The following is a 114,034-nucleotide window of genomic DNA, read 5'->3' on the forward strand; positions in this document are numbered from 1 at the left end:
ACCCGTCGACGCCGCTCAACGTGATCGAATACGTGCTCGACCTCGTCGACCTCGTGCTGATCATGTCGGTCAACCCCGGCTTCGGGGGCCAGGCGTTCATCGCCTCGGCGATCGGCAAGGTGCAGGATCTCCGCGCGATGACCGCGGGCCGGCCGATCGACATCGAGGTCGACGGCGGCGTGGGCCGCGACAATGCCGGCGCGCTGGCCGCGGCCGGCGCCAACGCCTTCGTCGCGGGCTCGGCCGTGTTCAAGGGTGGCACGACAGAGGCCTATCGCAGCAACATCGCCGCGATCCGCGATGCCGCCGCGTCGGCACGCGGCGAAGCGATCTGAGCCGCACGGACCCGGAATGCATAAGCTCACGCCGCAGCCGCTGACGAAGGCAGCGTTCGCTGCCTTCGGCGACGTTGTCGAGACCGACGGCGCCGAGACGATCGAGATCAACCAGGGCTTCGCCCACCGCTGCAACGGGCTGGCCGCCATCGACGTGACCTCCGGTGGCGCGGCCGTGAACATCAGCCTGTTCGAGGCCAGGCCGCGGCCGCTGCCGATAGAGATCAAGCTGATGGAGCGGCATCCGCTCGGCACCCAGCTGTTCATGCCGCTGCAGGACCGCCCCTGGCTGGTGCTGGTCTGCGCCGACCCGCGCAATCCCGCGAGCTACCGGGCCTTCACGGCGAGCGGCCGCCAGGGCGTGAACTACGCCCGCAACGTCTGGCACCATCCGCTGCTGGTGTTCGACGAGGCCTCGCGCTTCATGGTGGTCGATCGCATGAGCCCGGACAATCTCGAGGAGCTGTGGCTCGATGAGCCGCTGTATTTGAGCATCCCTTGAATGTGGGCGCGCGAGATCGACGATCCGCGCGCAGGAGAGACGATGATGGACAAGCCGAACTATTTCGTCCCGCAGGGCGGCCACCCGCCGCAGACCGACCTGCTGACCGGCCGCGCCGTGTTCACCGAGGCGTATGCCGTCATCCCGAAGGGCGTGATGCGCGACATCGTCACCTCGGCGCTGCCGTTCTGGGACAAGACGCGAACCTGGGTGATCGCGCGTCCCCTCTCCGGCTTCTCGGAAACGTTCTCGCAATACATCGTCGAGGTCTCGCCCGGCGGCGGCAGCGCCCAGCCCGAGCCGGATCCGGAGGCCGAGGGCGTGCTGTTCGTGGTGTCAGGCGAGATCATGCTCACCATCGCCGGCAAAGAGCATCGCCTGGGCCATGGCGGCTACGCCTTCCTGCCGCCGTCCTGCAAGTGGACGATGCGCAACGACAGCCAGGCGCCCGCGACCTTCCACTGGATCCGCAAGGCCTATGAGGCCGTTCCCGGCATCGCCGTGCCCGAGGCCTTCGTCACCAACGAGGCGACGATCGCCCCTGCCGCGATGCCGGAGACGCAGGGCCGCTGGGCCACCACGCGCTTCGTCGATCCGCTCGACGTTCGCCACGACATGCACGTCAACATCGTCACCTTCGAGCCCGGCGCCGTGATCCCGTTCCTGGAGACGCATGTGATGGAGCACGGGCTCTATGTGCTCGAGGGAAAGGCGGTCTACAAGCTCAACCGCGACTGGGTCGAGGTCGAGGCCGGCGACTTCATGTGGCTGCGCGCCTTCTGCCCGCAGGCCTGCTACGCCGGTGGCCCCGGCCGCTTCCGCTACCTGCTCTACAAGGACGCCAACCGGCACATGAAGCTGCGGCCGTTCAGGTGAAGGCCAGCAGCATCCGCTGAATGAGTCCTGGATACACGGCTGATGTCGACCGTTCCCGAACGCCTGGAGAGCTTGATCGAAGGGGAATTGGCTGAGCTGTCCGACAAGCGTGTGCTCTCGCATATCCGCGGCATGCTCGTCGCACCTCACATGGTGCTGCGCGATTGGGACTATGGCCAACCGGGGGAGCAATATCCCTGCTGGTTCGTGCTTCGCGATGCACAATCCGGTGCCGAGATCGCCTATTGTGAGCACGGCTTCGGACCGGGCTGCCCCTGGGGCCTGGTGAGTTCTGCGCACGAACCGGAGTTCCGCCATATGGGCATGGACTCCGGCTGGTTCACCTCGTTTCTGGATGCATTTTTCGATTCTTTCGCCTGCGTGGCGCTTCTAATCTGGAAGGTGATCAACATCGATGCTGACGGAACCCGGACCTGTCTGACCGCCGAAGGCGCGTGGGAGAGCACATGGCAGCGGGTCTACGAATTGCGCAATCATGATCCGAGCGGCCGCTATGAATGCGGCCACGACATCGGCTATCGCAAGACTGCCACCTGATGCGCTCGTCGAATCTTCGGCCGCAACCGCCGACGAAGAGCTTCTCCTCATCGGCCTCGAACACCGGCTCGATCGCGCGATCGACCAATCCACGCCGTACTCGCTCCCTCATTCTCCCCCTAGTGATCCTCCCTCACGCCCCCTGATACTCCACCTCTTCCGCCGTGCCGCGGTCGAGCACGGCCTTCGCCTTGGCATGGTCGAGGTCGTCCTCCCAGGCGGCGACGACGACGGTGGCGACGCAGTTGCCGATCAGGTTGCCGACGGCGCGCGCGATGCCGACGAACCAGTCGACGGACAGCACCAGCACCAGACCGATGGCGGGGATAGCCGGCACGGCGCCGAGCGTTGCGGCCAGGATGACGATGGCCGAGCCGGGCACGCCATGGGCGCCCTTGGACGTGACCAGCGACACGCCGAGCACCAGCAGCAGGTCGCTGACCGACAGCGGCGTGTTGGTGGCCTGGGCGATGAAGACGACGGCGAGCGTCAGGTAGATCGAGAACGCATCGAGGTTGAAGGAATAGCCGGTCGGGATGACCAGGCCGACGACCTCCTGCTTGACGCCCATCGCCTCGAGCTTGCGCATGATCTGCGGCAGCACCGAGTCGGACGACGCCGTCGCCAGCACGATCAGGAGCTCCTCCTTCAGGTAGCGCAGGAACTTGAACAGGCTGAGGCCGGCCATGCGCATCACGAGGCCAAGCGCGGTCACGACGAACAGCGCCACCGAGACGTAGAACAGCACGACCAGCGCCAAGAGCTGCTTGAGCGAGCCGACGCCATATTTGCCGACGGTGAAGCCGATGGCGCCGAGCACGCCGAGCGGCGCGACGCGCACGATCAGCCCCATCGCCTTGAACAGCACCTTGGCGACGGACTCGATCAGGTCGACCATGGGCTTGCCGGGCTCGCCGACCAGCGCCAGGCTGACGCCGAAGATCACCGCGAAGAACAGCACCTGCAGCACGTCGTTGCGGGCAAAGGCGTCGAACGCGGTCGGCGGAATGATGTTGAGGATGAAGCCGCCGAAGCCGCCGCCCTGCAGCTTGTGGGCGTTGTCGGCGAAGCTCGCGAGCTGCTTGGCGTCGAGCTTGGAGACGTCGATGTTCATGCCGTGGCCGGGGCTGAAGACCAGCGCCAGCACGAGGCCGAAGGCCAGCGCGATCGTGGTCATGCCCTCGAAATAGACCAGCGACTTGACGCCGACGCGGCCGACCTTCCTGAGATCGCCGGCGCTCGCAATGCCGTGCACGACGACGCAGAACACGATCGGCGCGACCACCATGGCGATCAGACGCAGGAAAGCGTCGCTGAAGAATTTGAGCCCCTGGGCGGTCTCGGGCGCGAAGACGCCGATCAGGATGCCGAGCACGAGCGCAGCCACGACCTGAAAGAAGAGCGAGCCGAACAGGCCTCGCTTCGGCGCGGCTGTCCCCGCCATGCTCACATCCGTTGCCGCCATTGATCGTCCCCCCTCAGAAAAAAACCGACACGTTCCGCACGCGCCGGATCACTTTGGAGGGGGAACTTTCGAAACGCAACCGCAGCCGCGCCTCACTTTTCAGCCTGTGCATGCCGTTCTGACTGTCGTGCTTGGAGGCGCCGTGGATCTTCATCGCATGTCCATCATTCCCCCGACACGACCCTTGCCGGCGCATCATCATCGTCGCCCTCGGCCTCCCGTGCCGCGAGCCGTGTCCGCACCACGGTCACCGTACACCCCGCCTCCGCGGCGACCTTCGCCGACACGCTGCCGAGCAGCGAGCGCAGCACCGAGTCGCGCCGGGCGCCGATGATGATGTGGTCGACCTGGTTGGCCTCGGCGAATTCGATGATGGAGGCCGCCGGATCGACCGCCTCCAGCACGTGCACCGTCAGCCGGCTGGCGTCGAGCTTGAGCGGCGTCGCCCAGTGCTTCAGCGCGACCATGCGGTCGATGTGCTTGTTGTTGCCCTCCTCGTCCAGGGTGCGGTCGATGGTGAGACGCCCGAGCTTCAGCACGTTGACACAGGCGAGCCGCGCCGCGGGCAAAGTGGCGAGGATGCGCTGCGCGGTCAGCCGCAGCGCGCCGTTGAGCTCCTCGCCGCCTTCCACGGTGTCGATCGCGACCGCCACGATCGGGCTGGAGGCGATCTGCATCGCGACGTCGGATGTTTTCTGTTCCGGCTGCACCAGGCCGCGGTTGAAGCGGCGGCGCCACACGGCCGTGATCGGGTCGCGCTTGACCTTCTCCGCACGCGCCGTCAGCTTGACCTGGTCGGGATGGCCGAGATCGAAGGCGAGCTGCGCCGCGGTCGGGTAGCGCCAGACCGGCTCGATCTCCAGGCAGCGCAGCACGATCTCCTGCAGCCACGGCGGATAGTCCGGCTTCAGCTGTCGCGGTGGATAGGGATCGCGCCACAGCCGCCGGCGCATGCCGCGCAAGGTCTCGGTCTCGCCGAACGGCCGCACGCCGGTGGTGAAGAAGTAGAGCAGCACGCCGAGCGAAAAGATGTCGCTGCGCGGATCGCTACGCGTACCCATCATGCGCTCCGGCGCCATGTAGGGCGCGGTGCCGTAAGGCAGGCGGAACTCCTCCTGCAAGAGATCCGGCAAGTGCTTGTGGCAGGACAGGCCGTAGTCGATCAGCACCGCCTCCCCCGTCGGCCGGAACATGATGCTGGAGGGCTTGATGTCGTGATGGATGACGTGCTGCCGGTGAATATCGGCGAGCGCGGTCGCGATCTTCGCGACCAGCACCCGCGCCTCCTCGTAAGCCAGCGGCAGCTCGGGCAGCCGCTTGTACAGCGTATCGCCTGGAATCTGCTCGATCACCACATAGGCCTGGGTGGCGAAATCGCCGGTGCCGAAACAGGCCGGCACGTGCGGTCCCGACAGTTTTGGCAGAATCATCTGCTCCATCTCGAAGCTGACGATCGCCGCAGGATCCTCGCCCTCGGAGACGCGCGGCACCTTCATCAGGATGGGCCGGTCGATGTCCGGGTGGGTGACACTCCACAACGTCGCCATGCCGCCGGAATGCACGCATTCACCCACCGTGAAGCCGTCGATCACGACGCCCGGCTTGAGCCTTGATTTCGTCATGCTCTAGCGCCCCATCGAGAGCCGCTGCGCCAGCCAGGGCGGCAGGCCGTTGTCGCGAATGCGCTGCGCCGCCGCCTCGACGTCATAGGGCACGCGGCAATAGGTCAGCTCGCGGGTCCTGGTGTCGAAGGTCACGAACGACGCGGCCGGATCACCGTCGCGCGGCTGGCCGACCGAGCCGACCACGGCCAGCCATTGCCGGCCGCGCAACAGCTGAATGGGCATGTTGGCGGTCGGGGTGAAGCTCGTCATCTTGGCGGTGGCGGACATCGAGTACAGCGCCGGACGGTGGATGTGGCCGCAGAACGTCACCTGCGCCTCGGTCGCGATCATGCTGCGCGCGGCATCGGCGGACGACTGCACATAGCGCCAGCGCGGCGGGCTGGACGCCTCCGCATGCACGAACAACCGGTCGTCGTCACCGATACTCATCGGCAGCTCGGCGAGAAAGCGGCGCTGCTCGGCGCTGAGCCGCCCGCGCGTCCACTCCATCGCCGCCTGCGCCTCGGCATTCATGCTCTCGCTCGCCGTCGAAACGGCATTGTCGTGATTGCCGCGCACCGCCAGCCCGCCCTCGGCGACGATCTCCATGACGGTGTCGACCGACCATTCCGGATCGGCGCCATAGCCGACGATGTCGCCGAGACAGATGAGACGATCCGCGCCACGCGCACGCGCCGCCTCCAGGCAGGCCGCGAAGGCCTGCCGATTGGCATGGATATCGGTGAAAATCGCCAGCAGCAACCCGTGTCCTCCGGTTCTCAAGGCTAGCGGCCGTGGCCACACGAGACTTGAGGAACATCAAACAAGATAGGCGGAGAGATGCGGAATGTCAGCGTTGCAGGTCCCCTGCGATGCGCCGGTGCGGCTTTCTTCCCTGGGTAAAGCCGAAGCCCAGGAACTTGCGGTGGTTCGGTCTGGCGACCGCGCTCTTGACCTTGTTGACCTTGAGCTCGAGGCGCCGTGCCAGGAACGTCCCGATGCTCGCCATTACCCGCGCGCGAGCTTCGCGCGGGAGGATACGGCCGCAGCCGCCTACTGCTCGTCCTTCGGCGGCATGCGCGGCGGCAGCAGTGGCGTGAACGAGACGCCGTCGCCGGCGTTCTTGGCGGCCTTGAACTCGCCGGTGGAGGGATCACCGCCGGCGGTCTCGATGATCGTCTTCGGCAGAATGTATTCGCGCGCGGCGTCGATGACCCCGCCGTCGCCGGTGCCGAAATCGGCGGCGCGGCCGCCCTGCGGATGGCCCGCCGCGATCTGGTCGGCGGCGTGCTGAGCCTTGTCGGCAAGTGTGTCGCTGTAGGGAATACGATAGGCGCGCGGCACGCCGCTCGGACGGTTGTCGTCGTCCAGCGCCTCGACCCACAGATAGACCGCGCCGGGATCGCCCTCGACGGAGTGCGGATCGACGATCCGCACCTGCAGCACCTTGAAGCTCCTCGGCAGCCGGTCGACGCTGGCCCAGCCGAGCAGGCCGCGGGCGCCGGCGAAGCTGCCGACATAGAACGCACTGGTGATGACCACGGCGACCGCCTTGGCCTGCCAAGGCAGCCTTGCATAGACCAGCACCAGCAAGAGCAGCGCGCCGATCAGCGCGTAGCACACGGACAGCGTGACGATGACGGTCTGCAGACTGCTCATCATCGCCTGATCACCCTGACGCCGGTCTTGGGATCGAGATCGGCGCCATTGCGCCAATTGCTGCGGAACGTCTCCAAAAGCGATTTCGGTCGGCGCTGCACGTCGATCACCTTGCCCTCGGCATTGAGCTTGAAGCGCAGCGCCGTCTTCTCGTCGCCGGAATGGTCGAGCACGACCTTGTCGTCGAAGATCACCTGCGCGGTCGGGTTGAGCTTCTGCACCTTCACGGTGGCCTCGACCGGCGCGCCGCTGACGTTCTGGAAATGCGAGATGTTGACGGTGTATTCGCCGGCGACGATTCCTCTGATGGTCACGATCTCCTCGCGGATCGGCGACGGGATCTTCAGACCGTTGACCAGGATGAAATCGTTGGCGCCGCCGCGGTCGTCGCGATCGAGGGTGAGGAAGCCGGCCTCGCGATGCCGGTACCAGGCGATGTTGCCGACGGGGTCCTGCACGAACAGGTCGAGATCGTCGGGATGATTATCCGGCCAGTCCATCGTGATCAGGAACTCGGCCTTCGAGTCGACCTTGCCGTCCTTGGCGTCCGGCGAGATCGCGAGCACCGCGATGAAGAAGAAGAACGCGACGATCTGCAGCGCCTTGAACAGCATGACGCTGAACGGGTCGAACTGCTCCTCGCGCGGATAGAGCCCGAAATCCTCCATCATGCGCCCTGCTCCGGCGCGCGATCCATCGCGCGCTCGAGCCGCGGCGTCACCCGCGTCTCGGTGAGCATGACCGCGTCCGAAAACACGCGCCCGGTCGCCGCGTCCAGCATGTAGTACTGGATGCGCACCAGGATCGAGCCGACGAGGCCGGCGAGCGTCGTGTACATCGCCACCGCCATGCCGTCGCTCATCAGCCCCATCGAGGATTTCATCGCCAGCTTGTCGTTGACGTCGAGGCCGGCAATCGGCGCCAGCATGATGATGAAGCCGATGATGGTGCCGAGCAGGCCGAGCTTCATCAGCGTGTCCGATGCGAAGCCGCCGAAGCCGTTGGAGCCGCGCAGGCGGTCGGCGAGCGTCCGCAGCAGCAGCGTCTGGTCGAGCCGCCCTGCCCCTTGCGTCCGCGCCTTGGTGACGAGGCTGCGGATGTGGTTGGTGACCAGCCCTTTGGGAAGCAACTGCGCATCAGGTTCGAGCGCGCGCGCCGCATCGGGCCCGATCAGCACGGCGCGGCAGCGCCGCGCCGCATCCGCCTCGCGCGCGATCGCTCTGGTGCGCCAGAAGCAATGGCAGCACGTGGCGACGTAGAGCACGGCGATGACGCTGGAGATGTAGGTGCGGTCGGAGGCGACCATCAGGTGGAAATAGCCGTAGCGGGCGAGCACCACGCCGGCGAATATCGTGAGGCCGGTGAAGATCATCCAGAGCAGCAGCGGCCCGCGCTCGGCTGCGTCGCGCGCAGGTTCCACTCGTTCGGCACTGCTGACCACGCTCATGCATGAACTCCCGATGCGCGCCGTTTCGTTCGGCGCTTCGCAGACGAGTTAAGCAGAGCAGCGGAACAGCGTCCAAAGACATCTGCCTCGAGGCTCTCGGGAAAATTTCCCAACCTGCCGCTTGCTGCAGTGCATTTGCTTGGCGGAGCACCAGCCCATTGTTACGCTGCGGCAAAAGCCGTGGAGAGGATCGCATGCGTCTCGTGCTCCAGCTCATTGCGCGCCTTGCGCTGATCGTGCTGCTGTGTCTGGCCGCCGCGGCCGTATGGGTCACCGTTGACGCCTATCGCAGCGTCGACCGCGCCACCGCGGCATCGGCCGACCGGGTCTCGCAGGCGCTGGAGGCGCTGTACTGGCGCGAGCTGCTGCTGCGCGGCAACCGATCGCGCGAGCGGCTGCTGCCGCTGCCCGACTGGCGCACGACCGAGACCATGAAGCTGATCGCGCCCGGCATCTGCGTACAGTTCAAGCCCGAGGCCGCATTCGAGAAGCCGCTGTGCGGCCAGAGCAAGGGCCTCGGCGCCGCGCCGCCGCGCTGGTTCTCAAGCGCCGTGGAAGCCATCCTCGGCGATCACGCGGCGGTCGCGCAGCCGATCAGCGCGCGCGCCACCACGGCGGGAACCGTCTCGGCGATCGCCGATCCCGATGCGGCGATCCAGCTCGCCTGGCTGCGCATCCAGGACAGCTTTGGCGTGGCGCTGGCGATGGCGGTCGCGATCGGCGTACTGGCCTCGCTGGCGATCGCCCATGCGCTGGCGCCGGCGCGCAGCATCGTCTCGGCGCTGCAGCGGATGGCCGAGGGCGACCACCGCCCCTCGCTGCCGCGCTTCCGCTCGATGGAGCTCGCGATGATCGGCCGCGCCGTCGGCGAGCTCGGCGACCGGCTGGCGCAGGCCAATGAGCAGCGCGCCGCGCTGACCGAGCGCCTGCTCGACATCCGCGACGAGGAGCGGCGGGCGCTCGCCCGCGAGCTGCACGACGAGTTCGGGCAGAACCTCACGGCGATCCTCGCTTTTGCCTCGACGATCGAGAGCGCCGGCAACGGCCGCAACGATCAGATCGCCCAGGACGCACGCATGATCACGCGATCCGTCAGCCATCTGATGGCGTGCCTGCGCGGCACCTTGAGCCGACTGCGCCGTCCGCTCACCGAGGAGCTCGGCCTCGCCGCAGGCCTGATCGCGCTGACCGAGAACTATCAGCACGCCGCGCGACCGGCGATCCGGCTCGACCTCCACGGTGATCTCGCCGACATCCAGGGCCCGGTCGCGGTCACCGCCTACCGGATGGCGCAGGAGTGCCTGACCAACGCCCTGCGCCACACCAGTGCGAGCGAGGTGTCGTTGCGGGTCGAGCGGCGCTCCGGGCCCGACGGTGCGCTGCTGATTTCAGTCGAGGACGACGGCGGCGGCGATGCGACCCTGCTGGCGCAATCGAGCGGCTTCGGCCTGACCGGAATCCGCGAGCGCATCGCCGCCGTCGGCGGCTCGCTGTCGATCGGACCGGCCGCGCGCGGGCTCAGCGTCTCCGCGACAATTCCACTGGCCGCCTGAGATTACGGGGATGCCCGAGCGCACAGGCATTTCGATCCTGCTGGTCGACGACCACCCGGTGGTCCGGCAAGGCTATCGCCGCGTGCTGGAGAGCCAGGACGGGTTTCGAGTCATCGCCGAGGCCGACAGCGCCGCGGCGGCCTATGCCGCGTTCAAGGCGCATGCGCCCGACGTGGTCGTGCTCGACATCTCGATGAAGGGCGCCAGCGGGCTGGAGGCGATCCGCAATATCCGCGCTCGCGACAATCGCGCCTGCATCCTCGTGTTCTCGATGCATGGCGAGGCGCCGTTGGTGAAGGCGGCGTTCGCCGCCGGCGCGAGCGGCTTCGTCACCAAGAGCAGCGAGCCGTCGGCGCTGGTCCGTGCCATCCGCATGGTGATCAGCGGGGAGCGCGCGCTCAGCGACGACGTCGCCCATGTGCTGGCCGCCGACAGTCTCGATCCGCAGCAGACCGTGCTCGACCGGCTCGGCGAGCGTGAGATCGAAATCCTGCGCCAGTTCGCGTCGGGCCTGACCACCGAGCAGATCGCCACGAACCTGCACCTCAGCGTCAAGACGGTGCAGAACTATCATTATCTGGTGAAGGCCAAGACGGGACTGCAGACGGATGCGCAGCTGGTGCGGCTGGCGGTGACCAGCGGGCTGACGGATTTGTAGCCCGGATGAGCGCGCGCCTAGCGCGCCTGAAGTCCACGGAGCAGCAGGGTCAGCACGGCATCGACGCGGGCCGAGCAGGTGCATTCGCCCCATTCCTCAGCGTGGGCGGGATGATGGAAGCTTCGGGTCGCGTCGAAGATCGCCGCGGCCGCGGTCTTGGGATCAGCGACATCGAACGTCCCCTGCGCGACCCCCTCAGCGATCATGCCCTCGACCTGGGCGATCAGGTTCTGCTTGTGCGCCTTGACCACCGAGCACGCCTCGCGCGCCAGGGTGAGATAGGTCGCGAACATCTCCGGATCTTCACAGACCCGTTTCTGCTTGGCGCCGAACAGCTCGCGCAGCCAGCGCTCCAGCTTCGCCGGCGCCGGTCCCGGCTCGGCCGCGATCTGCGCCAGCGGCGCGCTGACCCGCTCGAGCCAGCGGTTGGCAACCGCCTCGCGCAGCGACGCCTTGCTCGGAAAGTGACGGTAGACGGAGCCGTGGCTGACATCGAGCGCTCTCGCGACGTCGACGACCGTCGCTTTGGCGAGCCCATAACGGCGCAACACGTCCTCGGTGACTTCGAGGATGCGCTCGGATGTCAGAACCACGGCCTCATTCATGCGTGCACCATATCGGCGTCGGACGTATTCGCCTTGATCTGGATCGTCTCAGCCTGGTCGGCGGACGATGGCGCGCGAAACCTGGTGGCCTGGGCCTCCAGGTGACGCGCGACCTGGAGATTCAGCCAGTCCTGAAATTGTGAGTGCAACAATCGCTTTTCAATCTTCATCGAAGCGGTCCTTCGCAGTTGAAACCGCTGAACCCAAGGTCAGACAGTGGAAGTTGGTCTTAAGCAAGATGGCAGGATCGACATACACCATCGCGCTGACAGATTTCAATATCTGTCAGCTCGATTTTTTGAAAATGGTATTATGATCCGGTAACGGCATGCCGAGCGGCCGGAAAGACCGCCGTTTGTGTCGATCCGGCCGCTCTGGTAAAGCGCGGCGTAAAATGCCGGCGCGGACGCCTGGTCCCGCCCACCTTCCCTCCCGCCTCGGAGCGCCGTCGATGATCCCCCGCTATTCCCGTCCCGAAATGGCCTCGATCTGGGAGCCGCAGACCCGGTTCAAGATCTGGTTCGAGATCGAGGCGCATGCGGCGGACGCGCTGGCGGAGCTCGGCGTGATCCCGAAGGAGGCCGCCAAGACGATCTGGGCCAAGGCCAAGGACGCCACCTTCGACGTCGCCCGCATCGATGAGATCGAGCGCGAGACCAAGCACGACGTCATCGCCTTCCTGACCCATCTCGCCGAGATCGTCGGTCCCGAGGCGCGCTTCGTGCACCAGGGCATGACGTCATCGGACGTGCTCGACACCTGCCTCAACGTCCAGCTCACCCGTGCGGCCGACCTGCTGCTCGCCGATCTCGACCGCGTGCTGGCGGCGCTGAAGACGCGCGCCTTCGAGCACAAGATGACGCCGACCATCGGCCGCTCGCACGGCATCCACGCCGAGCCGGTGACGTTCGGTCTCAAGCTCGCTTATGCCTATGCCGAATTCTCTCGCGCGCGCGAGCGCCTGGTCGCCGCGCGGAAGGAAGTCGCGACCTGCGCGATTTCCGGCGCCGTCGGCACCTTCGCGCAGATCGATCCGCGGGTGGAGGAGCACGTCGCCAAGGCGATGGGCCTCAGCCCCGAGCCGATCTCGACCCAGGTGATTCCGCGCGACCGCCACGCGATGTTCTTCGCGACCCTTGGCGTCATCGCATCGTCCGTGGAGCGCCTGGCGACCGAAGTGCGCCATCTGCAGCGCACCGAGGTGCTCGAAGCCGAGGAGTTCTTCTCGGAGGGCCAGAAGGGCTCGTCGGCGATGCCGCACAAGCGCAATCCGGTGCTGTCGGAGAACCTCACCGGTCTCGCCCGCATGGTGCGCGCCTATGTGACGCCCGCGATGGAGAACGTCGTGCTCTGGCACGAGCGCGACATCTCGCACTCCTCGGTCGAGCGCATGATCGGCCCCGATGCCACCGTCACGCTCGACTTCGCGCTGATCCGCCTCGCCGGCCTGATCGAGAAGCTCCTGGTCTACCCGGCCAACATGGAGAAGAACCTCGACAAGCTCGGCGGCCTCGTCCACTCGCAGCGCGTGCTCATCGCGTTGACCCAGAAGGGCGCGAGCCGCGAGGACTCCTACAGACTGGTCCAGCGCAACGCGATGCCGGTCTGGCGCGGCGAAGGCGACTTCCGCACCCTGCTCAAGGCCGATGCTGACGTGAAGAAGTACCTGACCGACGCCGAGATCGACGAGCAGTTCGACCTCGGCTATCACCTCAAGCACGTCGACACGATCTTCCGGCGCGTGTTCGGCAGCGCCGAGTGACGGCGCGCGCCGTCACAGCTTCTTGAGCGAGACGGCCGCATTGCCCTTGTTGTTGAAATAGAACCGGTACAACAACCAGGGAAATAGGATGGAGGTGTCGTTGACGTAGACGAACACCTCCCCATCGCTGCGTGCGGTGAACTCGGCCGTCCAGCGGCTACTGCCGGGTGCTTCGGGTCGGAATGTGGGGAGATGCTCCTCCAATCCCGTGCTGCCCACCCGCACGATGGGCGCGAACCAGTTCGACCAGATCAACCGCTTGAACGGCACGCCCGGTAGCTGCGTCCAGGTCCCGTAACCAAAACCGGCCGGGGATGCAGGGATGCTGCCGTCGCTCCATCCCTCTCCGACATCGAGCGTGATCTGATACGTCTCGTCCTGCGCCACGCTAAGCGCTGTCGGATAGCAATGGTGGCGCGTCTCGAACAACGGCCGGATACTTCCATTGTGCCATGCGCCGATCTCTGTCTCGTTGACCTCGGTCGGCCTCAGTGTTGCCTTGCAGAACAGACCGGCCGTGTTGGCCGCGCCGAACGCCAGCCACCAGAACAGCCAGAACATGATGCCGGTCGGGAAGATCCACGATTTCAGGACGTAGAAACCGGCAACATACCAGCCCTGGCGTCGCAGCGAATAAACCGTCGCGCGCCAGCCGGTCACCGGCTTGTGCCGGGATGGATCGTTCCAGGCGATGCGTGCGGCGTCGCGGATCGTTCGCTGCAGTGAGGTGCCCCACGCCGTCAAGCCGAGCGCAGCGGCCACACCGACCACCAGCAAACCCGGCGAATCCCGAAACGCGACGAACCATGGGTCGAGAAATTTGGGCAAGAAGGCTGCCGCTCCGTTGACCAGCGGATTTACCAGCCCATGCAAGGGCTCATAAAGCACGCGCGGCCAATAGATGACGAAATATGGGATCGCCGCGACGAACAGCAGCGCGAACATGGTGGCGAAATAGACCACGCGGCGCAGCCAGACCCAATTCCAGACATCGTCCTGCACCCGCGTCCGCGCGTGCCCGTGATCGAGCGGATGCAGCGCATCGACCGGCGTATCGGTCTCATCCGTGACGCGGTAAGCGGCGGGTACGACCACCGGTGCATAGTGATCGGGACCCGACCCAATGCGTTCGAACACGGTGCGGTGGATCGTCGGCTTCACCGGCGGCAGAGGTGGCTGCGGCAGGCTCGGATGCAGATCGTCAGCAAGAAGCCCGGTCTGGGCCTTGAACGGCGAATGAAGCAGCCACTTGATGCGACTGACATCGTACCGGAGCGATAGCTTGTAGGGCGGCGCGTCATAGATCTCGCGCAGATTGCGCGGCTTGTAGCGGTAGTAGGCCGCAAGCCCCTTGCGCGAGTCGTTCAGCGTGTCGAGCGGATCGATCTCGGGATCGTAGAGCAGCCTGCGCCGCCCGTCGAGATAGACGAGACCATAGGCCTGGGCGCGGTCGAGCATCCAATCGAGCGTCACATAGGAAAGGCCATCCTGCGGATAGCCGCCGCCGATGTCGGAATGCACGCCGGTAAACCACACCTGGCTGATGCGCTCGCGGTCACGTGGCGGCAGATCGGTGCGCAGATGCGGCGGCGGCTCGGCCAGTTTCGCAGCCGCGCTGCGCGGATCGTGGTCGATGCCGAACAGCCAGTCCTTCTTGTCACTGCGGCCTGAAACAGCCTCGTCCCGTCCCCACACATAGCGCTCATCCCAGATCACCGGGCGGAAGGCGTCACGCTCCTCCTCGATCGCGAGGGCGTGGCAAGCGCGATGGATCTTGGAATTCATGAACTGGTCCGGCATCGACAGCGGCCAGATCCAATAGTCAATGGCGCGCGTCATCTCCTCGATCGGCCCGCCGTAGGCGTCAACGGTGTCCCAAATGCCGACGAAATGCACGCTCTCGACCTCGACTGCTGGCGGAGCCTGCAGCGCCACGCCCTGCACTCTGCGCAGCGTTCTAATTCCCCAGTCGCGCACTCCGCGCAGGTCCAGGCCGATCTTGCCGAGATATCTGAGAATTCCGCTATTGTAGCGACGCCGATAGCGGCGATAGGCGTCTGCGGCGAACCGGGCGAGATCGGCTTCATTGTCGTCGTAGGCGACGAGCCCCTGCCCCGCGATCATTGCCGCCACGATACGGATGGTGAAGGCACCGCGGCTGAACCCGAAGCAGTAGATGCGGTCGCCCGGCTTGTAGTTGCGACAGCAGAAGCTGTAGATCGCAATCACATTCCGCTTCAGGCCGAAGCCGAAGATGCCGCCGAGGGCTGCGAACAGCTTGAAGGAGGACGTTCCGACGCCATCGTCATAAAAGGCGACTTGCCGGCGCGGATCGCGCAGGTCCAGCAGCTGGAACAGGCGCCAGACATTGGTCTTGAACACGGCCTTGGCGCTGTTGCCGGTCCCGTCCGACAACAGCACGATGTTCTTTGCAACAGGATTGGACACGAGGCCCCCCGACCAGAATGCCGGCAGGGAGATTGGTCCGCAATTGCAGGAAAATCAAGGCACAATCCCTGCGCGAGCCCGCAGGACCACCCGCTCAGTTCTCAGCACCGCCCGTCATCCGCAAGGCAACATCGTCGCTTGATCCAATGCGGTCATCGAACGGGGGACGGCTTATCGAGGCGCGACTGACAGAGCGGCACGCATGGAATCACTCAAAAATGATCAGCAGATGCCTTTGTGCGGTTGTCCGACATCTCGTCGTCGACCTCTGATCCTTCGACAGAGGTCAGATCCGCGACTAAGCAGGTCGCCGGAATTCACCACTGACGAGCCCGACATGCCCGAGACGATCGCGAGCTACGATCCCCTGCTGCGATGGATTCATTGGGCGACCGCCCTGCTGTTCATCGCAGCGATGCTGATCGGGCTGTATTGCGGCCTTCAGCCGGCCGGGACGTCGCCGCGGCGGGAGCTGCTGGAGGTTCACAAATCGCTCGGCGTCACGCTGTTTATGCTGGCCATTATCCGCGTGATCGTGCGGGCTCGCACCACGGCGCCGGCCGCTCCGGCCACGTTCGGACCGATGGTCCGCGCGCTGTCGCAGCTCAATCATTGGGCGCTCTATGCGCTGCTGCTGATCATGCCCGTCACCGGCTACATGTTCTCGTCGGCCGGCGGCTACTCGCTGCGCTATTTCGGGACCTTCAGCTGGCCGCGCCTGTTCGCCGGCGACAGGACGATCGCCCATGCCGGCGAGATCACGCATGATACGCTGGCCTATCTGGTCTATCTCGTGGTCGGCCTGCACATTGCGGCCACGCTCTGGCACGCGTTTGTCAAGAAGGACGAGGCGCTGGCCCGGATGTGGCCGCGGCGGTGAGCGTGGCCGCCGTAGGGTGGGCAAAGCAGCCGCCGTCAGCCGGCAGCGTGCCCATCGTCGTGCGGCGAGCTCATTGCCAAGACGATGGGCACGGCGCTACACAATCCCGATCGTGGAGACCGCACGGCCGCGCCTTTGCTCCCCGACTCGACAACTATATCGGCTTCGCTGCCACAACGAGATCGCCGGCGCGCTGGTCCTGCTTCAGCAGGGCGGCGAGCTCGCTCTCGTCGAGCGTCTCCTTGACCAGCAGGCGGCGCGCCGCGCGCTCCAGCACGTCGCGCTTGTCCTGGAGCAGCTTGCGGGTGCGCTCCAGCGCGTTCGTCACGATCGCACGCACCTCGGCGTCGATCGCATCCCCTGCGGCCTCGCCATACTCGGCGCTGCGTGAGACGCCCGGCGCAAGAAACGACTGGTTGTCGCGCTCATAGGCGACCGAGCCCAGTTGCTCCGACATGCCGTAGCGGGTCACCATCGAGCGCGCGATGTCGGTGACGCGGCGCAGATCGTCGGCGGCGCCCGTCGACAGATGGCCGTAGACCACGAGCTCCGCGGCGCGGCCGCCGAGCAGCACCGCCATCTTGTTCTCGAGCTCCTCGCGCGTCATCAGGAAGCGATCTTCCGTCGGGCGCTGGATGGTGTAGCCGAGCGCGCCGACGCCGCGCGGGATGATCGAGACCTTGTGCACGGGATCGGTGCCCGGCAGGCTCATCGCAACGATCGCGTGCCCCATCTCGTGATAGGCGACGATCTCGCGCTCCTTCGGATTGAGCAGCCGGTTGCGCTTCTCCAGACCGGCGACGATGCGCTCGATCGCATTGTTGAAATCGTCGAGCGTGACCTCGTCGGCGCCGCGCCGCGTCGCCAGCAAGGTCGCCTCGTTGACGAGGTTGGCGAGATCAGCGCCGGTGAAGCCGGGCGTCAGCGCCGCGACCTTCTCCGGATCGACGTCGGCGGCGAGCTTGGCCTTCTTCAGATGCACCTGCAGGATCTGGATGCGACCCGGCTTGTCGGGCCGGTCGACCAGCACCTGGCGGTCGAAGCGGCCGGCCCGCAGCAGCGCCGGATCGAGAATCTCCGGCCGGTTGGTCGCCGCGAGCAGCACGAGACCGGTCGAGGAATCGAAGCCGTCGAGCTCGACCAGCAACTGGTTCAGAGTCTGCTCCTTCTCGTCATGGCCGCCGGCGAACGGGCCCATGCCGCGGGCGCGGCCGAGCGCATCGAGCTCGTCGATGAAGATGATCGCGGGCGCCTTGGCGCGGGCCTGCTCGAACAGGTCGCGCACGCGCGCGGCACCGACGCCGACGAACATCTCGACGAATTCCGAGCCCGAGATCGAGAAGAATGGCACGCCGGCCTCGCCCGCGACCGCCTTGGCGAGCAGCGTCTTGCCGGTGCCGGGCGGGCCGACCAGCAGCACGCCCTTGGGCATGCGGCCGCCGAGACGGCCATAGGATTTCGGATCCTTCAGGAACGAGACGATCTCGCGCAGTTCGTCCTTGGCCTCGTCGACGCCGGCAACGTCGTCGAATCGGACGCCCGTGTTGGATTCGACGTAGACCTTGGCCTTGCTCTTGCCGATCTGCATCAGGCCGCCGCCGAGCCCGCCGGCGCCACCCATCATCCGGCGCGACAGCCAGTACCAGACGCCGAAGAACAGCGCGATCGGCATCACCAGCGAGAGGATGTCGCCGAGGATATTGCTCTCGACGCGACCGGTGAAGGTGACGTTGGCCTTGCTGAGCTCCTTGGCGAACTCCTGGTCGACGCGCGTCGTCGCGAAGCGCGACTGGCCGCTGGGCAGCGGCTCCTTCAGCGTGCCTTCCAGGTAGTTCTCGGAGACGCCGACCTCCTTCACCTTGCCGGCTGCGAGCAGGTCCTGGAATTGACTGTAGGGAATGACGGCGACCTGGCGATAGCTCGTCCACGCATTGTGGATCATCATCGCGACGAAGATCGCGACGATTGCGTACCAGAGATTGAAGCGGGTCTGCTTGGTCATGGGTCTCTCAATCGGGTGATCAGTCGAAATCGAGTGTCCGCGAACGGCGGATCAAGCGGCCGCGCGCCAGGTGCGGTCCTGCGCTGCGACCTCGGGCACGAACACCGTGACCGCACGCGGCAGCACGGAGAAGCGCGCCGGCGTGAAGGTGACGAGCTCGCCATCGGCATTGATCCGGCGCGGACGGCGCGTGCGGATCTCGAACGATGTGTCGCGCGAGGCCCGCACCTCCTGCCACAGGCCGTGGCGGCCCTTGCGGAAGTCATAGGCCATCGCCAGCAGCTTCCAGATGCGGCCGATCTCCAGCGAATACAGATCGAGATGGGAATCGTCGATCTCGGCGCGGTGATCGACCGCCATGCCGCCGCCGTAGTAGCGGCCATTGCCGACCGCGATCTGCAGCGTCTTCACTCGCACCGCGCCGTCGGACGATACGATCATCGCGCGGAACGGCCGTGCATTGGTCAGCACCTTCAGCGCCGTCAGCGCATAGCCGAGCCGGCCGAACCTCCGCTTGGTTTCCTTGGTCAGCTGCCGCGCGAGGTCGGCGCTCAAGCCGAGGCTGGCGACGTTGAAGAACGGGTGCCCGTTGACCTCGCCGAGATCGATCCGGCGGCGATGGCCGGCCGCAATCACATCGACCGCGGCCTCCATATCCGCCGGCAGGCCAAGCGTGCGGGCAAGGTCATTGGCGGTGCCGGCCGGAATGATGCCCAGCGGCAGGCCGGTCTTGAGCAGTGCGGGCGCAGCCGCGTTCAGGCTGCCGTCCCCCCCGGCGACGACGACCGCCTCCGCATCGTCGGCATGTGCTTCGATCCACGGCGCCACCTCGCGCGGACTATGCGGCGCCGAGATCACGAGATCATAGCCGGCTGCGCTCAGCCGCGACACGGCAACGCCGGCCGCTTCGCCGCCGGAGCGGCTGCCGCGATTGATGATCATCAAGAGGCGGCGCGTTGCCACGGCCGGGCGCGACGGCGGCGCCTTCGCGATCGATACCTGGTCACCCCCCGTGGTCACGATTGTCTCCCGTACACAAAATGCCAGCGCGCTCCAGCACGCAGGTTCCATACAAAGTGGCGAGCAGGCGCTCCGGTTCCATCACGATCACCGCCGCCCCTCCAAGCGATGCCGGGAGGTTTGAGCGGGGTAACGATTGTTGGGATGGTGATGTGGGGGCGAGAGCCGCAAGGCCCGATAGCAACAAGCGACGCGTGGGGCCGCATCTCGTCAAACTCCTCAATAGCGCCCGAAGTGCGCAATACCGCCAGCGGCAGCGGTCATGAAAGAGAGTCCGACATCATAGTCTCACGGACTATCAGAGGGGCCCGGATCTCCGGCCCTCTGGAATTAGTTCACCGCCGCACGGCCGCAAGACGGCCGCCGGGCAGCAGACACTCTGTCGCACCTCGCCGTTCATCTTGCCGAACGCAGATGCGAACGGCGGGCTCTTGAAAACCGCAGGCTCTTGAAAACCAATCGGCAGACACATACGTCCGTCGCCTACCCCTGGTCCGGGCCCCTCTGGTGAAGCTGCCGGTGCGCTCACGATGTCGGACCTGACATCAATCTCACCGGCTTGAAAGAGGGACCCGTCGTGGAATTCCTGCTCATCGCGTTTGCCGGCAAGCCCGTCTGGATGTGGCTCGCCTTCCTCGCAATCGTGCTCGCCCTCCTCGTCTTCGATCTCGGCATCCTCCATCGCAAGACGCGCGAGATCTCGGTACGCGAGAGCCTCGTCATGAGCGGCATCTACATCATGCTCGCCCTCGCCTTCGGCGCCTGGGTGTGGTGGCAAATCGGCGCCGAGGCCGGCACCGCCTATCTCACCGCGTTCACGATCGAGAAGGCGCTGGCGATGGACAACGTCTTCGTCATCGCCATGATCTTCAGCTACTTCTCGATCCCGCGCGCCTATCAGCACCGCGTGCTGTTCTGGGGCATCGTCGGCGTCATCGTGCTGCGCGCGATCATGATCGGGCTCGGCGCCGCGATCGTCGCCCAGGCGAGCTGGGTGCTCTATCTGTTCGCGCTGTTCCTGGTCGCGACCGGCATCAAGATGCTGGTGTTCAAGGACACGCCGCACGACATCGGCGCCAACCCGGCGCTGGCCTGGGTGCGCCGCCGCTTCGACGTCACCGACCGCCTGCACGAAGAGCGCTTCTTCGTGCGCCAGCCTGATGCGCGCGGCAAGCCGACCTGGTTCATGACGCCGCTGTTCCTGGCGCTGATCCTGATCGAGTTTGCCGACGTCATCTTTGCGGTCGACTCGGTGCCCGCGATCTTCGCGATCTCGACCGACCCCTTCGTGGTCTACACGTCGAACATCTTCGCGATCCTCGGCCTGCGCGCGCTCTATTTCGCGCTTTCCGCGATGGTGGATCGCTTCCAGTATCTCAAGCTGGCGCTGGCGGCGGTGCTGATCTTCATCGGCTCGAAGATCTTCCTGGCCGACCTGCTCGGGCTCGAGAAGTTTCCGCCCGCGATTTCGCTCGGCATCACCTTCGGTCTGCTCGGCGCCGGCATCGCCTATTCGCTGTGGAAGACGCGGCCTGCGGTCGAGCAGATGAAGTGAGGCAGGTCAAAGGACAAGAGGTTGCTGCGTGGCAATGAATGATGTCGCATCCGACGACGAGGACTCCTCGGCGCCGCGCCGTCACAACGGACCGATCAGCCGCCGGCTGCTCGCGATCGCCCGGACGGTGCGGTCCGAGGAGCCGTCGATCGGCGAGTTGTTCGACCGGCTGGAATCGGAAGGTCTCGGCCTGACCCTGCTGCTGCTGACCCTGCCGGCGCTGATCCCATTGCCCGGCCCGTTTGGCATGGTGTTCGGCACCTTGGTGGCTCTCGTCGCGCTGCAGATCCTGTTGGGCGCCGAGCGGCTGTGGCTGCCCGAACAGTTGCGCCGCCGGCCGGTGCCGCAGCGGCTGCTGCGCAAGATCATCCGCGCCGGTCTCGACTGGGCGGGCTATGCCGAACGCGGCCTGCGCGAGGACCGGCTGGTCTGGCTGACCGGCCGGCCGGCGCGGATGCTGCTCGCGCTGCCGCTGCTTCTGATGGCGGTCACCATCATCCTGCCGATCCCGATGGGCAACGTGATGCCGGCGCTGGCGCTGATCGCCGCCTCGATCGGCTTCATGGCAGGCGACGGCCTCGCCGTGCTGGTGTCGATCCTGATTGCGATGGCTGCGGTGGTCTGGACTGCCGTTCTGCTCTACACCGGCGCCGCAGCAGCCGACTATGCCGCAACTCTCCTGGCCCGCTTAGCTGTGCATCTGCGGGCGATGCTGGAAAGCGTCGGTGTCGATCTCGGCTTTGCCGCAGGCGTGACAACCGTATTTGCAGTGGTAACCGGCATCGCTGCGCTTGCCTTCTGGGTGCAGGCGGTACGCCACCGGCGCAGCCGGCGCGCATCCTTCGATCCGGCGCAGGATCCGCGCGAGCGCTCCCGCGCGCTGGCGCGTCGCGGCCGCGGCCTCGTGGCCGCCGCGAGCATTGCGACCACCGCAGCCGCCGTCTTCATCGCCACGCGTTTCATGCTCACCGGCTCGATCTGAAGTTCCGCCTGTGGCGGCGCGGCCGCACGACAGTGCATTGCGGCTGCGACGGACATATCTTCGTGAGCACCTGCCGGCCGGAAGCGCGAGCACTTGTCATTGAAGCAGCAACAAAAAATGCGACCGGTAAGCTCTGGCGCGTCGCGCATCGTCGACGGCCTGCGAGAAATGCCACTGTCCCTTTGTGCCGGCTGCAGCTATACGAGAGATGACTGTCATTAAACGGTTACAGAATCGACACATGCCCGATTCGAACGCACCGGCGTCGATCCACGGCAGTGGCCATGCGGTCGGCGTGCGGGAGAGTGGTGAGTCGGCGAGCTGCGATCCCGGTGGCGCCGCCGATCGCTTGACTGCGCAGCACCTAGCCGATCACGCGGCCACGCAGGAGGATGCCGCAGCGCTTGGCGTGGAGGTCGCGGCGCCGTCCTTGCCGGATCCGGCGGCCGGCAGCGGCCACGAGATCGAGCTGAAACTCCTCGTCGCGCCCGATCAACTCGCCGGCTTCAACAACGCACCGGTCGTCACCGCGCATGCGCGCAACAAGGGCTCGCGCAAGCATCTGACATCGGTCTACTACGACACGCCGAAGCGCACGCTGTGGAAGAACGGCTTCACCTTGCGGGTGCGCCAGAGCGGCTCGCGCTTCGTGCAGACCGTGAAAGAGCAGCACAGCGACGACCCGCTCAAGCGCGGAGAGTGGGAGGCCAGCGTCAGCTCGCTGGCGCCAGATCCGGTGCTGGCGGCCGCGCTGCTGCCGGAGGAGCTTCGCTCCGCGCTGGCCGAGGCAACGCTCGAGGCGGTGTTCACGGCCGACGTGCATCGTCACGCGCGCATGCTCGACGTGCCCGGCGCGACGATCGAGATCGCGTTCGACAGCGGTGTCATCAAGGCCGGCGAGCACCGTGAGATCGTGAGCGAGATCGAGCTGGAGCTCAAGAGCGGCAACCCCGCCGCCATCTACGAGATCGCACAGCGCATCGCCGATCACGGACCGATCAGACCTTCGATCCGCAGCAAATCCGCGCGCGGTTTCGACCTCGCAGCCGGAGCAGCGCCGGGGGCCGAAAAGCCGCCCAAGCTGCGTCTCGATCCGGCGGTGTCTCTCGACGAGAGCTTCGCCCTCGTCCTGCGCGGCAGCCTGCATCATCTGCTGCAGGCCATGCCTGCGGCAGAGGACGGACGCGATACGGAAGGCGTGCATCAGTTGCGGGTGGCGCTGCGCCGCCTGCGCGCCGCGTTGCACCTGATGCGGCCGCTCGGGACCTCGGCGACGCTCGACGGTCTCGAGGCGGATGCGCGCTGGCTGGCACAGAGCCTCTCGGCGGCGCGCGACCTCGACGTGTTCCTGACCGATACGCTGCCCGAGATCGCCGAGGCCTGCCCCACTGTTGCAGGCTTCGACTCGCTCCGGGCGCTCGCCGAGCGGCGGCGCGATCTCGCCTATCGCACGCTGCGCATCGCGCTTGCCGAGCGCCGCTGCGCCGCTTTCGTGCTCGGCCTCGGCGAATGGATCGAGACCCGCGGCTGGCGCAACGACGTCTCCCCCGACGATCTCCGACGCCTCGCGGCGCCCGCGATCGATTTCGCCGGGCCTGTCCTGTCGGAGCGCCACCAGAAGGTGCTCAAGCGCGGCCGCCGCTTCAAGAAGCTGCCGGCCGAGCGGCGCCACCGGCTGCGTCTCGCGCTGAAGAAGCTGCGCTACAGCATCGACTTCCTGCTGCCGCTCTACGGCGCGAGCAAATCGGCGAAGAGATATGCCAGGACGCTCGCCGGCTTCCAGGAACAGCTTGGCCACTACAACGACATGGCGGTCACCGCCGGCGTGATCGAGACCCTCGGCACCACCTCCACCGAGGCGGCGATCGCGGCCGCCGCGATCACCGGCTGGCAGTCGCATGCCATGGCCGGCGTGGAGGAGCCGTTGCGCGAGGCGTGGCGCGCCTTCACGAAGGCGCCGACGCCATGGCAGGCCGAGGAGGCGTGACGACCGGACGCGGTGACGTCGGTTCATGGACCGCATTGATCTGGTTCAAGGCGTCTGGTCGAGCTGTTTGGGAGCGTGATCTCATGAAGATATCCAGCGTGACGTGTCCCCATTGCCGTGCCGCCTACGAGATCGCGGAATCGACCTCCGCCATTGGCGCTGCCGGGCGGTTCGACTGCGGCGTCTGCGGCACGCCATTGGCGGCGTGGGACGAGCCGAAGCTGCGGGCCTTCCGCCTGGAGGTACCACCCGAGCGCAAATATCCCCGCGTGCCGGCCCCCGCCCCGCTCACCTGACTCCCGTTCCGCAATCCGGAACGCCCGGCGTGGTCCGTCGAGGTGACCGCGCATCCGCGCATGGCGCCATGGCCGGCGGCAACTTGCCTGGCTTTTTTGACCGGGTCATAGTCGGTCACCGCGCGGTGCTGCCGGCTGGCTTGGCCGCATCCACTGCAGCGTCCCGATCCACTTCAGCGAGTCATCCGGTCCTCATGCCCATCCTCAACAGCATCGCCGCGCTCTCCGACGAAATGGCCGCTTGGCGCCACGACTTCCACGAACATCCCGAGCTGCTGTACGAGGTGCATCGCACCGCCGGCATCGTCGCCGACAAGCTGCGCGCATTCGGCTGCGACGAGGTGGTGACGGGCATCGGCCGCACCGGCGTGGTCGGCGTGATCCGCGGCCGCAAGTCGGCCTCCGGCAGGACCATCGGCCTGCGCGCCGACATGGATGCGCTCCCGATCGAGGAAACCTCTGGCGTTCCCTACGCCTCGAAGACGCCGGGCCTGATGCACGCCTGCGGCCACGACGGCCACACCGCGATGCTGCTGGGCGCTGCGAAATATCTCGCCGAGACCCGCAATTTCGACGGCACCGCCATCGTCATCTTCCAGCCGGCCGAGGAAGGCGGCGCCGGCGGCAAGGCGATGGTCGATGACGGGCTGATGACGCGCTGGGGCATCCAGGAGGTCTACGGCATGCACAACATGCCGGGCGTGCCCGAAGGCCATTTCGAAATCTCGCCCGGCGCGATGCTGGCCTCGGCTGATGCGATCCACATCAAGGTCACCGGCAAGGGCGGCCATGGCGGCGCCGGCCCGCACCGGGCGGTCGACAGCATCCTGATCGCCTCGCAGATCGTCAACGCGCTGCAGTCGATCGTCGCCCGCAACGTCGATCCGTTGAAGTCGGCGGTGATCTCGGTGTGCTCGATCCATGGCGGCACCACCTTCAACGTGATCCCCGAGACGGTCGAGATGCTGGGCACCGTGCGCACGCTCGATCCGGAGATCCGCGATCTCGTCGAGAGGCGCATCGTCGAGGTCGCCGAGGCCACCGCGCGCGCCTATGGCGGCTCGGCCGAGGCGATCTACGAGCGCAAATATCCGGTGACGATGAATCACCCTGCGCAGGCGGCTTTCGCCGCCGACGTCGCCCGCGACGTCGCCGGCGCTGAGCGCGTCAACGACCGCGCCATTCCGCTGATGGGCGGCGAGGATTTCGCGTTCATGCTGGAGGCGCGCCCGGGCGCCTTCGTGTTCCTCGGCATGGGCCCCGGCAACGAATGCCACCACCCGGCCTACCGCTTCAACGACAACATCCTCAGCGCCGGCGCATCGTACTGGGTGAAGCTGGTCGAGAAGAGCATGCCGGCGAACTGATCGGAGCGACCGCGCAAGCTCGCAACGGCGTCATTGCGAGGAGCCGTAGGCGACGAAGCAATCCAGGATATTCATCGGATCGCCAGTCTGGATTGCTTCGCTCCGCTCGCAATGACGGGTGTGGCTGACATCGCCGGCCCCACAGGCTCCGTCATCGCGAGGCGCCAGCGAAGCGATCCAGGGACGCAATGCACCGATCGGAATGGCTTCGGCTTCCTTCCACGAACAGTTCGCCCCGTATCGAAACATCACGCGCCGCCGCCCGGCTAGGAGAAGCCATTCTCCCGCCCGCGAGGCACCATGCAGAGCCGCTCCGATCTCACGACAGAATTCGCCCTCCTGCTCGTTCTGTCCACCTTGTGGGGCGCCTCCTACACCTTCATCAAGATCGGCGTCGAAACCATTCCGCCGCTGACCCTGATCGCCGCGCGCACGCTGATTGCGGGGCTGCTGCTGGCCGCGATCATCCGCAGCCGCGGCCTCGCTTGGCCGCGTGACCGGACGATTTGGCGTCGCCTCGTGATCCAGGCCGGTCTCAACAGCGTCGTGCCATTCACGCTGATCGCCTGGGCCGAGCGCACCGTCGAGGCGGGTCTTGCGACGATCCTCAACGCAACCTCGCCGATCTTCACCTTCCTGCTGACCGCGCTGGTGACGCACCACGAGCCTGTCACCCTGCGCAAGCTGGTCGGCGTCGCCGCCGGACTCGCCGGCACCTGCCTCATCGTCGGCACCGAGGCGCTGGGCGGGCTTGGCCGCGAGCTGTGGGCGCAGATTGCGATCGTCGCCGCCACCATCTGCTATGCGGGTGCGGCGATCATGGGAAAGAGCTTCAAGGGACTCGATCCGATGTTGCCGGCCGCGGGATCGCTGCTGTCGGGCGCCGCGGTGCTGATCCCGCTTGCGCTGGTCGTCGACCATCCGTGGACGCTGGCACCGTCACTGCGCTCGGTGCTGGCGCTGGTCGCGCTCGCGACCGTCTCGACTGCGGCCGCGATGGTGATCTATTTCCGCCTGGTGCAGACGCTCGGCTCGATCGGCGCCACCGCGCAATCCTATCTGCGGGTGCCGATCGGCGTTGCGATCGCCGTGGCCGGGCTCGGCGAGCACCTCGCGCCGACCGCCTGGATCGGCCTCACCTGTGTCCTCATTGGTGTGATCGCGATGACGCTGCCCGCGCGCAAGAAGCCGACAGGCGATCCGATCCAAGGTTGACCGCACGCACCAGCGCTGCTTTGAACCCAAAGCGGCAACGCTGGATCAATAAAATGCAACGCATCTTCGTTTTGCTTCTTGTCGCGCTGGCAACCACGATTGGTCCGGCCGCGGCCTCGGCCGACATCCCCTACGCGATGTCGGAGCATCCTTCACAAGACGGCCGCTGCAAAGGAGACACCGGCAAGGCCGACCTCGACCGCGACGAGCAGGCCTGCCTCGCTCAGTTGAAGGATGTCGTCAGGCGCAACGGCAAGTCGCTGGAAATCACATTCAAGGATGGTTCCACCAGAAGCTACGTGACCCGACTTCCGGATGACCTACCCGGACATGAGGACGACTCGGTCGAGTACAAGCTCGTCGGCTACTTTCCGGAGCACGAACTCCTGCTGATCGAGATCGGCTATTGGGAAGGCGTGCAATGGATGCTGCTGTGGCTCAATCGCGGCATCGAGACCAAGATCCATTCGCCGCCGCACGCCTCGCCAAGCCGCCGCTGGCTGTTTTCGGTCTGCTCCAGCGAAGGTCCCTCCGGCTGCGGCAACGGGATGGAGATCGTTGCCGCGCCGTTCGACCTCAAGCTGGGGGGCTGGTCCTATCTCACCCCTGACGACGACTACACCTTCTACGAGTTCGACGGCTGGGACGGCGACGACCGCGTCAAGCTCATCGCCACCTTCAAGGTCGGCACCGAGATGAAGCCATTCCTGGCCTCTGTCGAACGCATCAACGGCCGCTGGCAATTGAAGCTGCCAAAACAGCACCGCAAACCGCCACGTCATTAGCAGCCCGTTTCTCTCGCCGTCATTCCGGGGCGGCGCGAAGCGACGAGCCCGGAATCCATAACCACGACTGTGCATGTGGCGAAGACGAGCATACCGGCCAGCTCGCGTCGCACAGCATCCTGTGGCTATGGATTCCGGGCTCGCGCCGCTGCGCGACGCGCCCCGGAATGACGGCGGAGAGAGTGAGGCTAAGAGAGCGCTGCCCTGCTTCGATGACGCAGTCGCCGACAGCAGCGTGGTCACTCATCCCCCGATCGCGATCGTCACCTTGCCGAGATGCGCGCCGCTCGCCATGTAGTGGAACGCCTCGCGCGCCTCGCTGAACGGAAACACGCGGTCGACCACCGGCTTCACCTGATGCAGCGTCAGCGCGCTCGCCAGCGCCTGGAGATCGTCGACCGAGCCGACCGTGACGCCCTGCAGCCGCTGCTGCTGCATCACCATCAGCGGCAGCCGCAGCTCCGAGGCCGGCGCACCGGCGAGCACGCCGATGAAGGCGATGGTGCCGCCGATCCGGGTGGCGCGGATCGACTCGTTCAAGGTGCCGACGCCGCCGACCTCGACCACGAGATCGACACCCTGCCCGGTGATCTCGCGCGCCTTCTTGCCCCAGTCCGGCACCTGCTTGTAGTTCAGCGTGACATCGGCGCCGAGCGCCTTCAGCCGCGCGATCTTGGCTTCGCTCGACGACGTCGCGACCACCCGTGCGCCGGCCATCTTCGCGATCAGCAGCGCAAAGATCGAGACGCCGCCGCTGCCTTGCGTCAGCACGGTGTGGACGGGCCTGATGCCGCCGAGCTTGATCACCGCGCTCCAGGCGGTGACGCCAGCGCACGGCAATGTCGCGGCCTCGACGTCGGTGAGATGCGCCGGCGTCCGCACCAGCGCGTGCATGGGAAACACCCGATACTCCGTCAACGTGCCGTCGACGGCGCCGCCCAGCGCCGCACGCATCTTCGCTTCGCTCGGCTCGCCGCCGGTCCAGCTCTCGAAGAAGCTGCCGATGACTCGGTCGCCGGTCGCGAATGCTGTGACGCCCTCACCGACCGCCTCGACCACGCCTGCGCCGTCGGACAGCGGCACCAGCGGAAATTTCTGCCGCGAGCCGTAGCCGCCCCTCACCGTGATCAGGTCACGATAGTTGATGCTCGCCGCCGTCAGCCGCACCAGCACCTCGCCCCTCCCCGGCTGCGGCACGGGCTTGTCGACCAGCGCCAGCGCATCGATTCCGCCGGGCCCCTGCAGCTCGTAACATTGCATCCGATGTCTCCCGCCCAAGCGGCGTCGCCGCTTCGTTGTTCTGCCGGGAATGGTGAAGCGTTTCGTGCCGGCGATCAAGCCGAGCCTCGTTCCGCGCGGCGGACAGACAACGCGAACGCAACGCAAATCCGATGGTCGCGGCGCCGCCGGCTCTCAGTCATCGATCAGCGGGATCACGACATGGTTCAGCACATATTCCGTGCCAACCCAGGTAATGGTGAGTGCCAGCAGCAGCAATCCAGCCAGCAGCAGCATGTCGCGCCGTTCCATCGAACACATACGCAGCAACGCCGCTGCGCGTTTCGCATCGCAGCCATGCCACGCGCCGCGAGACATGCGACGCCTGCGAGGAACCGGGCCTTCACATCGCCGCGTCGAACCTGATCCGGCAGACCAGACCTTCGTCGCGATAATCCTGCTCGATGCTGCCGCCGATCGCCGCAAGGCTCGCACGGATCATGCGCGTGCCGAAGCCCTCTTTCCCGGGCGGCTCGATCGGGTGCGGACCGAGCTCGCGCCAGGCCACGCTGCCGCGGCCGCCCTCCTGCGCGATCTGGACCTCGAGTCGTCCACCCTGGCCGCGCAGCGCGCCGTATTTGACGGCGTTGGTCGCAAGTTCGTGGAACACCAGCGCGAGATTACGCACCGCTTCCGGCCCCAACGGCATGTCCGGGCCGTCCACCGTCACGGCGCCGGAGGCGCGATACGGCTGCAGCTCGACGTCGAGCAGCATGCGCAAGGTCATCAGGCGGTGGTCCGACCAGGCGAGACTGTTGGCGCGCGCGACGGCGTCGAGCCGCAGCGCGATCGCTTCCCCTTTGGCGCGATCCTCGCCCGACAGGCTCGATCTGACGATCGCCTGAAACAACGCGAGCTGATTGTTCACGCGATGTCTCAGCTCGCCGAGCAGCAACTCGCGCGCATGCTCGCTGCGCTTCAGCTCCATCAGCGCGCCGCGACAGAGATGCCCGAGCCAGATGATCAGCGCCGCGGTGCTCAGGAATCCGACGAGGTTGATCGCCTCGGCATGATCGGGACGATCGGTGAAGCCGACGAGCACCACGGTGGCAGACAGCCAGGCGGCAAAAATGGCCGCGGGAATGCCGCCGAGCAGCGCGGCGAACACCACCGCAGGGTAGAACGTCGCGTAGGGCAGCGTCGCGCCGGCATAGTCCAGCCCGATCCGGCCCGCGGTCGAAATCGCGACGGCGAGCATGGTGAGCAGAAACGTGGTCGCCGACCACTGTCTGCCCCGAACGATCCAATCTGAGAAACTCCGACCCGCGCGCACGATTGACCCCGAGCGCAAGGTCTATCGCCGGACGCCTGCAGGAACAAGCTGAAGCAACTGCCGCATGGGCGCAAAAATTTTAGGAACTTTTGCCGCGCCGTTGCGTTTGACGGCCCTGTTGCGCCAGACGGAACGCATCATGCCGCGTGGTGGGAGAAGCGACCGCTGCGCCGCCACCGGCAAGCGTGACTACATGGCCCCTGCGCCCCCAGCGCCTCTGCTCGACACCATCAGTGCTACTCCGCGTCGCGTCGGCGCAGCACGAATGCTGGACGTTGCATGATGAGCTCGTCGCCGGCTGCGCCGATGAACTGAAAGACAACGGTATCGGAACGCTGCACGCGAGAGAGCTTGTATCCGGCGCCTCTTGCTGCGCTAACCCTAGCGGCTTGCCGCTGAGCGCCGCAGCGTCGATCATGGCGGTCATGACGACGAAATCGCGCGAGAGACTCTACGGTGCCGGCATCCGCATCGCGCAGGAGCAGGCCGCGCGCGCGCGCAAGGAAGCGGATCGTCTGGCCTGCGACGCCTGGAACAAGCGGATGCTCGGCTACAAGGGACCGGCGCAGCCGTCGCCGCTGCTCGGCGACGCGCTCAACGCGGGCTATTACTATCTCGAAGTGCGCTGCCTCGGCTGCGACACCAATCAGACCGTTGCGCTCGACATCATCAGGCGCGCCAAGACGACGCCAATCCATGAACTCGAGCGCTACATGCGCTGCCAGGACTGCTCGCGGCTGCGCGGTCGTCCCTACAAGCGCAGCGCGCTGGTGGCATTGCGCGAGACCAAGATCTCGGCCGCGCATCCGGCCTCGACATGGTGGCCCGGTGAACGATAGACAGTCGAATGCCGAGCGTCGCGTCATCTCGCATCCCCATAGAGGTACTCCGATCAGGCGCTGACGGCGCCGCTCGAAAAAATGCATGGACACCCGGAACAATCATGACGATCCGTTGTTTCGAAAACTTGCCGGCGCGGCAGGGAAGCGGAACATGTCAGAGTTGATGACCCAGCCGGACAAGCTGCGGGCCGACGCAGCGGAATGCGCCCTCATTCGTGATCTCGCCACCGACCGCGACAAGCGCGAGCTGTTCGCGCGCCTGGCCGAGCATCTGAGCATGCTCGCCGCCGAGGTCGAGCACGCGGCGCGCGCACGGGATGGGCACGCAGAGAATGCGAGCCTGCGCTGAACCGCGACGCTCGCCGGACGAACTGCGCCGATTGCGCTCCGCTGCTGTTGCGGTGCTCGCCACACAATCGCGCACCTCCCATTCGCTATAGATCGGGATGATCCGCGATCGATTCGCGCAGCGAACGATCACGCCCCTCTCATCGCCACAGGTGCCGATCTTGCGACGTCTCCTCCCCCGTCTCGCCTGCCTCGTTCTGCCGCTTCTCCTCGCTTTCCCCGCCACAGCCGCTGAGCTCGTCGGCCGCGTCAGCATCGTCGATGGCGACACGCTGGACATTCACGGCGAACGGATTCGCCTGTGGGGCATCGACGCGCCCGAAAGCGCGCAGCTCTGCCGCGGCCGCGACCGCAAGCCATATCGCTGCGGCGCGCTGGCCGCCAACACGCTGGACGCGTTCACGCGCAGCAAGGTTCTGCGCTGCCTGCCGGTCGATGGCGATCGCTACGGCCGCATCGTCGCGCGTTGCGCCGCCGGCGCGACGGATCTCGGCCAGTTCATGGTGTCGCGCGGGCTTGCGGTCGAGGAGCCGCAATATTCGCGCGGCGTTTACACCGCCGATCAAGGCGCCGCCCGCCGCGCCGGCCGCGGCATCTGGTCGGGCCGCTTCATCGCGCCGCCGCTCTATCGGAGCTGCATGCATGCCGGCGGTACGACGTCGGTGTGCTCGGACGGCGGGATCGGCTGGCGGTGAGCGCCGCCGCATGACGACGTCGCCTTCCACCACACCCGACACAACACCTCAATTGCCACGCGTTGGCCTCTGGCTGTACGGTCGCGCATCGCAGAGATCAGGGCTGGATGAGGACGATGACGGAGACAAAGACGCGCGTGGCGATCCTGTTCGGCGGGCGCTCGGCGGAGCACGACGTCTCGCGGGCCTCGGCGGCCAACATCGTCCGCTCGCTCGATGCCGGCCGCTACGCCGTCACGCTGATCGGCATCACCACCGACGGACGCTGGGTGCTCGCCGACGCTGCGAATGACGGCACAGGCGCGGCGCTGACCGTACCCGCTGACGGCCCGCAGATCGTGCTGCTGCCGGCCGGCCAGGGCCGCGCGCTGGTCATCGGCGACGGCGCCCCGCGCGAGCTCGCCTTCGACGTCGTGTTTCCGGTGCTGCACGGTCCGAACGGCGAGGACGGCACCGTGCAGGGCGCGCTGGAGCTCGCCGATGTCGCCTATGTCGGCGGCCGCGTGATGGGATCGGCGGCGGCGATGGACAAGGACGTCGCCAAGCGCCTGCTGCGCGATGCCGGCCTGCCGATCGTGCCGTTCGTCACCATGACGGAAGCGTCGCCTGTGACCTATGCGGCGGCGGTCGACGCCGTCGGGTCATCCGAGCTGTTCGTCAAGCCGGCCAATCTCGGCTCCTCCGTCGGCATCTCCAAGGCGCGCAACGCCGAGGAGTTCGAAGCCGCCTGCCGCCTGGCGCTGCGCTTCGACCTGAAGATCCTGATCGAGCGCTGCATCAGCCCGGTGCGCGAGATCGAATGCGCGGTGCTGGAGCATGCCGACGGCGAGGTCGCCGCCTCCGAGCTCGGCGAGATCGTGCCCGCCGACAGCCACGGCTTCTATTCCTATGAGGCCAAATACACCGATGCCAAGGGCGCCTCGCTGCACGTCCCGGCGCAGGTCGAACCCGCTCTCGCCGCGCGTATCCGCAAGATGGCCACCGAGGTGTTCGGCGTGCTCTGCTGCGAGAGTCTCGCGCGCGTCGACTTCTTCGTCCGCGGCGAGGAGGTCTACGTCAACGAGGTGAACACCCTGCCGGGCTTCACCAACATCAGCATGTACCCGAAGATGTGGGAGGCCACCGGCCTGCCCCAGCCGGCGCTGATGGACAGCCTGATCGCACACGCGCTGGCGCGCCATGCCCGGCTCAGGCAACTGGCGTCGCAGCGCTGAGGAACGCGTCTGCGGCCGCCGCAGGTCAGCGCGGCGCCACATTGACGCCGGCGGCGACCCGGTCACTGGGATAGATGATCACGACATCGCCGCTGGCGACGCCGTCGGCCACGGCGGCGAACCGGCCCGAGCGCCGGATGAGCCGGACGGTGCGCAACTCGGCGCGCCCATCCTTCAGCGCGAACACCGACCAGTCGTCACCGCGCTTGAACAGCGCGCCGGTCGGAACGATGGTCGCATCCTCCTGCGTGAAGACGACGATCTGCGCATCGAGCTGATAGGCATCGCCGAGCCGCTGCCATTGCTCGGCCGGCGAGACGATGTCGATCAGCACGTTGACCCGCTGCTCCTCGACGCCGAGCGTGGAGATCTTCGTGAAGGCCGCCGGCTCGACCCGGCGAACCCGGCCCGACAGGCGGCCTGCCCCGCCCCAGCGATCGATCGTGACCTCGGCGCCGGGACGGATCTCGACCGCGTCGGTGCTCAGCACGTCGATGACCACTTCGAGATCACGGGGATCGCCGAGCTCGAGCAGCGCCGCGCCTGGCTGCACCGTCGTCTCGCTTTCCTGGATCACTTTCAGCACCAGCCCGCCGACCGGCGCGGTCACGCTCCAGCTATCCGCCGGCGCATCGGCATCGGTCTTGCTCCCGTAGCGCGCCAGCATCGCCCTGAGCTGGCTGAGCTCGTGCTCGGCGGCATGGTCGGCATATTCGGCGGCGCGCAGGTCACGTTCGGCAATCCGCATCGCGAGCTCGGCGCGCTCCCGGGCCTGCGCCGTCGCGGCTCCGCTGGCGGCCAGGGCCGTGGTACGCGCCAGATCGGCGCTCGCCTGTGCGCTCTGCGCCTGCGCTCGGGCCACCACCTCCTTGGCGCGCTCGACATTGGCCTCGGCCGCACCGAGCAGCTCCTCGACCTCGCGGCGGGCCCGCGGATCGAGCAGCGGCGCCGGCGCCGGCATGATTGTGGCGACCACGTCGTCGGCCTTGACCTGGTCGCCGGCCTTGAAGCGGATGCGGCCGAGACGGCCGGCGAGCGGCGCGGCCACGACGTAGCGCTGGCGCACCCGCGTCTTGCCGTCGTCCTCGACGGTGGCAACGAACCGCCCTTTCGTCACCGCGGCCGTCTCCACCGGGACGGGGCCCGGCATCATCATCCAGGCGATGACGGCGGCCGCCGCCACAACGGTCGATGCGATGACGACGCGGCGCAAAACGGGTGGCATGCTCATTCCCTGGTCTTGAGGGCCGCGACCAGATCGAGCCGATCCACCCTCCTGCGGACGATGATGGCGCTGATCGCGGCGCTGGCCAAGACCACCGCTGTCGCGATCAGGTAGGTCTGCGGCGCGATCACGCCCGGGATCTGGAAGCTCTCGCTGGAATGCAGGCGCGCGATCAGGCCGATGATGGCGTGCGACAGCCACAGGCCGAGCGGAATCCCGACCGCGATGTCCAGCGCGAACTCGCCGAACAGGATGCCCGCGACCTCGCCGCGAGTGAAGCCCAGCACCCGCAGGCTCGCGAGCTCCCAGGCGCGCTCCTGCAGGCTGATGCGGGCGCTGTTGTAGACCACGCCCGCGGTGATGATCGCGGCGAAGCCGGTGAGGATGCCGGCGGTGACGAACACGAGGCCCGCGATCTTCTCGATGAAGGATGCGAGGGTGTAGGCCTTCATCGTCACGGATTCGATTTTCGGCATGCTCTTGAATCTCGCGCCGAGCGCAGCCAGCGCCGCCGGCTCGACATGGAGGCTCGCCGCCGAGATCACCGCGCCTTCGCCGGTGAAGCGGTTGAGCGTGTCGATGTCCATGTAGGACGCCATGCCGATCGCCTCGTCGACGATGGCGCTCACCGGCAGGTCGCGCCGCCGGCGGTGGCCTTCCATCGCCTCCACCGTCACGACCTGCCCTGCGCTCAGCGCCAGGCGCTCGGCAAGGCGTCGGGTCAGCGTGATGCCATCGGGCGCCGCGACGATCGGACGACGCGCGGAATCGTGCGGTCGCCGCAGCTCGTCGGTGGCCGCCAGTCCGATCACCGAGGTGAGGTAGCTCTGGTGCCCGGCCCGCAGGCGCACCGGAACGATGCGCTGGCCTTCGATCGCGAGCACGCCGGGCTGGCGCGCCAGGTCACGCAGGATCGCGCGGTCCATCGGATGGATGAAAGTGATCGTGGCGTTGCCGCGCTCGACCAGGTTGAACTGCAGCTCGATCATCTCGCCGATGGCGTCGCGCCAGAAGATCCCGAGCACCATCATCGGCACCGCGAAGGCGATGCCGACGATGGTGAACAGCGAACGGAACGGCCGCCCCGCGACGTTGCGCAGCATCATCATCCGCCGCGCGCCGAACGCCGTGCCGGGCAGGATGCGCTCGATCCAGGAGCGGCGGAACCCCAGCGGCATCGCGGGCCGCATCGCCTCCGCCGGCGCAAGGCCGACGACCTCCTGAAGCGCCGTGACGACGCCGAGCGCGCCCGCCGCGACGCTGATCGCGACACCGGCCACCGCCGCCCATGGCGCCAGCCGAAACGGCAGCTCCGGAAGACGGAAGAACCCCTGATAGCTCGCGATCATGGCATGGCCGAAGCCGACGCCGCCGGCGATGCCGAGCACCGATCCGATCAGCACGATGACCAGCATCAGCTTGAGATAGTGGAAGGTGAGCCGCAGCGTCGGAAAGCCGAGCGCCTTCAGCGCCGCGATCTGCTCGCGCTGCGCGGCGACCAGCCGCCCGAGCGCGCCGTTGAGCAGGAACGTGGCGACACCGAAGAAGATGATGGGGATGGTGATCGACATCACCTTCTGCTGGTTCAGCTCGTCCTCGAGAAAGCGGTTCGACGGCTGATCCCGCCGCGCGATCGCGCCGATCGAGCCATAGGGCTCGAGCAGCCGGTCGAGCTCCTCGATCACGGGCTTGGGATCGACACCCGGAGCGAGCGCGACCACGGCATCGTTGAACGCCCCTTTCATGTCGAAGGCGGCCTCGGCCGCGCTCCGGTCGACCCACAGGATGGCGTAGAGGCGATCGTCGGGGATCGGCAATCCCGGCTTCACCGCGTAGACATATTCCGGCGACAACGCGATGCCGGAAACCCGGAAGCCCTGCACGCGGCCATTGAGCAGCACGCGGATGTCGTCACCCGGACTGACGCCATTGGCCTCGGCAAACGCCTCGTTGACCGCGGCGCTGCGGGCGGCACCCGGCTCGGGCGCGGCGCCGCGGCGCAGATGCAACCGCGCCAGGGGCTCGTCGCCGGCATGGGTCAGCGACACCAGGCGGGCCGAGACCGGTTGCGAGACGGCCGGCCAATCGACGATGACCTCGCGCACGATGCGCGGCTCGACCGCGACCACGCCAGGAATGGAATTGAGCCGCGGCACCAGCGCGAGCGGCGCCCGCTTCAGCGTGACGAAGATCTGCGGAAACCGGCCGTCGGCATAGAACTGCTCGCAGCCGCCGCGCAGGGACAAATAGGTCGAGACCGAGCCGACGAACACGGCGACACCGGCCGCCACCAGCAGCGCGATCGTGACCACCTGTCCGCGCATCGCGCCGACGTCGCGCCACAGCTTGCGGTCCAGCAGGCTCACCAGCGCACCTCATCGGCCGAGAGGCGCCGCGCATTGCGCGTCTCGCCGACGATGCGCCCGCCGCCGAGCCGGAGCACGCGATCGGCCATGCCGGCGATCGCCGCATTGTGCGTGATGATGATGGTGGTCGTCCCGAGCTGCGCGTTGGCGCGCGCGATCGCGGCGAGCACGACCTTCCCCGTCTCATAGTCCAGCGCACCGGTCGGCTCGTCGCACAACAGCACGTCGGGCGCCTTGACCATGGCGCGGGCCACCGCGACGCGCTGCTGCTCGCCGCCGGACAGCTGCGAGGGAAAGTGGTCGATCCGCCGCTCGAGGCCGACGAGCTTGAGCACCTCGAGCGGATCGAGCGGCTTGTCGGCGATCTCGGTGACCAGCGCGACGTTCTCGAGCACCGTCAGACTCGGGATCAGGTTGTAGAACTGAAACACGAAGCCGACATGCTCGCGCCGGTAGCGCGTCAGCTCGGCATCGCCGGCGCCGACCAGTTGATGATCGCGCCATTGCGCTTCGCCCGACGTCGGGCTGTCCAGTCCGCCGAGGATGTTGAGCAGGGTCGACTTGCCCGATCCCGACGGCCCGAGCAGCACCACGAGCTCCCCCTCGTAGATGTCGAGGTCGACATCGCGCAGCGCATGCACCTCGACCTCGCCCATCCGATAGGTCTTCGAGAGCTTGCGCGCGCGGAACACCGGGGCGGCGCCGGGCCGATCAGAAGGCGCGGCGGGGCCCCCGTCGTTGGTGACGGCCGAACTCATCGGGCTGCGGTTCCTGCACCAAAGGCCCGCATCGAACGTGCGAGACGTCTCACGCCTGAATCCTCGACATCGGATGACATCCCCGACCATCGGTCGGCAGCGATCGTCATCCGTTGATGCATGTCAAGCGGGCCACATCATCACGCGGCCAGCGCGCTGATGCCCATCAGACCGCGGTCGCGATCACATACACCAGCACGGCTGCGCCGAGGCAGCGGCGCCAGGGGTTGACGCCGCGCAGGAGTTCGTCGAACGCCCAGACGAAGAGACTGGCTTTGACCAGACAATCCAGATTGGCGCCTGTCTGACCCGGCGGATGCCAGACCCAGCCGACGAGGCTGCCCGCCAGCACGATCCAAAGAGCGGGGTTCGGCATCTGGGCGATCGTGATCTCGCCGGTCGCGCGATTGCGGAAGAACCAGTTCAGGAATCGCGACATCGGACCACCCGCGTTGGTCGTGACATGGTCATGCGCCCTCCCGAGGACGACACCCGCCAGGATATTCGTGCCCGCTTAACGGGGGAGATGCATCATGGTTGCCGGTAGCAGCGACGCGCAGATGTGCAGATGTATTGCCCCCGCACGATGGAATGCAGCGCCACCGGCATATTCACGGGCGCCACCGTTTTGCTAGTCCGCGCGTGACTGCGCGAGGAAGAACCGCAGCATCTCCCGCGTCGCATCCGGTCCTTTCGGATCGGTGTAGGATCCGGCCGGACTGCCGCCGGACCAGGCGTGAGCGGCACCGTGGATGGTCCAGTGCTCCGACGTCACCTTCCCGCTCGGCTCGGTCAGAATCGTCCGCGTATAGGCATGGCCACCAGGCACCCGCCCGTGCACGACCGACGATGTCCCGCGCATGGCGCCGGTCGCCTGCGCAACGACCCGGTCGCCGTTGGCGGGATGCACGGTCGTGTCGCGATCGCCATGGAAGACGATCGTCGGCACAGCCGATCTCCGATCCGCCGTGTGGCCGGCGCCTTGGCGCATCGCCATCAACGCCGAGGGAAGATCGCGCGCGGCCCCGCAGGCGAGACCGGAATGGACGCCCGCCGCGGCGTAGAGATCGGGATAGGTCGCGGCCATGATGGCGGCCGTGGCGCCTCCGGCCGACAGGCCGGCGACATAGACGCGCCTGGGATCTACAGCATGGTCGCGCATCACCTGGCGGGTGATGCCCGCGATCAGCGACGGCTCGCCGCCCTCGCGCTGCTGGTCGCCGGTGCGAAACCAGTTCCAGCATTTCGACTGATTGGCACCGCTCGGCTGCTCCGGATAGACGACGAGGCAGCTCTGCTCCTCGCCCAGGAAGTTCATCCGTGTGCCGGCCGCGAAATCGTCCGCCGACTGTGTGCAGCCATGCAGCATGACGACGAGCGGAAGCTGACGGCCCTCGGCCCTGCTGGGGATCAACAGCTTGTAGCTCCGGCGTCCCGCCGCATTGCCGAAGCTGGCCTGGACGAATCTTGCACCTTCGGGGGTGGTGTCGCGCGCCGAAGGCGCGCGCAGATGCGGACCTCGCAGGCCGAAGCCCGGCAGCTCGCCGAGATCTTCGCGCCGGACGGGTCGCTGGCGCGCCTGAGCGGGCTTGGCTTGCCATGGTTTGGCTTGCGATGGCTTGTGCGATGGCTTGGCCTGCATGGCGCGCGCTTGCGCCGGGGCAACCTTCGCGGACGGCCGGTCGCGCTCACTGACGCGCGTCGCCTGTCCCTCGATGGTCGGGGGCGCGAGCCGCGCCGGCGCTGATCGCACTGGATCCGCCGCTGCCGCCGGTGCGCTGTCGCCGCGCAGCATACGTTGCAGCAACGCCGTGGCCTCGCCCAACTGGCCGGCCCGCGTCAGGCGCGTCGCTTCGCGCATGATCTCTGGGTTCAGCATCGCGCTACCTCATTCTGTCGGCGAGAGCGGCCTTGACCGCGGGGGTGGCATGGAGTGCGCCCAGCACGGAGACCGAGGCGACGGTGGCGCGGGCCAGCTCGGGCGTCACATCGGCGGCGATGGTGGCAAGCCCAAGCACGTTGATTTGCAGCATCTGCCCTGCCCGCTGCGCCGCTTCGAGATCGGCGCGGCTGTAATGCCGCAAGCCGAGGTCCAGGCTGTTGCGCACCGTCGACTGCCTGACCACGTCGGCGTGCCGGTCGAGCTGGTTGCGGATCGCCGTGCGGATGAAATCGGTGCGGTTGGAATAGAACCCTTCCCGCACCATCAGATCGACCTGACCGAGATCGACGTAGCCGAGATTGACGGTGATCTTCTCGGTGTCCGGGACTTTCCCGCGGAGTGGGTGGACGTTGTCGGGCACAGCGGCATCCAATTCCACCATCCACCGGGATGGTGCATGGATGGCATATGGATGCCCACCGTTGACATTCAAGGCGCAAGCGCAATGTTCCGCCAGGGAACCGGTGATGCCGCGAGCTTCCTGTCGATCCTATCGCCTGCCAGCGCGGCCCGGCTCGATGCAGCAACCGAGGAAAGGGCCGGTCCAACATCGGAGGGGCAAGATAGAGCGTGCAGTCGCCACTGCCCCACCGCCGCGCACGCCGTCGTTAGTGTAGTGCACAGTAACCCCGGGGCCGTAACCCTGGTCATCGTCGAAGGCGGACGATCCAGTACGCCGAGGTTTTTCGGTTCGGTATCTTCTGCAGCAGAATACTGGATGCTCCGCTTTTGGCGGAGCATGACAGCATTGGAGACGGCGAGAGCTCATCCCACGGCCAATTGCCGATTCTCAGGAAATGCTCGTCTCGTTCGCCCCAAGCACCAAGACTCACCGGGGCGGCATCTTCTCGAATTTCGGCAGCGCCGGATCGAGGTGATCCCAGGCGTATCCGGCTGATGTCCACGACACCAGTTGCGGCTTGTAGCGGCCGGGGTCGTCGAGGCTGGCCGGCGGGACGATGAACACCTCGGGCATCGCGGGAAATGTCAGGTGAACGTGCGAGCCGCAGGTCGGACAGAACGCGCGCCGCTTGACGGTGCCGCCGTCGCCTGTGGTCTGCCAATGCGACACCTCGCCTTCGACCCTCACCTCCGCCGCGACGAAGGTCAGGTGCGATTGATGCCCGGTGCCGCTGTCGCGCTGGCATTGCCGACATTGGCAGTCCAGCATCACGGCCGGCTCGCCCGTGATCTCGTAACGCACCGCGCCGCAGGCGCAGCCGCCGGCATAGGACTTCGTCATGTCGCTCTCCTGCTTGTTTCAATGCGGCCGCTGCGATGACGCCTGTTCGGCGGCGATCTGATCGAGCTTCTTGACGACCGTCTTCCAGCCCTCGCCCATCTTGCGATAGGCGGTGTCATTGGTCGGCAGCACGAAGCCGGAATGCACCAGGCGAAGGCGCGTGCCCGTGTCCGCCTTGGAAAGACTGAAGGTGACCACCGTCTCCAGCTTCGCGCCGTAGCCGACATTGCTGTCGTGGCCGCCCTTCCACGCGTAGGACAGCCGCTCGTTCGGCACGACCTCCAGCACCTCGCAGTGAATGGTGCCATCCCATTGGCCGGCCGGCGTCGTTTGAAAGGTGAACCGATTGCCGATGATCGGCTCAAAGCCCTTGGGCGCCATCAGCCAGCGGCCGATCAGCTCGCCGTTGGTCAAGGCTTTCCAGATGATCTCCGGCGCATGCGGAAAGATGTTCTCGACGACAATGGCCCGCGTATCCGCGTTCACGGCTTGGTTCATGGATCGATGTCCTTCAGCAGGTTTCTCAGATTGGCAAAGCGGTCGCGCCAGAACGCGCCGTAATGGCTCATCCAGTCGGCCAGCGGCTCCAGGCCGCGTGGCTCCGCGCGGTAATAGACCTTGCGGCCCTCGGGGCGCTCGCAGACCAGGCCGGCCTGTTTCAAGGATTTCAGATGCTGGGAGATCGCGCCCTGCGTGACGGTGCTGCCGCGGGTGAGTTCGACGACGGTGATCTCGTCGGCCTCGACGATGCGCTCGAACACCGCACGCCGCGTCGGATCGGCCAGCGCGCGCATGACGGCAGTGATGGGTTCAGGCTGGATCATGGAAAAACAATAGCAATCACTAATCAATTAGTCAATGCTAATATTATTGGAAAGACCGCCTGGCATTTCGCCATGGCAAGGGGAGCCAACCTCACGGCTAAATCGCCCACTCGAAAATCCGAATTTTTGTTCTTCCGTTTTTCAGAATTTGATGCTATGGTGTCGCGTCCCGCCTCGATTGAGGGGCGTTTCGCGATCGTCACGAACGTTGGGTGCGGGATGCGGTGGGCGTGTCGGGTTGCAGCATGAGCAATCATGCCGACGAACGATCCGATGCGCACGGCGAAATCGTGTGGTCCTGGCATCCCGGTGCTGATGCCAAGCCGGCGCTGCAAGTACGACGAGCGCGCTGGCGACGGGGGCAAGAAAGCCGATCCCCGGGGAGATCACGTATAAGCCGTTCAAACCATTGCGCGGGGAAGGCCGGGATGATCCGGCCCGTACCTGTGGTTCCTGCCGCCTGCATTTTTTTCGCAGGCGGGCCATGGGTGCGACCGGCACCCGGCCTTTCCCGCGCCCTCATTCTGAAGAGGGCGATCAGACGAGCAACACTCGGACGCGGAAGCGGGCGCGAGGATGAGAGCACATGTTTCAGCGTCATTCATGTTTCAGCGTCATTGCGAGGAGCGCAGCGACGAAGCAATCCAGAGTCGTCGCGAGACTCTGGATTGCTTCGCTCGGCATGACGCCTCCATCTCCACTGTCGTCCCGGGCAAGCTGCGGCAACGCGTCAGCGTTGGCGCGGCGCCGCCCCCGGGACCATACTCCGCAGCGGTCGTGTGACGCACGCTGGAGCGTCCAGCTCGCACGCCCAACCCCGCCGGTGGTTATGGATCCCGGCGTTCGCCGGATGACACTGAGATTTTGACAGCCACCGTGGCCCCAATGCGCAGCTTTGAACCTTCGCCCCCGCTGCCCGAACACACCCAAGCGCCTCATTCCCGCCAAATCCCGCAGAAAAACCGACTGAATCCGCCTCCCCGATCCGGTAGACTCGCCGCGTGACCCATCGCCCTACGATTCTCGTCTTCGACTCAGGCCTCGGCGGCCTGTCCGTGCTGCGCGAGGTGGTGCGGGCGCGGCCCGATGCCCACTACGTCTATGTCGCCGACGACGCGTTCTTTCCGTACGGCCATCACAGCGAGGCGGCGCTGATCGCCCGCGTGGTGCCGCTGATGGGCGAGTTGATCGCCGCGCACGAGCCGGACCTCGTCGTGATCGCCTGCAACACCGCCTCGGTGCAGACGCTGGCGCCGCTGCGCGCGGCCTACGCGACGCCGTTCGTCGGCACCGTGCCGGCGATCAAGCCGGCCTGCGCGCAATCCCTGACGAAGCGCGTCTCCGTGCTCGGCACCAAGGCGACGGTGCAGCGCGAATACACCCACGCCCTCATCCGCGACTTCGCGCGGGGCTGCGCCGTCACGCTGGTCGGCTCGCCGGAACTCGCGTCACTGGCGGAGGCCGCGCTCAGCGGAACCCAGGTCAGCGACGCGGCCATTGCCGCCGAGATCGCGCCTTGCTTCGTGGGCGACGCCGCCGATCCCGCGGGCCGGACCGACACCGTCGTGCTCGCCTGCACGCATTATCCGCTGCTGCTCGACCGGCTCGAACGCCTGGCGCCCTGGCCGGTGACCTGGATAGATCCCGCGCCCGCCATCGCGCGCCGTGTCGTCGACCTGCTGGGCCCCTCGGCCGGCGGCCCCGACAATGGCGGCGCCACCATGATCTTCACCTCGAACAAGCCACATCAGCTCGGCCGCGCGCTCACGCCCTATTTCGGCGGCCGCGTCCCGGCCTGACGGAGACCGCCGATGGCCGCAGCGCCCAAACCGCTCAACCGCCTCAAGCAGGCCTGGCGCGACAAGCGGCCGACCTTCGGCGCCATCGCCACCATCCCGAGCATCCAGACCGTGCGCATCATGGCGCAGTCGCTCGACTGGATCATCGTCGACCTCGAGCACGGGCCGATCGATCTCTCCACCGCGCACGCGATGATCACGGCCACCGCAGGCACGCCCTGCGTGCCGCTGGTGCGCATCGCCGCCAACGAGCCGCATCTCGCCAAGGCGCCGATGGACCTCGGCGCCCTCGGCATCAACTTCCCGATGATTTCCAGCCGCACTGATGCCGAGAAGGCGGTCCGCAGCGTGCGCTACCCGCCCCAGGGCGACCGCCTGTGGGGTCCGTTCCACGCCCCCTTCCGCTGGAACGTGTCGATGGCCGACTACATGGCCACCGCCGACGACGACATGATCTGCATGGTGACGATCGAGCATGTCGAGGCGGTCGAGCGGATCGACGAGATCATGGCCACGCCCGGCATCGACATCGCGGTGATCGGCCCGGGCGATCTCGCCACCTCGATCAACAAGCGCGGCCAGCTCGATGATCCCGAAGTGAAATCCCTGATCGCCCGCGCCGAGGCCGGCATCCTCAGATCAGGCGTGCCGATCGGCGGCGCCGCGCGCTCGGCCGATCAGGCCAATGCGATGATCGCGCGCGGTTACGTGGCGCTGGCGCTCGGCTTCGACTGGTCCTTGTTCCAGCGCGGCATCGCCGCGAGCTTCGAGGGGATCAAGCGCTGATTCGCGCCGTTTCGAGCCGCGCTTCATGTTTCAAACGAAAAACAACTTTGGGGGAGAAGACCATGAGGAAGAAGACGATTTTCGGTCTGTCGCCGGCCGTCCTCGGGGTCTAAGGCCAAGCCGCTCGCCTCGCCGGCGCCCTCGAACGGCGCTTCCGTAACCCGGCCTGCGGTGTTAACAGCAGCCGCCGCCGGGGAGCCGGATCAGGCCAAGCAGAACGAACGGGAGCGACAGGTCCAGGATGCGCGGAACCACCAGGCCGATTTCGCTGCACCGCCGTCTGATCATCGATCTGATGCTCGCCTCCCGTGGTGTGCCGTTCGTCTCGCTGGCCCGCACGATCCAGATCGGCCCGATGCTCGAGGCCCGCGCCGCGGCCGTCCGCCCGCCCGGTTTCGCCGCGATCTTCGTCAAGGCGTTCGCCCTGGTTGCCCGCGACGAACCGGTGCTGCGCACGCTCTACACCGGGTGGCCGCGGCGCTGCCTCTACGAGCTGCCGCGCAGCGTCGCCACCGTCACCATTGCCCGGGTCGAGAATGGCGAGGATTGCGTGCTGCCGCAGCGCGTCTCCGGGCCGGAGGCCATGTCGCTGGCCGAGATCGACGCGGTGATCCGGCAGGGCAAGGAGGCGCCGGTCGGGGACGTCGCCATGTTCCGCAAGATCATGCGGGCGACCCGGCTGCCGTTGCCACTGCGCCGGTTCGCCTGGTGGGTCGGGCTGAATTTCGGCCGCCAGCGCGCCAACTGGTTCGGCAATTTCTCCGTCACCAGCGTCGCGGCCTGCGGCGGCGGCCAGCTCCTCGCCCTGAGCCCGGGACCGTTCATCATCAATTACGACGTCGTCGGGCCGGACCAGACGATTCCCATCCTGATCCGCTGGGATCACCGGGTTACCGACGGTGCCATGATCGCCAGGACGGCGATCCGGCTCGAGCAGATGCTGAATGGGGAGATCGCGGCCGAGCTGCGGGGCCGCCCGGTTCCCGGGCGCGGGCCGGCGGACGCTGACCTGGGATGCGAGGCGGCGCGGCAGAAAATGACCATCCTGAGGGGGCCGAAAGGGTGATTTGTCGGCAAAAGCGGCGGTTGCGGTTTGACAAACCGGCGCTTTCTCGCCTAAGACCCCCCTGCTCGCGGGCCGCTTTCGGCCCGCGTTGCGTTTCGCGACCCGTGGCCTTCTCCCTTCATGCTTTGGGGATGGGCCTGTCGGTGGGCCGGATTTCCGGACACACAGGAGGGCGCGTTTCCTCAAACCCTAACTTGATCGAAGAGGACGCGATGACTAAGCGCAGTGAGGCGAAGTACAAGATCGATCGCCGCATGGGCCAGAACATCTGGGGCCGCCCGAAGAGCCCCGTCAACCGCCGCGAATACGGCCCCGGCCAGCACGGCCAGCGCCGCAAGGGCAAGCTCTCGGACTTCGGCGTGCAGCTGCGCGCCAAGCAGAAGCTGAAGGGCTACTACGCCAACATCTCCGAGCGCCAGTTCCACGGCATCTATGTCGAGGCCGGCCGTCTCAAGGGCGACACCGGCGAGAACCTGATCGGCATTCTCGAGCGCCGTCTCGACACCGTCGTGTTCCGCGCCAAGTTCGTCTCGACCATGTTCGCGGCGCGCCAGTTCATCAACCACGGCCACATCAAGGTGAACGGCCGCAAGGTCAACATCGCGAGCTACCAAGTCAAGCCGGGCGACGTGATCGAGGTCAAGGAAGCCTCCAAGCAGCTCGCCGTGGTGCTGGAAGCGACCCAGCTCGCCGAGCGTGACGTGCCCGACTACATCGAGGCCGATCACTCCAAGATGACCGCGAAGTTCATCCGCATCCCCGCGCTGTCGGACGTGCCGTTCGCGGTGCAGATGGAGCCGCATCTGATCGTCGAGTTCTACTCGCGCTGAGCTTGACCGGACCGCGGTCCGGTCCCATCTGATAATCCGAAGGCCCTGGCATGCGCCGGGGCCTTTGCTTTTTGGGCTTCTTTTCGGATGGGGCGAACCGATTCCCGAATGCCACACCTGCCACGAATTCGCCCCAACCTGGGCTGACAGCTACTCCGTCCCGTGATTCACTGTCTGCAGTTGTAAAGTAGCGGGGCGTTCGCCATGGAGTTCAACAGGCGCAATATCATCTTCGGTGCGTTGCCGACCGGTGCGGTCGGTGCCCCGCCTCTGCCGCCGTTGCGGGTGCCGCCGCTCAGCGCTCCGCCGTTACGCGCACGGACCTCCGGCGTCCGCTACCGCTTCAACGACGGCCTCTATCCCTCGACGGTCTTCGACCTCCTCGAACGCTCCTGCTGGCACGTCCAGTCCGATGCGACAGCCCATGTGATCCGCCATGTCGGGACCGGGCTCACCTTCGCCGATGCGCAGCTTCGCCACGATCCCTACGCGCTCGAGCTCCTCCACTGTTTCGACGACTCGCGCGAGCTCGCCGACGAATGGCACACCATGCTGGTCGGCTGGGCCGCGGTGAACATGGGCTGGAACATCAAGCGGCAACGCCCGGGCGCCGCGCTGCTTCTTTCACCGTCGCGGCAGAGCCCGCTCGAACCCTGGGTGTTCGATTGCACCGAGGCGCCGCCGCTGGTCGCCGAGCCGATCGAGAGCAAGCCGTTGCGGCGGCCGGACATCTGGCTCAACCCGCCGCGCGCGGCGTAATCGAGGAGGCGTTTTGCGGGGGCGATGCGAGTTGGGTAAGGTCCGGGTCGTGATAAGCCGAACGAGGACTGCCGATGTATTACACCCCGCCCGCGCGTGATCCCAAGGCGCCGCCCGTGCGCGTCAATCTGTTGTCGGACACGCAGACCCGCCCGACGCCCGCGATGCGCGAGGCCATCGCGCGGGCCGAGGTCGGCGACGAGCAGATCGGCGACGATCCGACCGTGCATGAATTGTGCGGCCGCGTCGCCGCGCTGCTCGGCAAGGAGGCCGCGGTGCTGATGCCGTCGGGGACGATGTGCAACGTCGCGGCGACGCTGGTGCATTGCCGCCCAGGCGACGAGATCCTGGCACACGAGACCGCGCACATCATCTCGCGCGAGGGCGGCGCGCATGCGGCGCTCGGCGGTTTCCAGGTGACGCAGCTGAAGGGGACCGACGGGCAGTTCACGCCGGAGACGTTCCGCGCCGCGCTGCATCCGCGCTCGCGCTACCAGCCGCCGCAGACCGTCGTCAGTGTCGAGCAGACCGCCAATATCGGCGGCGGCACGATCTGGAAGAAGGCTGCGCTCGACGAGATCGCCGAGATCGCCAAGGCGAACGGCATGGCGACGCACATGGACGGCGCAAGGCTGCTCAACGCGACGGTTGCCACCGGCATTCCGGCGGCCGAGATGACCGCGGGCTGGGATTCGGCCTGGATCGATTTCTCCAAGGGGCTGGGCGCGCCGATCGGCGGCGTGCTCGCCGGCAGCGCCGCCTTCATCGACGAGGTGTGGCGCTGGAAGCAGCGGCTCGGCGGCGCGATGCGCCAGGCCGGCGTGGTCGCCGCGGCCTGCATCTATGCGCTCGATCATCACGTCGACCGGCTCGCCGAGGATCACGCCAATGCGCGGGCGCTGGCACGCGGGCTGTCGCAGATCCAGGGTGTCGAGGTCCAGGAGCCGGAGACCAATCTGGTGTTCTTCAAGCCGGACGGCGCCGGCGTGCCGGGCGACAAGATGGTGGCCGAGCTGCGCAAGCGCGGCGTGCTGCTGGCGATGATGGACGGCCGCATCCGCGCCTGCACCCATCTCGACGTGACAGCCGCCATGATCGAAGAGACGATCGGCCACGTCAGGGAGATCGTACGCAGGGCATGAGGATCATCGCACGCGCGCCCGGCAGACCTAATGCCGCACAGGGCACGCCGCTGTCAGCGCGGCGATCCCTTGCGAGCGCGGCTCTCGACGGCCCGGCTCAACGCCTCATCGTGCAACTCGGCACTCGCATCGGAAAAGCAGCAGAACACGATCTGCGACAGCGACGTCTCCGCGCTGATGGTCTCGATCGAAGTGGCGACCGCTATCGATGCCGCACGATCCGCAGGGAAGCGGAAGATGCCCGTCGAGATCGCGGGGAACGCGACCGAGTCCAAACGATGCTTGTGACACAGCTCGATCGAGCGCCGGTAGCACGAGGCCAGCAGCTCCGGCTCGCCGCGGTCGCCGCCCTGCCAGACCGGGCCAACGGTGTGGATCACGTGGCGGGCCGGCAGCCGGTAGCCTTTGGTGATCTTGGCCTCGCCGGTCCTGCAGCCATGGAGCATGCGGCACTCCATGACGAGGTCCGGTCCCGCCGCACGGTGGATCGCACCGTCGACGCCTCCACCACCGAGCAGAGACGAGTTCGCGGCGTTGACGATGGCGTCAACGCCGAGCTTGGTGATGTCGGCGACGATGACCTCGAATCGGGTCGCGCCGACCTTTCGGACCGGATAGCTCAGCCGGATAGCTCAGACAGAGGCCGCCGTGCCGACCGGGATGCCCTTGTCGCTGAACAGCTGCTGCAGCTCGCCGCTCTGGAACATCTCGCGTACGATATCGCAGCCGCCGACGAACTCGCCCTTCACATAGAGCTGCGGAATCGTCGGCCAGTTCGAGAACGTCTTGATGCCGTTGCGCAGCTCGGCGGATTCGAGAACGTTGAGGCCCTTATAGCCGACGCCGACGTGGTCCAGGATCTGCACGACCTGGCCGGAAAATCCGCACTGCGGAAACTGCGGCGTCCCCTTCATGAACAGGACGACGTCGTTCGACTTCACTTCATTGTCAATGAATTGCTCAATGCTCATCTTCGCTTCCTCTAGGGCGCCTCAAGGAACGCCTGGGGCTCGGTGCGCGCTGATCGCCACCGGACGGGTTTCGTCCGCAGCCGACCGTCACTCCTCTATATGTAGCGCAAACCGTTGTTCAACCAAAGTAAAATGCCGAGGATCGGCCGGCGACCCAGGCCCCGGCCGATCCATAGGCTGACGGCAGCAATATTATAGCCGGCACGAGGGTTTCATCCCGTAACCAAGCCCCTATTTAGGACGAACTGTCGAAAGGAACTTGTTCCGTCGAACATCGTTTTCTGCTGGCAAACGGAGACCCTCGTGACCAGTTCTGCCTCCGCTACGGCCCCGATCCCCGTCACCGATGCGCTTCAGAGCAGGTCCGGCTTTCTCGCCGGGCGCCTGACCGAGGCGTACCTCGCCGTCCGGGGCGAGACCGAGCGGCGCGCGGCGCCGCTGAGCCCGGAAGATCAGGTCATCCAGTCGATGCCGGACGCCAGTCCGGCCAAGTGGCATCGCGCCCATACGACCTGGTTTTTCGAGCAGTTCGTGCTGGGCGAGCACTGCCGGGGATATACCCCTTTTCACGCCGACTACGCGTTCCTGTTCAATTCCTATTACGTCAGTGCCGGCCCGCGCCACACGCGGGGCGAGCGCGGCCTGATCACCCGCCCGGGCGTGGCCGACGTCACGGCATATCGGCGGCATGTCGATGCGGCGATGGTGGACTTCCTGGGCAGCGCCGATACCGCCACATTGGCCGCGGTGGCGCCGCTCGTGGAGGTCGGCCTCAACCATGAGCAGCAGCATCAGGAGCTGATGCTGACCGATATCCTGCATGCGTTCGCGCAGAACCCGACGGCCCCGGCCTACGATCCATCCTGGACCTTCCCTGCCCCCACGGAAACGGGCGAGGATTGGATTCACCTCCCCGAGGGCATCCATACCGTCGGGCACGCCGGCGATGGTTACCATTTCGACAATGAGGAGCCAGCCCATCGCGCGCTCGTCGGGCCGGTAGGCATCGCGCGCAATCTCGTCACCAATGCCGAGTGGCTCGCCTTCATGGATGACGGCGGCTACCGGACCGCCACGCTCTGGCTCATGGACGGCTTCGCCACCGCCAGCCGCGAGGGCTGGCAGGCTCCCGGGCATTGGTACAAGGTCGAGGGCGAATGGCGCATCATGACGCTCGGCGGACTGCGGCCGGTCGATCCCGCTGCTCCGGTGTGCCACGTCAGCTACTACGAAGCTGACGCCTTCGCGCGCTGGCGCGGCAAGCATCTGCCGACCGAGATGGAATGGGAGGTCGCCGCGCGCGGCAACCAGCTCAACGATGCCTTCGGCATTGTCTGGCAGTGGACCCGCAGCGCCTACAGTCCCTATCCCGGCTATCGTGCCATCGAGGGTGCGCTCGGCGAGTACAACGGCAAGTTCATGGTCAATCAACTGGTGCTGCGCGGCTCATCGCTCGCGACGCCGGTGGGCCACAGCCGCGTCACCTATCGCAACTTCTTCTATCCGCATCATCGCTGGCAATTCACCGGGCTCCGGCTCGCCGACTACACCTGAGCTATCAGCATTCGTTGCCCGACAGTCGCGCGTGTGTGCGCGTCCAGGAGAGTATCATGAACGTGCACGTCAACGCGCTGCTCGACGCCCATCTCCCCGACGACAAGACGTCGGCCTTTGCGACGGACGCAGTCGCAGGCCTCGCCCAGCAGCCCAAGCAGCTATCGCCGAAATATTTCTACGATGCCGCCGGATCCGATCTGTTCGAGCAGATCACGCGCCTGCCGGAGTACTATCCGACGCGGACCGAGCTCGGCATCTTGAGGGATCGCGGCGCCGAGATCGCGGCAGTCATTCCCGACGATGCCGCCCTGGTCGAGTTCGGCGCCGGCGCCACCACCAAGGTGCGGCTGCTGCTGGAAAGCTGCCGCTTCGCGGCCTACGTGCCGGTCGATATTTCCGGCGAGTTCCTGACCGCACAGGCCGACAGCCTGCGCCGCGACTTCCCGCAGCTCGCCGTGCACCCGGTCGTCGCCGACTTCACGACGGCGTTCAAACTACCTGGCGCCATCGAAGGCAAGCCGAAGGTCGGCTTCTTTCCGGGATCGACGATCGGCAATTTCGAGCCGCATGAGGCGTGCCGCTTCCTGCGCTCGGCACGCGAGATCTTGGGGACCGGCGCGCGGATGATCGTCGGCGTCGACCTGGAGAAGGACGAACGTGTGCTGCACGCCGCCTACAACGACGCGGCCGGCGTGACCGCGCGCTTCAATCTCAATCTGCTGCTGCGGATCAACCGCGAACTCGGCGGCAATTTCGACCTGTCCGCCTTCGTCCACCGCGCGATCTACAATCGCGAGCAGCACCGCATCGAGATGCATCTGGTGGCGCGGAAGCCGCAAACGGTGCGGCTACTCGGCACCACCATCTCGTTCCGGGCCGGCGAGAGCATTCACACCGAGAACAGCTACAAATACAGCATCGCGCGCTTCGGCGCGCTGGCCCGCGGATCCGGCTGGAAAGTCCAGACCGTGTGGACGGATGCCGAGAAGATGTTCTCGGTTCAGGCGCTCGTCGCCGAGGCGTGAGGCTCCGGCTTCGACCGCAACGACAGCGTCTCCCACAGCGCGACGATCGCCAGTAGAGCGCTCGTCAGCGCCGAAAGCACGAGAGGCGACAGTTCGGTCGCGAGCCAGCCGAGCCCGATCAGCGCGAGCAGTCCGGCGCCGTGCGACAACTGCAGGAAGCCGCGGATGTTGAACTTGAAGAGGATGGTCCCGAGCAGAAACACGAACGGACCGCCGATCGTCGTCGCCGCCGTATTCAGGTCGGTATGCCCGAGCGGGTGCTTCAGGACGATCTCGTCCGACACCGCCGAAACGATGATGCCGGCGACAATCGGCATGTGCAAGTAAGTGTAGGCCGAGCGCGCCATCAGCCCGGATTGGGCCGACTGCGAAATCACTTCCGATCCCGCCTCAGCGCCGCGGTTGAAATACACCGCCCACATCGCCACCGTGCCGATGAAGGCGCTGGCGAAAGCGGCAATGTTGGCTCCAGTCCAGTCGAGCTCGGCAAAGGTCGCGCCGGTGACGACGATGGATTCGCCGAGCGCGATGATGATGAACAGCGCACATCGCTCCGCCATGTGGCCGCCTTCGACCATCCAGTCCTCGACGGTGGATGCACCCAGCCCGGGCACCCAGAAGCGGACGGCCGGCGACACATATTCCAGGGTGAGCGCCGCCCCCCACAGCCCCATCCGCGCCGGGCCCTCGGCAAGGCCGCCGAGCAGCCAGAGCACGGCGGAGGCACTGAGCCAGGAGAGAATGCGGGCGGCGTTGCGGCGGACGGCAGATCGCTGCGGCGGCGTCGCGGTCAGCCAGAACGCGGTCCGGCCGACCTGCATGGCGGCGTAGGCCATGGCGAACCACAGGCCGCGGTCCTCGAACGCCCGCGGGATCGACATCGACAGAACGAGGCCCGCCAGCATCAGCGCGAACAAGAGACCTCGGACCAGCGCCTTCTCTGGATCGAGCCAGTTGGTAACCCAGGCGGTGTAGACCCACACCCACCAGACCGCGAGAAACAGAACGGCCGTCTGGGCGGCGCCGAGCGGCGAAAAATGGCCGATCAGATAATGCGAGATCTGCGTGACCGCGTAGACGAAGACGAGATCGAAGAACAGCTCGACGAACGTGACCCGGCTGTGCCGGTTCGGCTCGATGACGCGAAACAGCGCACCACGCGGATTGTCCACCGCCATCTCCCCCGGATGAGCGATCTCCCCCTAAGCAGTCAGCGCTGGTCCGGCACCCCGGTCTGCAGGGCCAGAGCATGCAGCACGTCACCCATCTGGCCGCGCAGCGATTGATAGACGAGCTGATGCTGCTGAACGCGGGATTTGCCGCGGAACGATTCCGAGATCACCGTCGCGGCGTAATGGTCGCCGTCGCCAGCGAGATCGCGAATCGTCACCTGTGCGTCAGGGATGGCAGACTTGATCATCTGCTCGATATCGTGGGCATCCATGGGCATCCCGGTGCATCTCCTTGTGTCGGGCAGGCGCCGCATCCCGTGGACGATGTAGCCCGCAGGGCCCGCGGCTTGGCTGCAGCTCCCATCAGTGGCCCGCGGAGCGCGGCGAATCAAGGCGTTCTCGCGGGACCGTGATAGTGAAATCTAGCGCGAACCGCTTTCGAGGTCACGCGCGGAACCACTATATACCGGGACCAGACGAGATGCGTCGGACTGGGTGACGCACCCAAATGGCCGAATCGCGAGGACGACGACATGAAGCTTCCAGGACCGGATCATCCGATCACCGTCACCCCCAATCCGAAACGCGTACGGGTGATCGCCGACGGCGTCGTGATTGCCGACACCACCCGCGCGTTGACGGTGAAGGAAGCGAGCTACCCCGCGGTTCAATACGTGCCGCGGGCCGACGCCAACATGGCGGCCTTGCACAAGACTGATCGTGTCACCCATTGTCCGTACAAGGGGGATGCGAGCTATTTCAGCGTCATCGCCAACGGCAAGACATTGGACAATGCGATCTGGAGCTACGAGGCGCCCTTCCCGGCGATGACCGAGATCTCGGGCCACCTGGCGTTCTATCCGGACAAGGTACGGATCGAGGAGGTCGCAGCTGATTGAACTGCGGTGACAGCCCGCCGCGCGGCCGGCACGAGGCCCATACCGGCGCGGCGGTCGTTTCGATCACTGACCTGATGGCGTGCTACACTCTAAAAATCGTAAGCCCGAGAATCAGCAGCACGAGGAAGATCACCAGGAAGATATAGAACAGGATCCGCGCAATGTCGGCGGAAGCTGCCGAGATGCCGGTGAAGCCGAGAATACCGGCCACCACCGAGATCACGAAGAACAGCAGCGCCCATTTGAGAATAGTCACGGTATGGTCCTCCGGTTCTGCGCCATGCCGGCGCGGCGCCTCACTAACGATGACGCGGGGAACCGGTTCCTTCGGCCATCGGTCCCGGTGCCGAAGAAATGCGCAACCCACGACAGTCCCGGCCGTAACTTCGTAGGTCGTTGGTTCGTAAGGATATCGGGAGCGGAAATCGGCAGAGTGTGTGAGAAACCGGCTTGCGGACCGCGGCACTTGCTGATTTGCAGCACCAACGACGACATCTGGTAGTCCGGCGCCGTCATTCGCTCGCTTTTGGGCGACTCCAGCGAATGGCGGTGCCAGAGGGTCACACGAGCTCATCCACTCATTCCAGCTCGCGCAGCCTGGACGACGTTTGCATGACGCCCCGCGGCGAAGGGGGGATGCGATCGTCACATCCGCTGCACGGGCCGGGCAGCAGCGACGCCGGGGGGCGTATGGTCATATCGGTTACACAATCGGCGGCGGCCGCAAAGGTCGAGCTTCAGGCCCGCCCGCGCGCCCGGGCGCGCAACGCCGCGCTCGATCACGCCCGGACATTCCTGACGCTGGTGGTGCTGCTCCACCACGCCGTGATTCCCTATACCTATTTCGGGCACACCGATCCGACGTCCTTCCTCGGTTTCGACGCCATCGTGCTGGCCACCGACAGCTTCTTCATGGCCATGTTCTTCTTTCTGTCGGGCCTGTTCGTGTGGTCGGGCCTTGCCCACAAGTCGACGCTGCAGTTCCTGCGTGACCGGCTATTGCGCCTTGGCCTGCCCTTCGCCATCGCGGCCCTGACCGTCATTCCGCTTGCCTATTACGCGATCGAGCTGCGCGCCAATCCCGACGCCAGCTTCGCTGCCTTCTGGTGGAAGACGGTCACGGTCGGTCCATGGCCGAGCGGACCGATCTGGTTCATCTGGGTGCTGCTGGCGTTCGACACCTCGGCAGCCCTTTTGTACCGCGTCTCGCCGCGCCTGCTGGATCCGATCAATCGGCTGTCGCAGCGCGCCTTCGAGCATCCGCGCGACTTCTTCTTCGCCTTCCTGCTGATCACGGGCGGGCTCTATGTCCCGTCCCGGCTCTATTTCGGCCCGACGTTGTGGTTCGAGGCAGGGCCGCTCTCGGTGCAGGCCAGCCGCGTCTTGCTCTACGCCGCCTATTTCTACGTCGGGGCTGGCATCGGCTCGGCCAATTTCGAACGCGGCCTGCTGGCCGCAGAAGGGCAGATGTCGCAGCGCGGACTCGGGGCCTGGATCGTGGTCACGCTCGTGCCCTATGCGCTGCTCTGGGTGCTCATCACGATCAAGCGCCAAGTGCTGGGCAATCCGCCCGTGTTGCCGCAATGGTACGAGGCGGCCTATGGCTTCTTGTTCGTCATCTTCAGCGCCGCGATCCTGTTTGCGATCCTGTCCTACTTCCTGAACAACCGCCGCTCGGAATTCTCCGTGCTCGATCGCATGCAGGCCGATGCCTATGGCATGTTCCTGGTGCACTATCCGATCGTGCTGTGGATCCAGTACTGGCTGTTCGACTTCGGCCTGCCAGCCATCGCCAAGGCGACGATCGCCTTTGTCGGCAGCATGCTGCTGAGCTGGGGCGCGACCTGGGTGCTCAGGCAGATTCCGGGGGCGAAGAACGTGTTGTAGGACGGTCCTGCCTCCTCCGTCATTGCGAGGAGCGCAGCGACGACGCAATCCAGACCGCATCCGCGGATGGCCGTCTTGGATTGCTACGCTGCGCCCGCAATGACGCTGGGCGAGGCCAACGCTCTCACGACGAACTCCGTCGTCGTCGGCCAGCGTGCCTGACTGTGACAGCCGTGGCGTGCGTCCGGGGTCAGGCGGCTGACCCGCCCATGTATTTGGGCAGCCAGCTTTCGAATCCCGTCTTGAGCGCGGCGACCTCGACGGCACCATCGCCGGCGATCGCCAGCGCAGTGCCGCCTGTCGTGCCGATGCGCGTGCACGGCACGCCGGCGCCGCGCATCTTGGCGAGCACGCGGCCAGCCTCGGTCTCCGGCACCGTCACGAGATAGCGCGCCTGGTCCTCGCCGAACCAATAGGCATGCGGCACGATCGAGGCAGGCGCGGCCAGCAGCCGCGCGCCGATGCCGGAGGCCATTGCCATCTCGGCGAGCGCGACGAGCAGACCACCGTCGGCCAGATCATGCGCAGCTGTCGCCGTGCCCGCATGGATCATGCCGCGGACGACATCGCCGATGCGCTTCTCGGCGGCGAGGTCGACAGGCGGCGGAGCGCCCTCCTCCCGGCCGCAGACGTCGCGCAAGTAGACCGACTGGCCGAGCCAGCCATGGGTCTCGCCGATCAACAGGATCGCCTCGCCCTCGGCCTTGAAGGCGATGCTCGCCGACTTGGTGAAATCATCGAGCAGCCCGACGCCGCCGATCGAGGGAGTCGGCAGGATCGCGCGGCCGTTGGTCTCGTTGTAGAGCGAGACGTTCCCGGAGACGACGGGGAAGTCGAGCGCGCGGCAGGCCTCCGAAATGCCTTTCAGGCAGCCGACGAACTGGCCCATGATCTCGGGCCGCTCCGGGTTGCCGAAATTGAGATTGTCGGTGATCGCAAGCGGTCGGCCACCGACCGCGGTGATGTTGCGCCAGGCTTCGGCGACGGCCTGCTTGCCACCCTCGAAAGGGTCGGCCTCGCAATAGCGGGGCGTGACGTCGACTGTGAGCGCAAGCCCCTTCGGGCCATCCTGCACGCGCACCACGGCGGCATCGCCGCCGGGGCGCTGCACGGTGTTGCCGAGGATCACATGGTCATACTGCTCCCAGATCCAGCGCTTGGAGCACAGATCGGGCGTTGCGACGAGCTTCTCCAGGGCCGGGATGATGTCCAGGGGCGGCTTGACCTCGCGGGCGTGGATCACCGGCAGCGCCGATGAGGCCACGTGCGGACGGTCGTACAGCGGCGCCTCGTCACCGAGCTCCTTGATCGGCAGGTCGGCCATGACGTCGCCGCCATGCTTCACCACGAACCGCTTGCTCGGCGTGGTGAAGCCGACCACCGCGAAATCGAGCCCCCATTTGCGGAAGATCGCTTCCGCCTCCTTCTCCTTCTCCGGCTTCAGCACCATGAGCATCCGCTCCTGACTCTCGGAGAGCATCATCTCGTAGGCGCTCATGCCGATCTCACGGGTCGGCACGGCATCGAGATCGAGATCGACGCCGAGGTCGCCCTTGGCTCCCATCTCGACCGCCGAGCAGGTCAGCCCGGCCGCGCCCATGTCCTGGATCGCGATCACGCAGTCCGCGGCCATGATCTCGAGGCACGCCTCCAGCAGCAGCTTCTCGGCGAAGGGGTCGCCGACCTGCACCGTCGGGCGCTTCTCCTCCGAGGAGTCGTCGAACTCGGCCGAGGCCATCGAGGCGCCGTGGATGCCGTCGCGGCCGGTCTTGGAGCCGAGATAGACGATCGGCATGTTCACGCCGGAGGCGGCCGCATAGAAGATCTTGTCGGCGTCGGCGAGGCCGACCGCCATGGCGTTGACCAGGATATTGCCGTCATAGCGGGTGTGGAAGCGGGTCTGACCGCCGACCGTCGGAACGCCAAACGAGTTGCCATAGCCGCCGATGCCGGCCACCACCCCGGACACCAGATGCCGGGTCTTGGGATGCTCCGGCGCGCCGAACGACAGCGCGTTCAGGCAGGCGATCGGGCGTGCGCCCATGGTGAACACGTCGCGCAGGATGCCGCCGACGCCGGTGGTCGCACCCTGATACGGCTCGATGTAGCTCGGGTGGTTGTGGCTCTCCATCTTGAACACGACCGCCTGGCCGTCGCCGATGTCGATCACGCCGGCGTTCTCGCCGGGGCCCTGGATCACCCAGGGCGCCTTGGTCGGCAGTCCCCGCAGATGGATGCGGGACGACTTGTACGAGCAGTGCTCGTTCCACATCGCCGAGAAGATGCCGAGCTCGGTAAAGGTCGGCACCCGCCCGATCAGCTTCAGGATGCGCTCATATTCATCGGGCTTCAGCCCGTGGGCGGCGACGAGCTCGGGGGTGATCTGCGGTTCATTGCGCATGGAGAAATGCCTTTGCCCGTGGGCCGCTGGTCCCTTGAAGCCTGCTTCATAGAAAGATCGCCAGGGCGGGAAAAGGCCTTTTACGGCCCTATTCCGCCCTGTCCAGAGCTTTGGCCCGGACCCGCAGAGCGGGATATTTGCAGATTGGCGACCAATCGGATTTAAGACGGTAAATCAACAGTTAAAGGCCCTGACACGTGCACGACCTGTCCCGTTCCGCCTTCGAGAACCGCCCTGGCATCCACATCGCGACCGACGGCGAGTTCGCCGGCTGGCGGACCTGGATGCGCGACAGCTACGAATCCCACACCGGGCCATTCTGGCACCGGATGGAGGACGATGGCTCGATCCGCTGCGCCTTCCGGGTCGAGAAGAAGCACCTCAACGGCGGCGGCAATGTCCATGGCGGCTGCCTGATGACATTCGCCGATTACTGCCTGTTCGCCTTCGCCGCGCCGATCATGCAGGGCCCGGGTGTCACGGTCTCGTTCTCGTCCGAGTTCCTCGATGCCGCGCGTGAGGGCGAACTGATCGAGGCTACCGGCGAGGTCACCCGCGCCGGCGCCTCGCTGATCTTCCTGCGCGGCATGCTGCATTCCGGCCCAAAGCCGCTGTTCTCGTTTTCCGGCACCATCAAGCGCATCAGGCGGCGGACACCGGAGGCGGCGAACTCGCCGTAGGGACGGAGCAAGGGGGATCGCGCTCAACCCTCTCCGTCGTTCCGGGGCATTCGCGCGCAAAATGGCGTAGCCATTTTGAAGCAGCGCGAATGAGCCGGCAGCCGCAAAATGGTCGAAGAACAGCGCCACGCGCATCCCGCCTCCCAAGACATGCGTGGTTATGGATTCCGGGCTCGCGCTTCGCGCGCCCCGGAATGACGCGCGGAGAAGATGTACCCTGCCGTTGCGGAGCTACCCCGCGATCTGCTTCTCGGCGATCGCGATCCACTCGGCCTGCGCCTTGCGTACATGTCGTGGCGCGCGCTTCATCTGGATCAGCAGCTCGGTGAACACAACCTTGGCTTCATCGATCCGGCCGACCAGCTTGAGCAGCGTGCCGTAGCGGACCTTCGCCTCGCTGCCCGGCGCATAGTCCAGCAGCGCCTGGTACTCCTCGATGGCCTCATCGATGCGGCCGGCTTCCTGCAAAGCCCGTGCATAGAGCAGATGCGCCTCGGCCGAATTGTAGTCCGGCCAGCTCTTCTGCAGCTCGTCGAGCGTCGCCAGCGCATCCGCTGGGCGGCGGCGCGCGAACTGCGCCTTGGCCTTGCCCAGCGCGAACAGCGGCTCGTGGCCCATCGGCAGGCTCAGGATGTGATCGTAATGCTGCTCGGCCTCGTCATAACGCCCGACCGCGACGCATTCCTCGGCCAGCGCCGCGCGGTTGGCGATCGTGTCCGTGATCGCGACACGATCGGACAGCTCGCGGTAGTCTTTCTCGGGGTCCAGCTTGTTGGCGACGCGCTTGCGCGCCTTCTGGACGTCGTGGCTGCCCAGCCATTCCGGCACCAGCTCGACGACGATGTAGGCGAGCGCGCCGATCATCGGCACCATCAGGATGATGAAGGCCCAGGGCTGCAGACGGCCAGTCCGCGACGCATGGTAGATCAGCGAAATGTCGAGCAGCAGTACGACGAGCGCGATAGGCACGGCAGATCCCCAACTCACGGCGAGATTTTACACGCCGACGTTGATAGCGTGGCCGGCCAGCCCGGACAATCCCGCGCTCACGCAGGCCGTTGCGGACGATCCCGTTTTGACGCATCACGGCCACAGCAGGTTCAATGGACGCACGCCTGTGGCGGCGGCCTCCGCGACGCTCGTAGCTAAGCTCCCACGGGGCCCCGGCGAGATTCATCGAAGCGAAAGAACGCCGAGGGATTGTCGACCAGAAGCCGCTGTCGCGCCGTCTCCGACGGCGCGATCTCGGCCACGAGGTCGGCCAGCACCGCATCGTCCGGCATTTGTCCCGTGATGTTGACGTGCGGCCAGTCGCTGCCCCACAGCACGCGCTCAGGGGCGTGCGCGGCAACGCTTCGGGCGAACGGCACAACGTCATGATAGGGCGCGCCCTCGCGCGAGATGCGATCGGCACCGCTGAGCTTGATCCAGACCCGCCCGCTGTCGAGCAAGCGACACAGGATCGCCTGACAGGCGCCGAGATTCCGGCCGAGGTCCGGCCGGGCCATGTGGTCGATCACCATGCGCAGCTCGATGGCCGCGATCAGCTCGGCATAGCGGATGAGATCGGCGGCCGTGACATGAATGGCGACATGCCAGTCGAACGGCCTCACCAGCGCGAGCACGGCCCGCATGCGCTCCGCCGACGGCGCGCCGCCGAGATGCGCCAGGAAGTTGAAGCGGGCACCGCAGACGCCGGCTTTATCGAGGCGCGCGACCTCCGCAGCCGTGACCTCCGCTCCGAGCACGGCGACGCCGCGGTAGCGGCCTTCTCCCACGGCCAGCGCATCGAGCAGCGGGCGATGGTCGCGGCCATGACCCTGGCTGTGGACGATGACCGCGCGATCGATGCCCAGCCGATCGTGCAAACGGCGCAGCGCCGTTTCCGGCGCCTCCGGCGGCGTGAAGCTGCGATCGTCGGGCAGCGGAAAGCGGTCGAACGGACCGAAGATGTGACAATGCGCATCGCAGGCCCCTGCCGGCCATGCGCGGGAAACGGCAGCCATGCCCGTGCTCATGGGTTCAGTCACAGCGGGCGCTCATGCCGCCATCGACAACGATCTCGGTGCCGGTAACGAAGCGCGCCTCGTCGGAGGCGAGGAACAGCGCGGCGTGGGCGGTGTCGCGGCCGTCGCCCATGAAGCCGAGCGGGATGCGAGCCTGCCGCGTCCGCAGCAGCGCCGCGACATCGCCGCCGGCGCGCTGCCCGGCGAGGCGCGCCTCGACCATCGGCGTGTGCATCTGGCCAGGCACCACCGTGTTCACGCGCACGCGCTGCGGGGCATACTGCACGGCAACGACGCGCGAGAACTGGATCACCGCGGCCTTGGCCGAGGCGTAGCCGACCTGCGCCGATCCGGTCCAGCGGATGCCCGAGGTGGAGGCCGTGTTGACGATGGCCCCGCCGCCCTGCGCCGCCATGTGCGGCAGCACCGCCTTGCAGGTGAGGAAGACGCTCTTCACGTTGAGATCGAGCTGCGCGTCCCAGCCCTGCTCGCTCAGCTCGACCGGGCCTCCCGGCGCCGAGCCACCGACATTGTTGACCAGAATATCGACGCGGCCGAACGCTGCGATACAGGCGTCGACCATCGCGGCGACATCCGCCGCATCGGTGACGTCGCAGCGGTGGGCCTGGATGACGCCGCCGTGGTCCAGGGCGCGCGCCAGCGTCTCGTCCATGCGGCTGCCATCGCGGTCGACGGCGAGGACCCTGGCGCCCTCGCGCGCGAAGATGACCGCCGCGGCGCGGCCGTTGCCCCAGCCCGGACCGACGCAGCCGGCCCCGGTGATGATCGCGACCTTGCCCTCCAGGCGCTTCGTCATGGTCATGGCTCCAGCTCCGGCGTCTCGCCATCGGGCAGGCCGATGTCGAACGCGTTGAGGGTCAGCGCCACCAGCCCGTAATAGCCGATGATGCCGACGAGATCGACGACGCCGCGCGTGCCGAGGGTTGCGGCCGCCAGCGCGTGCAGAGCGTCCGGCACGCGGCCGCTGGCGAGCAGCTGCCGGGTGTAGTCGTGAACGAGCTTCGCGGCCGGATCGGTGAACTCTGGATCACGCCGTTGCGCGATCGCGTCGATGACCGACGGGGCGATGCCCGCCTCGAGCCCATCCCGCTTGTGGGCATACCATTCGACATGCGAGGTCCAGTGCCGTGCCGTCACGAGGATCGCGAGCTCGGACAGCGCAGGCGGCAATGACGTCTCGTAGCGGGCGAACTCGCCGAGCTTCTGGGCCCGGCGTCCGAGCTCCGGACTGTGCAGCCAGGCCCGCAGCGGCGCCGGGATCCGGCCGCGCCGGCCGGCGATGGCCTCTTCGGCCACCGCGCGCTGCGTCTCGTCCATCTCGGCCAGGGCAAGGTCCTTGATGCGCATGCGATGCTCCTGGTCACGAGGCGCGAGGAATCGGCTGTGTCCCGGGCCTGGCAAGAAAAGCCGTCAGCCGCCCCGCCAGCTCGGCGGGGGCCTGCACCTGCATCAGATGACCGGCCGTGTCGACGGTCGCGAACGCCGCGCCGGGAATGAGACGGGCGAGCGCCTCGACCTGCGCCTGCGGCCGCAACAGATCATGCGCGCCGGCAAGCAGCAGGCAGCGCTGCCGAACCTCCGCGAGCCGTTCGCGCAGATCGACCTCAGCGAACGCCAGGTTGTTATGGGCATATCCGACCGGATCGTTGCCGAGGAAGCGGCCGAGATAAGCGAGGTAGGCATTGCGGTCGGTTCGCAGCACCGGCGGATAGGAACGATCGAGCGTATCCGCCGCCACGGCGCGCATGCCGGCGCGCATGCAGAGCGCGGAGCGCGCCGCCAGATACTGCACGCGGCCAGCATCGACGCTGAGGGCCGGCGCGCACAGCGCCAGCGCGCCCACGCGCTGCGGATGCGCCAGCGCGAAGCTGACGGCGAGCGCCGCACCGGCGGCGACGCCGGCGATATCGACCGGTCCGTCGGTGCCGAGCGCCCTCAGCAGCCGGTCGAGGTCGCCGACGTGATCGGCGAAGCCGAACGGCGCGCGCGGCTTTTCCGACAGGCCGGCGCCGCGCAGATCATAGCGCAGCACCCGCAGGTCATCGGGCAGCTCGAGCATCAAGGCATCGAAGCTTTCGATGCTGCCGCCGAGCTCATGCAGCAACACCAGCGTCCTCGCGCCACCGCCGCGCAGCTCATAGCGCAGCGTCAAGCCGTCGAGATGGATGAAGTTCATCGGCGAGGCGCCCGTCTCATCGTTGTCGGCGCGCGGTTTGACTCGCCCTGGGCCGCTTGCAATAAACTGCGGCGGGCAGCGGCGCGGAGGACACGGCCATCGACATCCGCGAGCTTCGTTACTTCGTGCAGGTGGCGCGCGCCGGTAGCCTGAGCCGGGCATCGGCATTGCTTAATGTCGCGCAATCCGCGCTCAGCCGGCAGCTGATGAAGCTGGAGGACGAGCTTGGCGTCGCGCTGCTGGTGCGGCACGGCCGCGGCGTCCGCCTGACCCGCGCCGGCACGACGTTCCTCGAGCACGCCCATGCCGTGCTGCTGCAGATCGACCAGATGCCGGGCGCGGTGCGCTCGCCGGATTCGAGCTTCGCCGGTCACATCGCGCTCGGGGTGCCGCCGGTCGCGGGCCTGCGCATCGCGCCGTCCGTGGTGGTCGAACTGCGCCGGCGCTGGCCGCAGGCCTCCGTGCAGGTCCGCGAGGGCATCAGCTCGTCGCTGGAGGAATGGCTGCTGGACCGCCGGCTCGACATCGCCGTGCTCTACAATCCCCCGCCGCTCGACGGCATCGCGCTGGCCCCCATCCTGCACGAGCGGATGGTCGTCGCCCTGCCGCCGGCCAAGCGCGGCGACACCGTGGCCGAGACGATCGGCTGGCGCGAGCTGGCCGGCCTGTCGCTGATCCTGCCGAGTCTTCCGCACAGCAACCGGCGGCTGATCGAGCAGGCGGCGATCCAGAACGGCACGCGGCTCAACGTCGCCTTCGAGGTCGACAGCGTGAGCATGACGAAGGCCATGGTTCGGCGCGGTCTCGGCGCAACGATCCTCGCCCATGCCGCGGTCGTCGCCGAGGCGAAGCGCGGCGAGCTCACCGTGCGGTCGATCGAGCGGCCGCCGCTGATCTCGACCGTCTCGATCGGCATGCCGCGGGAACGCCAGCCGACCTGGCTGGCCGACGAGCTGCTGGCGCTGATGCGCGAGGTGATCGCGCAGAGCGTGGCGGACGGCGCCTGGCCCGGCGCCAAGATCATCGGCGACTACGTGCGCTGAGCTCATTCGCCCGCACCGGCGATTGCAGCGCGGCCCTCGTCGACGGCCGCCTCCGCGGCCGTCGACGCGGCGCCACCCGCGAGATAGGCATCGAGCCTGGCGGCATCCAGCGCATTTTCCCAGCGCGCGATGACGAACACGGCAACGGTGTTGCCGACGACGTTGGTGAGCGCGGTGCAGGTCGCCATCAGGCGGTCGATGCCGAACAGCAGGCCGAGGCCGTTGAGCGGGAGCACGCGGACGGATTGCAGGGTCGCCGCGAGCTTGATGAAGGCGCCGCCCGCGACGGTGGTGCCGCCCTTCGAGGTCAGCAGCATGACCGCGAGCACCGCCAGCTGCTGGCCGTAGCTGAATGGCGTGTCGGTGGCCTGGGCGATGAAGCCGACGGCAATCGCCATGTAGATGCCCGTGCCGTCGAGATTGAAGCTGTAGCCGGCCGGCAGCACGAAACCGACGATGGCGCCGTCGCAGCCGGCCTGCTCGAGCTTCTGCATCAGCCGCGGCAGCGCAACCTCGCCGGACGCGGTCCCGAGCACCAGTAGCAGCTCCTCGCGGATCAGCCGCAGCAGCTTGAGCAGCGACAGCCGCATGATGGCGCACACGCCGCCGAGCACGACTGCGACGAAGACGACCGCCGTGATCCAGTACAGCAGCACGACCTTGCCGAGATAGAGCAGCGTGGCGCCGCCATGCGTGCCGATCGCCGCCGCCATGGCGCCGAACGCCCCGAGTGGCGCCAGCTTCATGATGAAACCCAGCATGCGGAACAGCACGTCCTGCCCCTCCTCGATGCCGCGCAGGATCGCCGACTCCGTCTTCAGGCCGACGCTCAGCGCCGCGCCCACCATCACCGAGATGAACAGGATCTGGAGAATCTCGCCCTTGGCGAAGGCGTCGACGATCGTGGTCGGGATGATGCTGAGGAAGAAGCCGATAGCCGTGAAATTGCTCGCGGCGTTGGAGATGCGCGTCACGCTGTCATTGAGCGCGAGGTTGCCGGCATGGAGCCCGTCGCCGGGCTGGAACACGTTGACCGCGATGAAGCCGACGACCATGCCGAGCGTGGTCAGGATCTCGAAATACAGCAGCGACTTGAACGCGAGCCGGCCGAGCTGCCTCATATCGCGGACATGCGTCAGCCCGAGCACCACCGAGCAGAAGATGATCGGCCCGAGCATCATGCGCAGAAGTGCGATGAACGCATCGCCGAGCGGCTTCATCTGAACGGCCGCCTCTGGCGCCAGCAGGCCGACGGCGATCGCGAGCAGGATCGCGATCAGGACTTGGACATACAGCTGGCGGGTGATCGCCATGGCTCGTTTCGCTCCCCTTGTGGACGAGATGGAATCTCGTTCCCCGTTGTGAGCGAACTGAAGCAGAGCCGGACGTGCTATGTCCAAATCAATCTTTCGATGGCCTCCCATGCCGCAGCGGCAAGGGAGGTCATCGATGAGACAAGGCGCAGCCGCGCCTCGGCCCTACTGCTGCTGGTCGATGACCTGCACCACCTTCTGATCGCGCGGGTCGACCAGCACGACCTGCTCGCCGATCGCCAGATACTGGTAGTTGGCCAGCTCCGGATTGCTGCGCGCGAGCTCATCGGGCACGCGGCGCAGGCTCAGGCAGCTCGATCCGGACGAGGACGACGACGATGTCGTCGAGCCCACAGTGCCCGTCTCGGTGGCGGCGCGGCGCAGAATCTGGCGCTGATCGTCCGACAGCACGATCCGGGTCGAGCCGACGCCATAGCCGCCGCGATCATAGCCGCGGTCCGCGCGCATGCCGTTCTGCGGGATTACGTCGACGATCTCGCGGCTGCGCGGGTCGACGATCGCGATCTCGTCATGGATCACGGTGTACTCGTAGCCGCGATATTCCGGCACGATCGTCACGATGTCCGACGGCAGCGGACGCGGCCGCACGTGCTCCGGCAGGCGCTCGCCGACATTGATGTTGATGTTGAGATTGGTGCGCGCCTGGTCGAAGTCGTGATCGCGCTTGAGCTGATCGACCACGCGGGTCTTCTGCTGCTCGTTGACCGACACCTGCGTGCTGGAGCGGCTGCCATTGGGCTGGGTCTGATTGTTGGCCTGCCCGGTCTGATCACGCTGACCGGCGCCGGTCGGCTGGTTCTGCTGCGCGGTCGTGTTCTTGCTGTCGGCCGCGTTCGGCTGGTTGGCCTGCTTGTTGCGGTCGCCGGTCTGCTTGTCCGCGGCCTCGTCGGACGTGCCGGTCTTGCGCTCGTCCTGGCTCTGCCGGGTCTTGTCCTTATCGTGATCAGCGCGATCGGCCTCACGGTCGGACTTCCGATCCGTCGCCCCCGACTTGCTCTCGGCGGCGCGATCCTCGCCCTTGCGCGGCTCGTCGGCGCGCCCCTGCTGTTGCTTCGACTCGGCCTTGCTCTTGCTGTCAGACTGCTTGTCGGCCTGCTTGCTGTCAGTCGACGACTTCGACTCGGCGCTCTCCTTGGCCTCGCGGCCACGCTCGGCGGCCGCACCGCCCTTGCTCTCGGCGCTCTGCTTGGCATCATGTGCCGACCGCTCGGAGGACCTTTCCTGAGCCTGCTCGCGTCCTGCTGCGGATGAAGGCTCGCCACGGCGCTGCTCCTGCGCGCTCTGCTTTGCCTCGGCGCCGGCACGTTCCGCCGCGGCGGCGCCGCCCTTTGCCTCTCCCTTCGCCTCGGCAGCCGGACGCGTGGCCTCGTGCGCCGTCGCAGCGGCCGGGCCTCCCTCGCGCTTCATGTCGCCTTGCGCCGATACACCTGATGCCGTGCCGATCGCCAGGATGATCGCGGCCGTTCCCAGCCAATGTTTCGTCGTCATATGAGAACCTCCTTGGATCCCTGCCCCATTCGCTGGCGGACAACGCAAACAGCCGCCCGGCGTTGCCGGACGGCGCGAGAAAAAACTCCGGAACGATTTTGATGAACGGCTTCGGCGCGCCGTCACGCGATCATTTTGACCGTGGCGCGAGCAGAAGCATGACCGGGACCGCGAATTGCTTGAAGTTGGCCGTGCTGTTCGCCTCGCCAGTCGCGGAGCTGATCAGGCTGGCACTGCCTCTCGCGCCGAACAGCATGCCGCTCACTTGATATTCCTTCTCTCCGCCTGGCGACACTTTCAGGCGCCGTGCATAGAACATGCGCGGCAGCCCGCTGCCCTTGCCGCCCTCGACGCCCAGAATCGTCGTGCTCTGACCCGGCACGCGCTGGTCGAGCAGCTTGACGGTCTGGTCCTGGGAGGCGCGGAATTGCTCGATCGTCATCGTCGTGTTGGGTCCGTAGAGCCGGTAGCTCACCTTCGAGCCAGGGCCGCATTTCGCATCGTCGCACAGGAAGAAGGTCACATCGGTGCCGTTCGGCCGCTGCGGTTTCCAGCCGCCCACGGTGAACGGCAGAGTCGGTGTGGCGACCGACGGCGTCGTCGACGGGGTCTCGGCCCGAGCGGCGCCAACGCCCGTGACGAGCGAGAGCGACACGGACAGGAGAAGCCAGCGCAGGGCGCGCTGAGTGAGAGGCAGCGTCGACATCAAGGCACCGTCGGGATCGAGGAAGTGGCAGGCAGGACGGACGTCAGGGACGATCCGGGAGATGGAGGACGTCCCGCAACCTCGATCACCAATCGGTCGTTTGTGGGTCGGGCCGGGCGAGCGGCCCGACGGAAACGTCACGGGCGCAGCCCGCCGATCAGGCCGCGCGGTCGAGATGGGCGACGAGGCCGGCGAACAGGCCACGGCCGTCGGTGCAGCCCATGATGTCCTCGACGTGATTCTCGGGATGCGGCATCATGCCGAGCACATTCCCGTTCTCGTTGACGATGCCGGCGATGGAATGCGCAGCGCCATTGATGTTGCTGAGGTCGCCGACCTCGCCATCGGCTGAGCAGTAACGATAGAGCACGCGCCCATCGCCATTGAGCCGCTTCAAGGTCTCCTCGTCGGCCGCATAATTGCCCTCGCCGTGAGCGACCGGCACGCGGATGACCTGACCCGCATTGTAGCCGCGGGTGAACGGCGAATCGGAGCGCTCGACCCGCAGATGCACGTCCTTGCAGATGAACTTCAGCTTATCGTTGCGCATCAGCACGCCCGGCAGCAGGCCGGACTCGCACAGGATCTGGAAGCCGTTGCAGACGCCGAGCACCAAGCCGCCCTTGGCGGCGAAATCGCGTACTGCGTCCATCACCGGGGCCCGTGCCGCGATCGCGCCACAGCGCAGATAGTCGCCATAGGAGAAGCCGCCGGGCACCACGACGAGGTCGGTGCCCTTCGGCAGCGACGTCTCGGCGTGCCAGACCATCGCAGGCTCATGGCCGGAGATCATGCGCAGCGCGCGGGCCATGTCGCGTTCGCGGTTGATGCCGGGGAAGACGAGGACGGCGGATTTCATGATGCTACGTGTTTGCTCGATAATGATCCCCTCGCAGCGTCGCGAGAGTGTGTGAGTCCGACGAGAGCTCTCTGTTCAACGCTCGCGCACCAGCAAGCAGCTCATCGACAGAATGTTCGACACGGACCTGATCACGCGGGATTTCCAGCAGAAGCTCGTAGATCTCGCGGTCGATCACGGCCATTGCCTACCCCAGCAACTCCACCCGGTAATTCTCGATCACCGTATTCGCCAGCAGCTTGTCGGCGGCCGCCTTCAGGGCGGCCTCCGCCTTGGCCTTGTCGGCACCGGCGAGCTCGATGTCGAACACCTTGCCCTGCCGCACGCTGGCGACGCCGTCGACGCCGAGCGATTTCAGGGCGCCCTCGATCGCCTTGCCCTGCGGATCGAGGATGCCGGATTTCAGCGTCACCGTGACACGCGCTTTCACGTCTTGTTCCCTTTTAGCTCTTGACCAGGACCGGGCCGGAGCCCGCCGGGCGCTCGTTCTCGATGAGGATGCCGAGCCGCTTGGCGACCTCGGTATAGGCCTCCAGAAGGCCGCCAAGATCACGACGGAAGCGGTCCTTGTCGAGCTTCTCGTTCGACTTGATGTCCCACAGCCGGCAGGAATCGGGGGAAATCTCGTCGGCGACGATGATGCGCATCATCTCGTTCTCGAACAGCCGGCCGCATTCCATCTTGAAGTCGACCAGGCGGATGCCGATGCCGAGGAAAAGCCCGGTCAGGAAGTCGTTGACGCGAATGGCAAGCGCCATGATGTCGTCGATTTCCTGGGGCGTCGCCCAGCCGAACGCGGTGATGTGCTCCTCCGACACCATGGGGTCGTTGAGCTGGTCGTTCTTGTAATAGAATTCGATGATCGAACGCGGCAGCTGGGTGCCTTCCTCGATGCCGAGGCGCTGCGACAGCGAGCCCGCCGCCACATTGCGGACGACGACCTCGAGCGGCACGATCTCGACCTCGCGAATCAACTGCTCGCGCATGTTGAGCCGGCGGATGAAGTGAGTCGGAACCCCGATGTCGTTGAGGTGCTGAAACAGGTACTCCGAGATCCGGTTGTTGAGGACGCCCTTGCCTTCAATCACCTGGTGCTTCTTGGCATTGAAGGCGGTGGCGTCGTCCTTGAAGTGCTGGATCAGGGTGCCCGGCTCGGGGCCTTCATACAGGACCTTGGCCTTGCCTTCATAAATGCGACGCCGACGGCTCATTGGGATGTACCGTGTTTTGTTGAAATCCATGAAATGGTGGGCTCCGGATGACTTTGGACAGGACCACGACGGAGCTGCCGCGAGGGCCCGGACGGACGGAAACAGAACAAGAACCGGGCCTGTGGGAAACCTATCTCATTGGTGTCCCGAGCACAATCGATCCGGGCCTCGGGAGCGGAGTTTTACCGCCCTTCCCTGCGGCCTCGTACCCGTTGTATTGGCAAGATGTTCCAATTATTTAGGCGTGCGGCCACCGCCCCGCAACCGCCTGCGCGGTTAACCCTCTTCGGCAACACTGGAAGTTCCGACCATGACCACGTTCGACAAGCGCGAGGACGCCTTCGAGAAGCAATTCGCCCATGACGAGGAATTGAAGTTCAAGGCAGAAGCCCGCCGCAACAAGCTGCTCGGCCTGTGGGCAGCCGAAAAGCTCGGCAAGTCCGGCGCTGACGCCGACGCCTACGCCAAGGAGGTCGTCGCGGCCGATTTCGAGGAAGCGGGCGATGCCGACGTGCTGCGCAAGGTGCTGGGAGACCTCACCGCCAAGGGCGCGGCCGTCACCGAGGCGGACGTGCGCGCGAAGATGAGCGAGCTGCTGGTGACCGCCGTGGCGCAGGTCAAGGCGGGACAGTGAGAGGCGAATAGGGAGTAGCGAATAGGGATCTCCTGCCCCTATTCGCTACCCGCAATTCGCTACTCGCTTACTCTTCCTTGAAGCCGTATTCCGGCACGTTGCCGCTGGCGCCGTAATATTTGTAAGGCAGGAACTTGCCCGACATCGTGATCTTGACGCGGTCTCCCTTGGCATTGGGCAGGCGCTCCATCACCATGTCGAAGTCGATCGCCGACATGATGCCGTCGCCGAATTCCTCCTGGATCAGCTCCTTCCACGCCGGGCCGTTGATCATCACGAGCTCGTAGAAGCGGTAGATCAAGGGATCGGTCGGCGGCATCTGCACGCCCTCGCCGCGCATCGGCGTCTCGTTCAGCATCGCGATCTCGGATTTGGACAGGCCGAACAGCTCGCCGGCGTTCGCCGCCTGCGGCTTGGTCAGCTTCATCTGGCCGAGAACGGCGCCGACAATCAGCACCTCGGAATAGCCGCCGATCTGCTCGCAGATGTATTTCCAGCTCCAGCCCTTCTCGCGCTTGATGTCGAGCAGCTTCTCGGTGAGGTCGGATCGCTTCATGCTTGGTCTCCCTTGAAAGTCTTCGTTGATGGGTTTCTTCCGGCTGGGCGTCAGCGGGCGATCGCCTGCGGCGCGTCGTTCTCGACCGGGTTGGACGCGACGATCGTCGGCCCGCTGCGCCCGATCTTCACCACCGGCACCTTACGCGGATCGTGATCCGGCGTCTCGGCAGTGAAGGTCCTGCTGCGGCTGACCAGGAAATCGATGATATGGTTGCGCAGCGCGTAGTACAGCGGATGGCGATGCAGGTCGCCGCGCAGCCGGTCCTTCGGCAGCGGGTTCTCGACGATCTCCGCGAGCACCGCGCCGGGTCCGTTGGTCATCAGCACGATCTTGTCGGCGAGATAGATCGCTTCGTCCACGTCGTGGGTGATCATGAACACGGTCTGCCCGGTCTCGACGCAGATGCGGCGGACCTCGTCCTGCAGGGTGCCGCGCGTCAGCGCATCGAGCGCGGAGAACGGCTCGTCCATCAGCATGATCTTCGGCGTGATCGAGAGCGCGCGGGCAATCCCGACGCGCTGCTTCATGCCGCCGGACAGCTCCGACGGCCGCTTGTGCTCGGAGCCGGACAGGCCGACGAGCTCGATGTATTTCAGCGCATGCGCCTTGACCTTGGCGCGATCCCATTTGCGCCATTTCGACGAGACGGCATAGGCGACGTTGCCGAGCACCGTTCGCCACGGCAGCAGCGCATGGCTCTGGAAGATGACCGCTCGGTCGAGACTCGGACCTTCGATGGCCTGGCCGTCGACGATGACGGCGCCTTCGCTCGGCACGTCGAGGCCGGCAAGAACATTCAGCACCGTAGTCTTGCCGCAGCCGGAATGCCCGATCACGCAGACGAACTCGCCGCGCGCCATCGCGAGCCAGAGATTCTCGAAGATCGTCGTGCTGCGCGCCCCATCATAGCGCTTGGCGATCCCTTCGATGGAGATGAACTTGTCGGTCATAGGAAGGTCTTTCCGTTCCCTCCCCCCTTGTGGGGGAGGGTCAGGGAGGGGGGTCCCCCACGAAGACTCGCGCCTGGGGCACCCCCACCCCTGACCCCTCCCCGCAAGGGGGAGGGGAACGGAGTTGCGCACCTTGCAGCAGTTCGCCTGATCATGCCCTACTCCGGAAACGTCACGAGCCGCGACACGCGGGCCAGGATCTGATCCAGCACCATGCCGACCAGGCCGATCAACAGGATCGCGATGATCACGTTGGTGATCGAGAGGTTGTTCCACTCGTTCCAGACGAAGTAGCCGATGCCGGTGCCCCCGACGAGCATCTCGGCGGCGACGATGACGAGCCAGGCGATGCCGATCGAGATCCGCATGCCGGTGAGGATCGTCGGCGCCGCAGCCGGCAGGATGACCGTGAAGGCCCGGCGGAAATTCCCGACCTCGAGCGTGCGGGCGACGTTGATCCATTCCTTGCGCACGCCGGCGACGCCGAAGGCGGTGTTGATGAGCATCGGCCACACCGAGCAGATGAAGATCACGAAGATCGCCGACAGGCTGGAATCCTTGATGGTGTAGAGCGCGAGCGGCATCCAGGCGAGCGGCGAGATGGGCTTGAGAATCTGGATGAACGGATCGAGCGCCTTGCTCATCAAGGGCGACATGCCGATCAGGAAGCCGAGCGGGATCGCGACCGCGACTGCGATCAAATAGCCGAGCATGACCCGCCCGAGCGAGAAGGCGAGCTGGATGCCGAGCCCCTTGTCGTTCGGACCATTGTCGTAGAACGGCCGCCGCAGATGCTCCCACAGCTTGGCACCGACATCGAGCGGCCCGGGCATCGCCGACTTGCCCTGCGTGGCCGTCATGCCCATCAGCTTGGCGTATTCCGGGCTCATGTTGGCCGCGGCGCCCGTGCTGCGCGTCGCGATATGCCAGGCGCCGAGGAACACGGCCAGCAGCACGATGGAAACCACGGCGGCGCGGAGGCGAAGAGAGGCGGTCATGCCGGCGCTCCACTCACGGTGTCGTCCCTGCGAACGCAGGGACCCATAACCACCGTCCAGACTTGGTAAAAAAGATCGTCGTCGCCATTCCTGCCACAAGCGAGTTCACGGCGTATGGGTCCCCGCGTTCGCGGGGACGACACCGATGATTTGATCGGCAGCGTCGTGTCCATCGCGATTGTCGCGGCCAGCAGCGCCGCGCCCATTCCCCCCATCACGACGCCTTCTTGATCTTGAAGCTGGCGACGTAGTCGTCCGGCTTGGTCGGATCGAACGGCTTGCCCATCACCGAGAACGATTTGTAGGAGTCCTTCGGCGGCGTCAGGCCCATGTCGGTCATGACCTTGCGGGTGTCGGTGGCGAGATAGATCTGCTCCGCGACCGCCTTGTAGTCGACGTCGCCCTTGATCTGGCCCCAGCGCTTCATCTGCGTCAGCATCCACACCGCGAAGGACTGCCACGGGAACGGATCGAAATCGACGCGCTTCGGATCGGTCTTCACGCTGCCGAGGCCATCGGCGTAGGTGCCGGTCAAGACCTGCTCCATCACGGTCACCGGCGCGTTGATGTAGTTCGCCGGAGCGATCGCCTCCGCGATCTGCTTGCGGTTCTCAGCCTTCGACGCGTACGCGGTGGCATCGACGATGGCGCGGGTGAGAGCGGCAAAGCTGTTCGGCGCCGTGGTGATGAACTCGCGGCTCGCCGCGAAGCTGCAGCAGGGGTGACCGTCCCAGATCTCCTTCGATAGGATGTGCAGGAAGCCGACGCCGTCAAAGATCGCGCGCTGGCAGATGTTGTCGGGCGCGAGGAAGCCGTCGATGTTGTCGGCGCGCAGGTTCGCGACCATCTCCGGCGGCGGCACCGAGCGCAGCTGCACGTCGGTGTCGGGATCGATGCCGTGCTCGGCGAGATAATAGCGCAGGAGATAGTTGTGCATCGAATAGTCGAACGGAATGGCGAGCTTCATGCCCATCCAGTCCTTCGGATTGCGCTTGTCCTTGTGCTTCATCGCAAGCGTAATGCCCTGCCCGTTGATGTTCTCGATCGCGGGCACGGTGAACGGGATCGGCTGCGCACCGAGGCCGAGCGAGATCACGATCGGCATCGGCGCCAGCATGTGCGAGGCGTCGTATTCCTTGTTGATGGTCTTGTCGCGGATGACGGCCCAGCCGGCGGTCTTGACGACCTCGACGTTCAGCCCGGCCTTGGCATAGAAGCCGAGCGGCGCCGCCATGATGATCGGGGTCGCGCAGGTGATCGGGATGAAGCCGACCTTGAGATCCTTCTTCTCGGGCGCGCCCGCTTCGGCGAACGCCTCGGTCGCGGTCTTCAGCGGGAAGAACTGGGACACTGCGGCGAGCGCGGTGGCGGCGCCGACCGACTTCAGAAACGCGCGGCGGGTGGCAGCTTGCGGAAACACCGCGCGCAGCACGGCTGACGCGACCACGTTCTCGTAGCGCTTCTCGGTGGAGTCCGCCACGGGCTCGCAGCGCAGCGCCAGCGCGGCGTGCTCATGTTCGGCCGGGCTGCGATGCTGGCCGCAGATACAACCGGCATTCACGCGTGAATCGGCATCGAACGGATCATCGAAAATCGACATGTGCTGCGCCCCTTTGTCACACCTGCGCTGTCAGCGCCTTCGAACTGCTCGTCCGGCCGCATTTTTCAGCGGCCGGACGTGCTTAACATGCAGCTTCTATGCCGCCTTGCTGGTCATCGCCGGCATCGGAAGTCCTTCCTCGATCGGCAGCGACGGGTCGCGCGACCACTCGTTCCACGAGCCGAAGTACATCCGCACATCCTTCACGCCGGCGTTCTTCAGCGCCAGGAAGGTGTTCGAGGCCCGCGCGCCCTTGAAGCAGTAGAGATAAACCGGCGTGTCGACCGTGATGCCGACGGTGGCGCATTCGGCGAGGATCTCGTCCTTCGACTTGAAGCGCGGGCCTTCGGCGGTCGGCTTCATCATGCGGTACCATTCGAGCCAGACGGCGCCGGGGATGCGGCCTTTGCGCGGACAGAAATCCTTGCCGTAGGGCGAGGAGGAATCGCCGATCCACTCATCGACATCGCGGACGTCGAGGATCGCGATAGCGGGATTGCCAACCGCCGCCAGCATCGCCTTGGCGTCGATCAGGATGCTGCCCGCCTCCGGCACGATGGCGAACGAGGCCTTGGCCGGCGACGGCACGTCGGTCGTCACCGGCATGCCGGCGGCCACCCAGGCATCGTAGCCGCCATGCAGCACCTTGACCTTGGGATAGCCGAGCATCGTGAGCAGGAAATAGCCGCGGCACGACTGGCCGAAGCCGGAGTTCATCGACTGTTCGTAGACGACGGCGGTCTCGGCGCCCGAAAGGCCGGCGGCGCCGAACGCGTCCGCAAACTTCGTCTTCAATTCCTCCATGCCTTCCGGTGTGGACGTCGCGAGATAGGTGAATATCTCGTGGACGTTGACGGCGCCGGGAAGATGTCCCGCGGCGTAGGCATCGGGATTGCGGGTGTCGATCACGACACACGGCTCGGTCTTGATGAACTCAGCGAGTTCGCCGGCTGTAATCAGAACGTCCGTCATGGCAGGCCTCTCCTGGTTGGGATTTGTTGGTTTGCCGTTCTCGCCGGCGTCAGCCGTCGGCGAGCATCTTGCGGAGCTGCTTGGTCGCGGGAGTCACGATCGCGACGAAATAGGCCTCGCGCAGGCGACGTTCGGCGCGATTGCCCTTGAGGTAGCCGCGGGCTCCGCAATGGAGCATCGCGGCATGAGCGGCAGCGACGCTGGCCTCGCCGGCACGCAGGCGCAGCGCCACGACCTTGCGCCAATAGGTCTCGTCGGGGTTGAACGGATCGCTGGCGAGTTCTGCCGTCTCCTTCGCGAGTTCATCGGCGAGCGCGCTGAAATCGACCGGCTGCTGCGGCAGATAGCGGTTGACGTGGCCGAGCGGCGCCTCGACCTCCTGCATGATCTTGATGCAGTCCTTGATCAGGCCGAGCGCCATGCCGGCCTGCAACATGATGAATCCGGCACGGATCTTCTTGACGAAGGGACCGGCGGGATCGGCCAGGATCAGTTCGTCCGGCACGAACAGGTCGCGAAACTGGATGCCGTAGGTGCCGGTGCCGTCCATCGCCAGGAACGGCTGGCATGGCTGCAGGGTCACCGCCGGATCGGCACAGTCGGCGATGAACATCACGATCTCGCCGGGCGCGTCCTCACGCTCGAAGATCGTACCGAACATGTGGTCCGGCCCGAGGTTCGAGACCCAGGGCAGCACGCCGCGCACGACGTAGCCGCCCTCGACCTTGCGACCCCTGAGCTTGAGCTTCTCGATGCCGAAGAAGCTCTTCATCGGATTGGACAAGCCGGTGCCACCGAGCAACCGGCCGCTGGCGGCGTCGTCGAGAAGACGGCCGACGAGCGCCTTGTTGGGCGAGTTGGCGATGTACCAGACCAGCGTGTTCTGGCACCACGCCATGAAGGCAGAGGCGCCGCAGACCTCACCGATCGCGCCGATGGTGTCGATCGCGCAGTTGAGATCCGCCGCGCCATTTTCCGGCACGTGGCTGCTCCACGCGCCGACCTTGCCGAAGCGGCGGAGCACGTCGGCCGGGTACACCGTCCCGGCGTCGATGCCAGCGGCCAGCGGCGCGAGTTCCTTGCGCGCGATCGCCGTGACCTGCTCCACGGTCGACGGTATGGGCATGACGCCCGCGCCATCGACCGCCAGATGCTGTCCGAGTGAACCCGAGACTACTGAGTTCATGACGTCCTCCGCTACGCCGACCTCGAGGGCCGCCTCAGATCCCGACCTCGAGATTGACCGGACGCGTGAAGGTGTTGGCGACCGGCGACCACTTCTTGACGTGGTCGATCAGCGCCTTGACCTCCTCCTGCGGAATGCCCTCGCACTCCATGTCGACCTTGACGCGGACGTCGGTGAAGCCGACCGGCTTCTCGCTGACGTCGCCGGTGCCCCAGACTGCGGTGATGTTGAGATCGCCCTCGAGCTCCAGCTCGAGCTTGTTGACGATCCAGCCGCGATGCACCGCATTGGCATGCAGGCCGACGGCCAGGCAGGAGCCGAGCGCGGCGAGCGAGGCTTCCGACGGATTTGGCGCGGTGTCGTCACCGAGCAGCCCCGGCGGCTCGTCGACGATGTAGGGCGCGAGGTTGCGGATGTAGTTGGCGTGACGAAACTTGCCCTCGGCGACGGTCTTGCACTTCAGGGTCTTGATGACCTTGGGGTTGGCCTTGCCGTTGACGATGAGCTGTTCAAGCCCGTTCTTGTCGATGGGTGCGAGGCAGCCCGTCAGCGCCGTCTTCTGAACCACAGCGGTCATCTCATTTCTCTCCCTGGGATGAGGATACCGAACGGTCTGTATCCTGCACGAAGCGTGCCAGAGAGGCCGAAAATCAAAAGCCGGAGTGATCCTCGCGGCTTACGCGATCATCGCGGCAAGTGGCGAGCCGTTGCGTCACCTCCGCTGCCCAAGCGCAGTGCAGAATGCCGCCTTCGGAGATCAAATTGAGCGCAATGCTGCCTCGAGCACATCAGCAGTCTTGCTGAGTCACGCGCACAGCGATTAAGCTTGCGCGCATGGCAAAGTCAGTTGCGGGCAAACAAACCGGCAAGAAGCAGGCGATCGCGAGGACGATCTCGGCCGGCGATGACGAATCCGCGCGCGGCCGCCTGCTCGGCGCCGCCACGCGGCTGTTCTGCAAGAACGGCATCAATGCCACCGGGATCGATGCGATCATCAGCGAGGCCGGCACCGCGAAGACCACACTCTACAAGCTGTTCGGATCGAAGACCGCGCTGGTCACCGCCGTGCTGGAAAGCGAAGGCAAGCAGTGGCGCGAATGGTTCATCGCGGAAATGGAGAGCGGCGGCGGTGACGCCGAGACCAAGCTGGCACGCATCTTTCCGGCGCTGAAGAGCTGGTTCGGCGAGGAGCGCTTCTACGGCTGCCCCTTCATCAATGCGGTCGGCGAGCACGACAAGGACCAGAAGCAGTTTCGCACCATCGCAATGCGCCACAAGAAAGTGGTGCTGGCGCATATCGAGAAGCTCGCCCGTGAGATGGGCGCTGCCGAGCCGGAGAGCTTCTCGCATCAGCTTGCACTGCTGATCGACGGCGCGATCGTGGCGGCGATGGTGTCGCGCAATCCCGAGGTCGCGGACACCGCCGGGCTGGCGGCGAAGGCGCTGATCGAACCGGCGAAGCTGAAGGCGGGCCAGCGCAACAGCAAGGCGGCGGGCCCCCAGCTCGCTGCGGTCTGAGCCGCCCTGCCCCGCGAACCGAGCGACAGAACTAGCGGAAATACTCCGTCACCAGCTTCAGGTCCGCCTGGTCTGCGCCCGCGCCGTTGAGGCTGGCATCGATGACGCGGCGGCAGGCGGCCACCGCAGCCTCATCGCCGAGCTCGTTGGCCGCTTCGAGCACGTGCCAGGCCGCATCGACCGCCGCGCGGTCCGCAGGCGCCTCGCGATGGCCGAGCCGTTGCTCTCTGCGAAGAGGAAGTCCCATACCCTTCATCCGCGATCACCTCCATCCGTCGCTGCAGGTTCAATAGGCCACGGCGCGCGGCGCGGATGCCTTGCCGCCTTTGCCTGGATTCTTGCGGGACTGATAGAATTCGAGCACGCTGCGCGATGTCAGCGACTGGAGCTTGGCATAGTCACGCTCCAGCTCCTGCAACTCGCCGGCCGTGATGCGGTGGTCGCGGGCGCCGAGGAACGCGAGCGCCATCATCGTATCCCAGGTAAAGCCAAGCGCCTTGGCGAGCATCAGCAGCATCTCGCGGTTGCGGTCGAACAAGGCACGCTCGACGACGTCGACCGGCAGTCCCGACAGCAGCGCGAGGCCGATCGTCACCTCCTCGACCTTGTGCGCGGTCGCATAGCCGGCGATGGTGCTCTCGTGCAGATTGCCGAGGCGGTGCTGGATCGTCACGGTCCGCTTGGCGACGAAGTAGTTGCGCGAGCCGGGTCCGAACTTCGACTGCAGGTCGCCGGCGATGTTGGCGACCGAGCTGTTGATCTCGCCGAGCAGTTCGGGGCGCTCGCTGGCCAGCCGCTTGCCGACATCGTCCGAGGCCTTGGCGATGAGTTGCTGGAACAGATGGCGGGGGATGTCGAGCCGGCGGCCGAGATGCTCGGCGAGAATCGAGTCGTTCTCGGCCCGCTTGACCATGTGCAGGAATCCGGCGCCGGAGAACTGGGCGCCCTGATTGCGCGCCACCGCCGTGGCGACGGCACGGTCGCCGCGCGTCGCCAGCACGTCGGTCACGGCCGGGCTCAACGTCTTTCGTTCGGCGATCGCGAGCAGATGGTCCTGGCTCTTGGTGCTGGCGTTCTCGACCAGCGTGGCGTCATCGAGCCGCTCGGATTCGCGCAACACCGGGCCGGCGACCCAGATCTCGTCGTCGAAGGCGAGCTTGCGGATGACGCTGGCCGGCGAATATTCGATCCTGGCGAGGCGATCCGCGAGCTTGGCGCGCGCTTCGATCTCGATCTCGTCGGCGAGCCGGCCGATCACCTCGCCGAAGGTGGCGATCTCCTCCTCGCAGTAGCGCCCCGCGATCAGCAGGTCGGTCGCATGCCACAGCGCGCGCTCGCGGCTGTCCGCGGTCCCCCGCGCAATCGCATCCTCGAGGTCCCGCAACACGGATCTGGTTTCGTTCATGATGAAAGGCCGCACAGTTGCAACGATGAAAGGGCAATGCGCAGACCATACCGTTCGAACCCGAGCGTTCCGTAACCCGCCGCGTGCGGATTTGACCGGGCATTTTCACTCAAATGCGCACGCGCGCGTTAAGCATGCGGCCGGAGAACAGCTCGCTGCGGGATTGCCGTGCCTCTCCGCATGACTTTTACGGCATGATGCGGAGCGCGCGCGCCTCCGCCTCGGCGACCGAGCGTTCGCGCGATGTCAACGGACACTCGGCGAGAGCCCGGTCGATCAGTTGCATGGCGTCGCGCTCACGACTCTGGTCGAGCATCAGCTCGGCGGCGAAGAAGCTCGCCTCGCAACGCCGTGCCCGGCGCGTGACGGGAGCACCGCGGTCGGCCGCCGCAAGCACAGCCTCTGGCGTTTCCTGCCCGAGGAAGAGACGGACGATCGGGGCCGGCCATTTACCCATGTCGAGCCGCTTCGCGTGGTCGGCGAGCTCGCTCCCCAGCCCGGCACGGCGGCGCGCCAGATCCAGCCACAAGGCCGCCTCGGCATTGTGGGGATCGATCTCGCTGAGCCATCTGAAATCGTCCTGCGCCTCCTCCAGGAGACCGGCCTGGAAGCTTGCGATCCCCAGCGCGCGATAGGCCTGCGCGCGGTAGCCGTTGCGACCGAACGCCCGCCCGAAACCCGACCCCGGCTGCGGCTCGCTCTCGCGCAGATCAGGAGCGGCGCGATCGAATGCGGCAAGAAGACCAGCCGAGGACTGCTCGATGACGATCTTGTAGTCGTCGATCGCATGCTCGACGTCTCCCTTGTGGAAGTAGGCGCCGGCGCGTGCGAAACGGGCTTCGATCACCTGCGGCGTCGCCGGCTTGCCGCGCTCGATCACGACAGTGCAGCCGGCGATGCGCTCGTCGGCACCGAGATCGGCCGCCGTCGTGCACCGCTTCGGTGCCGCCGGTTCGGCGCTTGCCGACAAGCCGAAGATCGAGCCGATGATCAACGCACAACACAGAATCGAGCGCCATCGTCGCGTAGCCATGAATGCCCCCTTAGGTCTTGCTCTTGGTGCTGCGATCTAACCAGAACCGATTGGGAGAACCACAATCTGGAATTGCGTTCACAAATCATCGTTCAGCCGGTGTAAACGAGATCGCAGACTCGGGGCCTGCCGGGCGCGGATGAGTTGCGAGGGCCGCGCATGCCACGCGGCAACTCAATCGACGCTTGCGCGTGATGAACGGACGCGCGAAGCCATTGATAGCCGCCACGCGGCTCGCGATGCGACCGTCGGCGACTACTTGGCTGCGGCGATCACCGCCTGCAGCCGCACCAGCTCGGCCTCCAGATTCGCCTCGACATCCGCCGCCTTCACCTCGGTGACGCGGTAGTCGCGGCTTTCCAGCCACGCCCGCCTTGCGCTGCGATCCGCCACCACGCCTTCGCTCTCGTCCGGGCCGACCAGCTCGATCGCGAGGCGGTGGATGAAGGAGACGAAGTCGGGGATGTGGCGGCCGACCGGGGTCTGGCGCTTGAACTGGCCGGCGAAGCGGCGGTCGCGCGACAGCGCGTGCCACAGCGCGCGCTCGGCGTCGGTCGGGTTGCGGCGGAGCAGCCGCGCCAGCCCGCGCAGCGAGCCGCGCGAATCCGGCAGGTTGGCCACCGTGCCCTGCTCGGCGATCAGCGCCCGCAGCCGCGTCGCCTGCTCGCTGTCGAGCACGCCGCCCTTGGCCGGCCCCTTGCGCCCCTCGGCGATCGCCATGACCACGCCGTGCAGGGTGTGGATGTCCTGCCGCGACGGCTCCATGCGGAAGAAGATGTTGCGCAGGTTGACCAGCATGGTCTCGCGCTTCTCGGCGGGCCGCAGGAATTCGACCCGGTCGAGCTCGCGCACCAGGTTCTCGAAGAACGCCTCCATCTGTCCCTGGCTGGCGCGCTCCGAGCGTTCGGGCATGGCGAAGGGCAGCGCGCCCGATGTCACCAGCTTGAACCATTCATAGCCCATCAGCAGCACCGCCTGGGCGAGGTTCAGCGAGGCAAAGCCGGGGTTGACCGGGTAGGTGATGATGCGGTTGGCGCGGGCGACCTCCTCGTTGGTGAGCCCCGCCCGCTCGCGGCCGAACAGGATGCCGGCCCGGCCGCCGCCGGCGATCTGGCCCTGCATCTCGCGGGCGGCCGCCTCTGGTCCCATCACCGGCTTGGCCTGGTCGTGGGCTCGGGCGGTGGTCGCGAACACCAGGTCGAGGTCGGCGATCGCCTCCGGCAGGGTGTCGAACAGCCGGACATGATCGATGATGTGGTCGGCCCCGGCCGCCGCCCGCTGGGCGGCGATGTTCGGCCAGCCGTCGCGCGGGTTGACCAGTCGCAGCTCCGACAACGCAAAATTGCCCATGGCGCGCGCGGCCATGCCGATGTTCTCGCCGAGCTGCGGCTCGACCAGGATCACCACTGGCCCTGCGATCTCCACGCCCGCCTTCGTCTTGTCGGTGCCCGACACGCTCAATCCTCGACTTCCAGATCCGGTTGAAGCGCCGATCGCGCCCTGCCCGCTCGTTGGCCCGGCCGATGAGAATTCTCAAGCAAAATAATCGGCTTACGCCTGAATTTTGCAGTTTGCGCGAAACGGCAGGCCGGCCCGCGGCCTGCCGTTGCCCACCGCATGAGCGGGCTGCGAAAATCAGCACCGGACGCATACCGGGTGCGCTTCCGCCCGCGGTGCAGCAGTGCTATGACGCGCTTGATTTCACAAGCGCTTTCCATTCCTGGCGCGCTGTTCCCAAGAAGGCCCCATCGATCATGGCAAAAATCAAGGTGACCAACCCGGTCGTCGAGCTCGACGGCGACGAGATGACCCGGATCATCTGGCAGTACATCAAGGACAAGCTGATCAACCCCTTCCTTGATATCGACCTGATGTATTTCGACCTGGGGATGGAAAGCCGCGACAAGACCAACGACCAGATCACGATCGATGCGGCCAACGCCATCAAGAAGGTCGGCGTCGGCGTGAAGTGCGCCACCATCACCCCGGACGAGGCCCGGGTGAAGGAGTTCGGCCTCAAGGAGATGTGGAAGTCGCCGAACGGCACCATCCGCAACATCCTCGGCGGCGTCGTGTTCCGCGAGCCGATCATCTGCAAGAACGTGCCGCGCCTCGTTCCCGGCTGGACCAAGCCGATCATCATCGGCCGCCACGCCTATGGCGACCAGTACCGCGCCACCGACTTCAAGTTCCCCGGCAAGGGCGTGCTGACGATGAAGTTCGTCGGCGACGACGGCACCGTGATCGAGAAGGAGGTCTTCAAGGCGCCCGGCGCCGGCGTCGCGATGGAGATGTACAACCTCGACGAGTCGATCTACGACTTCGCCCGCGCCTCGCTCAACATGGGCCTCGCCAAGAACTACTCGGTCTACCTGTCGACCAAGAACACCATCCTGAAGGTCTATGACGGCCGCTTCAAGGACATCTTCCAGGAGGTGTACGAGAAGGAGTTCAAGGACAAGTTCGAGGCCAAGAAGATCACCTATGAGCACCGCCTGATCGACGACATGGTCGCCGCGGCGCTGAAGTGGTCGGGCGGCTATGTCTGGGCCTGCAAGAACTATGACGGCGACGTGCAGTCCGACACCGTGGCGCAGGGCTACGGCTCGCTCGGCCTGATGACCTCGGTGCTGATGACCCCGGACGGCCAGACCGTCGAGGCCGAGGCGGCCCACGGCACGGTGACCCGCCACTTCCGCGAGCACCAGAAGGGCAAGGAGACCTCGACCAACTCGATCGCCTCGATCTTCGCCTGGACCCGCGGCCTGTCGCACCGCGCCAAGCTCGACAACAACGCCGAACTGGCGAAGTTCGCCGCCACGCTGGAGAAGGTCTGCGTCGACACCGTCGAGTCCGGCTACATGACCAAGGACCTCGCGCTCCTGGTCGGCGCCGATCAGCGCTGGCTCTCGACCACCGGCTTCCTCGACAAGATCGCCGAGAACCTGACCAAGGCGATGGCGGCGTAAGTTTCCCCACTTTCGCCTTCTGGTTTCGTCACCTATCAACGGGCCGCGCTACAAGCGTGGCCCGTTTCTGTTTCACTCCTGCTGTCGAGGAACCTGATCATGCGCTTGACCTCATCGCTCGCCCTGCTGTTGCTCGGGGCCCAGATCGGCTCCTCCTACGCTGCAGAGACCACGATTCCCGACGCGCTGATCGCCGCCGGCGAAAAGGCCGTGCTGACGCTGCATGCCGAAGGCGCGCAGGTCTACGACTGCAAGACCGACAAGGACGGCAAGCTCGCCTGGACCTTTCGCGAACCGATCGCCAGTCTGTTCGAGGACGGCAAGACTGTCGGTCGGCACTACGCCGGCCCGAGCTGGGAGCACCAGGACGGCTCGATCGTCGGCGGCCGCGTCCAGGGCACCGCCATCGGGGCCACCGACAACGACATCCCCTGGCTGAAGCTCGCCGTCGTCTCCCACCGCGGCAGCAAGGGCGTGCTGTCGGACGTCACCACCGTGCAGCGGATCAACACGTCGGGCGGCAAGCTGGAGGGCGCCTGCGAGACCGCCGGGCAACTCCGCAGCGTGGCCTATTCCGCGGACTACGTGTTCCTGCAGAAGCAGTAAGGCTGCTCACGCCTCGCGATAATCCAGCAGGATCAGCCCGACCAGCACGAAGGCCACCGGCCAGACCCAGGCGGCGGCGCGGCTGATGCGGCCGTCCAGGCGCAGCTCGAGCCAGCGCGCCCAGCCGGCGATGATGCCGCACAGCGCCAGCGGCGTGTGGCTCATCTCGATCAGGAGCTGATCCTTGATGTTGGCGATGGCGTGCGAATGGGTCAGCAGCAGCGCGCCGCCGGCGGCGACCGTCAGCGGAAACACCAGCGCCGCCCGCCCCGCCTGTTGCCCGCGCAGCCGCACCCGCCATTCGAACAGGCCGAACAGGACGATCAGCACCACGAACAGCCGGTGCTGCGCCACTTCGGGATCGCGCAGCGACGCGAAGAAGCCGATCGGGCCGAGCGGCCAGGCCATCTCGTCGGCGCGGAGAAACAGGAACGCCGCCATCACCAGGAACAGCAACGGCCAGTGCCGCGCGAAGCCGCCCCACGCGAAGCGTTCGATCAGCGCCAGCAGGCCGATCAGCACGACGAAGATGCCGGCCCAATGGTGGTTGTATTCCGACCAGGCGATGTCGGCGGCGCTGCGCGGCAGGATCACGCCCTCGCCCGGCACGTAGGCTTGCGGCGCCGTCACGCGCTGCGCGTCGGCGGCGTCGATCCTCGCCTGCAACTGCGAGATCGTGAGCTGGTCGACCGAGGGGCTGGTCAGCCGCGGCCGTTGCGGCGCGGCGCGCTCGACGATCTCGGCCCAGTTCAGGCGGTCCTGGCTGAGGTCGATGCCCGGCGGCAGCGACGTCAGCGAGCCCGCCGTCAGGAGCACCGTCAACCCGATGCCGAGCTCGACCTCGACGAAGCGCTTCATCCGCAGCAGCGGCGCTGCGGGATCACGGCGGCGCAGGCGCTCCACAGCCAGGAAATTGCCCGCCCCGAGCGCGAGCAGCATCAGCAGCATCGCGACCTTGGCCGAGGTCATCACACCATAGGCCGTACCGTAGATCGCCGCGAACGAGCCGAGATAGGCGATCGCCATCACGATGCCGCCGAGCACGATCGCCGCCACCGAGACCATCGACATCAACGAGTAGCGCCGTCCGATTCTGCGCTGATCGTCATCCGCCTTGCAGCCGTTCAGCGCCATCATGAAATACGGCAGGCCGCCGATCCAGACGCCGGCGCCGAGCATGTGAAGGAAGTCGGCGGCGAGCAGCGGCCAGCGCACCTCGAGCCGGCTCGCCGCGTGCGTCAGGTTGAGCTGCAGCAGCAGCGCTGAGACGGCCAGCACGGTCAGCGTCAGGACGCGCCAGGCGGCCCAGCTGCCGGTCCGGGCGAGCACGGCGATGCCGAGCGCGCACGCGGCAACAGCCAGGCCGGAGCGTGCGAAATCCGCGCTCGCCGCCGCGCCGAGCGACAGATCGAGCGTCCCGATCAGCGCGCCCATGTTGACTGCGAGCGAAGCCAGCACGACCGCGAACCAGCCGAATGCGCTTCGGCGCAGGAAGCGCTGGCCGCGCTTCCCGACCACGATCGCGTCAGCGGACAGCCTTTGCCGTAGCGGGCGCAGCAGCAACAGCAGAAATGCCAAGCCGCCGATGGTGAAGGACTGTGCCAGCAGGGTCAGGCCGCGCAGCACCACCGAGAGATAGCCGAAGATGTCGAGCAACAGCGACACGGCTAGCGCACGTTGAAAGGAATGTCGCCGCGGGTGATGTGGCCATCGACGCTGAGCACCTGCCATTGCAGGTGCCAGGCGCCGGGGCTGAGCGCCTTGGCCTCGGCGTCGATCTCGTCGGCCGGCGCATCGACTGCCGGAGAAAGCGCCTGCTCGGCACCGTCGGGCGCGCGCAGCTTCAGCCGCGAGCGGGCGTGATCGATGCGGCTGTTGAAGCGCAGCCGGATCATTGTCGTCTGCGTCTCGATGGTGCCACCCGCCGCGGGCTGCGACGAGACGATGATGGCGTGGGCCGAGGCGGCGCCGGGAACGCCCAGAAGCAGCGCGGCAAGGGTCGGCAGGTGGCGGAAGCGGATGACGGACGGCATGGGACGCGCGGGCGGCGGAGGCTGCGGCAGGAACGTTCGGGCTGGATCGGGGCGAACAAAACTCGACCGTTCTAATCTAAGCGACCTTCCTGTTCCCCACGTAGCCACAAACGCGTGACCGGGGCCGGCCGGCCCCTCCGGCAGCGGCACGTGGCCCCGGCCCTGCCCGCAGGGCATCCCGGAACAGCGAAATTTAGGGTCGAATCATCAAGCACTTCGCTGTATGCCTCGCCGCATCATTGCCGTCCGTCGGTTGTCGGGACCCTTCCGCCCGCGGACCAACATTGCCTGATCCCGAGGAACGCCTAAGGAAACCGTCATGCCCGCCTATCGCTCCCGCACCTCCACCCATGGCCGCAACATGGCCGGCGCCCGCGGCCTGTGGCGCGCCACCGGCATGACCAACGAGGATTTCGGCAAGCCGATCATTGCCGTCGTCAACTCCTTCACCCAGTTCGTGCCCGGCCATGTTCACCTCAAGGACCTCGGCCAGCTGGTCGCCCGCGAGATCGAGAAGGCCGGCGGCGTCGCCAAGGAGTTCAACACGATCGCCGTCGACGACGGCATCGCGATGGGCCATGACGGCATGCTCTACAGCCTGCCGTCGCGCGAGCTGATCGCCGACAGCGTCGAATACATGGTCAACGCGCACTGCGCCGACGCCATGGTCTGCATCTCCAACTGCGACAAGATCACGCCCGGCATGCTGATGGCCGCGATGCGCCTCAACATCCCCGCGGTGTTCGTCTCCGGCGGCCCGATGGAGGCCGGCAAGGTCAACATCGAGGGCAAGCTGCGCAAGGTCGACCTGATCGACGCGATGATCGTGGCCGCCGACGACAAGGTGTCGGATGCCGATGTCGAGGTGATGGAGCGCTCGGCCTGCCCGACCTGCGGCTCCTGCTCGGGCATGTTCACGGCGAACTCGATGAACTGCCTGACCGAGGCGCTCGGCCTGTCGCTGCCCGGCAACGGCTCGGTGCTGGCGACCCATGCCGACCGCCGCGGCCTGTTCGTCGAGGCCGGTCATCTCGTCGTCGACCTCGCCCGCCGCTATTACGAGCAGGACGATGCGTCCGTGCTCCCCCGCAACATCGCCAACTTCAAGGCGTTCGAGAACGCGATGAGCATGGACATCGCGATGGGCGGCTCGACCAACACCGTGCTGCATCTGCTCGCCGCCGCCCATGAGGGCGAGATCCCGTTCACCATGACCGACATCGATCGCCTCTCGCGCAAGGTCCCCTGCCTGTGCAAGGTCGCGCCGGCCGTGGCCGACGTGCACATGGAGGACGTGCATCGCGCCGGCGGCGTGATGGGCATCCTCGGCGAGCTCGGCCGCGCCGGCCTGCTGCACACCGAATTGCCGAGCGTGCATTCGGCCTCGCTGGCATCAGCGCTGGAGCGCTGGGACATCCGCCAAACGTCGAGCGAGAGCGTGAAGAACTTCTACATGGCCGCCCCCGGCGGCGTGCCGACGCAGGTGGCGTTCAGCCAGGACCGCCGCTATCAGGAGCTCGATCTCGATCGCGAGAAGGGCTGCATCCGCGACCTCGCGCATGCCTATTCCAAGGATGGCGGCCTCGCGGTGCTGACCGGCAACATCGCGCGCGACGGCTGCATCGTGAAGACCGCGGGCGTCGATGCCTCGATCCTGAAGTTCTCGGGTCCTGCGCGCGTGATGGAGAGCCAGGACGCCGCGGTCGAAGCGATCCTGACCAACAAGATCAAGGCCGGCGACGTCGTCGTCATCATCTATGAGGGCCCGCGCGGCGGCCCGGGCATGCAGGAGATGCTGTATCCGACCAGCTATCTGAAGTCGAAGGGCCTCGGCAAGGCCTGTGCCCTGATCACCGACGGCCGCTTCTCCGGCGGCACCTCGGGGCTGTCGATCGGCCACGTCTCGCCGGAAGCCGCCGAGGGCGGCCTGATCGGCCTGGTGCAGGACGGCGACCGCATCGAGATCGACATTCCCAGCCGCACCATTCATCTCGCAGTGTCCGACGAGGAGCTCGCCAACCGCCGCGCCGCGATGGAGGCGAAGGGCGATCAAGCCTGGAAGCCAAAGACGCGCGCCCGCAAGGTCTCGACCGCGCTGAAGGCCTACGCCGCGTTCGCGTCGAGCGCCGCCAAGGGCGCGGTGCGGATCGTCAAGGAGTAAGACCGATCTGTTCGGTCGGCAGCACCGGTCCTTTCCGACCGGTTGCTGCGGCCGGCGGCCGCGGCCTCACCATAGACTTCCTCGTCTCGCTCTCGTCCTGCGAACAGCCATGCCGCACTTCGTTGTTGCCCACTGACGACAGCGGGTTCAGGCTCCCTTCATCGACAATGAGCGCGTCAGCCACAATGCACGCGCCAGGCCCTGGGAAGGATCGCCATGCTGAACCGCCGCAGCCTGCTGCTCGCCTCGCTTGCCGCCGGAGTGACGATGACCACGACAGCCGCCCGCGCCAAGCCGGCGCAACCTTCGACCCCGGTCGATTTCGACGTGCCGGCGCAAGCCTGCGACTGCCACACCCATATCCACGGTGATCCGAAACAATTCCCGTTTGCAGCGAACCGCGTCTACACGCCGGAGCCGGCCCTGCCCGAGGAGATGGCGGCGCTGCACAAGGCCCTGCACATCCAGCGCGTGGTGATCGTGACGCCAAGCGTCTACGGCACCGACAACTCCGCGACGCTGTACGGGATGAAGGCGCGCGGCAATGACGCGCGCGGCGTCGCCGTCATCGACGACAAGACCACCGAGGCGCAATTGGATGCCATGCATGCCGAGGGCTTCCGCGGCATCCGCCTCAATCTCGCGACCGGTGGCATCAATGACCCCAATGTCGGCCGCGCCCGCTTCCAGGCCGCGGTCGAGCGGATGAAGGCGCGGGGCTGGCACGTCCAGCTCTACACCAACACGGCGATGATCGCGGCCATCAAGGACCTCGTGATGCAATCGCCCGTGCCGGCCGTGTTCGACCATTTCGGCGGCGCGCAGGCCGATCTCGGCCTCGGGCAGCCGGGCTTTGCCGATCTGGTCGAGCTCGTCCGCAGCGGCAAGGCCTATGTGAAGATCTCCGGCGCCTACCGCGCCTCGACCCGCGGTCCCGACTACACCGATGTGATCCCGTTCGCGAAGGCCCTGATCGAAGCCAACCCGGACCGCATCGTCTGGGGCACCGACTGGCCCCACCCGGATTCGTCGCCGCATCCCGAATTGAAGGTCACGGATATCAGGCCCTTCTATCCCATCGACGACGGCCGCCTGATGAACCAGCTCCCGGTCTGGGCGCCGGACGCCGCGGTCCGCGAGAAGATCCTGGTCGATAATCCGGCGAAGCTGTACGGGTTTTGATGGCGTTGTTAGTCCGTAGGGCGGGTTAGCGCAGCGTAACCCGCCGCACGATGCTACGCCGCCCTGAAGGCCTACGCCGCGTTCGCCTCAAGCGCCGGTGAGGGATTGAGCCTTTAGCCCGCAGGACGGACAAGGCATCTGCCTTCGCTCGACAGAGCGAAGGAAGATGCGTGCCTGCCGTCCTACTATGAGGTCGATTACTACGACCGACGGGCGGTGGGCACGGCGCGTCCGCTGACACTCCGCACCAGCCTTTTACTCAATCTGAAATTGCACTCCACTCGTGACGGTTGATTCAGATCAACGCCCGATCTAGCGCCGTGCCGATACTGCGTCAGAATAGGGCCGCACGTGTCCCGGCGGTCACGCCCGGCCCGCATGGATGGGAGACGATCATGTCACAAGAGCCGCTCCTCGACGAGCCGCGCCTCGCCTACCAGATCATCGTCACTGCGCCGGGCACGAGATCGCAGAACTGGCACGGCGTGCTGTACGATCAGAAAGGCGAGCCCGTGACGATCGCCGCCGGCGCGACGGTCAAGACCGGCGTCGGCGTATTCGTCGGCGTCCCCGAGGACCGTCCTTTCCATCCCTTTGGTGCGATCCACGCCGACACCATCGCCTGGATGAAGACGGCGCAGGGCAACGTCATCATGGACACCGAGCCCTGGGCCTACCGGCTTCATGTCGGCGCGGAAGGCTCCAAGAACGAAGGCTGGCAGGGCGAGTTGCTGCATGGTCGGGGTGTGGTCGGGCCCCAGCCCGGCAAGTTTGAAACGCCGATGGGACCGTTCATCTGGTTGGAACGGACTCACCCCTGGGGCCTCGGCGGCTGGTTCCACGCATCTTGGTCGGCGGCCCAACGACAGGCACCGGCCAAACAAAGCGGCGCGGCCTGAGACGCGCGCGGTCGCGCCTGGGTTTCCATCTGACGGCTCAATCCGCCGGCTCAGAACTTGTATGTGGGCAGGTCGTTCGCGCGCCTCTGCCTAATCTGCGTACTATGGTTGTGGCCCAGCGAGCTTCGGTGTCGTTGTCCGAAGCTCCAATGCTCCCGCTCCGGCTTCGCGGAACGACACCAGCCGGCGCTGCGACTCGTCCCACAGCACCAGCCGGACGCAGCGCAGGCTCTCGGGCAGCGTGATGCGGCCGATCTCGCGCAGCTCGGGATGATCGCGCAGCACCACCGGCAGCCTGTAATAGGGAATCCGGCTCGAGAGATGGTGGACGTGGTGGATGCCGATATTGGCGGTGAGCCAGTGCAGCCATGCCGGCAGGTCGTAATGTGAGCTGCCGTAGAGCGCGGCCTGCTGCTGCGTCCAGCGCTCGCTCCGCTCCCAGACGGTGTGCTCGAACTGATGCTGGACATAGAACAGCCACACCCCGGCCATGGCGGCGAGCAGCATGATCGGGAGATGTACGACCAGGAACGCCTGGATGCCGATCAGCCACACCAGCCCGGCGACGATCAGGGCGATGCCGAAATTGGTCGCCATCGTGCTGACCCAGGGCGACCAGCCGGCGCGCATGAGGCCGAACGGCAGGCGGTGCTGCAGGAAGAACAGGTAGGCGGGTCCGGCGACGAACATGACCAGCGGGTGGCGGTACAGCCGGTAGCGCAGACGGCCCCAGGTCGATCGCGCCTGATATTCCCGCACCGTCAACGTATCGATGTCGCCGATGCCGCGCCGGTCGAGGTTGCCGCTGCTGGCGTGGTGGATCGCGTGGGTGCGCCGCCACCAGTCGTAAGGTGTCAGGGTCAGCACGCCGAGGACGCGGCCGACCCAGTCGTTCGCCTGACGCCCGGCGAAGAAGGTGCCGTGGCCGCAATCGTGCTGGATCATGAACAGGCGCACCAGGAAGGCGCCAGCAGGAATCGCGATGAGCAACGACGCCCAGGCATGGCCGAGCGAGAATGCGAACCAGGCTGCCGCCCACAGCGCCACCAGCGGCACCGCCGTGATCACCAGCTCGGTGACGCTGCGGACGCGGTTTGGCGTGCGATAGCTGCTGAGAATCTGCATCCAGTAGCGGGCGTCGGCCGCCGCGCGGCCCTCGTCGTCGCCGGCGCGCAGCGTGGCGCGGTCCTTGGGCGGCACAGTCGCCATCGCGACTGGCTGATCGAACTGCAATGTCGTCTCCACCTTGTGTTCTTGGCGATCGCGCATGGCACGACCGCGGCCAAATGGACCCCTGCGCAGCGCCGAACGGGCTGCAGGAGTTCGAAATCACGAGCTTTCGTCGGTTTAACCGCCGTCGAAGCCAAATGGTTCATCGTGCGCCCGACGATGAACCGCTCTGGAAGAGAAAGTCTGGGATGTGGACGCCCGACAGGAGACGGGTAAAGAGCGCGTGCGGCGGATCAATGGAACTTAACCCGTCGAACGCCTCATTGCTAGGAGAGGACGGGTTACGATCCGTTAATCCGCCAGATGAAATGCCGCTTCGATTGTGCATCGCGTTCCCTTCAGCCCGTCCCGCGCGAGGCATCCTGCGCCATGGCCCTCTCGCGACGCGAGGTGGAGAAAATGTCCCAGATTGCGATGAACATTGCCGCGATCACGGGCCCGATGACGAACCCGTTGAGGCCGAATGCCTCGATCCCGCCCAATGTCGAAATCAGCACCACATAGTCGGGCATCTTGGTGTCCTGTCCGACCAGGATCGGACGCAGGACATTGTCGACGAGGCCGATGACGAGGGCGCCATAGGCGATCAGGACCACGCCCTGCCAGATCGATCCGGTGGCCAGGAGATAGAGCGCGACCGGAAACCAGACGAGGCCCGCTCCCACTGCCGGAAGCAGGGACAGGAAGGCCATCACGACCGCCCACAGCAGGGGCGCGTTGATGCCGAGGAACCAGAACATCAGGCCGCCCAGCGCGCCTTGCGCCAGAGCGACGAGCAGACTGCCCTTCACCGTCGCGCGGATGACCACCGTGAATTTGCGCAGCAGCGCATCGCGTTGCTCCGGGCGCAGGGGAATGGCGCTCTTGATGCGCTCCGATAGCGTCTCTTCGTCACGCAGCAGGAAGAACAGCAGATAGACCATGATGAACAGATTGACGAAGACCTCGAACGTCCCCTGTCCGATCACGAGCGCCTGGCTCGCAATGACCTCGCTGCCCTTCAGCAGGCCGGCCGACAGCTTGTCCTTCATTCCGGCGAGGCTGCCGAGCCCGAATCGGTTGAGCATATCGACCACCCATGTCGGAAGCGCGGCCAGCATCTTCCGAAAGTACTGTCCGATGTCGAGCTGACCGGACTGCATCTGTTTGTAGACTCCGGAGGCCTCCTGCGCCAGCGACGCCCCGATCAGTGACAGCGGAAGGATGACGATCACGACGAAGATCAACACCACGACGGCCGCCGCCAGGCCGTGTCGGCCGTGCATCGATCGCGACAGCCAGCGGTGCAGCGGAACGAAGACGATGACGCCGATGATGCCCCACAGAACCGCGCCGTAGAACGGCAGCAGGATCCACCCGAACATCAGCGATATCGCGACAAGCAAGAGAAGCAGGGCTCGGTCTTCGAGGCTACGCATCTGGCTTTCCTATCGGACCGGGACCATGAGCTGGACCGTTCCTTCCTCCACGGCGGACGGTTTGCGGCCTGGTCGCGAGATGGTCAACGTTCGAATTGGACTTTGGCCCCCGCCACGACGCGATGTTGCCGGCGAAAACATGCTCCAGAATGCCGAATTTGTCTGCCGTTCCAGCAACAACGCCGATTTCAAGAGCCTGCGCGACAAATAAACTGCTTCTGAAAATCCGCAAATGAGCAGAGTTCTGGACGTCGACGAGCTCGCAAGCGGCTACGGCTCGTCGGAGGTGATCAGCAACGTCGGTTTTGCGCTCGGCAAAGCCGAAACCCTCGCCATCGTCGGCAAGAACGGCATGGGCAAGACCTCGCGGCTCAAGGCCATCGTCGGCTTCCTGCCGGCCTGGCGCGGCCGAGTGAAACTTGCAGGCAAGGACGTGACGCGAATAGCGCCGCATCTGAAGCGGAAGATGGGGCTGGTCTATGTTCCCCAGGAACATGCGCTGTTCCAGGACCTGTCGGTCCGCGACAATCTCAGACTTGGCGTGCTCACGGACGGTGACATGAGCGCGCGTTTCGAGCAGGTCGGAGGCTGGTCTCCGGTGCTGACCAAGCGGTTGAGCCAGCGGGCCGGCACGCTGTCCGGCGGCGAGCAGAAGATGCTGATCGTGGCGCGCGCGCTGATGGCGAAGCCCGACGTGCTGCTGCTCGACGAGGTCACGGAAGGTCCGCAGCCGTCCGTCGTCGACCGACTGTCCGAGGTGCTGGTGCGCGTCCGACGCGAGATCGGCACCTCCATGATCGTGGTCGAGCAGCATCTGCCATTCGCGCTGTCGATCAGCGACAGATACCTCGTGTTCAAGCGCGGCGAGATCGTCGATGCCGCCGCGGTCGATCGTGACTCCGCCGCGCGCATCGACCAGCACATGCGCATCTAGCGGACCCGTCGCCGCGAGAACAGCGAGATCAGGACCGGCAACGTGATGAGGATGACCACCGGCGCCAGCATCATGCCGGTGACCACGACGATCGCGAGCGGCTTCTGCACCTGCGAGCCGATGCCGGTCGACACCGCGGCCGGCATCAGCCCGATGCCGGCGACGACGCAGGTCATCAGCACCGGACGCAGCTGCAATTCGCCGGTGCGGATGACCGCCTCGATGCGGTCGACGCCCTCGTCGATCAGCTGGTTGAACTGAGACAGGATGATGATGCCGTCCATCACGGCGATGCCGAACAGAGCGATGAAGCCGATCGCCGCCGACACGCTGAACGGAATGCCGGTCAAAACGAGGCCGACCACGCCGCCGAAGATCGCCATCGGGATCACGCTCATGGCGAGCAAGGTGTCGGCCATCGAGCCGAAATTGAACCACAGGAGCACGCCGATCAGCGCGAGGCTGATCGGCACCACGATCGACAGCCGTTTGATCGCGTCCTGGAGATTGCCGAACTCGCCGACCCACTCGACGCGCGAGCCCGGCGGCAGCTGCACCTGATCGGCGACCTTCTGCTGCGCCTCCTGGATCGCGCTGCCGAGGTCGCGCTCGCGCACCGAGAACTTGATCGGCAGGTAGCGCTCCTGCTGCTCGCGATAGATATAGGCTGCGCCCGAGACCAGCTTGATGGTCGCGACCTCGCTCAGCGGAATCTGGGTGATGCCGTTCGGCCCCTGCGCGCCGATGCGCAAATTCTCGATCGCCTCCGCGCTCTTGCGATATTCCGGCGCCAGACGAACGATGATCGGGAAATGCCGGTCGGAGCCGGGCTCGTAGAGATCGCCCGCAGTGTCGCCGCCGATCGCCACCTTGATGGTGGCGTTGATGTCACCGGGCGCCAGCCCGTAGCGCGCGGCCTTGGCCCGATCGATGTCGATCTGCACCGTCGGCTGGCCGAGCGAGGTGAACACCGCAAGATCGGTGACGCCCTGCACCGTCGACAGCACCTGCTTGATCTTGTTGGCGGTGTCGGTCAGCGCCTGCAGGTCATTGCCATAGAGCTTGATCGAGTTCTCGCCCTTCACGCCGGAGACGGCTTCGGAGACGTTGTCCTGCAGATACTGCGAGAAGTTGAACTCGACCCCGGGGAAGCGGTCGTCGAGCTGCTTCAACAGTTCCGCCGTGAGCTGGTCCTTGTCCTTGGTGCCTGGCCAGTCCTTCACGGGCTTCAGGGGTGCGAAGAACTCGGCATTGAAGAAGCCGGCGGCATCGGTGCCGTCATCGGGACGGCCATGCTGCGAGACGACGGCCTCGACCTCGGGACGCGCGCGGATCATCTTGCGCATCTCGTTGACGTAGGCATTGCCCTCCTGCAGCGAGATCGTCGGCGGCAGAGTCGCGCGGATCCAGAGGTTGCCCTCTTCCAGCTTCGGCAGGAATTCCAGGCCGAGCAGCCGGCCGACCACCGCGGTCAGCAGCACAAGGGCGATCGCGCCGGTCATCACCAGGTTGCGGTTGCCCACCGCCCAGCGCAGCACCGGGGCGTAGATCGCGTGCAAGAACCGCATCAGGCGCGTCTCGGTCTCCTCGACATGCGCAGGCAGGATGATGGCGCTCAGCGCCGGCGTGACCGTGAAAGTCGCGAGCAGGCCACCGGCGAGCGCGTAAGCATAGGTGCGCGCCATCGGCCCGAAGATGTTGCCCTCGACGCCGCTCAAGGTGAACAGCGGCAGGAAGGCGGCGATGATGATCGCGGCGGCGAAGAAGATCGAGCGCGACACGTCGGCGGCCGCCGACAGGATCGCGTGGCTCTTCATGCCCATCATCGTCTCCGGCGAGATGTGACTTTCCTCGGCCTCGGACAGCGGCGTGGTCTGCGTCAATCGTCGGAAGATCGCCTCCACCATGATCACCGTGGCATCGACGATCAGGCCGAAATCGATCGCGCCGACCGACAGCAGGTTGGCGGACTCGCCGCGCAGCACCAGGATGATGACGGCGAAGAACAGCGCGAAGGGAATCGTGGCGCCGACGATCAGCGCGCTTCTGAGATTGCCGAGGAACACCCACTGCAGCAGCACGATCAGGCCGATGCCGACCACCATGTTGTGCAGCACGGTGTGCGTCGTGGTGTCGATCAGGTCCTTGCGGTCGTAGATGCGTTCGATCCGCACGCCCGGCGGCAGGATCGTCGAATTGTTGATCTGGTCGACGAGCTGCTCGACGCGGGCGATGGTCGGCGAGCTCTGCTCGCCGCGGCGCATCAGCACGATGCCCTGGACGATGTCGTCATTGTTGTTCAGGCCGGCGATGCCGAGCCGCGGCTTCTCGGCCACCGTGACGTTGGCGACGTCCTTGACCAGCACCGGATTGCCGCCGCTCTGCGACACCATGGTGTTGGCGAGATCGTCCATCGAGCGGATCAGGCCGACGCCGCGCACCACGGCAGACTGCGTGCCGATCTCGACGGTGTTGCCGCCGACATTGATGTTGGAGTTGCCGACCGCCTGCAGGAGCTGCGGCAGGGTCAGGCCGTTGGCGACCAGCTTGTTGAAGTCGACCTGGATCTCATAGGTCTTGGTCTTGCCGCCCCAGCCGGTAACGTCGATGACACCCGGCACGGCGCGGAAGCGCCGCTGCAGCACCCAGTCCTGCAAGGTCTTGAGGTCGAGCACGCTGTAGCCCGGCGGGCCGCGCAAGCGATAGCGATAGATTTCGCCGACCGCGCTGAGCGGCGAGATCTGTGGCGTGACATTGCCCGGCAGCGGCGACAGTTGCGACAGGCGATTCAGCACCTGCTGCAGGGCCTCGTCGTAGGTGTAGTCGAACGAGAACTGCAGCTTGACGTCGGACAGGCCGTACAGCGAGATCGTCCGAATGGTGCGCAGGTTCTTGATGCCGGCGACCTGGGTCTCGATCGGGATCGTGATGTAACGCTCGATCTCCTCGGCCGAGAGGCCGGGGCTCTGCGTCACGATGTCGACCATCGGCGGGGTCGGATCGGGATAGGCCTCGATGTTGAGCTGGCGGAATGCGATCAGACCCCCGATCAGGACGGCGACGAACATTCCGACCATCAGGAAGCGCCGCTGAACGGCGATGGCGACGAGACGGTCCATTCAGATCGGCACTTTCAGGAAGGCATGCAGGAGAAGCGCATCTCAGCTGCCCGAGGCTGCGCGATCGATGAACAGGCTGCCCTTGGTGACGATCTGCTCGCCCGCGCTCAGATTGCTTTCGACCGCGACCTGGTCGCCGTTGATCAAACCGGTCTTGATCTTGCGCAGCTCGATCGACTTGTCGGGACGGGCGACCCAGACGCGGACCTGATTGCCTTCGTAGATCAGTGCCTGGCGGGGCACCGCGACCGCGGGCTGTTCGCCCGGCGAATAGATCGTCACATTGGCGAACATCTCGGGCTTCAGCAGGCCATCCTTGTTGTCGATGGTCGCGCGGACGAGCAGCCTGCGGCTCGCCGGGTCGATCGAGGCGGCGACGTAGTTGATGCTGGCCTTGAGCGGTCGGCCGGGCAGCGCCAGCACGTTGACGAGAATCTCCTCGCCGATGTTCACAAGCGCCGCGTCGCTCTCGCGGACGAACGCCGTGAGCCAGACGGTGGAGAGATCGCCGATCACGAAGACCGGGTCGCTCGCGCCGGAGTTGACATATTGTCCGGGGCCGACCTTGCGCTGCACGACCGTACCGGTGATCGGCGAGTAGATCGTGATCTCGCGGTCGATCACGCCCTTGCTCTGAAAATCGGTGATCGCAGCATCCGTGAAGCCGAGGATGCGCAGCTTGTTGCGCGCCGCCTCCAGGGCCGTTTGTGACGACCGCATGTCGTTCTGGGCCTGAACGGAGGTCGCCTCCGCCTGCTGAAAATCCTTCAGCGGGATCGCCCGGCCTTCGAACAGGTCCTTGGCGCGCTTGTACTGGATATCAGCGAGGTCGAGCGCGGACTTCGCCTTGTTCATCGCGGTGATGGCGGCGATGAAATCGTTCTGGGCCTGCACGGTGTCGGCGGCCTCGATCACGAACAGCGGCTGGCCCTGGCGCACCGTCTCACCCGGGCGCGCCAGCAGCTTGGTCACGCGGCCGGCATAGGGCGAGAAAACCGGTGTCGAGCGATCCTCGTCGACGGCAACCTTGCCCTCGGTAATATGCTCGGCACGAAATATCTTCTCACACACCGGCTCGATCGTCAGCGTCGACCATTCCGCTGCCGACGGCGTAAAGGTGGTGCCGTTGCGTTTGGACTGGCTGGAGAGCTCGATATTGTCTTTCGCAGCCGTCTCCGACCGGACTTGCATGTAGCCATAGCCGCCCGCGCCGGCCATCGCCAGGGCAGCAAGGCCGATCAGCAGCCGCTTGGTGCTGAGCATCTGGGGGGATGGGTTCATGTCAGACGCCATGGCTGGTCAGATCGGCTCGCGTGATCGGTCGACGATTCCGGCTCTGGCGGTCTCATCGTCGCGCTAATAGTGCGGAACTGGAGCTTTAAACAACCTAAAAATCGCCCAACCCGCCTCTGTTTTGCTTTAAAAATTTGAAAGTTGAACGACAGCCGTTCAGCTTGCATTCAGTTGGTTTTGGACAATGGCGCTTTTCTTCGCGACGCACCATGACGTCGTCTGAGCGTAGGGGATCGCCGGGACGATGTCCCGACTTCACAAGCCAACCTCTGCGGGTACGCGCCTACCCCCGGCGTCGGAGCCATGTTTCACACGTGCGCGGCGGGTCTGACCGATCCTGGTGCGAGAGAGATGGTGACACGGTTCGTCGCGGGTCTCCGAGATTCATCAATTGCGCAATGAACATTGGAACGCGGTCTCGCGGCGCGGATGCGTCCGAGTTGTGCTGACCGTTTCACCCTCTCGTGAGGAGGGCGCAGGGAAGGCCAGGCGCCGACTGACGCCTGCGGCCCGCCTGCGAAAAGAATGCAGGCGGCAGGTACCACAGGTGCAGCCGAGATCGCCCGGCCTTCCCTGCGCGACGGTTTTCACGCTTATACGCAGTCTCCCTGGTGCGCCGGGCTTTTTGGCCACCATCATCCGAGCGGCGCGCCAGCGCCGTCGCGAACTTGACACCAGCATCGGGGTGCCAGGACGCTGCGACTTCACGTCCGCGCCATGCCGTTCGTCGGCGTGCATGACGCACGCTGCGGCACAAACACGGCCATCGCTCCCCGCCCCGCGTGTCGTGACGATCGCGCGCAACGCCCCTTCATGGAGCGGGATGCGCGGAATAAAGCACAATTTCTGAAAAAAAGAAAGTGAAATTTTTAGGCGGGCGTTGAAATGTCGTGGGACGTTTGGATCGCGTCGCTACGCTTGCGATGATAGTGAGCGTCGTACTCGCGGCCAGTAGGCACGTCGCGACGAGCGATGCGCGGCGTCTTTGCCCACTCTACGAATTCACACTCCCTCAATGGAAATCCCGCGAGCGCGGCAGGATGCGGACGTTGCGGGGGTGGCTGACGCGCTGGGAGGGAGTGTCGGGATGATCGCGGCGGTCGTCGTTGAGCGGCTCGGCGGGCATCGGGCCGTGTGGCACGGCGCCGAGGCGGTCGTCCGACAGCAGCGCGAGATCGGCGCTGCGGTCGACCAGGCGCTCGGCGACGAGATGGACCACCTTCTCCGGGCTGCTCTGGATGCGGCCTTCGACCAGCACCAGGCGCGCGCCCATCACCTCCTTGCGGAAGGTCTCCATCACCTTCGGCCACACCACGATGTTGGCGATGCCGGTCTCGTCCTCCAGGGTCATGAACACGACGCCCTTGGCGCTGCCCGGCCGCTGCCGCACCAGCACCACGCCGGCGCACCGGACGCGACGGCGGTCGTTGGCATCATTGACGTCGCGGCAGGCCAGCACGCCTTCGGCAGCGAAACGCTCGCGCAGGAACTCCATCGGGTGCCCCTTCAACGACAGGCGGATGGTCTGATAGTCCGCGACGACGTGCTCCGGTAGAGGCATCTCGGGCAGCGGCCTGGCGCCCTCGTCCGGCTGCTCGCGGGCGGTGGCAGCCTCGAACAGCGGCAGCGGCACGTCGTCGGGCAGCCGGCGCACGGCCCAGAGCGCGGCGCGACGGTCGAGCCCGAGCGAGCGGAACGCATCCGCATCGGCCAGCAGCAGCAGCGCACGCTTGGGCAGAGCGGTGTCGCGGGCGAAGTCTTCGAGCGAGGTGAAGGGACGGCGGCCGCGCGCCTGGATGATGCGGTCGGCCCAGTCGTCCTCGCGGTCGAAGATGTCGGCTTGTGTCTCGTTATCGTTGCGGGGCGATGCGTTTGCATGCTCTCCAAATGCACCAAGCGTTTGCGAGTTAGAAACAACTCCACCCACGCCGTCATTCCGGGGCGCCCGGAGGGCGAGCCCGGAATCCATAACCACGATCGGGAGTATGGATTCCGGGCTCGCGCTGCGCGCGCCCCGGAATGACGATGGGGAGAGAGCCTCCCCAGCACCTTTTGAAGATGTTGGAGCAGGCTGCGCCTTCCTCCGCAGCGCCTCCGACAATTTCCTGATCCGCTCCTCGTCGCGGTCGATCCAGCGGAAGCCGTCGATCTGGCGGAAGCCGAGGCGAACGGCGCAGTATTTGTCGTCGGTATCTTCAAGCGTGTTGTCGGCGAAGCTGTAGGACACGTCGATGTTCCGGATCTCGACGCCGTTCTTGCGGGCGTCACCGACGATCTGGGCCGGCGCGTAAAAACCCATCGGCTGCGAGTTCAAGAGCGCGCAGCAGAACGCGTCGGGGTGGAAGCATTTCAGCCAGGACGAGACATAGACGAGCTGGGCGAAGCTCGCGGCATGGCTTTCCGGAAAGCCGTAGGAACCAAAGCCCTTGATCTGGTCGAAGCAGCTCTTGGCGAAGGCGGGATCGTAGCCGCGCGCGATCATGCTGCTGACCATCTTCTCTTCATAAGAGCCGATGGTGCCGACGTTGCGGAAGGTCGCCATCGCGCGGCGCAGACCGTTGGCCTCCTCGGGCGAGAATTTGGCGGCTTCGATCGCGATCCGCATCGCCTGCTCCTGGAACAAGGGCACGCCGAGCGTCTTGTGCAGCACCTTGTAGAGCTCGTCCGCCGGGCCGTGATCCGGCGACGGCGACGGATAGCTCACCTTCTCCAGTTTGTTGCGGCGGCGCAGATAGGGATGCACCATGTCGCCCTGGATCGGCCCGGGCCGGACGATCGCGACCTCGATGACGAGATCATAGAAGGTGCGCGGCTTCAGCCGCGGCAGCATGTTCATCTGCGCGCGGCTCTCGACCTGGAACACGCCGAGCGACTCGCCTCGCTGCAGCATCCGGTAGACTTCGTTATCGTCCTCCGAGCGGATATCGGAGAGCACGTATCGCTTGCCCTTGTGATCGGCGATCAGGTCGAAGCATTTGCGGATGCAGGTCAGCATGCCCAGCGCGAGCACGTCGACCTTCATCATCGACAACGCATCGACGTCGTCCTTGTCCCATTCGATGAAGGTGCGGTCGTCCATCGCGGCATTGCCGATCGGGACGTAACTATCAAGTCTATCCTGCGTCAGCACGTAGCCGCCGACATGCTGCGACAGATGACGCGGGAAGGTGATCAGCTCCGATGCCAGCTCCACGGCGCGGCGGATCATCGGATTGGCGGGATCGAGCCCGGCCTGGCGCACCTGCATGTCGGAGAGGCCGTCGCCCCAGCTGCCCCACACGGTGTCGGCGAGCACCGAGGTGACGTCCTCGGTCAGGCCCAGCGCCTTGCCGACGTCGCGAATGGCGCTGCGCGGACGATAATGGATGACAGTGGCGATGATCGCCGCGCGGTGCCGGCCGTAGCGGCGATAGACATATTGCATCACCTCCTCGCGTCGCGAATGCTCGAAATCGACGTCGATATCGGGCGGCTCCAGCCGCTCCTTGGAGATGAAGCGCTCGAACAGCAGATCGATCTTGGTCGGATCGACCGAGGTGATGCCGAGCACGTAGCACACGGCCGAGTTCGCCGCCGAGCCACGGCCCTGGCACAGGATGCCTTGGCTGCGGGCGTAGCGCACGATGTCGTGGACGGTGAGGAAGTAATGCGCGTAGTTGAGCTCGGCGATCAGCGCCAGCTCCTTGTCGAGGACAGCGCGCAGTTTGTCATCGAGATGGTCGCCGAAATAGGTCTTGGCGCCGGCCCAGGTCAAATCCTGCAGATGCCCCTGCGCGGTCTTGCCCGGCGGCACCGGCTCGTCGGGATATTGATATTTGAGCTGGTCGAGCGAGAACACGATGCGGTCGGTGAAACGGAGCGTCTCGGTCACAGCGTCGGGGTGGTCACGGAACAGCCGCGCCATCTCGTGTCCCGGCTTGAGATGGCGCTCGGCATTGGCCTGGAGCCTTCGGCCGATGGCCTCGATCGAGGCTTTCTCGCGGATGCAGGTCAGCACATCCTGCAGCATCCGCTGTCGAGGATGATGATAGAGCACGTCATTGGTGGCGATCAGCGGCACCTTGCTTGAAGCTGCGAGGCGCGACAGCCGCGCCAGCCGGCGCCGATCGTCGCCGCGATACAGCAGGCTGCCGGCCAGCCACACGCCTTCGGCGGGACTGTCTTTCAGCCGCGTGAGAATGGTGGTGAGCGCGGCTTCGTCGAAGCGATGCGGCGGCATCAGCACCAGCAACTGTCCCTCGATGAACTCAAACAGGTCCTCGAAGCTCAGGCGGCAATCACCCTTGGCGACCTTGTCCGCGTCACTGCCGCGCTTGCCGCGGGTGAGCAGCTGGCACAGCCGGCCGTAGGCCGCGCGGTCGCACGGATAGACCAGGATGTCCGGCGTGCCGCAGGTGAACACCAGCCGCGCGCCGTAGAGCAGCTTCGGTCTGTAACTCAGTCGGTCGTTACTCAACTCGCTATAGGCGCGCACGATGCCGGCCAGCGTGTTGTGGTCGGCGATGCCGATGGCGGTGAGGCCATATTCGGCGGCCTGGTGCACATAGTCCTGCGGATGCGAACCACCATGCAGGAAGGAGAAATTGGTGGTGACGCCGATCTCGGCATAGGGGATGGGAGTCATGGCACGATCGCGGAGGCTGCGTTGACGATGCCGCGTTGCCCGCTCCCTGCAGGTGATGAGCAACAAGTCGCCTTGCACAAGTGCCCACCCTCCCCTGGAGGGGGAGGGTCGACGCGCGCAGAGCGCGCGGCGGGGTGGGGTGAGCCCAGCAACCGGTCGTCATTGGGCCCGCTCTTCTCAGCCGTGCGTGAGTTGGCTTCGACGAGCACCGCAGGTGCGGATGGTCTGTCACCCCACCCCGGCTCGCATGCGCGCATGCGAGCCGACCCTCCCCCTCCAGGGGAGGGTGAGCAGCGAGATCGCCGCGAGAGATGTGCGATCCCGACCCTCATGCGAACAGGCCATGCATGTACCAGGCGGGCTGCACCGGCAGGCCCTCAGGCTGCTCGAACTCACGGTCATACAACCCGTCGCGATAGAGCCAGAAGCGCAGGCCGTGCTCGTCCTCGACGCGGAAATAATCGCGCGTGAGGCCCTGCCCGTCCGGCCGCCACCATTCCATCGCGATGCGCTCCGGGCCCTCGGCGCGGACCACGGCATGCGCGGCACGGCGCCAGACGAAGCGCGCGGGCGGGCCGTCCGGCACGCCGGCAATGACTTGGATCGCCTCGGGGTGCGCGAACAGCCGCAGAGGTCGCAGCGGCGGCTCGCCCTCGGCGCGCTCCGGCCAGGCGGCAGCAGTGGCGGCGGCGAGATTTTGCTGCGCCGGCAGCGGCAGCGCCACGCGCTCCGGAACATGGGTATCGACCGGCAGATGCACGACCACGCGCTTGCCGCCGATGCGCGCGGCGATGCGGTCGATCAGTGCCGACAGCTCGTCATTGTCGTGGACATGGGCATCGAGATCGCGCTGCTGCTGCACCACGATCTCGCTGCGGCCAGCAGCGAGCCGGATCATGTCGAAGCCGAAGCCGGGATCGAGCGGATCGTTCAGCGCCTCGAGCCGCTCGCGGAACAGCCGGTCGATGATTGCGGCCTCGGTGACCGGCTGGCCGGTGTCGACCGTGATCACGCGCACCATTCCATCGGTGCGGAAGAAGCAGGCCTCCAGCCGCCGCGCGCCCTTACCCTGCTGCGCCATCGCCGCCACCAGCATCGCGGCCAGACGGGAGAGGCTGGCCGCAATCACCGTGTCGGTCGCGACCGGCTCGGCAAAACGCTTGTCGACGATGTAGTCCGGCGGGACCTTGCGCGGGCTGATCGGCGCATCGGCCTCGCCCAGCGCCTGCGCCAGCACGCGGGTGAAGGCGGCGCCGAACCGCGCGGTGATCTCGTTGCGGCCGCGCGCGGCGACGTCGCCGATGGTCTTGAGGCCGGCTCGGCGCAGGCCGAGCGTAATGGCCTCGCTGCCGCCGAGGGCGGCCACCGGCAGCGGCGCCACCGCGGCCGCCTCCTCGCCGTCGGGCACGATGCGGCCATGCACCTGGCGGTTCAGCGTACGCGCACAGACGGCGTTGGAGGCGATCGCCGCCGACACAATGAGGCCATGCGCGGTCAGCGCGTCGCAGACCGACTGCATCAGCCTGGCTTCGCCGCCGAACAGATGCACGCAGCCGGTGATGTCGAGCGACAACCCATGCGGCGGGTCGAGCGCCACCAGCGGCGTGAAGCGGTCGCACCAGTCGGCGATGCTCTCCAGCATCTTTGCATCAGCCGCCAAATCGGCTTCGTGCGCGACGAGGTCGGGACAGACCGCGCGGGCATTCGCCAAGGGCTGGTCGAGCGACACACCGTGGCACGCCGCCGCTTCGTCCAGCGAATGGATCAAGAGCGCATTGGCGTCCTTGATGACGACGACCTGCGGCTTGCTCTCAGGCGGAGCGCCTGTGAGTGCCCGCTGTCTTTTGATGCGATCGATGGGCAGGCGCGGCAGCCACAGGCTGAGGATCCGCCGCCGGTTCGTTGAAACGGCATGCATCGGGGGTCCACTCCATGATCCATCGTCCGGTCTGGCCGTGACGGTTGCGAATGAGCTCGACATCGAGGCGCGGCGCGCCCCACGCCATCCACGGGGCAACGAGCGGTGACGGCGCGGTGCGCACGATCCAGCGCGTCTCCGCGGTCGATGGCTCGGGCGCAGCCGCAATGCGCAACATGAGCGCGGTGACGCCGGATTCCTGCGCCGCCAGGGTCAGCTTGCGGCTGGCGACGAGATCGAGCTTTTGCGTCTCCCCCCACACCTCCAGCATCACGCTGCCGAGCGCATCGCAGGCGAGCGCGTCGGCGGCGGTGCGCAAGGCGTGGTCGAGATCGGGCGCGCACACGATGACGATGCGGCGCGGATCGAGGCCGAGCTCGGCGAGCCCGCTCATCAACAGCGCGCCCATCTCGCGCTCGGCGAAATCCTGCCGGATCCAGATCAGGGGCCGGTGCGCGGCGACACGCGCGGCAAGCCCGCACAGGAAGCCGGTCGCGGCTGCCGCCTGGCGGCCGGTCTCGGCGAACACCTCGTGCAGCGCGCCGGTCGCGAGCCCGCCCTGCAAGGTCGCGTCGGCCTCGTCATGGCCGAGCGCGACCCGGCGCAAATCATGTGCGCCATCTCCCGCCTCGAGACGGGCAATGCGGCCGCGCAGACGCGCGAGCGTATCCATGCGTGCGCCGGTCATCCGTCGCCGCTCCTCTTCAATCCATCGTGCGGGCGCTGCCGTTGTTTCAGTGATCAGGCAGTGAACCCGCGACGACCTTCTTTGTTCATGATACGTTCTAATATAAAGCTAACGCCTTCGAGAGAGTCAATCGGGATTGACCCGGGTGTGATTCAACGAATGGAATCAAAGGGATTCAAAGCCATGGAGCTGTTGCGCAAACTGGAGATCCTGGCCGATGCCGCCAAGTACGACGCGTCCTGCGCCTCCAGCGGTACCGAGATGCGGGATTCCCGCGACGGCAAGGGCCTCGGCTCGACCTCGCCCGGCATGGGCATCTGCCATTCCTATGCGCCGGACGGACGCTGCATCTCGCTGCTCAAGATTCTGCTGACCAATGCCTGCAACTTCGACTGCCTGTATTGCGTCAACCGCGCCTCCTCCAACGTGGCCCGCGCGCGCTTCACGGTCGACGAGGTGGTGAAGCTGACCATCGACTTCTATCGCCGCAACTACATCGAAGGACTGTTCCTGTCGTCGGGCATCATCCGCAGCCCCGACTACACGATGGAGCAGGTCGTGGGCGTCGCGCGCAAATTGCGCGAGGAGCATCGCTTCCGCGGCTACATCCATCTGAAGACGATCCCGGAGGCTGACGAGGCGCTGATCGCCGAGGCCGGCCGCTATGCCGACCGGCTCAGCATCAACATCGAGACGCCGCTGGAGGCGAGCCTGACGACGCTCGCGCCGGAAAAGGACCAGCGCGCCATCCGCCGCACCATGGGCCGTCTCCGGCTCAAGCTCGACGAGACGGCGGAGGCGAAGAAGACGGTGCGCCGGGCCAAGCCGCCGCGCTTCGCGCCGGCCGGCCAGAGCACGCAGATGATCGTCGGCGCCGACGACGCCAACGATCGCGTCATCCTGTCGACCTCAGCCAATCTCTACGGCGCCTACAAGCTCAAGCGCGTCTATTACTCCGCCTTCAGCCCGATCCCCGATGCCAGCCGCGCGCTGCCGCTGCAGGCGCCGCCCTTGGTGCGCGAGCACCGGCTGTACCAGGCCGACTGGCTGATGCGGTTCTACGGCTTCGATGCCGACGAGATCGTCGAGGAGAACGAAGGCATGCTGCCGCTCGACATTGACCCCAAGCTCGCCTGGGCCTTGCGCCACCGCGACCGCTTCCCGCTCGACATCAACAAAGCAAGCCGCGAGGAGCTGTTGCGCGTGCCCGGCTTCGGCACCCGCACCGTGCAGCGCATCCTCGCCACCCGCCGCACCACCACGATCCGCTTTGCGGATCTCGCCCGGCTCAACGTGATCCGGAACAAGGTCCTGCCGTTCATCGTTCTCTCCGACCACCGGCCACAGCCGTCCCTGCTCGACGGTGCCAGCCTCAGAGCCCGGCTGCGGCCCAAACCGCAGCAGCTGGGATTTGGGTTCTAACGGAAGCCGTCATCGCGAGCGCAGTGACATAGCTGCCGTCATTCCGGGGCGCCTCGAAGAGGCGAACCCGGAATCTCGAGATTCCGGGTCTGGTCCTTCGGACCATCCCGGAATGACGCGGCGGCTTCGCTCGCAATGACGAGAGAGATGAGATGCACGTCGTAACCCTCGACAGCGACACTGATTTCGACGGCTGGCGTCAGGCGGCGCGGGCGTTGGCGATGAACGACGTCAAGCCGGCCGATGTCAGCTGGCGCGTCAAGGGCGCAGCGCCCGACCTGTTCGACGATCAGGCCGACACGCAGCTTCCCGAGGTGCCAAAGGGCGCGTTCTCAGTGCCGGCGAGCTTCATGGAGCTCGCCGAGAGCGCGATTCTGCACAATGATCCCAACCGCTTCGCCCTGCTCTACCGGCTGCTGTGGCGTCTGCGGACCAACCACGATCTCATGGAGATCGCGACCGATCCTGATGTCGCCCAGGCCAACGCGCTGGCGCGGGCGGTGCGCCGCGACGTCCACAAGATGCATGCCTTCGTCCGCTTCCGCGAGGTCGGCCGCGAGCGCGAGGCGCGCTACGTCGCCTGGTTCGAGCCCGAGCACCACATCGTCGAGCGCGCCGCGCCATTTTTCGCCCGCCGCTTCGCCGACATGCCGTGGTCGATCCTGACGCCCGAACTCTGTGCGCATTGGGACGGCAGCCGCGTCAGCTTCACGCCCGGTGTGAGCAAGGCTGAAGCGCCGTCGGAGGACCGGCTCGAAGAGGTCTGGCTGCGTTACTATGCCAGCATTTTCAATCCGGCACGGCTGAAAGTGAAGGCGATGGAAAAGGAGATGCCGAAGAAATATTGGCAGAACCTGCCCGAGGCCAAGCTGATCCAGCCGCTGATCGCGGCAGCCAGCCGGCGCACGTCATCGATGATCGCCGAACCCGGCACCGAACCCCACAAGCCGCAGAAACGCGTCGAGGAGACCGCGATGAGCCGCAAGCCGAAAGCCCACGCGCCCGCTGCTGAGACCTCACGTGATGTCGAGGCCACCGATCTTGAGACCTTGCGCGAAGAAGCCGCTTCCTGCCGCGCCTGCCCGCTGTGGAAGGACGCCACGCAGACCGTGTTCGGCGAAGGCCCCGCGCATGCGCCGCTGATGCTGGTCGGCGAGCAGCCCGGCGACAAGGAGGACCTTGCCGGCCATCCGTTCGTCGGCCCGGCCGGCCAGATGCTGGACCGCGCGCTTGAGGAGGCCGGCATCGACCGGTCCAAGGTCTACGTCACCAATGCGGTGAAGCACTTCAAGTTCGTGCCGCGCGGCAAGATCCGGCTGCACCAGAAGCCGAACACGCCGGAGATCAAGGCCTGCCGGCAATGGTACGAGCGCGAGCTCGCCGCCGTGCGTCCGGCGCTGGTGGTGGCGATGGGCGCGACCGCCGCGCAAGCGGTGTTCGGCAAGATCACGCAGGTCACCAAGAACCGCGGTCATGTCGCCGACCTGCCCGACGGTCACCAGGCGATGATCACAGTGCACCCGTCCTATCTGCTGCGCCTGCCCGACGCCGACGCCAAGGCGCGAGAATATGAGCGCTTCGTCGAGGACCTGAAGATTGCCGCGGCCGCGATCAGGCGCGCACATGCGGCGTGACGGGCCGGCATGGCCTCGACCGGGCCGCCCACGCGACAACGGGGCCTCAGGATTTGCGCGACGTGTAGACGTGCTCACGCAGCAAGGCCTGGATCAGCGCTGCTCGGTCGGGAAAGCCGAGCGACACCGCCACGTCCGTCTCGTCCCGGTCGGGTGCGCCGGCCTGCATCGCGGGCAGGTATCTCGCCATCAGCTCGCCCTCGCTGAGGCCATAGTCCGCCGGACTGCCACCGCCGTCGAGTTCCGTCTGCTTCAGCACGTCGCATTTGTCGCGCGCGCGCGCCAGCAGATCCTCGAAATGGCCGTCGATCCGCGCCCAGTCGGCCAGCGCATTCAGGGCCGAGCCGTTGAGCCCCTTCCTGAACGATCGGATGCGCGCCTCGTCCAGCATCAGCTCCAGAAATTCCGACCGGGTCAGGCCGTTGCGCGCGATCCATGCCTCGAGCTCGGCCGGGTCCATCAAATCCCTGCTCTGCCGAAACCGGATGATCTCCGCGCTCAGCGCCTGGGCGTCGACCCTGATGCCGCGGCGCTTCGCCTCCGATGCCGCGAGAAATCGCGCGATCGCCTTGTCGGACAGGTCGCTGCCGCGCACGGCCAGCAGGCGCAGCTCGTCCAGCAGGTGCGGCGTTCCGTCCGGCATCACCGTCTCGCGCGCTGCGGCCGCCGAACGCTGCGCGTCCTGCATCAGGCCGTCCCATAGCTGGGTGTGCTCGAAGGCGTAATCGACCGCCTTGGGCACCGTGTCTCCGGCAAACCGGCGCCGCATCGTCTGCAGCATCTCCAGCGCATCCTCGCGCTTCTGGTCGACGCGGTGATCCGGCAGCCACGCCTTCAGCGCGTCGATCTCCTCCGCGGCCAGGCTGCCGTCGGACCGCGCGCCCTGCAGCAGCGCCGGGTAGCTGCGCTCGGGATAGAAGCTCGCCTTGCCGAGCGCCTCCAGGACCAGGCGGGACGCCTCCGAGATCACGCCATGGTCGACCGCCTTCTGCAGGGTGAAGCGGATGTTGACCAGCGGCTCGGACAGCGCGGGAAAGCCGAGCTCAGCCGGTCCGTGAATCAGGGCGACCTCGTCGTCGGCCTCGAACACGCCGTCGCGATACGCCGCGAACACCTTGCCGACGCCTTCCATGCCGAACGCGTGCAGCTCGGCCGCGCGCAGCGCGCCCATGCTGGCGCTGCCGAACACGTGGATGCCGTTGGCCATCGCCCACAGGATCTCCTTGTGCCACACCGAGGGCACCTGCTCGAAATAGCCGTCGATGATTCCGATCGCCGCAGGCTTCGCCAGCGCGGCACGATAGACGTCGCCCTGCTGCACCGGCGGGAGATACTCGGCCTCCAATTCGAGCGCCGCGTCGCGCGGATGCAGCGTCGGCCCGGTGAATACGATGCACGTCATAGCGGATGCCCCGATGGCTGATGCCGCGAGATCTGATCGCCGGCGAACGCCCGCGCTCTGCGCCCCGGGCTGTAGTCAGGATTCTTGTCGAAGGTTTCGAGCCCCGGAATGATGATCCTCACCACGGGGATCTCGAACCTGCTCTTGGTGAGATCGACCGCAATCACCTGCCGGACACCGGCGGATTGCAGCCGTTCGAGAACCACGGCGAGATCATCGTTGAACGTCTCCGCTGCCAGCGACGGAGTTTCGCGCAGGCTTCGCGTCGGCGGGCTGTTTCGCAGCAGCGCCCGCTGCTCGCCGAGAAACTGTGCGGCCAATGCCTTCTCGTCATATTCCTCGCGGAACACGTCGTCGCGCGCGCCCGCGATCAGCGTCAGCCGGCTCTGCGCGGCTTCCGTCAGCGCCCGCAGGAAGGCGATCTCTGGCGACAGATGCGCGCCCATGCCCAACGCCGCGTAGAGATCCCGCCCCAGCTCCTCGTCACGATCGAAGATCAGGCACTGGCAGGCGGCGAGCCCGACATCGGAGCTGATGTCCCACGCCACGACCTCGAGGCCCGCGCGCTCGCACATCTCCAGGAGCCGCCGGTTGCCTTCGTCCTGAACCGTCTCGAGCGCGACGCGCCGGCTCTGCTGCTCGTCCGGACTGCGGAGGTGCCAGAGCGTGGTCGCATCGCGCTCCACGACCTCGCAGATGCCGTGCAGGACCGCCTCGATCAGCTGGTTGCCGGACGCCAGCCCGTTCGACGACGAGATGAAGCTGCCGGCCGGCATCTCCGGCCGCGAGGTCGACAGGTTCACCATCTCGAACGGCACCCAGACGTCGGCATCGGCCATGAGATCGCGCCCTTCGATCCACAGCATCTGCAGATCGGGATGGAAACGCCCGCCGGCGATCAGCGGCAAGTCCGCCACGTCGACCACCTCATGGTCGCTGATCAGCTCGGCATAGGTCGCAAGCTTCAGCGGCAATGTGATCGTCTCGGCGTGAAACAGCTCGATCGATTCCATCACGCCCGACGCCTTCGCAGCATCGAGGGTCAGCCCCTTGCCCTGCGACACCGAGACCGAGCGCGAGTTCGGCCGGCAGACCATGGTGACGGGAATGCCGACGCGGTCGAGACCCGTGACGTCAGCAATGCGCGTGATTCCCATTTCTCCCAGGAACGGACGCACCCGCTCGACCGTCTGCGACGGCGGCACCGACCGCTGAGTTCCCCATCGAAAGCTCTTCGGGACCGGACGCGCCAGACGATCCCGATGCAGTGCCGTTCCATTCGCCATCCGCAGCCTCCACACTCAACCGCCGCTGACGTCGTCGCATCAGCCCGCATGGCGGACATCGGCAAAGGCGCCGACCACGACGTTCTGCATCTCCTCGATCGTCTTCTGCACGTCGGCGTCGACCACCGATGAAAACCCCGCGATGCTATCGAGCAGCGGCTGCCTGCAGAAGCCGCGCAGGCAGAGTTGGATGCGCTTCATCGCGACGCCCTGCTCGAACGCGCCGGACTGCATCGCCAGGCTCCAGAAGTGCAGCAGGCCGTACCAGACGAAACAGGCCTGTAAAAAAGACGGAAACGGCAGCCGGCTGCCGCTCCAGGGCGAGGTGATGCGCGGCAGCGAGCCCTTCGCCGTTGAATCGAGGAACCAAGGCTGTTCCTGCTCCTGCATGTAGAGCAGCGCGTGGATGCCCTCATGGACGAGCGCATCGGCGATGTGGGATTCGTCGATCTCGGGAAGATGCGGGTTGGCGAGGAAGGTGCGGCCGATGTAGTAGCCGTTCGATCCTGACGAGAAGCTGCCCGGGCTCTCCGGATCCTTCTGCAGGATGAGCGCGATGTTGAAGCGCGCGACGAAGCGGGGAAGCCCCGCTTCGGTCCGTTCGAGCGCCGCCCGCGACCGGCGCAGCAGATCACGCAGCCGGTCGATTTCGTCCTCGGAGAACGGCGGGCGCTGCGGCGGGACCGGCCGGTCCTGGCCGGACAGATCCACCTTGACCGCATGCGGGCTGCCGTAATCGGTCACGGGCATGCCCTCGATCTGCGGCCAGATGCAGGCGCCGTCACGCCGATAGCCGCGATCGCCGAGCGCGGTCCACACCTCCCGATCGGCGGTGATCTCGAGTCCCTGGCGCAAGGCCTCAGCCACGAATGAATCGCGCAGAAATCGTCCCTTGTCCTCGGCGTACCGGCCCGGCGCCGACAGCAGACGGAACGAGGTCTCGGGGGCATCGAGAACCCGCATGAAGCCGTCGTCCGCCACGCGATCCATCAGGCTGCGCAGTTCGTCCCCGCCCGCAGGGTCGTCGCGGCCGATCTCGCCGAGGGCTTCGCCCAGCTTCTGCGCGAGCCGGTCGCCATAGGTCGCAAGCACGCCGTCACACACCGCCTCGTAGTCATTCCAGCGCAGAACGTCAGGCATCAGGGTGATCGTCATCGTGCGCACTCCTTCCACGTTCCACTCTCGACCACGCCGCCTTGCAGCAGGCCCGCGCGACAGCGCGCATAAGTCGGCGATCGAGGTCCGACCTCAGCCGATGGCCGGAGATTCCTGCTGCAGCCCCACCGCCCGCCGCAGGGCGGTGTCGAGGAGATGAGCCCGGCGCAGCTTGGTTTCCTCCACCGACGTTCCCAGCCGCTCGCGGACGTGATCGAACAGTTTCAGGAGATCGGCGCACCACACCGTCGGATTGTTGAAGCCCGTCCGCGATGCATAGCGATGCGGAAGATAGCCGCCGGCACACGTGTCGCGCTCGCGGCACGCGCGACAGCCGTCGGGCAGCGGCATGCCCTCGAACACCGCCGCACGATGGAATTCGCCGGCGTGCCGGACGTCCATGAAGTCGGACGTCCGCACATTCAGGCCGGTGCGCGCGGCGCCGTCGTAGCAGACCCGCAGCACATCCAGCCCTTCGATCTCGCCATCGGTGTTGACGAACAGGAAGGTCAGCGGCTGGTTGCCGAGCATGTCGATGCGGCTCTCCCCGCCCTGGACCAGCCACGCGATGTTCCAGAAGATCTTGATCCGGAGGTCCAGCGTGCCGTCCCGCCACCAATCCTCGAAGATCGGGATCAGGAAATCGGCACAGGGTGTCGGTCCATACCGGTCGCGAACCGCCGCGATGGTGTCGTGGGTGAAATCCGGCAGCAGATAGTCGATGGAGGCCGGGCCCAGGCTCGTCAGATGGCGATGCACCGCGGCACCGCTCGCCCCGAGCTGGATCACCGACAGGAAGCGCAGCGGAATCCCGGCGCGGCGCAGCACGCCAAGGCCCTGCTCGACATCGCGATAGGAGCCACGCCCGGCATGATCGACACGCAAGGCATCATGCACCTCGGGGGTTCCGTCGATGCTGATCCCGAGATCGATGTCGAACCTCTTGATGATCTCGGCCCAGCCGTCGTCGAGCAGCGTGCCGTTGGTCTGCATGCAGAGCTGCACCCGCGCGACGCCCGACAGCCCCTCCTTGATCTTCCGGCACCATGAGCTGAACCGCTCCTGCTTGACCAGGCACGGCTCGCCGCCATGAAAGGTGATCGTCAGATAGCTCTGACCCGTTGCCTGGCAATGGCGGCGGATGCGGTCGATCGCGATCTCGACGACCTCATCATCCATGATCGCGGGCCGCTCTCTCCACGTGCTGTCGCCCTTGTTGTAGACGTAGCAATAGGAGCAGTTCAGATTGCAGCGCGACGCGACCTTGAACACGAAGTGAAGATGGGGACCGTCGTTCATTGGTACGCAATCTCGGCGGTGCGATCGACGAAGATGCGGCCGTCCTCGGTCAGGAACGGCCGGGCACCGTCCAGTACGACCTGCGCCTCCTTGAGCTTGGTCAGCATATTGGCAAGCTCGGCCTGATACTCGGCTGATCCGCCGAACCCTTGCTTCTCGGCCTCACGATAGAAGGCGCAGATATAGGCGATGGCGTGAAAGGCCAGCAGGATCCCGCGCAAGGGCCGCGGCTCCGGCCGCAACGGCGATGCGTAGCGCCCCTGGTGCTGCGGATCCACCAGGGGTCCCGACGCCTCCGCCATGAACAGATGCAGATGCGCGGATTCGTGGACGATGGCCTCCATCACCTGCATCAGGCCGCCGAACAGGTCGGCGTAAACCATCCCGGGCACATCGGCTTGCGACCCGCTGCGGAAATAGGATCGCTCGCTGCTGCGCAGGGGGATCAGGACCCGCGTCACATCGGACACCCAATTCACGCACTCGGGAAACTTCTTCGCGGCGGTCACGAGGATCTCGA

Annotated in this window: 109 protein-coding genes (2 of these 109 running past the window's edge); 42 read left to right on the top strand and 67 right to left on the bottom strand. The window is 66.3% G+C overall.

The window, feature by feature from the left end; all coding sequences use genetic code 11:
- The 4 genes in view from rpe to QX048_RS15040 are tightly spaced (at most 45 nt apart) and all read left to right on the top strand, a layout consistent with a single transcriptional unit that may run on beyond the window.
- Nucleotides 1-335 carry the end of a ribulose-phosphate 3-epimerase gene (gene rpe, locus QX048_RS15025; protein WP_315719397.1) on the top strand. It extends 367 nt beyond the left edge of the window, so the window shows 335 of its 702 coding nt (coding positions 368-702); its start codon lies beyond the left edge, outside the window; the stop codon is at nt 333-335.
- 16 nt (nt 336-351) lie between these two features.
- A complete protein-coding gene (locus tag QX048_RS15030) occupies nt 352-837 on the top strand; it encodes an ureidoglycolate lyase (protein WP_315749353.1) in 486 nt (161 codons plus the stop codon).
- A gap of 45 nt (nt 838-882) precedes the next feature.
- Entirely contained in the window at nt 883-1,713 is an 831-nt protein-coding gene (locus tag QX048_RS15035) for a bifunctional allantoicase/(S)-ureidoglycine aminohydrolase (protein WP_315750015.1), read from the top strand.
- A gap of 42 nt (nt 1,714-1,755) precedes the next feature.
- Nucleotides 1,756-2,271 (top strand): hypothetical protein, encoded by a 516-nt coding sequence (locus tag QX048_RS15040; protein ID WP_315714782.1) that lies wholly within the window; start codon nt 1,756-1,758, stop codon nt 2,269-2,271.
- A 133-nt stretch (nt 2,272-2,404) separates the two neighbouring features.
- Here QX048_RS15040 and QX048_RS15045 read toward each other — a convergent pair whose 3' ends face one another.
- The 7 genes from QX048_RS15045 to QX048_RS15075 all read right to left on the bottom strand — a co-directional run bounded on the left by QX048_RS15045 (nt 2,405) and on the right by QX048_RS15075 (nt 8,446).
- Nucleotides 2,405-3,736 (bottom strand): dicarboxylate/amino acid:cation symporter, encoded by a 1,332-nt coding sequence (locus tag QX048_RS15045; protein WP_315826280.1) that lies wholly within the window; start codon nt 3,734-3,736, stop codon nt 2,405-2,407.
- 164 nt (nt 3,737-3,900) lie between these two features.
- Nucleotides 3,901-5,358, bottom strand: coding sequence for a bifunctional serine/threonine-protein kinase/universal stress protein (locus QX048_RS15050; protein WP_315826281.1), 1,458 nt, complete (start codon nt 5,356-5,358; stop codon nt 3,901-3,903).
- Nucleotides 5,359-5,361: 3 nt separating this feature from the next.
- Complete coding sequence (locus tag QX048_RS15055; RefSeq protein ID WP_315714785.1) at nt 5,362-6,102, bottom strand: metallophosphoesterase family protein; 741 nt, start codon at nt 6,100-6,102, stop codon at nt 5,362-5,364.
- Nucleotides 6,103-6,190: 88 nt separating this feature from the next.
- Complete coding sequence (locus tag QX048_RS15060) at nt 6,191-6,349, bottom strand: hypothetical protein (protein WP_315714786.1); 159 nt, start codon at nt 6,347-6,349, stop codon at nt 6,191-6,193.
- A gap of 44 nt (nt 6,350-6,393) precedes the next feature.
- Entirely contained in the window at nt 6,394-7,002 is a 609-nt protein-coding gene (locus QX048_RS15065; RefSeq protein ID WP_315749351.1) for a hypothetical protein, read from the bottom strand.
- Nucleotides 6,999-7,670 (bottom strand): hypothetical protein, encoded by a 672-nt coding sequence (locus QX048_RS15070; protein ID WP_315826282.1) that lies wholly within the window; start codon nt 7,668-7,670, stop codon nt 6,999-7,001. The genes QX048_RS15065 and QX048_RS15070 overlap by 4 nt, the downstream gene beginning before the upstream one ends.
- Complete coding sequence (locus QX048_RS15075) at nt 7,667-8,446, bottom strand: MotA/TolQ/ExbB proton channel family protein (protein WP_315749348.1); 780 nt, start codon at nt 8,444-8,446, stop codon at nt 7,667-7,669. The genes QX048_RS15070 and QX048_RS15075 overlap by 4 nt, the downstream gene beginning before the upstream one ends.
- A 194-nt stretch (nt 8,447-8,640) precedes the next feature.
- Here QX048_RS15075 and QX048_RS15080 point away from each other — a divergent pair, with 194 nt between their 5' ends.
- The gene (locus tag QX048_RS15080; protein ID WP_315749346.1) at nt 8,641-9,999 is read left to right on the top strand and encodes a histidine kinase; all 1,359 of its coding nucleotides are present in this window, start codon (nt 8,641-8,643) and stop codon (nt 9,997-9,999) included.
- A 10-nt stretch (nt 10,000-10,009) separates the two neighbouring features.
- Nucleotides 10,010-10,657, top strand: coding sequence for a response regulator transcription factor (locus QX048_RS15085; protein ID WP_315714791.1), 648 nt, complete (start codon nt 10,010-10,012; stop codon nt 10,655-10,657).
- Between the two features lie 17 nt (nt 10,658-10,674).
- Here QX048_RS15085 and QX048_RS15090 read toward each other — a convergent pair whose 3' ends face one another.
- A complete protein-coding gene (locus tag QX048_RS15090) occupies nt 10,675-11,262 on the bottom strand; it encodes a TetR family transcriptional regulator (RefSeq protein ID WP_315826283.1) in 588 nt (195 codons plus the stop codon).
- On the bottom strand, nt 11,259-11,432 hold the full coding sequence (locus QX048_RS15095) for a hypothetical protein (RefSeq protein WP_315714793.1): 174 nt from the start codon (nt 11,430-11,432) through the stop codon (nt 11,259-11,261). Before QX048_RS15095 ends, QX048_RS15090 begins: the two co-directional genes overlap by 4 nt.
- 281 nt (nt 11,433-11,713) lie before the next feature.
- Between QX048_RS15095 and purB the strand changes: the two genes are divergently transcribed.
- Nucleotides 11,714-13,024 (top strand): adenylosuccinate lyase, encoded by a 1,311-nt coding sequence (gene purB, locus QX048_RS15100; protein ID WP_315826284.1) that lies wholly within the window; start codon nt 11,714-11,716, stop codon nt 13,022-13,024.
- Between the two features lie 12 nt (nt 13,025-13,036).
- On the opposite strand, the gene QX048_RS15105 is transcribed toward purB, so the two are convergent.
- Nucleotides 13,037-15,472, bottom strand: coding sequence for a DUF2235 domain-containing protein (locus QX048_RS15105; RefSeq protein ID WP_315826285.1), 2,436 nt, complete (start codon nt 15,470-15,472; stop codon nt 13,037-13,039).
- Between the two features lie 337 nt (nt 15,473-15,809).
- Here QX048_RS15105 and QX048_RS15110 point away from each other — a divergent pair, with 337 nt between their 5' ends.
- Nucleotides 15,810-16,352 carry a cytochrome b gene (locus QX048_RS15110; protein WP_315826286.1) on the top strand — a complete coding sequence of 181 codons (543 nt, stop codon included), beginning with the start codon at nt 15,810-15,812 and terminating at the stop codon, nt 16,350-16,352.
- A 154-nt stretch (nt 16,353-16,506) separates the two neighbouring features.
- Here QX048_RS15110 and ftsH read toward each other — a convergent pair whose 3' ends face one another.
- Together ftsH and QX048_RS15120 are read right to left on the bottom strand one after the other, a co-directional pair.
- Nucleotides 16,507-18,354 carry an ATP-dependent zinc metalloprotease FtsH gene (gene ftsH, locus QX048_RS15115; RefSeq protein WP_315826287.1) on the bottom strand — a complete coding sequence of 616 codons (1,848 nt, stop codon included), beginning with the start codon at nt 18,352-18,354 and terminating at the stop codon, nt 16,507-16,509.
- 51 nt (nt 18,355-18,405) lie between these two features.
- A complete protein-coding gene (locus QX048_RS15120; protein ID WP_316200524.1) occupies nt 18,406-19,374 on the bottom strand; it encodes a lipid kinase in 969 nt (322 codons plus the stop codon).
- A gap of 577 nt (nt 19,375-19,951) precedes the next feature.
- Between QX048_RS15120 and QX048_RS15125 the strand changes: the two genes are divergently transcribed.
- From QX048_RS15125 to QX048_RS15155, 7 genes are all read left to right on the top strand, one after another.
- On the top strand, nt 19,952-20,929 hold the full coding sequence (locus QX048_RS15125) for a TerC family protein (RefSeq protein WP_315826289.1): 978 nt from the start codon (nt 19,952-19,954) through the stop codon (nt 20,927-20,929).
- 28 nt (nt 20,930-20,957) lie between these two features.
- A complete protein-coding gene (locus tag QX048_RS15130) occupies nt 20,958-21,911 on the top strand; it encodes an exopolysaccharide biosynthesis protein (protein WP_315826290.1) in 954 nt (317 codons plus the stop codon).
- A 241-nt stretch (nt 21,912-22,152) separates the two neighbouring features.
- Entirely contained in the window at nt 22,153-23,898 is a 1,746-nt protein-coding gene (locus QX048_RS15135) for a CHAD domain-containing protein (protein ID WP_315826291.1), read from the top strand.
- Between the two features lie 83 nt (nt 23,899-23,981).
- A complete protein-coding gene (locus tag QX048_RS15140; RefSeq protein WP_315749332.1) occupies nt 23,982-24,194 on the top strand; it encodes an MJ0042-type zinc finger domain-containing protein in 213 nt (70 codons plus the stop codon).
- Nucleotides 24,195-24,388: 194 nt separating this feature from the next.
- Entirely contained in the window at nt 24,389-25,561 is a 1,173-nt protein-coding gene (locus tag QX048_RS15145; RefSeq protein ID WP_315714803.1) for a M20 aminoacylase family protein, read from the top strand.
- Between the two features lie 300 nt (nt 25,562-25,861).
- Complete coding sequence (locus tag QX048_RS15150; RefSeq protein WP_315826292.1) at nt 25,862-26,776, top strand: DMT family transporter; 915 nt, start codon at nt 25,862-25,864, stop codon at nt 26,774-26,776.
- Nucleotides 26,777-26,829: 53 nt separating this feature from the next.
- Complete coding sequence (locus QX048_RS15155) at nt 26,830-27,561, top strand: hypothetical protein (protein ID WP_315826293.1); 732 nt, start codon at nt 26,830-26,832, stop codon at nt 27,559-27,561.
- Nucleotides 27,562-27,804: 243 nt separating this feature from the next.
- Here the strand turns inward: QX048_RS15155 and QX048_RS15160 are convergent, their stop codons facing one another.
- The 3 genes from QX048_RS15160 to QX048_RS15170 all read right to left on the bottom strand — a co-directional run bounded on the left by QX048_RS15160 (nt 27,805) and on the right by QX048_RS15170 (nt 30,037).
- Nucleotides 27,805-28,821 (bottom strand): NAD(P)-dependent alcohol dehydrogenase, encoded by a 1,017-nt coding sequence (locus tag QX048_RS15160; RefSeq protein WP_316200523.1) that lies wholly within the window; start codon nt 28,819-28,821, stop codon nt 27,805-27,807.
- A 153-nt stretch (nt 28,822-28,974) separates the two neighbouring features.
- Nucleotides 28,975-29,157, bottom strand: coding sequence for a hypothetical protein (locus tag QX048_RS15165; RefSeq protein WP_315749324.1), 183 nt, complete (start codon nt 29,155-29,157; stop codon nt 28,975-28,977).
- Between the two features lie 25 nt (nt 29,158-29,182).
- Nucleotides 29,183-30,037: an HWE histidine kinase domain-containing protein gene (locus QX048_RS15170; protein ID WP_315714808.1), complete on the bottom strand. Its 855-nt coding sequence runs from the start codon at nt 30,035-30,037 to the stop codon at nt 29,183-29,185.
- A gap of 500 nt (nt 30,038-30,537) precedes the next feature.
- Between QX048_RS15170 and QX048_RS15175 the strand changes: the two genes are divergently transcribed.
- The 4 genes from QX048_RS15175 to QX048_RS15190 all read left to right on the top strand — a co-directional run bounded on the left by QX048_RS15175 (nt 30,538) and on the right by QX048_RS15190 (nt 33,211).
- The gene (locus tag QX048_RS15175) at nt 30,538-30,951 is read left to right on the top strand and encodes a hypothetical protein (RefSeq protein ID WP_315714984.1); all 414 of its coding nucleotides are present in this window, start codon (nt 30,538-30,540) and stop codon (nt 30,949-30,951) included.
- A gap of 166 nt (nt 30,952-31,117) precedes the next feature.
- Nucleotides 31,118-31,303, top strand: a complete 186-nt coding sequence (locus tag QX048_RS15180) for a hypothetical protein (protein WP_315714985.1) — start codon at nt 31,118-31,120, stop codon at nt 31,301-31,303.
- Nucleotides 31,304-31,460: 157 nt separating this feature from the next.
- Nucleotides 31,461-31,997 carry a thermonuclease family protein gene (locus QX048_RS15185; RefSeq protein WP_315826476.1) on the top strand — a complete coding sequence of 179 codons (537 nt, stop codon included), beginning with the start codon at nt 31,461-31,463 and terminating at the stop codon, nt 31,995-31,997.
- A gap of 116 nt (nt 31,998-32,113) precedes the next feature.
- Nucleotides 32,114-33,211, top strand: coding sequence for a D-alanine--D-alanine ligase family protein (locus QX048_RS15190; protein WP_315714810.1), 1,098 nt, complete (start codon nt 32,114-32,116; stop codon nt 33,209-33,211).
- A gap of 25 nt (nt 33,212-33,236) precedes the next feature.
- Here the strand turns inward: QX048_RS15190 and QX048_RS15195 are convergent, their stop codons facing one another.
- The 9 genes from QX048_RS15195 to QX048_RS15235 form a co-directional block, all read right to left on the bottom strand.
- Entirely contained in the window at nt 33,237-34,436 is a 1,200-nt protein-coding gene (locus QX048_RS15195) for an efflux RND transporter periplasmic adaptor subunit (RefSeq protein ID WP_315826295.1), read from the bottom strand.
- Between the two features lie 2 nt (nt 34,437-34,438).
- The gene (locus QX048_RS15200; protein ID WP_315826477.1) at nt 34,439-36,805 is read right to left on the bottom strand and encodes an ABC transporter permease; all 2,367 of its coding nucleotides are present in this window, start codon (nt 36,803-36,805) and stop codon (nt 34,439-34,441) included.
- Nucleotides 36,799-37,560, bottom strand: a complete 762-nt coding sequence (locus QX048_RS15205) for an ABC transporter ATP-binding protein (protein ID WP_315714812.1) — start codon at nt 37,558-37,560, stop codon at nt 36,799-36,801. The genes QX048_RS15200 and QX048_RS15205 overlap by 7 nt, the downstream gene beginning before the upstream one ends.
- Nucleotides 37,561-37,726: 166 nt before the next feature.
- Entirely contained in the window at nt 37,727-37,999 is a 273-nt protein-coding gene (locus QX048_RS15210; RefSeq protein WP_315714813.1) for a hypothetical protein, read from the bottom strand.
- A 192-nt stretch (nt 38,000-38,191) separates the two neighbouring features.
- Nucleotides 38,192-39,439 (bottom strand): PHB depolymerase family esterase, encoded by a 1,248-nt coding sequence (locus QX048_RS15215; protein WP_315826296.1) that lies wholly within the window; start codon nt 39,437-39,439, stop codon nt 38,192-38,194.
- A gap of 4 nt (nt 39,440-39,443) precedes the next feature.
- Entirely contained in the window at nt 39,444-39,884 is a 441-nt protein-coding gene (locus QX048_RS15220) for a CopG family transcriptional regulator (RefSeq protein WP_315714988.1), read from the bottom strand.
- 447 nt (nt 39,885-40,331) lie between these two features.
- Complete coding sequence (locus QX048_RS15225) at nt 40,332-40,745, bottom strand: GFA family protein (protein ID WP_315826297.1); 414 nt, start codon at nt 40,743-40,745, stop codon at nt 40,332-40,334.
- Between the two features lie 18 nt (nt 40,746-40,763).
- Nucleotides 40,764-41,243, bottom strand: coding sequence for an SRPBCC domain-containing protein (locus QX048_RS15230; protein ID WP_315826298.1), 480 nt, complete (start codon nt 41,241-41,243; stop codon nt 40,764-40,766).
- On the bottom strand, nt 41,240-41,569 hold the full coding sequence (locus tag QX048_RS15235; RefSeq protein WP_315714817.1) for a metalloregulator ArsR/SmtB family transcription factor: 330 nt from the start codon (nt 41,567-41,569) through the stop codon (nt 41,240-41,242). Before QX048_RS15235 ends, QX048_RS15230 begins: the two co-directional genes overlap by 4 nt.
- A gap of 1,001 nt (nt 41,570-42,570) precedes the next feature.
- On the opposite strand from QX048_RS15235, the gene murI reads away from it, so the two are divergent.
- The 6 genes from murI to QX048_RS15265 all read left to right on the top strand — a co-directional run bounded on the left by murI (nt 42,571) and on the right by QX048_RS15265 (nt 47,951).
- A complete protein-coding gene (murI, locus tag QX048_RS15240; protein WP_315826299.1) occupies nt 42,571-43,368 on the top strand; it encodes a glutamate racemase in 798 nt (265 codons plus the stop codon).
- A gap of 12 nt (nt 43,369-43,380) precedes the next feature.
- Nucleotides 43,381-44,154, top strand: a complete 774-nt coding sequence (locus QX048_RS15245; RefSeq protein WP_315826300.1) for an HpcH/HpaI aldolase family protein — start codon at nt 43,381-43,383, stop codon at nt 44,152-44,154.
- 241 nt (nt 44,155-44,395) lie between these two features.
- On the top strand, nt 44,396-45,220 hold the full coding sequence (locus tag QX048_RS15250) for an acyltransferase (protein WP_315826301.1): 825 nt from the start codon (nt 44,396-44,398) through the stop codon (nt 45,218-45,220).
- A 212-nt stretch (nt 45,221-45,432) separates the two neighbouring features.
- A complete protein-coding gene (rpsD, locus tag QX048_RS15255) occupies nt 45,433-46,050 on the top strand; it encodes a 30S ribosomal protein S4 (protein WP_011925811.1) in 618 nt (205 codons plus the stop codon).
- Nucleotides 46,051-46,254: 204 nt separating this feature from the next.
- Nucleotides 46,255-46,809 carry a hypothetical protein gene (locus QX048_RS15260; RefSeq protein ID WP_315826302.1) on the top strand — a complete coding sequence of 185 codons (555 nt, stop codon included), beginning with the start codon at nt 46,255-46,257 and terminating at the stop codon, nt 46,807-46,809.
- A gap of 74 nt (nt 46,810-46,883) precedes the next feature.
- Nucleotides 46,884-47,951, top strand: coding sequence for a threonine aldolase family protein (locus QX048_RS15265; protein WP_315826303.1), 1,068 nt, complete (start codon nt 46,884-46,886; stop codon nt 47,949-47,951).
- A 53-nt stretch (nt 47,952-48,004) separates the two neighbouring features.
- Here QX048_RS15265 and QX048_RS15270 read toward each other — a convergent pair whose 3' ends face one another.
- Together QX048_RS15270 and grxD are read right to left on the bottom strand one after the other, a co-directional pair.
- Nucleotides 48,005-48,574, bottom strand: a complete 570-nt coding sequence (locus QX048_RS15270) for an O-acetyl-ADP-ribose deacetylase (RefSeq protein WP_315714989.1) — start codon at nt 48,572-48,574, stop codon at nt 48,005-48,007.
- A 9-nt stretch (nt 48,575-48,583) separates the two neighbouring features.
- Nucleotides 48,584-48,922: a Grx4 family monothiol glutaredoxin gene (gene grxD / locus QX048_RS15275; RefSeq protein ID WP_315826304.1), complete on the bottom strand. Its 339-nt coding sequence runs from the start codon at nt 48,920-48,922 to the stop codon at nt 48,584-48,586.
- Between the two features lie 303 nt (nt 48,923-49,225).
- On the opposite strand from grxD, the gene egtB reads away from it, so the two are divergent.
- Nucleotides 49,226-50,476, top strand: a complete 1,251-nt coding sequence (gene egtB, locus QX048_RS15280) for an ergothioneine biosynthesis protein EgtB (RefSeq protein ID WP_315826305.1) — start codon at nt 49,226-49,228, stop codon at nt 50,474-50,476.
- Between the two features lie 56 nt (nt 50,477-50,532).
- On the top strand, nt 50,533-51,504 hold the full coding sequence (gene egtD / locus QX048_RS15285; RefSeq protein WP_315826306.1) for an L-histidine N(alpha)-methyltransferase: 972 nt from the start codon (nt 50,533-50,535) through the stop codon (nt 51,502-51,504).
- Here egtD and QX048_RS15290 read toward each other — a convergent pair.
- A complete protein-coding gene (locus QX048_RS15290) occupies nt 51,480-52,682 on the bottom strand; it encodes a low temperature requirement protein A (protein ID WP_315826307.1) in 1,203 nt (400 codons plus the stop codon). The two genes, egtD and QX048_RS15290, sit on opposite strands and share 25 nt — an antisense overlap.
- A 32-nt stretch (nt 52,683-52,714) precedes the next feature.
- On the bottom strand, nt 52,715-52,954 hold the full coding sequence (locus QX048_RS15295) for a BolA family transcriptional regulator (protein ID WP_315714834.1): 240 nt from the start codon (nt 52,952-52,954) through the stop codon (nt 52,715-52,717).
- 255 nt (nt 52,955-53,209) lie between these two features.
- Between QX048_RS15295 and QX048_RS15300 the strand changes: the two genes are divergently transcribed.
- Nucleotides 53,210-53,575, top strand: coding sequence for a DUF427 domain-containing protein (locus QX048_RS15300; protein ID WP_315826308.1), 366 nt, complete (start codon nt 53,210-53,212; stop codon nt 53,573-53,575).
- 82 nt (nt 53,576-53,657) lie between these two features.
- Here the strand turns inward: QX048_RS15300 and QX048_RS15305 are convergent, their stop codons facing one another.
- On the bottom strand, nt 53,658-53,831 hold the full coding sequence (locus tag QX048_RS15305; RefSeq protein WP_012045337.1) for a DUF1328 domain-containing protein: 174 nt from the start codon (nt 53,829-53,831) through the stop codon (nt 53,658-53,660).
- 434 nt (nt 53,832-54,265) lie between these two features.
- Here QX048_RS15305 and QX048_RS15310 point away from each other — a divergent pair, with 434 nt between their 5' ends.
- Nucleotides 54,266-55,462, top strand: coding sequence for an acyltransferase (locus QX048_RS15310; protein WP_315826309.1), 1,197 nt, complete (start codon nt 54,266-54,268; stop codon nt 55,460-55,462).
- A gap of 190 nt (nt 55,463-55,652) precedes the next feature.
- Here QX048_RS15310 and purL read toward each other — a convergent pair whose 3' ends face one another.
- Entirely contained in the window at nt 55,653-57,863 is a 2,211-nt protein-coding gene (gene purL, locus QX048_RS15315; protein WP_315826310.1) for a phosphoribosylformylglycinamidine synthase subunit PurL, read from the bottom strand.
- Nucleotides 57,864-58,060: 197 nt separating this feature from the next.
- Here purL and QX048_RS15320 point away from each other — a divergent pair, with 197 nt between their 5' ends.
- Nucleotides 58,061-58,543, top strand: coding sequence for a PaaI family thioesterase (locus QX048_RS15320; protein ID WP_315714838.1), 483 nt, complete (start codon nt 58,061-58,063; stop codon nt 58,541-58,543).
- Between the two features lie 231 nt (nt 58,544-58,774).
- Here QX048_RS15320 and QX048_RS15325 read toward each other — a convergent pair whose 3' ends face one another.
- The 5 genes from QX048_RS15325 to QX048_RS15345 all read right to left on the bottom strand — a co-directional run bounded on the left by QX048_RS15325 (nt 58,775) and on the right by QX048_RS15345 (nt 62,746).
- Entirely contained in the window at nt 58,775-59,512 is a 738-nt protein-coding gene (locus QX048_RS15325; protein WP_315826311.1) for a tetratricopeptide repeat protein, read from the bottom strand.
- A gap of 176 nt (nt 59,513-59,688) precedes the next feature.
- Nucleotides 59,689-60,549, bottom strand: a complete 861-nt coding sequence (locus QX048_RS15330) for an amidohydrolase family protein (RefSeq protein WP_315749300.1) — start codon at nt 60,547-60,549, stop codon at nt 59,689-59,691.
- A gap of 16 nt (nt 60,550-60,565) precedes the next feature.
- A complete protein-coding gene (locus tag QX048_RS15335; RefSeq protein WP_315750012.1) occupies nt 60,566-61,366 on the bottom strand; it encodes an SDR family NAD(P)-dependent oxidoreductase in 801 nt (266 codons plus the stop codon).
- 2 nt (nt 61,367-61,368) lie between these two features.
- Nucleotides 61,369-61,917 (bottom strand): carboxymuconolactone decarboxylase family protein, encoded by a 549-nt coding sequence (locus QX048_RS15340; protein ID WP_315749298.1) that lies wholly within the window; start codon nt 61,915-61,917, stop codon nt 61,369-61,371.
- A gap of 13 nt (nt 61,918-61,930) precedes the next feature.
- Complete coding sequence (locus QX048_RS15345; RefSeq protein ID WP_315826312.1) at nt 61,931-62,746, bottom strand: alpha/beta fold hydrolase; 816 nt, start codon at nt 62,744-62,746, stop codon at nt 61,931-61,933.
- 104 nt (nt 62,747-62,850) lie between these two features.
- On the opposite strand from QX048_RS15345, the gene QX048_RS15350 reads away from it, so the two are divergent.
- Nucleotides 62,851-63,789, top strand: a complete 939-nt coding sequence (locus QX048_RS15350; RefSeq protein ID WP_315826478.1) for a LysR family transcriptional regulator — start codon at nt 62,851-62,853, stop codon at nt 63,787-63,789.
- A gap of 2 nt (nt 63,790-63,791) precedes the next feature.
- Here QX048_RS15350 and QX048_RS15355 read toward each other — a convergent pair whose 3' ends face one another.
- The 7 genes from QX048_RS15355 to purC form a co-directional block, all read right to left on the bottom strand.
- Entirely contained in the window at nt 63,792-65,102 is a 1,311-nt protein-coding gene (locus QX048_RS15355; RefSeq protein WP_315826313.1) for a cation:dicarboxylate symporter family transporter, read from the bottom strand.
- 165 nt (nt 65,103-65,267) lie between these two features.
- Complete coding sequence (locus QX048_RS15360; RefSeq protein WP_316200540.1) at nt 65,268-66,530, bottom strand: DUF1236 domain-containing protein; 1,263 nt, start codon at nt 66,528-66,530, stop codon at nt 65,268-65,270.
- A 211-nt stretch (nt 66,531-66,741) separates the two neighbouring features.
- Entirely contained in the window at nt 66,742-67,317 is a 576-nt protein-coding gene (locus QX048_RS15365; RefSeq protein ID WP_315750008.1) for a hypothetical protein, read from the bottom strand.
- Nucleotides 67,318-67,474: 157 nt separating this feature from the next.
- Nucleotides 67,475-68,176 (bottom strand): phosphoribosylformylglycinamidine synthase subunit PurQ, encoded by a 702-nt coding sequence (gene purQ, locus QX048_RS15370; RefSeq protein ID WP_315714844.1) that lies wholly within the window; start codon nt 68,174-68,176, stop codon nt 67,475-67,477.
- Between the two features lie 4 nt (nt 68,177-68,180).
- Nucleotides 68,181-68,360 carry a hypothetical protein gene (locus QX048_RS15375; RefSeq protein ID WP_315749293.1) on the bottom strand — a complete coding sequence of 60 codons (180 nt, stop codon included), beginning with the start codon at nt 68,358-68,360 and terminating at the stop codon, nt 68,181-68,183.
- A 3-nt stretch (nt 68,361-68,363) separates the two neighbouring features.
- The gene (gene purS, locus QX048_RS15380) at nt 68,364-68,606 is read right to left on the bottom strand and encodes a phosphoribosylformylglycinamidine synthase subunit PurS (RefSeq protein WP_315706343.1); all 243 of its coding nucleotides are present in this window, start codon (nt 68,604-68,606) and stop codon (nt 68,364-68,366) included.
- A gap of 13 nt (nt 68,607-68,619) precedes the next feature.
- On the bottom strand, nt 68,620-69,387 hold the full coding sequence (gene purC, locus QX048_RS15385; protein WP_016843454.1) for a phosphoribosylaminoimidazolesuccinocarboxamide synthase: 768 nt from the start codon (nt 69,385-69,387) through the stop codon (nt 68,620-68,622).
- Between the two features lie 310 nt (nt 69,388-69,697).
- On the opposite strand from purC, the gene QX048_RS15390 reads away from it, so the two are divergent.
- A complete protein-coding gene (locus QX048_RS15390) occupies nt 69,698-70,021 on the top strand; it encodes a DUF1476 domain-containing protein (RefSeq protein ID WP_315714845.1) in 324 nt (107 codons plus the stop codon).
- A 67-nt stretch (nt 70,022-70,088) separates the two neighbouring features.
- On the opposite strand, the gene cynS is transcribed toward QX048_RS15390, so the two are convergent.
- The 7 genes from cynS to QX048_RS15425 form a co-directional block, all read right to left on the bottom strand.
- On the bottom strand, nt 70,089-70,577 hold the full coding sequence (gene cynS, locus QX048_RS15395; RefSeq protein WP_315749292.1) for a cyanase: 489 nt from the start codon (nt 70,575-70,577) through the stop codon (nt 70,089-70,091).
- 50 nt (nt 70,578-70,627) lie between these two features.
- Nucleotides 70,628-71,530 carry an ABC transporter ATP-binding protein gene (locus QX048_RS15400; RefSeq protein ID WP_315826314.1) on the bottom strand — a complete coding sequence of 301 codons (903 nt, stop codon included), beginning with the start codon at nt 71,528-71,530 and terminating at the stop codon, nt 70,628-70,630.
- 158 nt (nt 71,531-71,688) lie between these two features.
- Nucleotides 71,689-72,528, bottom strand: coding sequence for a nitrate ABC transporter permease (ntrB, locus tag QX048_RS15405; protein ID WP_315826315.1), 840 nt, complete (start codon nt 72,526-72,528; stop codon nt 71,689-71,691).
- Nucleotides 72,529-72,742: 214 nt separating this feature from the next.
- Nucleotides 72,743-74,128, bottom strand: coding sequence for a CmpA/NrtA family ABC transporter substrate-binding protein (locus tag QX048_RS15410; protein WP_316200522.1), 1,386 nt, complete (start codon nt 74,126-74,128; stop codon nt 72,743-72,745).
- Nucleotides 74,129-74,224: 96 nt separating this feature from the next.
- On the bottom strand, nt 74,225-75,100 hold the full coding sequence (locus QX048_RS15415; RefSeq protein ID WP_315749287.1) for a sulfurtransferase: 876 nt from the start codon (nt 75,098-75,100) through the stop codon (nt 74,225-74,227).
- A gap of 49 nt (nt 75,101-75,149) precedes the next feature.
- Nucleotides 75,150-76,286, bottom strand: coding sequence for an acyl-CoA dehydrogenase family protein (locus QX048_RS15420; RefSeq protein WP_409999220.1), 1,137 nt, complete (start codon nt 76,284-76,286; stop codon nt 75,150-75,152).
- 34 nt (nt 76,287-76,320) lie between these two features.
- Complete coding sequence (locus QX048_RS15425; protein WP_172113730.1) at nt 76,321-76,863, bottom strand: OsmC family protein; 543 nt, start codon at nt 76,861-76,863, stop codon at nt 76,321-76,323.
- 257 nt (nt 76,864-77,120) lie between these two features.
- Here QX048_RS15425 and QX048_RS15430 point away from each other — a divergent pair, with 257 nt between their 5' ends.
- A complete protein-coding gene (locus QX048_RS15430; RefSeq protein WP_315714852.1) occupies nt 77,121-77,804 on the top strand; it encodes a TetR/AcrR family transcriptional regulator in 684 nt (227 codons plus the stop codon).
- Between the two features lie 31 nt (nt 77,805-77,835).
- On the opposite strand, the gene QX048_RS15435 is transcribed toward QX048_RS15430, so the two are convergent.
- The 4 genes from QX048_RS15435 to QX048_RS15450 form a co-directional block, all read right to left on the bottom strand.
- On the bottom strand, nt 77,836-78,051 hold the full coding sequence (locus QX048_RS15435; protein ID WP_315714853.1) for a hypothetical protein: 216 nt from the start codon (nt 78,049-78,051) through the stop codon (nt 77,836-77,838).
- 39 nt (nt 78,052-78,090) lie between these two features.
- Nucleotides 78,091-79,209: a DUF2336 domain-containing protein gene (locus QX048_RS15440; RefSeq protein WP_315826317.1), complete on the bottom strand. Its 1,119-nt coding sequence runs from the start codon at nt 79,207-79,209 to the stop codon at nt 78,091-78,093.
- Between the two features lie 187 nt (nt 79,210-79,396).
- The gene (locus QX048_RS15445) at nt 79,397-80,242 is read right to left on the bottom strand and encodes a hypothetical protein (protein ID WP_315749286.1); all 846 of its coding nucleotides are present in this window, start codon (nt 80,240-80,242) and stop codon (nt 79,397-79,399) included.
- Nucleotides 80,243-80,497: 255 nt separating this feature from the next.
- Entirely contained in the window at nt 80,498-81,697 is a 1,200-nt protein-coding gene (locus tag QX048_RS15450) for a TrmJ/YjtD family RNA methyltransferase (protein WP_315749285.1), read from the bottom strand.
- Nucleotides 81,698-81,996: 299 nt separating this feature from the next.
- Here QX048_RS15450 and QX048_RS15455 point away from each other — a divergent pair, with 299 nt between their 5' ends.
- Together QX048_RS15455 and QX048_RS15460 are read left to right on the top strand one after the other, a co-directional pair.
- A complete protein-coding gene (locus QX048_RS15455; protein WP_315714857.1) occupies nt 81,997-83,211 on the top strand; it encodes an NADP-dependent isocitrate dehydrogenase in 1,215 nt (404 codons plus the stop codon).
- 99 nt (nt 83,212-83,310) lie between these two features.
- A complete protein-coding gene (locus QX048_RS15460; RefSeq protein ID WP_315826318.1) occupies nt 83,311-83,817 on the top strand; it encodes a DUF3455 domain-containing protein in 507 nt (168 codons plus the stop codon).
- Nucleotides 83,818-83,823: 6 nt separating this feature from the next.
- Here the strand turns inward: QX048_RS15460 and QX048_RS15465 are convergent, their stop codons facing one another.
- Nucleotides 83,824-85,482, bottom strand: coding sequence for a copper resistance D family protein (locus tag QX048_RS15465; protein ID WP_315826319.1), 1,659 nt, complete (start codon nt 85,480-85,482; stop codon nt 83,824-83,826).
- A 2-nt stretch (nt 85,483-85,484) separates the two neighbouring features.
- A complete protein-coding gene (locus tag QX048_RS15470; RefSeq protein ID WP_315826320.1) occupies nt 85,485-85,850 on the bottom strand; it encodes a copper resistance protein CopC in 366 nt (121 codons plus the stop codon).
- A 319-nt stretch (nt 85,851-86,169) separates the two neighbouring features.
- Between QX048_RS15470 and ilvD the strand changes: the two genes are divergently transcribed.
- The 3 genes from ilvD to QX048_RS15485 all read left to right on the top strand — a co-directional run bounded on the left by ilvD (nt 86,170) and on the right by QX048_RS15485 (nt 90,092).
- On the top strand, nt 86,170-88,011 hold the full coding sequence (gene ilvD, locus QX048_RS15475; protein WP_315826321.1) for a dihydroxy-acid dehydratase: 1,842 nt from the start codon (nt 86,170-86,172) through the stop codon (nt 88,009-88,011).
- A 216-nt stretch (nt 88,012-88,227) separates the two neighbouring features.
- Entirely contained in the window at nt 88,228-89,193 is a 966-nt protein-coding gene (locus QX048_RS15480) for an amidohydrolase family protein (protein ID WP_315714862.1), read from the top strand.
- A 395-nt stretch (nt 89,194-89,588) separates the two neighbouring features.
- Nucleotides 89,589-90,092 (top strand): hypothetical protein, encoded by a 504-nt coding sequence (locus QX048_RS15485; protein WP_315826322.1) that lies wholly within the window; start codon nt 89,589-89,591, stop codon nt 90,090-90,092.
- A 102-nt stretch (nt 90,093-90,194) separates the two neighbouring features.
- Here the strand turns inward: QX048_RS15485 and QX048_RS15490 are convergent, their stop codons facing one another.
- On the bottom strand, nt 90,195-91,217 hold the full coding sequence (locus tag QX048_RS15490) for a fatty acid desaturase (protein ID WP_315750003.1): 1,023 nt from the start codon (nt 91,215-91,217) through the stop codon (nt 90,195-90,197).
- Between the two features lie 443 nt (nt 91,218-91,660).
- The gene (locus tag QX048_RS15495; RefSeq protein WP_315826323.1) at nt 91,661-92,740 is read right to left on the bottom strand and encodes an AI-2E family transporter; all 1,080 of its coding nucleotides are present in this window, start codon (nt 92,738-92,740) and stop codon (nt 91,661-91,663) included.
- 25 nt (nt 92,741-92,765) lie between these two features.
- On the opposite strand from QX048_RS15495, the gene QX048_RS15500 reads away from it, so the two are divergent.
- Both QX048_RS15500 and QX048_RS15505 read left to right on the top strand, forming a co-directional pair.
- Nucleotides 92,766-92,951, top strand: a complete 186-nt coding sequence (locus QX048_RS15500) for a hypothetical protein (protein WP_315826324.1) — start codon at nt 92,766-92,768, stop codon at nt 92,949-92,951.
- 21 nt (nt 92,952-92,972) lie between these two features.
- Nucleotides 92,973-93,674, top strand: a complete 702-nt coding sequence (locus QX048_RS15505) for an ABC transporter ATP-binding protein (protein ID WP_315826325.1) — start codon at nt 92,973-92,975, stop codon at nt 93,672-93,674.
- Here the strand turns inward: QX048_RS15505 and QX048_RS15510 are convergent.
- From QX048_RS15510 to QX048_RS15530, 5 genes are all read right to left on the bottom strand, one after another.
- Nucleotides 93,671-96,793 carry a CusA/CzcA family heavy metal efflux RND transporter gene (locus tag QX048_RS15510; protein ID WP_315749273.1) on the bottom strand — a complete coding sequence of 1,041 codons (3,123 nt, stop codon included), beginning with the start codon at nt 96,791-96,793 and terminating at the stop codon, nt 93,671-93,673. The genes QX048_RS15505 and QX048_RS15510 overlap by 4 nt on opposite strands.
- A 42-nt stretch (nt 96,794-96,835) precedes the next feature.
- On the bottom strand, nt 96,836-98,074 hold the full coding sequence (locus QX048_RS15515) for an efflux RND transporter periplasmic adaptor subunit (protein ID WP_409999221.1): 1,239 nt from the start codon (nt 98,072-98,074) through the stop codon (nt 96,836-96,838).
- Between the two features lie 1,024 nt (nt 98,075-99,098).
- Nucleotides 99,099-102,710, bottom strand: coding sequence for an error-prone DNA polymerase (locus QX048_RS15520; protein ID WP_315826327.1), 3,612 nt, complete (start codon nt 102,708-102,710; stop codon nt 99,099-99,101).
- Nucleotides 102,711-103,038: 328 nt separating this feature from the next.
- Nucleotides 103,039-104,628, bottom strand: a complete 1,590-nt coding sequence (locus QX048_RS15525; protein ID WP_315826328.1) for a DNA polymerase Y family protein — start codon at nt 104,626-104,628, stop codon at nt 103,039-103,041.
- Nucleotides 104,522-105,316, bottom strand: a complete 795-nt coding sequence (locus QX048_RS15530) for a DNA repair protein (RefSeq protein WP_316200521.1) — start codon at nt 105,314-105,316, stop codon at nt 104,522-104,524. The genes QX048_RS15525 and QX048_RS15530 overlap by 107 nt, the downstream gene beginning before the upstream one ends.
- A gap of 183 nt (nt 105,317-105,499) precedes the next feature.
- On the opposite strand from QX048_RS15530, the gene QX048_RS15535 reads away from it, so the two are divergent.
- Both QX048_RS15535 and QX048_RS15540 read left to right on the top strand, forming a co-directional pair.
- Nucleotides 105,500-106,738, top strand: a complete 1,239-nt coding sequence (locus QX048_RS15535; protein ID WP_315714871.1) for a putative DNA modification/repair radical SAM protein — start codon at nt 105,500-105,502, stop codon at nt 106,736-106,738.
- Between the two features lie 152 nt (nt 106,739-106,890).
- On the top strand, nt 106,891-108,372 hold the full coding sequence (locus tag QX048_RS15540; RefSeq protein WP_315826329.1) for a UdgX family uracil-DNA binding protein: 1,482 nt from the start codon (nt 106,891-106,893) through the stop codon (nt 108,370-108,372).
- 46 nt (nt 108,373-108,418) lie between these two features.
- On the opposite strand, the gene QX048_RS15545 is transcribed toward QX048_RS15540, so the two are convergent.
- The 5 genes from QX048_RS15545 to QX048_RS15565 form a co-directional block, all read right to left on the bottom strand.
- The gene (locus QX048_RS15545) at nt 108,419-109,774 is read right to left on the bottom strand and encodes a TfuA-like protein (RefSeq protein WP_315826330.1); all 1,356 of its coding nucleotides are present in this window, start codon (nt 109,772-109,774) and stop codon (nt 108,419-108,421) included.
- Nucleotides 109,771-111,060 (bottom strand): YcaO-like family protein, encoded by a 1,290-nt coding sequence (locus QX048_RS15550; RefSeq protein WP_315714874.1) that lies wholly within the window; start codon nt 111,058-111,060, stop codon nt 109,771-109,773. The genes QX048_RS15545 and QX048_RS15550 overlap by 4 nt, the downstream gene beginning before the upstream one ends.
- 39 nt (nt 111,061-111,099) lie before the next feature.
- Entirely contained in the window at nt 111,100-112,215 is a 1,116-nt protein-coding gene (locus QX048_RS15555) for an aKG-HExxH-type peptide beta-hydroxylase (RefSeq protein ID WP_315826331.1), read from the bottom strand.
- A gap of 93 nt (nt 112,216-112,308) precedes the next feature.
- The gene (locus tag QX048_RS15560) at nt 112,309-113,514 is read right to left on the bottom strand and encodes a radical SAM protein (protein ID WP_315826332.1); all 1,206 of its coding nucleotides are present in this window, start codon (nt 113,512-113,514) and stop codon (nt 112,309-112,311) included.
- A protein-coding gene (locus QX048_RS15565; protein WP_315826333.1) for an aKG-HExxH-type peptide beta-hydroxylase crosses the window boundary here: on the bottom strand, nt 113,511-114,034 show its 3' portion. It continues 508 nt past the right edge of the window; 524 of the gene's 1,032 nt are visible here — the last part of the coding sequence; the start codon falls outside the window, past its right edge; the stop codon is at nt 113,511-113,513. Before QX048_RS15565 ends, QX048_RS15560 begins: the two co-directional genes overlap by 4 nt.

The sequence above is a fragment of the Bradyrhizobium sp. SZCCHNS30572 genome, from assembly GCF_032484415.1.
In the GTDB taxonomy this organism is placed as follows: Bacteria; Pseudomonadota; Alphaproteobacteria; order Rhizobiales; family Xanthobacteraceae; genus Bradyrhizobium.

Coding starts and splice junctions, on each gene's coding strand:
- QX048_RS15030 (WP_315749353.1), top strand. CDS start 352: ATGCATAAGCTCACGCCGCAGCCGCTGACGAAGGCAGCGTTCGCTGCC.
- QX048_RS15035 (WP_315750015.1), top strand. CDS start 883: ATGGACAAGCCGAACTATTTCGTCCCGCAGGGCGGCCACCCGCCGCAG.
- QX048_RS15040 (WP_315714782.1), top strand. CDS start 1,756: ATGTCGACCGTTCCCGAACGCCTGGAGAGCTTGATCGAAGGGGAATTG.
- QX048_RS15045 (WP_315826280.1), bottom strand. CDS start 3,736: ATGGCGGCAACGGATGTGAGCATGGCGGGGACAGCCGCGCCGAAGCGA.
- QX048_RS15050 (WP_315826281.1), bottom strand. CDS start 5,358: ATGACGAAATCAAGGCTCAAGCCGGGCGTCGTGATCGACGGCTTCACG.
- QX048_RS15060 (WP_315714786.1), bottom strand. CDS start 6,349: ATGGCGAGCATCGGGACGTTCCTGGCACGGCGCCTCGAGCTCAAGGTC.
- QX048_RS15065 (WP_315749351.1), bottom strand. CDS start 7,002: ATGATGAGCAGTCTGCAGACCGTCATCGTCACGCTGTCCGTGTGCTAC.
- QX048_RS15070 (WP_315826282.1), bottom strand. CDS start 7,670: ATGATGGAGGATTTCGGGCTCTATCCGCGCGAGGAGCAGTTCGACCCG.
- QX048_RS15075 (WP_315749348.1), bottom strand. CDS start 8,446: ATGAGCGTGGTCAGCAGTGCCGAACGAGTGGAACCTGCGCGCGACGCA.
- QX048_RS15080 (WP_315749346.1), top strand. CDS start 8,641: ATGCGTCTCGTGCTCCAGCTCATTGCGCGCCTTGCGCTGATCGTGCTG.
- QX048_RS15085 (WP_315714791.1), top strand. CDS start 10,010: ATGCCCGAGCGCACAGGCATTTCGATCCTGCTGGTCGACGACCACCCG.
- QX048_RS15090 (WP_315826283.1), bottom strand. CDS start 11,262: ATGAATGAGGCCGTGGTTCTGACATCCGAGCGCATCCTCGAAGTCACC.
- QX048_RS15095 (WP_315714793.1), bottom strand. CDS start 11,432: ATGAAGATTGAAAAGCGATTGTTGCACTCACAATTTCAGGACTGGCTG.
- purB (WP_315826284.1), top strand. CDS start 11,714: ATGATCCCCCGCTATTCCCGTCCCGAAATGGCCTCGATCTGGGAGCCG.
- QX048_RS15110 (WP_315826286.1), top strand. CDS start 15,810: ATGCCCGAGACGATCGCGAGCTACGATCCCCTGCTGCGATGGATTCAT.
- ftsH (WP_315826287.1), bottom strand. CDS start 18,354: ATGACCAAGCAGACCCGCTTCAATCTCTGGTACGCAATCGTCGCGATC.
- QX048_RS15135 (WP_315826291.1), top strand. CDS start 22,153: ATGCCCGATTCGAACGCACCGGCGTCGATCCACGGCAGTGGCCATGCG.
- QX048_RS15140 (WP_315749332.1), top strand. CDS start 23,982: ATGAAGATATCCAGCGTGACGTGTCCCCATTGCCGTGCCGCCTACGAG.
- QX048_RS15145 (WP_315714803.1), top strand. CDS start 24,389: ATGCCCATCCTCAACAGCATCGCCGCGCTCTCCGACGAAATGGCCGCT.
- QX048_RS15150 (WP_315826292.1), top strand. CDS start 25,862: ATGCAGAGCCGCTCCGATCTCACGACAGAATTCGCCCTCCTGCTCGTT.
- QX048_RS15155 (WP_315826293.1), top strand. CDS start 26,830: ATGCAACGCATCTTCGTTTTGCTTCTTGTCGCGCTGGCAACCACGATT.
- QX048_RS15160 (WP_316200523.1), bottom strand. CDS start 28,821: ATGCAATGTTACGAGCTGCAGGGGCCCGGCGGAATCGATGCGCTGGCG.
- QX048_RS15165 (WP_315749324.1), bottom strand. CDS start 29,157: ATGTCTCGCGGCGCGTGGCATGGCTGCGATGCGAAACGCGCAGCGGCG.
- QX048_RS15170 (WP_315714808.1), bottom strand. CDS start 30,037: ATGCTCGCCGTCGCGATTTCGACCGCGGGCCGGATCGGGCTGGACTAT.
- QX048_RS15175 (WP_315714984.1), top strand. CDS start 30,538: ATGACGACGAAATCGCGCGAGAGACTCTACGGTGCCGGCATCCGCATC.
- QX048_RS15180 (WP_315714985.1), top strand. CDS start 31,118: ATGACCCAGCCGGACAAGCTGCGGGCCGACGCAGCGGAATGCGCCCTC.
- QX048_RS15190 (WP_315714810.1), top strand. CDS start 32,114: ATGACGGAGACAAAGACGCGCGTGGCGATCCTGTTCGGCGGGCGCTCG.
- QX048_RS15195 (WP_315826295.1), bottom strand. CDS start 34,436: ATGCCACCCGTTTTGCGCCGCGTCGTCATCGCATCGACCGTTGTGGCG.
- QX048_RS15205 (WP_315714812.1), bottom strand. CDS start 37,560: ATGAGTTCGGCCGTCACCAACGACGGGGGCCCCGCCGCGCCTTCTGAT.
- QX048_RS15210 (WP_315714813.1), bottom strand. CDS start 37,999: ATGTCGCGATTCCTGAACTGGTTCTTCCGCAATCGCGCGACCGGCGAG.
- QX048_RS15215 (WP_315826296.1), bottom strand. CDS start 39,439: ATGCTGAACCCAGAGATCATGCGCGAAGCGACGCGCCTGACGCGGGCC.
- QX048_RS15220 (WP_315714988.1), bottom strand. CDS start 39,884: ATGGTGGAATTGGATGCCGCTGTGCCCGACAACGTCCACCCACTCCGC.
- QX048_RS15225 (WP_315826297.1), bottom strand. CDS start 40,745: ATGACGAAGTCCTATGCCGGCGGCTGCGCCTGCGGCGCGGTGCGTTAC.
- QX048_RS15230 (WP_315826298.1), bottom strand. CDS start 41,243: ATGAACCAAGCCGTGAACGCGGATACGCGGGCCATTGTCGTCGAGAAC.
- QX048_RS15235 (WP_315714817.1), bottom strand. CDS start 41,569: ATGATCCAGCCTGAACCCATCACTGCCGTCATGCGCGCGCTGGCCGAT.
- QX048_RS15245 (WP_315826300.1), top strand. CDS start 43,381: ATGGCCGCAGCGCCCAAACCGCTCAACCGCCTCAAGCAGGCCTGGCGC.
- QX048_RS15250 (WP_315826301.1), top strand. CDS start 44,396: ATGCGCGGAACCACCAGGCCGATTTCGCTGCACCGCCGTCTGATCATC.
- rpsD (WP_011925811.1), top strand. CDS start 45,433: ATGACTAAGCGCAGTGAGGCGAAGTACAAGATCGATCGCCGCATGGGC.
- QX048_RS15260 (WP_315826302.1), top strand. CDS start 46,255: ATGGAGTTCAACAGGCGCAATATCATCTTCGGTGCGTTGCCGACCGGT.
- QX048_RS15265 (WP_315826303.1), top strand. CDS start 46,884: ATGTATTACACCCCGCCCGCGCGTGATCCCAAGGCGCCGCCCGTGCGC.
- grxD (WP_315826304.1), bottom strand. CDS start 48,922: ATGAGCATTGAGCAATTCATTGACAATGAAGTGAAGTCGAACGACGTC.
- egtD (WP_315826306.1), top strand. CDS start 50,533: ATGAACGTGCACGTCAACGCGCTGCTCGACGCCCATCTCCCCGACGAC.
- QX048_RS15290 (WP_315826307.1), bottom strand. CDS start 52,682: ATGGCGGTGGACAATCCGCGTGGTGCGCTGTTTCGCGTCATCGAGCCG.
- QX048_RS15295 (WP_315714834.1), bottom strand. CDS start 52,954: ATGCCCATGGATGCCCACGATATCGAGCAGATGATCAAGTCTGCCATC.
- QX048_RS15300 (WP_315826308.1), top strand. CDS start 53,210: ATGAAGCTTCCAGGACCGGATCATCCGATCACCGTCACCCCCAATCCG.
- QX048_RS15310 (WP_315826309.1), top strand. CDS start 54,266: ATGGTCATATCGGTTACACAATCGGCGGCGGCCGCAAAGGTCGAGCTT.
- purL (WP_315826310.1), bottom strand. CDS start 57,863: ATGCGCAATGAACCGCAGATCACCCCCGAGCTCGTCGCCGCCCACGGG.
- QX048_RS15330 (WP_315749300.1), bottom strand. CDS start 60,549: ATGGCTGCCGTTTCCCGCGCATGGCCGGCAGGGGCCTGCGATGCGCAT.
- QX048_RS15335 (WP_315750012.1), bottom strand. CDS start 61,366: ATGACGAAGCGCCTGGAGGGCAAGGTCGCGATCATCACCGGGGCCGGC.
- QX048_RS15340 (WP_315749298.1), bottom strand. CDS start 61,917: ATGCGCATCAAGGACCTTGCCCTGGCCGAGATGGACGAGACGCAGCGC.
- QX048_RS15345 (WP_315826312.1), bottom strand. CDS start 62,746: ATGAACTTCATCCATCTCGACGGCTTGACGCTGCGCTATGAGCTGCGC.
- QX048_RS15355 (WP_315826313.1), bottom strand. CDS start 65,102: ATGGCGATCACCCGCCAGCTGTATGTCCAAGTCCTGATCGCGATCCTG.
- QX048_RS15360 (WP_316200540.1), bottom strand. CDS start 66,530: ATGAAGCGCGAGGGAGGCCCGGCCGCTGCGACGGCGCACGAGGCCACG.
- QX048_RS15365 (WP_315750008.1), bottom strand. CDS start 67,317: ATGTCGACGCTGCCTCTCACTCAGCGCGCCCTGCGCTGGCTTCTCCTG.
- purQ (WP_315714844.1), bottom strand. CDS start 68,176: ATGAAATCCGCCGTCCTCGTCTTCCCCGGCATCAACCGCGAACGCGAC.
- QX048_RS15375 (WP_315749293.1), bottom strand. CDS start 68,360: ATGGCCGTGATCGACCGCGAGATCTACGAGCTTCTGCTGGAAATCCCG.
- purC (WP_016843454.1), bottom strand. CDS start 69,387: ATGAGCCGTCGGCGTCGCATTTATGAAGGCAAGGCCAAGGTCCTGTAT.
- QX048_RS15390 (WP_315714845.1), top strand. CDS start 69,698: ATGACCACGTTCGACAAGCGCGAGGACGCCTTCGAGAAGCAATTCGCC.
- cynS (WP_315749292.1), bottom strand. CDS start 70,577: ATGAAGCGATCCGACCTCACCGAGAAGCTGCTCGACATCAAGCGCGAG.
- QX048_RS15400 (WP_315826314.1), bottom strand. CDS start 71,530: ATGACCGACAAGTTCATCTCCATCGAAGGGATCGCCAAGCGCTATGAT.
- ntrB (WP_315826315.1), bottom strand. CDS start 72,528: ATGACCGCCTCTCTTCGCCTCCGCGCCGCCGTGGTTTCCATCGTGCTG.
- QX048_RS15410 (WP_316200522.1), bottom strand. CDS start 74,128: ATGTCGATTTTCGATGATCCGTTCGATGCCGATTCACGCGTGAATGCC.
- QX048_RS15415 (WP_315749287.1), bottom strand. CDS start 75,100: ATGACGGACGTTCTGATTACAGCCGGCGAACTCGCTGAGTTCATCAAG.
- QX048_RS15420 (WP_409999220.1), bottom strand. CDS start 76,286: ATGAACTCAGTAGTCTCGGGTTCACTCGGACAGCATCTGGCGGTCGAT.
- QX048_RS15425 (WP_172113730.1), bottom strand. CDS start 76,863: ATGACCGCTGTGGTTCAGAAGACGGCGCTGACGGGCTGCCTCGCACCC.
- QX048_RS15430 (WP_315714852.1), top strand. CDS start 77,121: ATGGCAAAGTCAGTTGCGGGCAAACAAACCGGCAAGAAGCAGGCGATC.
- QX048_RS15435 (WP_315714853.1), bottom strand. CDS start 78,051: ATGGGACTTCCTCTTCGCAGAGAGCAACGGCTCGGCCATCGCGAGGCG.
- QX048_RS15440 (WP_315826317.1), bottom strand. CDS start 79,209: ATGAACGAAACCAGATCCGTGTTGCGGGACCTCGAGGATGCGATTGCG.
- QX048_RS15445 (WP_315749286.1), bottom strand. CDS start 80,242: ATGGCTACGCGACGATGGCGCTCGATTCTGTGTTGTGCGTTGATCATC.
- QX048_RS15455 (WP_315714857.1), top strand. CDS start 81,997: ATGGCAAAAATCAAGGTGACCAACCCGGTCGTCGAGCTCGACGGCGAC.
- QX048_RS15460 (WP_315826318.1), top strand. CDS start 83,311: ATGCGCTTGACCTCATCGCTCGCCCTGCTGTTGCTCGGGGCCCAGATC.
- QX048_RS15470 (WP_315826320.1), bottom strand. CDS start 85,850: ATGCCGTCCGTCATCCGCTTCCGCCACCTGCCGACCCTTGCCGCGCTG.
- ilvD (WP_315826321.1), top strand. CDS start 86,170: ATGCCCGCCTATCGCTCCCGCACCTCCACCCATGGCCGCAACATGGCC.
- QX048_RS15480 (WP_315714862.1), top strand. CDS start 88,228: ATGCTGAACCGCCGCAGCCTGCTGCTCGCCTCGCTTGCCGCCGGAGTG.
- QX048_RS15485 (WP_315826322.1), top strand. CDS start 89,589: ATGTCACAAGAGCCGCTCCTCGACGAGCCGCGCCTCGCCTACCAGATC.
- QX048_RS15490 (WP_315750003.1), bottom strand. CDS start 91,217: ATGCAGATTCTCAGCAGCTATCGCACGCCAAACCGCGTCCGCAGCGTC.
- QX048_RS15495 (WP_315826323.1), bottom strand. CDS start 92,740: ATGCGTAGCCTCGAAGACCGAGCCCTGCTTCTCTTGCTTGTCGCGATA.
- QX048_RS15500 (WP_315826324.1), top strand. CDS start 92,766: ATGAGCTGGACCGTTCCTTCCTCCACGGCGGACGGTTTGCGGCCTGGT.
- QX048_RS15505 (WP_315826325.1), top strand. CDS start 92,973: ATGAGCAGAGTTCTGGACGTCGACGAGCTCGCAAGCGGCTACGGCTCG.
- QX048_RS15510 (WP_315749273.1), bottom strand. CDS start 96,793: ATGGACCGTCTCGTCGCCATCGCCGTTCAGCGGCGCTTCCTGATGGTC.
- QX048_RS15515 (WP_409999221.1), bottom strand. CDS start 98,074: ATGAACCCATCCCCCCAGATGCTCAGCACCAAGCGGCTGCTGATCGGC.
- QX048_RS15520 (WP_315826327.1), bottom strand. CDS start 102,710: ATGACTCCCATCCCCTATGCCGAGATCGGCGTCACCACCAATTTCTCC.
- QX048_RS15525 (WP_315826328.1), bottom strand. CDS start 104,628: ATGCATGCCGTTTCAACGAACCGGCGGCGGATCCTCAGCCTGTGGCTG.
- QX048_RS15530 (WP_316200521.1), bottom strand. CDS start 105,316: ATGACCGGCGCACGCATGGATACGCTCGCGCGTCTGCGCGGCCGCATT.
- QX048_RS15535 (WP_315714871.1), top strand. CDS start 105,500: ATGGAGCTGTTGCGCAAACTGGAGATCCTGGCCGATGCCGCCAAGTAC.
- QX048_RS15540 (WP_315826329.1), top strand. CDS start 106,891: ATGCACGTCGTAACCCTCGACAGCGACACTGATTTCGACGGCTGGCGT.
- QX048_RS15545 (WP_315826330.1), bottom strand. CDS start 109,774: ATGACGTGCATCGTATTCACCGGGCCGACGCTGCATCCGCGCGACGCG.
- QX048_RS15550 (WP_315714874.1), bottom strand. CDS start 111,060: ATGGCGAATGGAACGGCACTGCATCGGGATCGTCTGGCGCGTCCGGTC.
- QX048_RS15555 (WP_315826331.1), bottom strand. CDS start 112,215: ATGACGATCACCCTGATGCCTGACGTTCTGCGCTGGAATGACTACGAG.
- QX048_RS15560 (WP_315826332.1), bottom strand. CDS start 113,514: ATGAACGACGGTCCCCATCTTCACTTCGTGTTCAAGGTCGCGTCGCGC.